This window comes from Phenylobacterium sp., from assembly GCF_019636135.1.
Taxonomy (GTDB): Bacteria; Pseudomonadota; Alphaproteobacteria; order Caulobacterales; family Caulobacteraceae; genus Phenylobacterium.
On record NZ_JAHBYD010000007.1, the window covers coordinates 56,172 to 161,248 of the forward strand.

A 105,077-nucleotide genomic window follows, 5' to 3' on the forward strand; every position below is an offset into this window, starting at 1 on the left:
GTAACGACCGTCATCCAGTAGAGCCGCCGCCCGATGTTGAAGACGATGGACCGCCCCGAAGCCAAGGCCGCCGCGAAGAAGGCGGACAAGAAGGAGACCGCCCGCAAGGACGGGCGCGACGGCCTCAAGGCCGCGCTCGCGCCGCCCAGGCTGGTCGCCGCCGTCGACCTCGGCGCCGCCAAGGTGGCCTGCTTCATCATGAAGCCCGACGGGGTGCGGCGCGGCGATCGCACGCTCACCACCTGCGGCGTCGGCTACGTCCAGTCGCGCGGCATCCGCGGCGGCGCCATCGTCAACCTCGACGAGGCGTCGGCGGCCATCGCCCAGGCGGTCGAGCGCGCCGAGAACGTGGCCGGGGTCAACGTCCAGGGGGTCACCATCGCCACCGCCGGCGGCCAGCTCACCTCCAGCCGCGTGCAGGGCCGCGTCTCCATCGGCGCGCGCCCGATCTCGGACAACGACCTCGTGCGCGCCATCCAGAATGCGCTCGCCCAGATCAAGCTGCCGGGCCGCCGCGCCATCCACATCCTGCCTATCGCCTGGGCCGTGGACGGGCAGGGCGGCGTGCGCGACCCGCGCGCCATGTTCGGCAAGTGGCTGGGCGTCGAGCTGCTGGTCGTCTCGGTGGCCGAGACGGTCTTCAACACCCTGGGCGCCTGCGTCGAGCGCGCCCACCTCCAGCTCGAGGGCGTCGTCGCCGCCCCCTTCGTCTCGGCCATGGCCGCGCTGGAGGAGGACGAGATGGACCTGGGCTCGATCTGCATCGACATGGGCGGCGGCTCCACCTCGGCCTCGGTCTTCCGCGGCGGCTCCCTGGTCCACGTCGAGACCGTGCCCGTGGGCGGCCAGCACGTGACCCAGGACATCGCCCGCGGCCTCTCCACCTCCATCGCCGGCGCCGAGCGCATCAAGACCCTGCACGGCAGCGCCATCGCCTCGGCCAACGAGGATCGTGAGATGATCGAGGCCCCGCCCCGCGGCGACGACCCCGGCGCGGGCCCGGTCGTCGCCCCGCGCAGCCTGCTGAAGGGCATCATCGCCCCGCGCGTCGAAGAGACCCTGGAACTCCTGCGCGACCGCCTGAAGGCCGCCGGCGCCCCGGTCGAGCCGGGCGCGGGCATCGTGCTGACCGGCGGCGCCAGCCAGCTCGCCGGGGTCCGCGAGGTCGCCGTCCGCGTGTTCGACCGCCCGGTCCGCCTGGGCCGCCCCCGCCGCGTCCCCCACCTCGCCGACGCCGCGTCCGGCCCTGCCTTCACCGCCTGCGCCGGCATCCTGCACCGCGCCGCCTTCGGCCCCCGCGAGGCCGTGTCGACCAAGCAGCTCTCGTCGGCCAAGCTCCAGCGCGCCCCGCTGGACCCCCGCGCCAACCCTGTCGCCAAAGCCGCCGCCTGGCTCCGCGACAACCTCTGAGCTCCTCCGACGCCGCCCATGGCCCACAGGTCTCGCGGATGTGGTAGATTATGACTATGGTTATGGTCGTAATTCGGAGGCCGCGATGACGGTATACAGCGTAGCGGACGCCAAGAGCGGCCTGCCCCGCCTGATCGACCGCGCCCTGGAAGGCGAGGAGGTGATCATCTCCCGGCACGGCAAGGCGGTGGCCGAGCTGCGGCCGCTCACGCCCGCGTCACGCAGGGCGCCGCCGGCCACCTACGCCTGGCTGAAGGCCCGCCGCCAGGGTCGCAAGGGCGTCGGCCTGAGCTCGGTGGAGCTGCTGCGCCAACTGTACGAAGACGCCGAAGCGTGACCGCCTACCTCGACGCAAGCGCCATCCTGCCGACCCTCATCGAGGAGGCCGCGAGCCCCGCCGTCGATGCGTTCATCGCCGGCGCCGACGAGCGTCTCGTGATCAGCGAGTTCGCCGCCGCGGAGGTCGCCTCGGCGCTGTCGCGCCTGGTCCGGACCGGTACCCTGGAGCGGGACGATGCGGCGGCGCGGCTCGCCGACTTCGACGCCTGGCGCGCCGCCGCCGCGGACGGCCTCGACCTGCAGGCCTCGGACGTCCGGCTCGCCAGCGTCTTCGTCCGGCGCTTCGACCTCATGCTACGCGCCCCGGACGCCCTCCACGCCGCGGCATGCCGGCGCGAAGACCTGCTGCTGGTGACGATGGACAGGCGACTGGCCAAGGCCGCCGAGGACCTGGGCGTCCGCACCCGCCTTCTGGCCGCCGACGCGGGTTAGGCGGCGACACCTCGGCGCCGGATCGCCGCGCCGGCGCCGACGAAGCCAAGCAGCATCAGCCGACGCGCGCCGATCCGCCCTTCGCGCGGTGGCGCCATCCCGGGCGGATGGGCTATCTGCGGCGCATGGATCTGCTGCACATACGCACCTCGGGCGGCGTCTTCGGCTTCGTGGGCCAGGTGCATACCGGCCGCCGCCGGCCGGCGCTGGTGGCGATCAACGGGGCCTTTCCGACCAAGGACCACCTGCACGACCTCGTCACCGAATTCCGGGGCGTCAACGTGCTCGTCGCCTATATGCCCGGGATGGGTCCGCCCTGGAGCGCGTTCACCGAATCCGACCCCGGAGGGCCGACCTTGCCGGGCATGACCCAGGGCCTGGGCGAGGCGATCCAGCGCCTGGTGGGCGACTGCCCGCTGGTGGTGTTCGGCTCGTCGACCGGAAACCTGCTGGCGCTCGGCCTCACGCTCCCGACGGTCACCCGCGTGATCGCCAGCGAGCCGTTCTTCCGCACCGGGCGCCTGGAACCCTTCATCGCCTTCGCCCGCCAATGCCTGGCCGAACTCCCGCCGGGCACCGGCGAGGAGGCTTTCCTCGCGACGCTGTTCGGCATCCACGCCGACGGCCGCCTGGAGGACCGGGACTACCGCCATCTCGCGGCCGGCATCGGCGTCCCCACCGACGTCGTCGTCGGAGCGCGGCTCGACGGCTGGCGCGGCGAGGGGGCGGCCTGGCCGTCGCTGACCTCGGCGGAAGACCGCGCGCTGCTGCAGGCCAACCCGAACGTGACCCTCCACGTCGTGGGCGAGCGGACGGGCCATACGGTCGCCGTCTCAGGCGCCGGGAAGGAACTGGTGCGCCAGCTCATCTACAAGGGCCTGGTCGAGGCCTCGGCGCGGTGCTGACGCCGGCGGCGCGGCGACTTCGCTATGCCGACGCCAGAGCGTCGCGCGCCGCGCTCGCGATCTCCAGCGAGCGGATGCGCCGGGCCTGGTCGAAGATCTGCGCGGTGACGATGATCTCGTCCGGGCGGTGGTCGGCCACGAACCGCGCCAGCCCGGCGCGCACGGTCTCCGGCCCGCCCACCACGGCCTTGGAGAGCGGCGAGCCGGCCGCCACCGTGGCGGCCAGACGCCCGTCCGCGTCGTCGATCGGCGGGGGCAGCGGCCCGGGCTGGCCCCGGTGCAGGTTCACGAACGCCTGCTGCAACGAGGTGAACAGGAACCGCGCCTCCGCGTCGGTCTCGCCCGCCACCAGGTTCAGCCCCAGCATCAGGTGCGGCCGCTCGCCGTAGGGCGAGGGCGCGAACTGCCGCCGGTAGATCCCGGCCGCCTCGTCCAGCATCGCCGGCGCGAAGTGCGAGGCGAAGGCGAACGGCAGGCCCAGCGCCGCGGCCAGTTGCGCGCCGTAGAGGCTCGACCCCAGGATCCACACGGGCACCTTCGAGCCGCTGCCCGGAACCGCGCGCACCGCCTGGCCGGGCTGTGGGTCGTCCAGCAACGCTATCAGCTCCAGCACGTCCTGAGGGAACTGGTCCACGCCGCCGGCCAGGTTGCGCCGCAGCGCCCGCGCCGTGATCTGGTCCGTCCCCGGCGCGCGGCCCACGCCCAGGTCCACCCGCCCGGGATACAGCGCCTCCAGCGTGCCGAACTGCTCGGCGATGATCAGCGGCGCGTGGTTGGGCAGCATCACCCCGCCCGCGCCCAGCCGGATCGTCTCGGTCCCGTCGCCCACGAAGGCCAGCGCCGTCGACGTCGCCGCGCTCGCGATCCCGGTCATGTTGTGGTGCTCGGCCAGCCAGTAGCGCCGGAAGCCCAGCCGCTCGGCCGCCCGCGCCAGCTCGCGGCTCGCGCGCAGCGACTGACCGGGGCCGCCGCCCTGCACGATGGGCGAAAGGTCGAGAACGGAAAGCGGGATCATGCGCGCCATATAGGACGCCGCCCGCGCCTCTCCCAGGCGCGATCGGGTGAGGCGGCGGGCGGACTTGACGCTCGCCACGGCGGGGCCGGGTCAGTCGGACGCGGCGTTACTGTTGATTCGCGGGACGTTCCTTGGTGGGACCCTGGAAAATCCTGTTCGGCAAAGCTCGATCGGCTTCCGACTCAATGTATGCGGTTAACACTCGATTAAGGGTGTCGGCGCGTACTTAACGCATCGTTACCTCCGGGTGCGCCGGGCGAGGGGTGTCAGGCGCGCTAGACCGCAAAAATTGGGGAAGGACGAAGCGTCCCATGACCATCTCTCTGTCCGCGCCGAAGGCCACCGAGCTGAAGCCCCGGATCGTCGTGTTCGGTATCGGCGGCGCCGGTGGCAACGCGGTCAACAACATGATCGAGGCGGGCCTCGAGGGCGTCGAGTTCGTGGTCGGCAACACCGACGCCCAGCAGCTCCAGTTCGCCAAGACCGAGCGGCGCATCCAGCTCGGCGTGCAGGTGACGCAGGGGCTGGGCGCCGGCGCGCACCCGGAAGTCGGCATGAGCGCGGCCGAGGAGAGCATTCCGGAGATCGGCGAGCACCTGGACGGCGCGCACATGGTGTTCATCACCGCCGGCATGGGCGGCGGCACCGGCACCGGCGCGGCCCCGATCATCGCCAAGTGCGCCCGCGAGCGCGGCATCCTGACCGTGGGCGTGGTCACCAAGCCCTTCCACTTCGAAGGCCGCCACCGCATGCGCCTGGCCGACGCCGGCATCAGCGAGCTGCAGCGCTACGTCGACACCCTGATCGTCATCCCGAACCAGAATCTGTTCCGCGTGGCCAACGAGCGGACGACCTTCGCCGAGGCCTTCGGCATGGCCGACCAGGTCCTGCATTCGGGCGTGCGCTCGATCACCGACCTGATGGTGCTGCCGGGCCTGATCAACCTCGACTTCGCCGACGTCCGCACGGTGATGACCGAGATGGGCAAGGCGATGATGGGCACGGGCGAGGCCACGGGCGAGGACCGCGCCCTGATGGCCGCCCAGAACGCCATCCAGAACCCGCTGCTGGACGAGGTTTCGCTGAAGGGCGCCAAGGCCGTGCTGGTGAACGTCACCGGCGGCCTCGACATGACCCTGCTGGAGGTCGACGAGGCGGCCAACGCCATCTCGGAGCAGGTCGACCCGGAGGCCAACATCATCTTCGGCGCCGCGTTCGACCCGACGCTCGAAGGCAAGGTCCGGGTCTCGGTGGTGGCCACCGGCATGGACGGCGCCTCCATCGCCGCCATCGAACCCAAGATCGAACGCCGCTCGCTGCAGGTCGAGCCCCTGCGCGCATCGGTGACGCCGAAGGCTGAACCGGCCCTCGAAGACGCCCCCGCTCTGGAGCCGGCCGCCGCGGTGGCCGCCTTCGAGGCCGAGCTGACCCGCGAGGAAGAGCAGCCCGACATCTTCGCAGCGCCCGTGGCTGCGGAGGTGTCGCCCGCCGCCGCGCCTGTGACCCGGATCGTCGATCCGGCCGCGGCGGAGGAGGGTGACGACGCGCCGCTGTTCGCCGAGCCGGTCTTCGAAGCCCGCAAGCCTCGCGGCGGGTTCCTGTCGATCTTCGGCGGCCGGCCGCGCTACGACGCCCCGACCCCGGCGCCGCTGGCCCGTGACGCGGCCCCGCCCGCGCCGCGTCCGGTCGCCACGCCGGCGCCGGTCCGCGGCGGCGCCCAGCCGCTGGAGGCCCAGGCGCCCGAGGATGTCGCGGACCAGAACGAGGATCTGGAGATTCCGTCCTTCCTGCGGCGGCTGGCCAACTAGCGCCGTTATCGGGGTCGGAAAAACTCCACGAAATCGTCACCCCGCGGCGTGACCCGGACTGCTAGAACCTCCCGGAGCCCACCTCCGGGAGGTTTCCATATGAACGCCAGCCGCATCATCTGGGTCGCGCCGCTCGCCGACGGCTGGGCGGTGCTGGCCGCGGGCATCGAGCCCCTCGTCTTCCGCTCCGGCGCCCGCGCCGAGGCCCAGGCCAAGCGCCTGGCCGCCGTGCTTGCGCAACTCGGCCGCGGGGTGCAGGTCCGCGTCCTCGACCGCGCCCGGAATCTGGTCGGGACCCAGCTCTACCCGGCGGTGTGAGGCGTTCGCCACACCTGTCGCGAACCTGCGGATCCGGGCTCCGGCCCACGGGCGACGCGATGACGCGAAAGCTGCGTGGAATCAGTCGGTTGTCGCCCGCTCTTGTTCAGGTTCCGTGAGCCGAAACACTGTGAAACACGAAGTGCTTTGCTGCGGTGCATCAAGCGGCTTAGCTGCGCGTTGGGGGCAAGGTGCGGTCGTGCGCCGCAGCATTGCAGGAAGGTCCGCCTTGGCCGCGTTCCAACACACCGTCAGGTCGCCGGCGCTGTTCGCCGGGATCGGCGTCCATACCGGGGAATACACCCGCGTCTCCGTGCGCCCGGCCGCCGCCAACAGCGGCGTCGTCTTCGTGCGCACCGACGTCAAGGATCGCGACAACGTCGTCCCGGTGTCGGGCGAGGCGGTCTGCAAGACCCAGCTCGGCACGGTGATCGCCAACGATGCCGGCGTGACGGTCTCCACCATCGAGCACCTGATGGCGGCCCTGGTCATGCTGGGCGTCGACAACGCCGTGGTCGAGGTCGACGGGCCCGAGATGCCGATCATGGACGGCTCGTCGCTGCCGTTCGTGCGCGTGCTGGACCGCGCCGGCCTGCGCCCCCAGGAGGCGCCGCGCGCCTTCATCGAGATCCTCGACACGATCGAGGCGGTCGAGGGCGACAAGCGTGCGACGCTGACGCCCGCCGACGGCTTCGAGATGGCCTTCACCATCGAATTCCCCACCGCCGCAATCGGCCGCCAGACGGTGGACCTGGCGATGGACGAGGCCGCCTTCCGCACGGAACTGGCCGACTGCCGCACCTTCGGCTTCCTGCACGAGGTGGAGGCCTTGCGCGCCATGGGCCTGGCCCGTGGCGGCACGATGGAGAACTGCGTCGTCATCGACGGCGACGTGATCCTGAACCCCGAGGGCCTGCGCCGCCCGGACGAGTTCGTGCGGCACAAGGCGCTGGACGCCATCGGCGACCTCTACGTCCTGGGCGCGCCCATCCTGGGCCGCTTCGAGGGCGTCTGCGCGGGCCACGGCCTGAACAACGCCCTCGTCCGCGCGCTGCTGGCGCGCCCCGAGGCGTGGCGCATGACCACGCTGGTCGAGGACCTGCGCGAAGCCGTCTGACCTCCCCTGCGCAGCGGGGGAGGGGGACCGTTCGCCGAGCGTCGCGAAGAGCGAATGGTGGAGGGGGCGGAAGCCGCCTCCGGGTCCAGCCGCGCCCCTTCCACCATCGGCTCTTCGGCCGATGGTCCCCCTTCCCCGTGAACGGGGAAGGTAGAAGTTGCGAACCGTTCGCAATCGTCGTCTAATCCCGGCAGGGAGGACGCTTCCATGCCTGACGACGCCTCGGCGCGGACCGCCACCGAGCAACTCGATGCGCTGTACCTGAAGCCGCACAAGTTCACGGTCGCCAAGGACATCGGCTGGGTCGACCCGCACGGTCGCCGCTTCATCGGGCTCTCGCCCTTCGTGGCGCTGGCCACCGTCGGCGCGAACGGCGGCCTCGACGTCTCGCCGCGGGGCGGCGGCGCCGGGTTCGTGCGCGTGGCGGAAGATGGCAGGAGCCTGCTGCTTCCGGACCGGCCCGGAAACAACCGGCTGGATTCGCTGCGCAATATCGCGGAGGGCTCGGGCGAGGTCGGGCTCATGTTCATGATCCCGGGCGTCGACGACATCTATCGCGTGAACGGCTCGGCCCGGCTCGTGGTCGACGACGAGCTCGCCAGGACGTTCGAGGAGTTCGGCAAGGTCCCCAAGAGCCTCATCCGCGTCGAGGTCCGCGAGGCCTATCTCCACTGTCCGCGCGCCCTGATGCGCTCCGACCTCTGGGGCGACAGCCACCGCGTGGACCGCTCGATCCTGCCGTCGCTCTCGGAGATGGTCTCGGACCAGCTCAGCCTGCCCAAGCCCGAGGCGACCCACGAGCAGCAGGTCGAGAGCCTCCGGCAGGGCCTCTGACGCCCGGAGCCTGCGACCCCGCCGCCGTTTGCGCGCCACAGTCGGTAGTGTAGATACCGACTCTCTCGCGTGGGGGCCCGCGCCGGACTTGAGGTGAAGGTGTACTTGGTTCGCAAATCCAGCCGGGTTGTTCTCGTGGCCGCGGCTTGCGCCCTGGCCCTGTCCGCCTGCGCCAACAACAAGAAGAACAAGCCGCGGCTGGCCTACGAAGAGCGCCCCGTCGAGCTGCTCTACGCCACCGGCGCCAACCGGCTGGATCGCCGCCAGTGGGCCCAGGCGGTCGCCTACTTCCAGGAAGTGGAGCGCCAGCATCCGTATTCGGAATGGTCGCGCCGCTCGATCCTGATGCAGGCCTACGCCCACTACGAGTCGAACGACTACGCCGAGGCGATCGGCGACGCCGACCGCTTCATCCAGCTCTATCCGGGCAACCCGACCGCGGCCTATGCGCACTACATCAAGGCCATCTGCTACTTCGAGCAGATCGTCGACGTGAACCGCGACCAGGCGGCGACCGGCCAGGCGCTCGAAAGCCTCCGCGACGTGGTCCAGCGCTATCCGCGCACCGAGTACGCCTCGGACGCGCGCCTGAAGATCGACATGGTCAACGACCAGTTGGCCGGCAAGGACATGACCATCGGCCGCTGGTACCTGCGCAACGGCGATACGCTGGCGGCGGTGAACCGCTTCAAGACCGTGGTCGACCGCTACCAGACCACCACCCACACGCCCGAGGCGCTCTACCGCCTGGTCGAGAGCTACCTCACCCTGGGCCTCCTGGAGGAAGCCAAGCGGAACGGCGCGGTGCTCGGCTTCAACTACCCGGGCGACCCCTGGTACAACGACGCCTACAAGCTGCTGACGTCCAAGGGCCTCAGGCCCGCGATCGAGCCCAAGGCGGGCGGGCGCGGGTTCATGCGGCTGCCCTTCACCAAGGACAAGCAGCAGACGGTGAAACCCCCGACGGCGGCCGCCGCGCCCGAGGCGACCACCGAGGCCACGGCGACGGAAGCTGCACCGGCGCCGGCCCGGACCGCGTCGGCCGAGGCGCCCAGGAAGAAGAAGGGGTTCCGGCTCCCCTTCACGAAGAAGGACTAGCGAGCCCTTCAACCGGCCGCGATTCCCGGCGACAGTCCTCCCGATGCTGATCGGTCTGCAGATCCGCGACGTGGTGCTGATCGAGGCCCTGGACCTGTCCATCGGGCCGGGCCTGACGGCGCTCACCGGCGAGACCGGCGCGGGCAAGTCGATCATCCTGGATGCGCTGGGCCTGGCGACGGGCGCGCGCGGCGATGCGGGCCTCGTGCGGCGCGGCGCGGCCCAGGCGGTGGCGACCGCGGCCTTCGCCCCCACGCCGGACCACCACGTCTGGGACATCCTGGAGGAGAAGGGGCTGGCCTACGCCCGCGACGAGGACCTGGTCCTGCGCCGCACGCTGAGCGCGGACGGCCGCAGCCGCGCCTTCGTCAATGACCAGGCCACCGGCGTCGGCGTGCTGAAGGAACTGGGCGAGGCGCTGCTGGAGGTGCATGGCCAGCATGAGACCGTGGGCCTGCTCGACGCGCGCACGCACCGGCCGCTGCTGGACGGCTATGGCGAGCTCCGCGTCCCGCTGGGCGAGGCGGCGGTGGCCTGGAGCGCCTGGCGCGAGGCCCGCGGGCGGGTCGAGGCGCTGAGGGCCGACGTGGCCCGATCGGCCGCCGAGATCGAGGAGTTGACCTTCCGCCTCTCGGAACTCGACCGCCTGGATCCCCGCGAGGGCGAGGAGACCGAACTCGCGGAGCAGCGGGCGATCCTGGGCGCGGCCGAAAAGGCGCTGGCCGATATCGGCGCCGCGCGCGACACCTTCGACGGGCTGGGCGCCAAGGTGGCCTCGGCCATCCGCGCCCTGGAGCGCGCCCGCGACCGGGCGGTGACGGCGGGCGCCGCCGCGGACGGTCCGGCCGTCAGCCGCCTCGCCGCCGCCGCCGAGGCGCTGGACCGGGTGCTGGTCGAGGCGGGCGAGGCCGAAGCCGCGATCGACAGCGCCGCCCAGGCGTTCGACTTCGAGCCCGACCGCCTGGAGAAGGCCGAGGAGCGGCTGTTCGACCTGCGCGGCCTGGCGCGGAAGCTGAGCGTCGCGGTCGAGGCCCTGCCGGCGTTGCGCGTGCAGTTCGCCGAACGCTTGCGGGCGGTGGAGTCCGCCGAGGGCGCGCTCAAGCGGGCCGAAGCGGAGGCCGCGGCCGCGCGGGCGGCCTACCTCGCCGCCGCGGATGCGCTGAGCCGCGTCCGGCGGGCGGCCGGCGCGCGGCTGGCCGAGGCCGTGATGGCGGAACTCGCGCCGCTGAAGCTGGACAAGGCGCGCTTCCGGGTCGCCGTCGAGCCGCTGGGCGAGGACCGCGCCGGGCCGGCCGGCCTCGACCGCGTCGCCTTCGAGATCTCCACCAACCCCGGCGCGCCGTTCGGCGACCTGGGCGCGATCGCGTCGGGGGGCGAGCTGGCGCGTTTCGCCCTCGCGCTCAAGGCCGCCCTGGCCGGGCGTGGGACGGGGCCGCAGCCCCTGATGATCTTCGACGAGGTGGACCAGGGCGTCGGCGGGGCCGTCGCCGACGCGGTGGGCCTGCGCCTCAAGCGCCTCGCCTCGGCCGCCCAGGTGCTGGTCGTCACCCACAGCCCGCAGGTCGCCGCCCGCGCCGAGGCCCACTGGCGCATCGCCAAGGCCGGTGACGCCGAACGCGTCCGCACCGTCGTGGAGATCCTCTCGCCCGCCGACCGCGAGGAGGAGATCGCCCGCATGCTCGCGGGCGCCCAGATCACGGACGCCGCCCGGGCCGCGGCCCGGGCGCTGATGGACGCCTAGGCCGCGACGGGCCGGCGACGGCGCAGCGCGCCGCCCGCCAGGCCGAAGCCGCCGATCATGAGCGCCCAGGTCGCCGGCTCGGGCGCCGCCGCGCCGTTGGCGATGTTCCGGCTCAGGAAGCCCTGGCCCACCGACTGCTGGGTGCCGGCGAAGAAGGTGTTCGCCTCGTCGTACTGCACCGAGAAGGTGTGGCTGGCGTCGATGAAGCCGCCGCGGTTCGAAATGGCCTGCATGCCGATGACGATGGCGAAGGTGTCGCCCGGGTTCAGGCGGATCGCGTTGCCGTCGCAGCCCTGCGACAGGCCGAGCGACTGGTTGTACTCGCCGGCGCCGACGCCGCCGCTGAAGAAGCTGGTGACGCCCAGGACGCCCGAGCCGCCGCAGCTCGGGAAGCCGAAGGTGCTGCTGATGATGTCGATGGCGTCGGAGGTCGGCGGGAATTCGTCGGTCACCGCCTTCACGGTCACCAGCGCCAGCGAGACGTTCAGGATGCCGTCGCCGGCGAATTCGTTGGCCGGGAACGGCCCGTCGATGTCGCCCGAGGTCAGGAAGTGCAGCGCGCCCTGGATGGCGAAATCGATCGCGACGTCGCCCGTGTAGGTGAAGCTCCGGAACGCGACGGCCGAAGAGCCGGTCCGGGTCTCGGCGCCGGACTGCGAGCTCAGCTTCATCGTGGGCAGGTAGTCAGAGCCGAACGCCAGGGACGCCGAGGTGCTGGCGCCTTCCAGCAGGGTCGAGCTGGCGGAGAAGGTGGAACCGTAGCCGCCGTAGAACTGGCTCGCCTGAAGCCGGTCGCCGGTGAAGCTGCCGGCGCCGTTCTCATCGACGACGATACAACTGCCCGAGCCGGCCGGGCAGCCGCGGTTGGTGAAGATCGCCGCGGAGCCCGAGACATCGGCCGCCAGGGCCGGCGCCGCCACAAGCCCCGCCGCCAGGGCGATGGCCGCAGCCGTCAGCTCGAGCGGACGAGCCGCTCCGTTCGAACGCTTCATGATAGTCCACCCTCGCGCCGCATCCCACACAGCGCCCGGGCAAAAATCACGACCGATGTTCTTTTGACAATACGGCTCCCGTTTGAAGCGCATCGTGCAACTGAAGATCGAGTGGCCCGACCGGAAACCCATCCGGGCGGATGAGCCGGGTTCGCGCGGCGGTCCGGACGGCGCCCGCACGATGCGTCACGGGCACTTCCGCAAGGGGCGAGGGGCGGGCTACAGCTTCCCCGCCATGGCTCCCGCACCCATCTCCGTCGACGCCCTCACCGAACCGCAGGCGCTCGCGGAGCTGACGGCGCTCGCGGACGAACTGGCGCGGCACGACATCGCCTACCATCAGAACGACGACCCCACGATCTCGGACGCCGACTACGACGCGCTGAAGCGCCGGAACGCCGAGATCGAGGCCCGCTTCCCGCACCTGGTGCGCGAGAACTCGCCGTCGCTGAAGGTAGGCGCGGCGCGGTCGGAGAAGTTCAGGGCGATCGAGCACGGGGTCCCGATGCTCAGCCTCGACAACGCGTTCTCGAACGAGGACGCGGTGGAGTTCGACGCGCGCATCCGCCGCTTCCTGCGCCTGCCTCCGGACGAGACGGTGGGCTATACGGCCGAGCCCAAGATCGACGGCCTGTCGTGCTCGATCCGCTACGAGAAGGGCGAGCTGGTGCGCGCGGCGACCCGTGGCGACGGCCGGGTCGGCGAGGACGTCACCGCCAACGTCCGCACCATCGGTGAGATCCCGCACAGGCTCGCGGGCGAGGGCTGGCCCGACGAGATCGAGATCCGGGGCGAGATCTATCTCGGCCACGAGGAGTTCGCCGCCCTGAACGCGGCCGCCGCTGAGGCCGGCCAGAAGACCTACGCCAATCCCCGCAACGCCGCGGCCGGCTCGCTGCGCCAGATCGACCCCACGATCACGGCCGCCCGGCCCCTGCGCTTCTTCGCCTACGCCTGGGGCTATCACTCCCAGCCGTTCGCTCAGACGCAGTGGGAGGCGCTGCGGAAGCTGAAGGGCTGGGGCTTCCGGACCACGCCCGAGAGCCGCCGGGTCGAGAACGCCGCCGGCCTGCTCGAAGCCTACGACGAGATGGAGAAGGTGCGCCCGCACCTCGGCTACGACATCGACGGCGTCGTCTACAAGGTCGACCGCCTCGACTGGCAGCAGCGCCTGGGCTTCGTGAGTCGCGCGCCGCGCTGGGGCGTCGCGCGCAAGTTCCCGGCGCAGCAGGCGCGCACGGTGCTGGAGGCCATCGACATCCAGGTGGGCCGAACCGGCGCGATCACCCCGGTGGCGCGGCTGCATCCCGTGACGGTCGGCGGCGTCGTCGTCGTCAACGCCACCCTGCACAACGCCGACGAGATCGCGCGCAAGGACATCCGCGTGGGCGACACGGTCATCCTGCAGCGCGCCGGCGACGTGATCCCGCAGATCGTGCAGGTGGTGCTGGAGGAGCGCCCGAAGGACGCCGCGCCCTTCGCCTTCCCGACCCACTGCCCGTGCCCGCTGCATACCGAACTCGTGCGCGAGACCACGGCGTCCGGGGCCGAGACGGTGGTGCGCCGCTGCGCGGGCGAGTTCGCCTGCCCGTTCCAGAAGCTCGCCCACCTGCGCCACTTCGTGAGCCGCCGCGCCTTCGACATCGAGGGCCTGGGCGAGAAGCAACTCACCCTCTTCGCCGAGAAGGGCTGGCTGAACTCGCCGGCCGACATCTTCCGGCTGAAGGCGCGGCGCGAGGAGATCCTGGCGCAGGACCGGTTCGGCGAGACCAGCGTGACGAACCTGCTGGCCAGCATCGAGGACCGCCGCAACATCGACCTCGACCGCTTCATCTACGGCCTGGGCATCCGCCACATCGGCGAGACCACCTCGACGGCGCTGTCGCGGCACTTCGAGACCGCGGAGCGGTTCGTCGAGACCTCCAGGCTGGCGGCCGGGCAGACGGCGGGGCCGATGTTTGCCGAACTGTCCGACCTCGACGGGCTCGGTCCCACGGCCGTGTCGGCGGTGCTGGAGTTCGCCCGGGGCGGGCCGGGGCTGCTGGTCCCGCCGGACCTCTCGCTCGACAGCCGCCTCAAGCTCGCGATCCCGAAGCTGAACTCCAAGGCCCGCGCGGCGCTGGAGGCGCGGTTCGGCGACTGGGCGTCGCTCGAGGCGGCGGCCCGCCAGGCCGCGGCCGAGACCCCCGGCGCCGCCTTCCTGGAGGTGGCCTCGGTGGACGCCGTCGGCGTCGTGGCGGCCCGGATGATCGCGGAGTTCTTCGGCGAGGACCACAACCGCGCGCTGGTCGACGACCTGCTGGGAGAACTGACCGTCATCGCCGCCGAGAAGCCGAAGACCGACACCGCCGTGGCCGGCAAGACGGTGGTCTTCACCGGCAGCCTGGAGCGGATGACCCGCGACGAGGCCAAGGCGCAGGCCGAGCGGCTGGGCGCCAAGGTCTCGGGCTCGGTCTCGAAGAAGACCGACCTCGTCGTCGCCGGGCCCGGCGCGGGCTCGAAGCTGAAGGAGGCCGAGAAGCACGGCGTGAAGGTGCTGACCGAAGACGAGTGGCTCGCGCTGGTGGGCGGCTGAGGTGGCAGACGTCACCAACGAACAGCGCCTGCTGATCGGCTACGACCGGCTGCGCAGCCATCTGCTGAACCTGGCCGAGCTGATCTTCCTGAGCGTGCTGGAGACCGAGCCGCAGAACGCCACGGCGCTGCGCCTGCTGGGCGTCGCCCGCTGCAAGCTGGGGCGGACGGGCGAGGGCGTCGCCCACCTGCGCGCCGCCGCCGAGCGCGCGCCCGGCGTCGAAGTGATCTGGAGCGATCTGGCCGCGGCGCTCCGCGACAACGGCGAGGCGGCCGCTGCCGCCGAGGCCTATGGCCGCGCGGTCGCCCTGCGCGACCCGGCCGCCCCGCCGCTGTCGCCGCTCGACGGCCTCAGCTTCGCCCACGAACGGGCCAGCCACGTCTTCGAGGCGTTCGACTATCCCTACGCCGCCGCCATCCGCTATGGGGCGGGCCGGCCGTCGCACCCCGGCCTGGCCGGCCTCATCGGCGCCGGCCGCGAGCGCTATGCCGCCCTGCTGCGCGACATGGGCGGGATCCAGGCCGACCTGGCGGCCATTCCCCTGGGCGCCCCCGATCATGCGCTGACGCCGGCCTGGCTGAACGCCTGGTACGCCACCCTGGACGGCATGGCGCTGGTGGCGATGCTGCGCCGGCACGACCCGCCGCGCATGGTCGAGATCGGCTCGGGGATGTCGACGAAGTTCGCGCGCCACGCCATCGGTGCCTATGGCCTTCGCACCCGCATCACCTCCATCGACCCGCAGCCGCGCGCCGAGATCGACGCCATCTGCGACCGCGTGATCCGCAAGCCGCTGGAGGCCTGCGCGCCCGAGATATTCGACGCGTTGCAGCCCGGCGACGTCTTCTTCCTCGACAGCTCGCACCGCGCCTTCCAGAACTCGGACGTCACCGTCTTCTTCCTGGAGATCCTGCCGCGGCTGAAGCCCGGCGTGATCGTGCATGTCCACGACATCTACCTGCCCGACGACTACATCGCCGGCCACGTGCCGCGGATGTGGAACGAGCAGTACCTGCTGGCCACCGCGCTGCTGTTCGGCGGCGAGCGCTTCGAGATCCTGTTCCCGTGCTGGTTCGTGGGCCAGGACCCGGAGCTGCGCGCCCTGGGCCGGTCGCTGGTCTGCAAAGGCCCGCTCGAAGGCCTCGACCTCTATGGCGCGGGATTCTGGCTGACGAAGACGGCCTAGCGGCGCGTCTTCAGTTCGTCGCAGGCGGCGGGTTCCTGGGTCCTGGCGAAATCCTCGACGGTGAGGCGGCCGGTCGACGTCCCGCCCTCGGCCTTGGCTCGGACGGCCGTGAAGACGGAACCCGGCAGCACGACCTCGGCGATCGCGGCCCGGTCCTCCTTCGCCATGGCGTCGAAGAAGCGCTGCACCGTCCGGGTGACCTCCGCGTCGCGCGGGTCGGGCGCGGGCGCGGCGGCCATGGCGAACGCCGCCATCAGGCCTGCAATCATCACGTCCCCCTCAGCCCGGCGCGCGGGCGGTGACGATCCAGGTGGCGGAGTCGAGCTTGAGGCCGTCGGGCCCGACATGCCGGGCGAGCGCCTCGCGGACCGAGCCGATGACGGCGTCGGCCTTGTCCGGATGCTGCCGCAGCAGGGCGCCGAGCGGGCCGACCTTCAGCGAAAGTTCCAGGCTGGCGTCGAGGTCGCCGCCGCCGATCTTCTCGGCGTGCGGGGCGATGGCGATGTCCGTGAAGCCGGCCGCCTCCAGGATGCCGCGCAGCCGCCCCGCGTCGGCGAAGGCGAACGGGCCGGGCGCGGTCGGATCGGCCGGGGCCTCCGGCGGCGGCAGGTGCGCCAGCGCCGCCTGCATCGGCAGCGTCATGATCGGGTTCTCGGCCGGCGTGCGCCAGCAGACGAAGGCGAGCCGGCCGCCCGCCTTCAGCGCCCGGCGCAGGTTGGTGAAGGCGGCCACCGGATCGGCGAAGAACATCACGCCGAAGCGCGAGAAGACCCCGTCGAACCTGCCGGGCGGAAAGCCGTAGGTCTGGGCGTCGGCCTCGATGAAGTGGACGCCGGGCGCGCCCTCGCGGCGGCGGCGCGCCGCCTCCAGCAAGGTGGCCGAGATGTCGACGCCGGTGACCTCGCCGCCGGGCGTGACTTTCCGCGCCAGTTCGAACACGGTCTCGCCGGCGCCGCAGCCGACGTCGAGGATGTCCTCGCCGGGCTGCGGGGCCAGCGCCGCCATGGCCGCGCGGCCCAGCGGGGCGAGCTGGCGGTCCAGCGGGCGTTGCATCGCCGCCCAGGTCGGGCCGGCGCCGGTGTTCCAATACTCGGCCTGCGACGCGTTCGGGGCTGTGTTCGGCTCGCTCATCAGAGGGGCTCCGTGACGTCGGCGAGCCAGGCGCGCACCTGCGGCTCCAGCAGCGGCCCGACCGTCTCGCGGACCTGGGCATGGTAGGCGTCGAGCCGGGCGCGCTCGTCGGCGCTCAGCATGTCCGCCACGATCAGGCGGCGGTCGATGGGGGCCAGCGTCAGGGTCTCGAACCCGTGCATGGGCCGCTCGCCGCCGGGGATCGGCGCGGCCTCGGTGACGAATTGCAGGTTCTCGATGCGGATGCCGTAGCCGCCTTCCTTGTAGTAGCCGGGCTCGTTCGAGAGGATCATGCCGGGCCGCAGCGCCACGGTGTTCGGCGCCTTGGCGATGCGCTGCGGCCCCTCGTGGACGCCCAGGTAGCTGCCGACGCCGTGGCCGGTGCCGTGGTCGTAGTCGAGGCCGTGCATCCAGAGCGCCTGGCGGGCCAGCACGTCGAGCGCCGAGCCGGTCGTGCCCGGCGGGAAGCGGATCGCCGCCAGCGCCAGGTGGCCCTTCAGCACCAGGGTGAAGCGCTCGCGCATCTCGTCCGAGGGCTCGCCGATGGCGATCGTGCGGGTCACGTCGGTGGTGCCGTCGAGGTACTGCGCGCCCGAGTCGACCAGCAGCAGCGAGCCCGGCTCGGTCCGCTTGTTGAGCCGCTGGGTCGGGCGGTAGTGGACGATGGCGCCGTTCGAGGCGGCGCCGGCGATGGTGTCGAACGACAGGTCCTTCAGCGCGCCGGTGGCCTCGCGGAAGGCCTCCAGCTTGCTGACCGCCTCGATCTCGTCGGGAGGATTGATCTGCCCCTCGGTGGCGACCCAGTGCAGGAACCGCGTCAGCGCCGCGCCGTCGCGGATGTGGGCCTGGCGCGAACCCTCGATCTCGACCGCGTTCTTGCAGGCGCGGGGGAGCGCGCAGGGGTCGTCTGCGCGGATCACGCTCGCGCCGACCTCGCTCAGGGTGTCGAAGTACCAGGCCGACGACTGGGCCGGGTCGATCAAGACGCTCTTGCCCTTGAGCTCGGCCAGCGCCGCCGGCAGCTCGGCCGGCGTCTCCAGCCGCACCTGGTTGCCCAGCCACGCCGGCAGCTCGGGCGTCACCTTGGCGGGGTCGAGGAAGAGCCGCGCGGCCCCGTCCTTCGCCAGGATCGCCTGGCCGATCGGCAGGGGCGAGCGGATGACGTCGCCGCCGCGCACGTTGAACAGCCAGGCGATGGAGGCGGGCGCCGTCAGCACCGCCGCGTCGCCGCCCCTGGCCGCCACGATCTGGCCGACGCGGGCGCGCTTGGCGCTGGAGTCCTCGCCCGAGAACTCGGCCTTGTGCGGCACGACCGGCGCCTGCGGCTGCGCCGGGCGGGCCCGGCCCCAGGCGGCGTCCAGCGGGTTGTCGTTCACGGCCACCAGTTCCGCGCCGGCCTTGGCGGCCGCGTCCTTCAGGCGGGCGAGCGCGTCGGGGCTGTGCAGGCGCGGGTCGTAGCCGATCCTCTGTCCGCGGCCGGTCGCGCTCTCGAGGTAGGCGGGCACGCCGCCCTCCACGAGGTCGCGGATCTCGAACACGCCGGCGTCGACCTGGTCGCGGACCTGCAGGGTGTAGCGGCCGTCCACGAAGACGGCGGCCTTGTCCTTCAGGATCACCGCCGCGCCGGCCGAGCCGGTGAAGCCGGTGGCCCAGGCCAGGCGGTCGTTGGCGGCGGGCAGGTACTCGTTCTGGTGCTCGTCCTCATGCGGCACGAGGAAGCCGTCGAGGCCCTGCTGCGCCATCGCCTGGCGGATCAGCGGCACATGGCGCGGCCCGAACGAGGGATCGGTGCTTTCGTCGAAGGTCTGGCGCATGCCAGCGATGTAAGCCGTCCCGCGCGCGAGGGCAAAGGGCGCTGTGGGCTTATTTAATCCGGGTAAAATTGACAACGCCCGAGGCTGCGCGTAGAGGCCGCGCCATGGACAAGCAATCCCGCCGCGAACTGCTGCGCGGCTTCAAGGAGAAGAAGACCGCCGCCGGCGTCTATGCGGTGCGCTGTGCTGCGTCGGGCGAGGTGTGGGTCGGCGGCTCGCGCAACATCGACCCGCAGCGGAACTCGATCTGGTTCTCGCTGAAGCAGGGCGCGCACATGAACCGCGCCATGCAGGCGGCCTGGAAGGCGCACGGCGAGGGCGCCTTCACCTACGAGGTGCTGGAGCGCCTCGAAGCCGAGGACATGACGCCGCTCGGCCTCGCCGACCTCACCAAGGCCCGCGAACGCCACTGGATCGAGGCGCTCGCGGCGAAGAAGGCCGTCGGCTGAGGATGCCGCGGGCTCAGGCGCGCCGCAGAACCAGCGTGGCCCAGGCGTCGCGGTGCAGGCGGCGCACGAGCCGGAATCCCTTCGACGCGTAGGCGGCCAGCACGCGGCGCTCCTGGGTGCGCAGCAGGCCCGAGAGGATCGCGATCCCGCCCGGCTTCAGCGCCAGCCGGATGTCTTGCGACAGCGCCACCAGCGGCGGCGCCAGGATGTTGGCGAAGGCGAGGTCGTAGGGGCCGTCGTCGCGGACCAGGCTGTGGTTCAGCCCGGAGGCGTGGACGAAGCGGGCGTCCGACCGGTTCAGCGCCGCGTTCTCGTTGGCGATGCGGACGCTGGGCGCGTCGATGTCGGTGCCGACGGCGATCCGCGCGCCGGTGCGGGCCGCCGCGATGGCCAGCACGCCGGTGCCGCAGCCCACGTCCAGAACCCGCTCGAACCGCTGGGCCTTCAGGAGGTCGTGGAAGGCCTGCAGGCAGCCGACCGTCGTGCCGTGGTGCCCGGTGCCGAACGCCGCGCCCGCCTCGATGCGCAGGTTCACGGTGCTGGCGGGCGCGAGGCCCTTGTCGTGCGCGCCGTAGACGAAGAAGCGGCCCGCGCGCACCGGCGGCAGGCCCGAGAGCGCCATGGCCAGCCAGTCGGCGTCGGCCAGCGTCTCGGTGACGACGCGCAAGGCCGGCCAGCCCTTCAGCACCGCGGCGATGGCGGCCTGCTCGGCGGGCTCGGTCGGGAAGGCGTCGATGCGCCAGACGTCGTGGTCCTCGTCCTCCTCCAGGATGGAGAAGGTCAGGGCCTCGGTGGCCGGGTCGGCTTCGAGCGCCGCCGCGGCGGCTTCGGCGTCGGCGCGAGGGCCGCGGGCGATGATCTGGACGGCCTCTTCGCTCATGGGCGCGAGGCTCTAGCCGCTGGGGCGGCGAAAGGCGAGGGGGATCGGCCGGCGTGTCAGAGCCACTTGGCGCGCTTGAAGGTGAAGAACAGGACCAGGCAGGTCACCGCGACGAAGCCCAATACGTAGTAGTAGCCGTACTTCCAGTGCAGTTCGGGCAGGTTCTCGAAGTTCATGCCGTAGATGCCCGCCACGGCGGTGGGCACCGCCAGGATCCCCGCCCAGGCGGCGAGCTGGCGGGTGATCACCCCCTGCCGCTGGCTCTCGAACAGGTTGGCCACCTCGAACACCGACGAGAGCACGTCGCGAAGCTGTTCGATCGCGCTGGAGACGCGGCGCACATGGTCGCCCACGTCGCGGAAGTAGGGCCGCACCATCGGGTCCATGAACGGCAGGTGCAGATGCTCCAGCCGCGCGCACACCTCCTCCATCGGGCCCAGCACCCGGCGGAACCGCACCAGCGACTGGCGCAGGTTGAAGATGTGGGTGACGTCCTCGCGGCTGAGGAAGGCGTCCAGCGCGCGGCCCTCCATCTCCAGCACGTCCTCCTCGATCGCCTCGACGATCGGCTGGTAGCTGTCGACGATGAAGTCGAGCACCGAATAGAGGACGTAGGCGATGCCGTGGTTGAGCAGGGCCGGCGCGCCCTCGAGATGGCGCCGCACCTCCGTGTAGGCCCGCTCGGACCCCTTGCGGATGGTGATCACGGTGTTGCGGCAGAGGAAGATGCAGGTCTCGCCGTAGACGATCTCCTCGCCGTCGAGGCGGGCGGTGCGGGCGGCGACGAACACCTGGTCGCCGTAGACGCTGACCTTCGGCAGCGGGTGCTCGCAGAGCACGTCCTCGACGATCAGCGGGTGCAGGTTGAACCGCTCCTGCAGGATGCCGAGCTCGTCCGCCGTCGGATCGACCAGCCCGATCCAGGCGAACTGGTTCGCCTGCACCACCCGGTCCTCCGGCTCGTGCAGCCGCAGGTGCCGGAGCCGGTGCCCCTCCGCATAGACCCTGGCCGCCGCGATCGGCATCCGCCCGCACGCTCCCCTCAACTCGCGGCGATGAGACGCCAAGCGGCGAGGATGCGCAACAACCCTCCTCTCCCCCCGCGAAGCGGAGAGGGAGAGGGCAGGGAGAGGGCGGCTGAGTGACGTCAGCGGCGCCCCGGGGGACCTCCGCGGATGCGGCATCGCCGGCGCCTCCCTCTCCCTGCCCTCTCCCTCTCCGTTCGCTGCGCTCCCGGGGGGAGAGGAGGGTTCACTGCTTCTCGACGAAGCTGTCGATGACCTTCTTCTCGCCGGCCTTGTCGAAGTCGACGGTGAGCTTGTTGCCTTCGACGCCGCGGACGTTGCCGTAGCCGAACTTCATGTGGAAGACGCGGTCGCCGCGCTTGAAGTCGCTGCCGGCCGAGGAGTCCGAGGTGGCGACGAGGCGGCCGTCGCCTTCGATCACGGCCTGCCGGCCCGGGTGGCTGCCGCGGTACTGGTTGGCCTGGGCGCGCCGCCAGCCGGGAGACTCGTAGCCGCCGCCGAAGTTGGGGTCGGCGTCCCAGCGGCTGCCGTGCTGCTGCATGCCCGGCCCGCCGCCGTAGTAGCCGGTCTCGGACGACGCCTCGACGTTGGCGTTCGGCAGCTCGTCCACGAAGCGGCTGGGCAACTGGCTCGTCCAGCGCCCGTAGACCTGGCGGTTGGCGGCGAAGCTGATCCGCGCCTCCTCGCGGGCGCGGGTGATGCCGACGTAGGCGAGGCGCCGCTCCTCCTCCAGCCCTTTCTCGCCCTTCTCGTCCATCGAGCGCTGCGAGGGGAAGACGCCTTCCTCCCAGCCGGGCAGGAAAACCAGCGGCCACTCCAGCCCCTTGGCCTGGTGCAGGGTCATGATCTGCACGCTGTCGGCGGTCGGCCCGCGCTCCAGCTCCATCACCAGCGAGACGTGCTCCAGGTAGGCCTCGAGCGTTTCGTAGCCGCCCATCGACTGGACCAGCTCCTTGAGGTTCTCCAGCCGGCCCTGCGCCTGGGGCGACTTGTCCAGCTTGAGCATGTCGGTGTAGCCGCTCTCCTCCAGCACCGCCTCCATGACGCGGGCGTGGTGGATGTGCCCGGCCTGGCCGCGCCAGCGGTCGAGGTCGCGCAGGAAGTTCGACAGCGCCGTGCGGGTGCGCGCCGGCAGTTCGTCGGTCAGCACGAGCTGGCGCGCTGCCACGACGCCGGTGACGCCGTTCAGGCGGGCCACCTGCAGCAGCTTCTGGACGGTGGTGTCGCCGATGCCGCGCTTCGGCTGGTTCACGATCCGCTCGAAGGCGAGGTCGTCGTCCGGCGACTGGATCAGGCGCAGGTAGGCGATGGCGTCGCGGATCTCGGCGCGCTCGAAGAACCGCGGGCCGCCGATCACCACATAGGGGATCTGCAGCATCACGAACCGCTCTTCGAAGGCCCGCATCTGGTGGGCGGCGCGGACCAGGATGGCGATGTCGGAATAGCGGCGCGGATCGCCTTTGGACGTGCCGCGCCGGGCCCGCTCGATCTCGTCGGCGATCAGCCGGCTCTCGCCTTCGCCGTCCCAGACGCCGCGCACCACCACCTTCTCGCCGCCCTCGGCCTCGGTCCACAGCGTCTTGCCCAGGCGCGACTTGTTGGCGGCGATCAGGCCGCTTGCCGCCGCCAGGATGTGGCTGGTCGAGCGGTAGTTGCGCTCCAGCCGCACCACCTTGGCGCCCGGGAAGTCGCGCTCGAAGCGCAGGATGTTGTCCACCTCGGCCCCGCGCCAGCCGTAGATCGACTGGTCGTCGTCGCCCACGCAGCACAGGTTCTGGCTCTTCTGAGCGAGGAGTCGCAGCCACAGGTACTGGGCGACGTTGGTGTCCTGGTACTCGTCCACCAGCAGGTAGCGGAAGCGGTCGTGGTACTCGGCCAGAACGTCGGGCTGGCTGACAAAGATCGTCAGGTTGTGCAGCAGCAGGTCGCCGAAGTCGCAGGCGTTCAGGATTCGCAGCCGCTCCTGGTAGAGCCGGTAGAGCGCCTGGCCACGGCCGTTGGCGAACTGCTGTGACTCCGCCGGCGGAAGTTGGTCGGGCCGCCAGCCGCGGTTCTTCCAGTGGTCGATCAGGCCCGCCAGCATCTTCGCCGGCCACCGCTTCGAATCGACGTTCTCGGCCTCCAGCACCTGCTTGAGCAGCCGTTCCTGGTCGTCGGTGTCGAGGATGGTGTAGTTCGATTTCAACCCCACCAGCTCGGCGTGGCGGCGCAGGATCTGGGCCGCCACCGAGTGGAAGGTGCCCAGCCACCGCAGGCCCTCGGCCGACGGGCCGATGATGGCGGTGATCCGCTCGCGCATCTCGCGCGCGGCCTTGTTGGTGAAGGTGACGACCAGCAGCTCCCACGGCCGCGCTCGCCCGGTGGTCAGGATGTGCGCCAGCCGCGTGGTCAGCACCTTGGTCTTGCCGGTGCCCGCGCCCGCCAGCACCAGCACCGGCCCCTCGACCGCCTCCACCGCCGCCCGCTGCTCGGGATTCAGGCCCTCCAGGTAGTTCAACGGCCGCGCGTCGGCGCGGGCCATGTCGCTGATGCGCGGGGCAGGGAGGTCGGACTCATAGGACATCGGAACATATGTAGCACGAAGGGCGCGCGGCTTAAGGCCGGAACGCCCTTCCTTTCCCGCGAGCGGGCGGTGGAGAGGGAAAGCCTCAAGCTCGGCGCTCGGATCAGCCCGATAGAACCGCCCTGCCGGCCGTTTTCCCTTCCCACCCCTCGCTCTTCAGCCGGCTTGCGCCGGCTTCGGCGAGCGGTCCCCCCTTCCCGCGAGCGGGAAGGGAAGTCAGCCCTGCGCGTGTTTCAGCGCCGCCACGCGGCAGGCCGAGGCCAGCGGCCGCTCGCCGCGGCTGCGGTCGATCGAGACGATGAGGGCGGCGAGGCTGGAGCCGCGCGCGGCCGCCATGCCGTCGAGCACGGCCCAGAACTCGGGCTCCAGCGCGATCGAGGTCGCGTGGCCCGAGAGCAGGACGGAGCGTTTCTTCAGGCCGGCCATGAGCCGTCCGTTTACGCATTGCCGCTAGACGAAAATAGCCCCTTGCAAAAAGATGACGGGGGCGTCATTTTATCCAAACAGTGTTCACATCAGCCAGAGAGCATCCTCCCCGATGACCCTCGTCGCCGACGCTCCGCAAGCCTTCGAAGACGCCCCGCGCTGGGACTCCACCAGGATGCAGTGGGGCCACGCCTGGCGCTCGCTGCAGAAGCTGCTCGCCGACAAGGAGGACACCCGCCAGGTGTTCGAGATCATGCGGGCGCTGAACGGCCAGTCGACCGCGAAGGGCTACCACAAGCTGCTGGAGACCCCGGAAGGCGGGCGCATCGCCTACCGCCGCGAGGAGTTCGCCGCCCGGCTGATGGACGACGCCTGGCTCGACAGCCTGCCCGAAGGCAGCGTCGGCGCCGCCTACCGCGAGTTCATCCGCTCGGAAGAGCTGTCGGCCGAGGGCCTCGCCGAGGTCTCCCGCGAGGGCGGGGAGGGGATCGACGAGCAGCATCCCTACGCCTGGTTCGGCCGCCGCACCCGCGACGTCCACGACATCTGGCACATCCTGTCGGGCTATCACCGGGACGCGCTGGGCGAAGCCTGCCTCGTGGCCTTCTCCTACGCCCAGACCAAGGGCCTGGGCTGGGCGCTGATCGCGTTCGGCGCGGCCTCGCGCTCGCGCGGCACGGGCTATCCGGCGATCAAGGCGATCTGGCAGGGGTACAAGCGGGGCAAGGCCGCCAGGTGGCTGCTAGGCCAGGACTACGAGCGCCTGATGGCCGAGCCGCTGGAGACCGCCAGGCTGCGCCTCGGCATCACGCCCGCCACCATCTACGACTCCATCCCGCCCGGCGTCCGCAACGGCGTGGTCCCGCAGGCGGCCTAGGGTCCGGACTCGATTCCCTCTGAGGGAATTCAATATTTCCGCTCATCCCGGCGACTGCCGGGACCCAGATCCACGCTCGCGGAGGCTGATGGGAGGACCTCGGAGCCCCCGGAACCCTCCTCTTGCGCCATTCCATCTGGGTCCCGGCGTTCGCCGGGATGAGCGGTATCGGGGGCGGACCCTAGGCCAGTCCGCGTTCAGTCCTGGGGCCTGCCCCGAACCTGATTGGGCTGGGCCTGCGAGCTTCCTGCGCGCCGCAGGCGCCCTTGAGCTGGACCACAGAAAACACGGAAGGACACGGAAGGGGCTCCTGCGTGTCCGCCGCCTTCCGTGTTTTCTGTGTTTTCCGTGGTTGAATCAAAACGGCGCTGGCGCGCCCTCGAAGCTGAAAGGCTCGCGCCACCTCTCATCCGGCACGCTGCGCACGCCGGCCCGGATCAGGCCTCGCACGGGGAGATGGGTCCTCGCCCGGGCCGCCGATGTCAGTGGGTCCTGAGCGTCGCCCTCCCGCGACAACCACATCGTGAAGCCCGCCGCCACGGCCTCGTCGAACGTCGTGGCGTCCGGGGGTGGGCTCACGGCTGCTCCGTGGCCTCGGTGAGGCCGTTGGCGCGCAGCAGGGCGACCTCGGCGTCGGCCTTGATCCGGTCGCGGATCGGCGCGACCTCGCGCTGGAAGCGCTTCACGCGGCTCCCGTTGATCAGGCGGCGGGCGACGAGGCCCGCCACCAGCACGATGAACGCCAGCAGGAAGTCGCGAGGGCCGAAAAGGTGCTGCGTGACGATGTCCCAGCCGATCGCCAGGATCAGCGTGCTGAGGGCGGCGAACACGACGGTCTTGGCCGTGACGCCGACGATGCGGCCGATCAGGTGCGTGTCGGTCTGCACGCGGTCGATCGAGAAGTTCCAGACCATCAGGTAGGAGCCGTATTCCTTGCCCTTGGCGATGGCCCAGAGCGCCCCCAGCATGTGGCCGCCGCGGGCGGTGACGTCCCAGTTCTCCAGCTTCATGGCGTGCTCGGCGCCATCCTTGTCGAGCAGGAACACCGTGTCCTTGGTCGTGGTGTAGCTGTAGCCGGACGTGGAGCTGACGTAGCGGCCCTGGCCGTCGTAGGTGGTCGAGCCCGGCACGTGGTGCGTCCGGTGCTGCTTGTCGAGCTGGGCGATCACGCCGCCGCGCGTGTGCAGCGTGTAGGTGCGGCCGCGCGCCTTGAGGACCGGGGGCGTGCTCTCCGCATCGATCCTGAACCCGGGCAGGTTGCGCGACAGGAGCCAGGCGGTGAGCGCCAGCGTTCCGATCACGGCGGCGCCCAGGGCGGCGAGGGTCGCCTGCGACTTCTGGCGGCGCGCTTGCAGGAACGCGTTCTGCTGTGCGGTGTCCGCGCGCGCCCGCGCCGTGGCGGCCGCGTCTCGCGACTCGGCCTGCGCGCTCAGCCGGCGGTAGGTCTGCAGGTCGCCGGGGGCCAGGTAGCGGCTGGTGACCTCGGCCACGAACTGCGGGTTGCGCCGCAGGTCCCCTTCGCCGCTGGTGATCTTGCGCCGCATGGCGCGCGTGTCGCCCGTCCGCGTGCCGACGCGGTTCCCGACGCACGAGGCGTAGGCGTCGCGCCGGGCCTTCTCCTCCCCGCGGAACTCGCCGCGGAAATAGCGGGCGCCCATGAAGAGCTCCACCGCATCGCTCATCACGTGGCAGGCGGCGGCTTCGCGTATGCGCGCGTCGGTGGGGTCGGGGGCGGTGTAGTCGGCGACGACGCGCTGCACGTCCGGCATGCGCGCGGCGTAGCTCGCGTTCTGTGCGGAGGCGGGACCCGGCATCAACAGGAGACCCAGGAGTCCGAGCAAAACCCAACGCGCACGAACGCCACCACGCATGACACGGACCCCCGGAACTGAAGGCCCAGCTTAGGCGCCGGTCCGCCGACGTCCAGTCCATAGCCGCGTCAGTCTTCGCGCTTCTTCCCGTCGAGCTCGCGACGGGCGCGCTCCGAGGCCAGCTTCGAGCTTGTCTTCTCGGCCTTGGTTCGCCCGAATGCGACGCGGTTCTCCGCGGCCTGCGCCTTGCCCGCCGCCTTCTGCTTCGCCTTGCGCGCCCGGTTGAGATTGATCAGCTCGGCCATGGAAACCTTCGCCCGCGCCCTTCGTTACCTCGCCCCAACCCTATGACGAGGAGATGAGCATGATCCAGGCTTCGGAAATCCGTGAGCACATGGAAGTCGTCGGGTCCGACGGCGGGCACGTCGGCAAGGTCGACCACGTCCGCGGGGCGGACATCGAGCTCGCGAAGTTCGACATGGGCTCGGGATTCAAGCACCACATGATCCCGATCACCTGGGTCGACCACGTCGAGGACGACAAGGTGTGCCTGAACCTGACCAGGGACGCGGCCAAGGCCGGCTGGCGCGAGAAGCACTAGCCGAACGGGGCGCGGGTCTGCCAAGAGGGCCTGACCCGCGCGCCGGAGCCCCCGGCCGTCAGAGCTGGGGGTGTTCCGGTTTGAAGGTTCTGGTTTCGATGGCGGCGGCGCTTTCGATCGCCGCGACGCCCGCGGTCTCCGCGCCGGCCCATGCAAGCAAGGTCGGGGCCGGCAAGGTCTGCGCCGACTGCGTGAAGGCCACCATGCAGCGGCTGGTCGCCCCCGACATGAAGGGCCGCGCCTGCGGGACCGCCGAGGAGAACGCCGCCGCCCGCTGGCTGGCGGACCGGCTCAAGGCCTACCACGCCAAGGGCGCCGCGCCCGGCGGCGGCTACCTCCAGGCCGTCCGGTTCCGCACGCCCACCTACGCCGCGCCGCCCAGCCTCACCGTCGGCGGGGTCACCCTGACCCAGGGCCGCGAGATCGTGGCGCTGGAGCCGGGCGAGGCGGCCGGCGGGCCGCTTGCGCTGGTGGGCCTCGCCGCGCCCGAGGCGGCCGCGGGCAAGGTCGCCGTCTACGACGCCCCCTACGATCCCAAGGCGGTGGCCGCCTTCGTCCGCGCGGGCGCCGCCGCGGTGGTCGTCCTGGCGCCCGAGCGCATGCTGCGCGCCTGGGACCAGCTCGCGGCGCGCGCGCCCGGCGGCGTCGAGATCCTCGGCGCCGAGGCCGGCCCGGCGCCGGCGGCCCCGACGCAGGTCGTCGTCTTCGCGCGGCCCGAGGCCATCGCCCGGCTCAAGGCCCTGGAAGGGCAGGCCGCCCGCTTCGCCGCGCCCCGCGGCCAGCCGACGGTCGGGACCACCTACAACGTCCTGGGCGTGATCCCCGGCGCGGCGCCCGACGCCGACCGCCAGGCCGTGCTGCTGAGCGCCCACTACGACCACGTCGGCGTGAAGAACGGCGTCGTCTACCCGGGCGCCAACGACGACGCCTCGGGCACGGCGGCGGTGCTGGAGTTCGCCCGGCTGCTGGGGTCGGGCAAGGCGCCCAGGCGCACCGTCCACTTCGCCCTCTTCGGCTGCGAGGAGGCGGGCGGCCACGGCGCGAAGTACTTCCTGGCCCACCCGTCGGCGCCGCTCGCCGACCTGGTCGCGAACCTGGAGTTCGAGATGATCGGCGTGCCCGATCCGGCCGACCGCACCCGCCTGATGCTGACCGGCTGGGAGCGCACCGACCTCGGCCCGGCGCTGAAGGACCACGGCGCCTCGATCGGCCCCGACCGCTATCCGGAGGAGAACTTCTTCCAGCGCTCCGACAACTACCAACTCGCCAGGAAGGGCGTCGTCGCCCAGACCATCAGCGCCTGGCCGATCCCGCCCACCTACCATCAGCCCACCGACGACCTCGACCACGTCGACCTGCCCTTCATGGCCGAGGTGATCCAGTCGCTCGCCGAGCCCATCCGCTGGCTCCTGAACAGCGACTTCCGCCCCGAATGGACCGAGGGGATGAGGCCCTGACCATCCCTCCCCTTCAGGGGAGGGACAGGACGCGTGAGCGGCCAGGGTGGGGAAACACGGCGCGAGAACTCTGCGGTCGGGGATATCCAAGCCTTCCCCACCCTGCTCGCCTTTGGCGAGCTTTCCCTCCCCTGAAGGGGAGGGATGGTGTCATTTCACGTTCGCGCAGAAGCGCTGGATGCGCTGGCAGGCGTCTTCCAGCACGCTGTTGGCCGTCGCGTAGCTGATGCGGAAGTGCGGCGAGAGGCCGAACGCCGCGCCATGCACCACGGCCACGCCCTCGGTCTCCAGCAGCTCGACCGCGAAGTCGGCGTCCGACGCGATCACCTTGCCGCTGGGCGCCGTCTTGCCGATCAGTTCCTGGCACGACGGATAGACGTAGAACGCCCCCTCCGGCGTCGGGCAATGGATGCCGCGGGCCTGGTTCAGCATCGAGACCACCAGGTCGCGCCGCTGTTCGAACAGCTTCGCGTTCGGCTTGATGAAGGCCTGCGTGCCGTTCAGCGCCTCCACCGCCGCCCACTGCGAGATGGACGCCGGGTTCGAGGTGGTCTGGCTCATCACCTTGCGCATGGCGTTGATCAGCGGCTCGGGGCCGGCCGCATAGCCGATCCGCCAGCCGGTCATGGCGTAGGCCTTCGAGACGCCGTTCATGGTCAGCGTCCGGTCGTAGAGGCCCGGCTCCACCTGGGCGATGGTGGTGAACTCGAAGTCGCCGAACACCAGGTGCTCGTACATGTCGTCGGTGAGGATCCACACCTGCGGGTGCTTCAGCAGCACGTCGGCCAGCGCCTTCAGCTCGGCGCGCGTGTAGGCCGCGCCCGACGGGTTCGACGGCGAGTTCAGGATGATCCACCTGGTCTTCGGCGTGATCGCGCGCTCCAGGTCGGCGGGCTGGACCTTGAAGTTCGTCTCGGCGCTGGTCGCCAGGGCCACGGGCTCGCCGCCGGCCAGCAGCACGATGTCCCAGTAGCTCACCCAGTAGGGCGTGGGCACGATCACCTCGTCGCCCGGGTTCAGCGTGGCCAGCAGCGCGTTCCAGATCACCGGCTTGCCGCCCGGCGACACGTTCACCTGGGCGGGCTTGTAGGAAAGGCCGTTCTCGCGGGCGAACTTGGCGCAGATGGCCTCCTTCAGCTCCGGGATGCCGTCGACGTTGGTGTACTTGGTCTTGCCGTCGCGGATCGCCTTGATGGCGGCGTCCTTGATGTTGTCGGGCGTGTCGAAGTCGGGTTCACCGGCGGCCAGGCCGATGACGTCCTTGCCCTGGGCTTTCAGCTCGCGGGCCTTCGCGTCGGCCGCGAGGGTCGCGGACGGCTTCACGCGGGCAAGCGCGGCGGATTCCAGGGACATGGCGTGGGGACTCCCGACTGAGATTGGACGGGCGCGGACATACCCTTTTGCGGCGCCGCATTCAAACCGCCGGTTCGGAGAAGGTGGCCTGGGTCTCGCGGATCGCCGTCGGGCGCGCCTCGCGCTTGACCGCCGGGGCTGAACACGCGACCCCTCGCGCCATCGATGCGCCGGCTCCTCGCCTTCCTTTCGAACATGGACGCCCAGGCGTGGCGGACGCTGGCGGTCTCGTTCGTGCTGTTCGGCGGCGTGGGCGTGGTGTTCGTGTTCGGCGCCCAGGCGCTGGGGATCGACTCCGAGCGCACGCTGGAGGGTTGGCTGACCGCGGCGCGGGGGCCCTGGTCGCTGCCGGTGGCGATGGCGGCGTTCGCGGCGCTGGCCTTCATCGGGACGCCGCAGATCGTGCTGATCGCCGCGGCGGTGGTGGCGTTCGGCCCATGGGCGGGCGCGGCCTATAGCTGGGTCGGCACGATGGTCTCCGCCCTGGTCGGCTTCTGGCTGGGCCGGGCCGCCGGCGCGCGGGTGCTGGAGCGGTTCCAGGGCGAGGGCGTGCGGCGCTTCATGACGCTGGTCGGCCAGAACGGCTTCCTGGCCAGCCTGGTCGTGCGGCTGGTGCCCTCGGCGCCCTTCATCGTGGTCAACATGGCGGCGGGGGTGACGCCGATGCGGGCGCGGGACTTCGTGGCCGGCACCGGGATCGGCATCGTGCCCAAGATCGCGCTCACCGCCTTCGCCGGCGCCTCGATCGTGCAGCTCATGCGCGGCGAGATCGGGCGGCACTGGGTGGAACTCGCCGCCGTCGCGGCTCTATGGCTGGCGCTGGGCTGGTTCGCGAGGCGGTGGCTGGCGCGGCGGGCTGACAGGGGTGGCGGCGAGGCGTAGGCTGGGGACATGACGAAACCCGTAACCTTCGAACTCAGCGAGGAACATGCGGCGTTCCTGGCGGCCGAAGCCGACCATCTGGAAGTAACCGTCGACAAAGTCGTTGGTCTGCTCGTCCAGCAGCGGCTGGAGTACGACACTTGGTTTAGGCGCAAAGTTGAGGCTGCGATCGAAAGCTCCGATCGGGAGAAGTCGATCCCGCACGACGAAATCGTGGCCTGGATCAACGAGCTGAAATCAGGACTGCCCGCTCACAAGGCGGCGGAGTGAAGGTCCGATGGCACCCGGATGCGAAAGCCGACCTTAGCGACATCATCAGCTACATCGGTGGAGACAACTTAACCGCCGCCTTCAAACAGGCGGACCGAATCCAGGCCGCCGCCGCCAGCCTGGCGCGCTTCCCGCGAATGGGCCGTGAGGGACGTAAGCCGGGGACACGGGAGCTCACGGTGCCGCAGACACCGTATCTGATCGTCTACCATGTCCTGGACGACCACCTGGAAGTGCTGATGGTCGTACATGGCGCAAGAGCTTGGCCGCCCCATCGGCTGTCGTAGCCCATGAAGAAGTGCGCAAGGTTCTTGCCCGACTCGCGGCCCGGCGCCGCGCCCGGCGCAACAAGCTTGCGGCGAAGCGCCCGTTTCGGTAGAGACGACGCCATGCGCACGCGGCTCGACAGCCTGCTTCTTCTCTCGCTGGGGCTTAGCCGCCCCTGGGCGCCTCTCTAGGCACGCGCTTCCTCGCGGCCGGGCGACCAGGGGTCATTCCGCACCTTCGCCCAGCTTGAGACACACCGCGAGACCGACATGACCGACCCCGTATCCCAGACCGCCGCTCCGTCGGAGCGCGCCAATCCCGACCGCGACAAGGTCATCATCTTCGACACCACCATGCGCGACGGCGAGCAGTCGCCCGGCGCCTCGATGAGCCACGACGAGAAGCTCGAACTGGCCAAGATCCTGGAGGACATGCGCGTCGACGTGATCGAGGCCGGCTTCCCGATCGCCTCCAACGGCGACTTCGAGGCCGTGCGCGCGATCTCCGAGATCGTCAGCGAGAGCGTCGTCTGCGGCCTGGCCCGCGCCGGCGTGGCCGACATCGAACGCTGCGCCGAGGCCATCAAGCCGGCGAAGCGCGGCCGCATCCACACCTTCCTGTCCACCAGCCCCGTCCACATGAAGTGGAAGCTGCAGATGGAGCCCGAGCAGGTGCTGGAGATGGTGACCAAGTCGGTCACCCTGGCCCGCAACCTCTGCGGCGACGTGGAGTGGTCGGCCGAGGACGCCACCCGCACCGAGCGCGACTTCCTGCTGCGCTGCGTCGAGGCCGCCATCCGGGCCGGCGCGGGCACGATCAACCTGCCCGACACGGTGGGCTACACCTATCCCAGCGAGTACGCCGACCTCTTCCGCGACGTGATCGAGAACGTGCCGGGGGCCGACAGGGTGATCTTCTCCACCCACTGCCACAACGACCTGGGGCTGGCGGTCGCGAACTCCATCGCCGGCGTCCAGGGCGGCGCGCGCCAGATCGAGTGCGCGGTCAACGGCATCGGCGAGCGGGCCGGCAACGCGGCGCTGGAGGAGATCGTCATGGCGCTGAAGGTCCGCGGCGACCGTTTGCCCTTCGACACGGGCGTCGAGACCCAGCACATCACCCGCGCCAGCCGCTACGTCTCGGCCATCACCGGCTTCCCGGTGCAGTTCAACAAGGCGATCGTCGGCAAGAACGCCTTCGCCCACGAGAGCGGCATCCACCAGGACGGGATGCTGAAGAACGCCGAGACCTACGAGATCATGAAGCCCGAGGACGTGGGCCAGATCGAATCCAACCTGGTCATGGGCAAGCACTCCGGCCGCCACGCCTTCCGCGAGAAGCTGAAGGACCTGGGCTACGACCTGGGCCAGAACGCGCTCAACGAGGCGTTCCAGCGCTTCAAGGACCTGGCCGACAAGAAGAAGCACGTCTTCGACGACGACATCGTCGCCCTGGTCGACGACGCCCTGGCCAGCAGCGCCGACAAGGTGCAGGTCAAGCACCTGCGCGTGATCGCCGGCACCGAGGGGCCGCAGGAGGCCTTCCTGACGGTGACCATCGAGGGCGAGGAGAAGAGCGCCAACGCGCAAGGGGACGGCCCGGTGGACGCGGTGTTCAACGCCATCCACGCGGTGGTGCCGCACGACGCCGTCCTGCGCCTGTTCCAGGTCCACGCTGTGACGGAGGGCACGGACGCCCAGGCCCAGGTCTCGGTGCGCCTCGAAGAGGACGGCCGGATCGCCACCGGCTCGGCGGCCGACACCGACACCCTGACCGCCTCGGCCAAGGCCTACGTCAACGCGCTCAACAACCTCTTCGCCCGCAAGGAGAAGAGCGCGCCCGGCAAGGTCGCCAGCGGGTTCTGAGGCCCTCATCCCTCCCCTTCAGGGGAGGGACAGACCGCGCAGCGGTCAGGGTGGGGAAACCTCGATCCTCACCCAACGCCGCGTTCTGACCCACTTTCCCCACCCTGGCGGCTTTCGCCGCCGGTCCCTCCCCTGAAGGGGAGGGATGTTGGAGCGTTGAATGCTCTGGATCCTCCTCACCGCCGCCGCGGCCCCGCTGCAGGTGACGCGCAATGCGTTGCAGCGCGGGCTGGTGGGCGACGCCGGGCCGTGGGGCGCGACGCTGGTGCGCTTCCTGTTCGGCCTGCCGTTCTCCATCGCCATGTTCGCGGTCGTGGCGACGCTCACGCCGGATGCGCACCCCGACCCCTCGCTGCGGTTCTGGATCGGCGTCTGCGCCGGCGCCGCCGCGCAGATCGCGGCGACCGGCGCGCTCCTGCTCGCCATGCATCGTTCGGGCTTCGCGGTGGCGACCGTGATGCAGCAGTCGTCGCTGCCGCTGGGCGCGCTGCTGGGCTGGGTGGCGCTGGGCGACCGGCTGCATCCCGCGGCCTGGGGCGGCGTCGCCGTCGCGACCGCCGGCCTCGTCATCCTGTCGTGGCCGAAGCGCGCGGACCTGCGCGGCAGCCTGGCCGGCGCGAGCCTGGGCCTGGCCTCGGGCGCGGCGTTCGCCGTGGCGCTGAACGGCTACCGGCAGGCGGCCCTCGCGCTGGAGCCGGCGCACCCGATCTATGCGGCGCTCGCCGGCCTGGTGGTCGCCCAGACGCTCCAGTCGGTCGGCCTGGGCGGCGCCCTGGCGCTCCTGCGGCCGCAGAGCTGGAAGGCGGTCGGCGCGTCGTGGAAGGCCTCGCTGGGCGCCGGTTTCTTCGGTTCGGCCGGTTCGGCGTGCTGGTTCGGCGCCCTGGCGCTCGCGCCCGCCGGACCGGTCCGGGCGGTGGGCGTGCTGGAGACGGTGATCGCCGCCGCCGTGGGCCGCCGCGTCTTCCGCGAGCGCCTGAGCGCCCGGCAACTGGTGGGCGGCGTGCTCACCAGCGTCGGCGTGGTCTTGACCGCGCTGGCCTGACACGGCTGCCATGGCGGCCATGATCGACCGCCGAACCCTCCTCGCCGCCGGCCTCGCGTCGGCCTGCGCGCCCGCCGCCGCCGCCGCCGGACGCTGGACCGCCTGCGCGCCCATCCCCTGGCCGGTGCAGGAGGTCTACGGGACCGCATGGCGCGGGCAGGCGGTGATCGCGGGCGGCATGGCGCCGGGCGTCCCCGGCTCGCGCGGCATCAACCCGCAGGACCGCGTGGGCCTCTACGATCCGGCCAGGGACGCCTGGCGCGAGGGCCCGAAGCTGCCGTTCGCGCGGCACCATCCGGTGCTGGCCACGGCCCGCGACCGCGTCCATCTGTTCGGCGGATACAAGGTCGCAGAGGGCGGCTGGATGGCGATCCCCGACGCCCTCGTGCTGGACGGCGAGGCCTGGACGCCCCTGCCGCCGATGCCGAAGCTCCAGTGCGAGACCGTGGCCGTCACCCTGGGCGACCGCATCCACATCGCGAGCGGCCGGGCGCCGAAGGGCGCGCGCAACCTCGAATGGCCCGACCAGGGCGACATCGACCTGCACCAGGTGTTCGACGCGCGCGCCGGCAAGTGGGAGACGGCCCGGCCGTGCCCGCTGGCCCGCAACAGCGCCGCCGGCGCGGGCCTGGGCGGCCGCTTCTACCTGGTCGGCGGGCGGCAGGTCGGCGGCGACAACTCGGACCGGCTGGACGTCTACGACCCCAGGGCCGACCGCTGGACGACGCTGCGCCCCATGCCGCGCCCCGCGGGCGGCCTCGCGGCCGCGGCGGCCGGTGGGAAGCTCTACGCCTTCGGCGGCGAGGGCGGGCCGGGCGTGATCCCGAACGCCTGGTCCTACGACCCGAAGACCGACCGCTGGACCGCCGAGCCCGACATGGCCACCCCGCGCCACGGCCTGGCGGGCGTCGCGGCGGGCGGCCGCGTCCTGGCCCTGGGCGGCGGCGTCAAGGAGAGCGGCGGCCAGGTGAGCGCCGTCGCCGAGGCCTTCACGCCCTGCCCCGCTCATCCCCGCGCATGCGGGGACCCAGACTTTCCTCTTTGAGCCGAGCTGGAGCCCAACGCAGCAGCCGAAGAAGCGAAGTCTGGGTCCCCGCATGCGCGGGGATGAGCGGAGTAGTCAGAGCGGTTCCCCGCAGGCGGTCTGGGGGAGGGCGAAGCGCGGGTCCTTGAGGAACCCCGCGTCTGTGAGGCTGCGCAGGAAGGCGCTCAGGTCGGTGATCTCGGCGGCGGTCGGCGCGTTCGGATCGGTCGCCGCGAAGTGGCGGCGGATCGCGGCGGCCAGGGTGTCGGCCGCGCCGTCGTGCAGGTAGGGGCCGCTGACCGCCACGTTGCGCAGGCCCGGCGTGCGGAAGCGGGCGAGATCGCCGGCCCGGCCGCTGATCTCCGCGAGGCCTGTGTCATCTGCCGCCGCCTGGCCCGCCAGCGCATGATAGGCGCTGTCGCTGAACGCCGGCCCGCTGTGGCAGGTCGCGCACTTCAGGCGTTCGCTGTTGAACAGCGCCCAGCCGTACTGGGCGGCGGCGTCCATGCCGCTCCAGTCGCCCGCCCGGCTGCGGTCATAGGGCGTGTCGAAGGCCAGCATCGTGCGCTGGAAGGCCGCCAGCGCCTTGGCGACGGTGGCCATCCCGATCTCCCCGCGGTCGTCGGGAAACGCCTCGGCGAACATGCGGCGATAGCAGGCGTCCTTGGCGAGGCGGCGGGCCAGCTCGGCCTCCTGGCCCTTCATGCCCATCTCGACCGGGCTCTCGCCCAGCACCGGGATCAGCATCTGCTGTTCCAGGGTCGCCGCGCGCGGGTCGGCCCAGGTGAGCGGGCTCAGGTAGCCGACGCCGGCCAGGCTCATGATGTTGCGGCGGCCCGGCGTGCCGTGGACACCGGGCCGCGTCCGGTTGCTGTCGGTGAAGCCGTGGTGCTGCTCGTGGCAGGTGGCGCACGAGATGGCGCCGTCGATGGAGAGGTCGGCGTCGTAGAACAGCCGGCGGCCGAGCTCGACCTTGGCCGCGCTCATCGGGTTGTCGGCCGGGACCGGCGGCGGGGCCACGCCCGGCGGCAGGCGCCAGTCGAACGGCTCGGGCGCGGCGGCCAGGCCGCCCAGCACCACCCCGGCCGCGACCGCGCAGGCGGCGGCGAGGATGCGAAGTCCGCCCCGGATCTTCGCTTGGGGGATCATCGGCTCAGGGGTTGGCGGCGACCATGATCCCGATCCGGGGCTCGGCGTTGGCCGAGATCTGGATCAGGTACCGGCCGGGCTGCATCTGGAACTGGACCATCTTGCGCAGGCTCGTGCAGGCGGGGCCGCGGCCGTGGGCGCTCGACTCCAGGGCCTTGCCGTCGCGCACCACGTCGATCCAGGCGCCCGTCGAGAGCGCCACCGTGTAGGCGCCGGGCTTGTCGATATCGACGCTGAAGACGCCGCCGTGGCTGACGCTGCCGCCGGGCTTCTCGGGGCGCAGGGCGAACTTCACGTCGCCCGTGGAGGGCAGGGCGGCGTCGGCGGCCTGGCCCACCATCAGCGCCGCCTTGCCGGCGTCGGCGGCGCTGGCCGCGGCGGCGAGCGGCGCCGGATGCGTCCAGCCCGCGAGGTGGCCCGGGATCGGCTTGGCGTCGGCCGGGCAGACGGGCGCGGCCTCCTGCGCGGCGGCCGGCGCGGCCAGGGCGAGCGCGGCGAGGACGAAGATCAGGCGCATGACGGCTCCCAGAAACGATCGGCAGTCACGATACATAACGAGCGCGCTACTCCACCGCCAGGATCACATGCGGGGCCTTCACCAGCGCGGTCACCTTGTCGCCGACGGCCAGCTCCAGGGCGTTCGCGCTGTCGAGGGTGACGGTGGCGACCAGCGTCTTGCCGCCGCCGATGTCGAGGCTGATCTCGCTGTTCACCGCGCCGTCCTCGCGGGACGCGACCACGCCCGGGATGTGGTTGCGGGCCGAGGTGCGCAGGTTCTCACCCTTGGCCAGGATCACGAAGCTGGCCTTGATCAGCGCGATGGCGGGCCGGCCGACCGCCAGCTCCAGGTCCTCGATGCTGCGGCGGGTGAGGATCGCGGTGATGGAGACTCCGGTGGCGAGGCCCAGCGTCACCTCGCCGTTCACCGCGCCGGGCGTGATGTCGCTGATCGTCCCGCGAAGGGCGTTGCGCGCACTGGTCCGCATGCCGAGGCTCCAGAACAGGTCCGCCGCGGGTTCGCCGCTGAAGCTGGCGTCCAGCTTGGCGAGCGCCGCGTCCAGCTCCTCCTGCACCCGCCGGAACGCGGTGACAACCGCCCGGCCGCGCGCGGTCACCTGCGCCGCGCCGCCGGTCTTGCCGCCGGGCGCCGCCTCGATGATCGGGGTGTCGAACAGGTTGTTGAGCGCCTGCACGACGTCCCAGGCGCCCTTGTAGGAGAGGCCCAGCTTCCGGGCGGCGGCGCTGATCGAGCCCAGCTCGGCCACCGCCTCGACCAGCGCCACCCGCTCCAGGCCGACGCGGGCCAGCGCGCCTCTCCGCAGGACCAGGGAGGCGCTCAGGTCGTCGGCCATGGTGGGATCCTCCGCGGTCAGTACCTCGCGCGCAGGCTCAGATAGAACGAGCGGCCGGCTTCGGGGAAGCCGTCGGTGAGCTGGTAGTCCTGGTCGCCCAGGTTCTGCACCGCAGCGGTCACCGTGAAGTTGTCGCTCAGGGCATAGTCCGCCGAGAGGTTCACCAGCAGGTACGAGCCGGTCTTGTAGTAGGCCAGCGGCGTCGTGGTGGTCACCGTCCAGCGCTGGTCGGCGTACTCGACGTTGGGCCGGATGGTCAGCTTCTCGACGGGCCGCCAGTTGGCGTAGGCGAACAGCTTCCAGTCCGGCACGCCCTGCGGCCGGAACGCCGCGTTGGTCGGGTCGGTCAGCTTGCGGTGCATGTAGGTGAGGTTGCCGCCCACGTCGAAGGCGTCGTCGACCGCCACCGCCGCGCTGGCTTCGAAGCCGTAGTATTCGCCATCGGCCGCGTTCTTGGTCTGGTTGACGTTGCCGAAGCCTGGCACCGCGACGGGGATCTGGATCAGGGCGTTCTTCAGGTCGGAGTAGAAGATGGCCCCGGTCAGCTTCATGCCTTCCACCGGTTGCGCATCGAGCCCGACTTCGAAGTTGGTCGCCCGCTCCTCCTTCACGTCCGGGTTCGGGATCGCCGTGCCCATCCGTGAGCTGAACCGCTCGAACACGGTCGGGAAGCGCGCCCGGCTGGAGACGCTGGCGTGCAGCCTGGTGGTGTCGTCCAGCCGGTAGAGAACCGCCGCCTGGGCGTTGAAGGCCTGGTTGTCCTTCAGCGGGTAGTTCACAGGCAGGAAGCTGATGACCGAGTTGGCGATGGTCGTGCCGGTGACCAGCACGTTGACGTCGTTGGCGGTCTTGAGGTCGGTCCAGTCGTACGAGGCGCCGACCACCACCTCGAGGGCGTCGGACAGGCTGGTCGAATACTCGCCGGCTGCCGAGTAGGTGTACTCGTTGTTGGTCTGCCGCGGCTCGGAGTAGGGCGCGTTGACGAACGGGTTGCCCGTCGCCGGCGTCCGCGTGAAGCCGTCCTGCCGCTCGTGGTGTACGTCCTGGCGTGCGTAGAACACGCCCTTCAGCCGCGACGTCTCGCTGATCGACCAGTCCAGCTCGACGTTCCCGCCCGTCGCGTGGTCGTTGTAGTAGCTGTTGAAGGCCCGCGGCAGGGTCTGGGTGCTCTGGTTGCTGGTGTCGAACGCCGAGAGCAGGTTGTCGAAGGTGTTGCGGTAGAGCCGCGTCTTCAGGGTGAGCCCGTCGGTGAGCTGGGTTCGGCTCAGGAACGCCAGGCTGCCGATGTCCCAGTAGGGCCAGCTCCAGAAGCGGGTGTTGGCGGTGTCACGCACGCTGTAGGGCGCGTTCTTCTCCCCTTCGCTCCGGGTGTAGTTGATCGAGTATTCGTCGGTGTCGTTGGGTTGCCAGCCGGCCTTCAGGTTGATGCGCCAGTCCTCGGACTGCGAATTGCCCCGCGTCCCGCCGTCCTCCAGCGCCGTCGGGTCGTATTTCTTCGACAGCGTGAAGTGGTCGCGGTCGTTGTAGGCGCCCGACGCCTGCCAGTAGACGCCGTTCTCGAACTTGCCGCCCAGGCGGCCCGAGACGAGGAACGCCTCATGGGCCACGCGGCGGTTGAAGAAGGATGCGATCTGCGCGTCGGCCTCGATCGGCCGGCTCGGCTTCACCGTGACCAGGTTGATCGCGCCGCCCAGGCCGCCGGGGCCGTCCAGCACCGAGACATAGCCCTTCGAGACCTGCACCTCGGCGAGGTCGGCGGTCAGGAAGCGGGCGAAGTCGATGCGGTTGTCGGCCGGGAGGAAGACGCGCACGCCGTCGATCGACAGGGTCGTCTGGAAGCGGTCGAAGCCGCGCACGTAGACCAGCCGCTCGTTGCGCGAACCACCGGTGTTCGACGCGTTGGTCCCGGGCACGAGCGCCAGCGCCTGGTCGACCGTCTGCTTGTTGTAGGTCCTGAGCGTCTCGCCGGTGACCACCGAGCCGCCGATGGTCTCCCCGGCCGCCGTCTTGGCCGTCACGACCAGTTCGCCCAGGGTGTAGACGTCGCTGTCGGCGGCCTGTGCGCCCGAGGCGAGCGCCGCTATGCTGGACGCCAGAAGAATTGTCCTGAGGTTCATTCCCATCCCCGTTATGTACATTGCCTACATAACGATGCTGGAGTGAGTTCGCTGTGGCGCGAAAGCCACAAGGAGTGCCGAAGGTGCTGCGACGCCGTCTTGTCCTTGCTGCGATCGTCGCGGGCTTCGGCCTCATGGCCGCGGGCCAGGCCCTCGCCGCGGAGGTGAAGGTCGCCGTGGCCGCCAACTTCACCGAGCCGGCCAAGGAGATCGCCGCGCGGTTCAAGGCGCGCACCGGCCATGACGCGACGCTGAGCTTCGGCTCGTCGGGCCAGTTCTTCGCCCAGATCGCCAACGGCGCGCCCTACGAGGTGTTCCTGTCGGCCGACGCCGAGCGGCCGCGGAAGGCCGAGGCCGAGGGCCTGGGCGTCGCCGGCAGCCGCTTCACCTACGCCACCGGACGGCTGGTCCTCTACTCGAAGACGCCGGGCCTCGTGGACGCCAGGGGCGCGGTGCTGAAGAGCGGCCGGTTCCGGAAGATCGCCATCGCCGACCCCAGGACCGCGCCCTACGGCGAGGCCGCCGTCGAGACGATGCGGAAGCTGGGCGTCGAGGCGCAGTTGAGGCCGAAGCTCGTGCAGGGCGCGTCGATCACCCAGGCCTATCAGTTCGTCGACACCGGCGCGGCCGAGGTGGGCTTCGTGGCCCTCTCGCAGCTCGCCGGCGCGACCGGCGGCTCGCGCTGGGTCGTGCCGGCCGCCCTGCACACGCCCATAGACCAGCAGGCGGTGCTCCTGAAGACCGGCGCGGGCAACGCCGCCGCCACGTCCTTCATGGCGTTCCTCAAGGGCGCGGAGGCCAAGGCCATCATCCGGCGCTACGGCTACGAGGTCCCCCGGCGTCCGTGACCGACCTCGTTCCCGTCATCTGGCTCACGCTCAAGCTGGCGGGCGTGACCACCGCGATCCTGCTGGTGATCGCGACGCCGCTCGCCTGGTGGCTGGCGCGGACGCAAGGGATCGCCGGCCAGGTCGTCGGCGCCCTGGTCGCGCTCCCCATCGTGCTGCCGCCGACGGTGCTGGGCTTCTACCTGCTGATCGCGCTGGGCCCGGCGAGCCCGCTGATGGCGCCGCTGCAGGCGCTGGGCGTGCGCACGCTGGCCTTCACCTTCACCGGCCTCGTCATCGGCTCGCTGATCTATTCGCTGCCGTTCGCCGTGCAGCCGCTCCGCAACGCCTTCGTGGCCGTGGGCGACGACAACCTCGACGCGGCCGCCACCCTGGGCGCCACCGGCCGGCAGACCTTCCTGCGCGTGGCGTTTCCGCTGGCGGCTCCCGGCTACGTGGTCGCCGCGATCCTGACCTTCGCCCACACCATCGGCGAGTTCGGCGTGGTCCTGATGATCGGCGGCGCGATCCCGGGGGTCACCAACGTGCTCTCCATCGAGATCTTCAAGTCGGTCGAGGCGCTCGAATGGGGCCGCGCCCACATGCTCGCGGCGCTGCTCACGGCGTTCGGCTTCGCGGTGGTCCTGAGCCTGCTGCGGCTCGAGCGGCGGTTCCTCGTGGCGCCACTCAACGAACGGTAGGCGGGAGCGTCGCCGCGCTGCGATGAAATTCGGGCGATTCCGCGGCGGTGCGCTGCAACACATTTCGCGCGCGACGCGAACGCACACACCGCTCTTTAAGCCTTGAAATGCCAGTTTCGTCAGGGCAGAGGGACATCAAAGCCCGCCAGACAAAGCGTAGCGACTCGACGCATTCTATCGCGTCAGGTCGGTCCGGCTTTGGGACCCACTGTCGGACGCGTCTTCAGCCCCTATCCCTCAGGGCCTTGCATGATCTCCTCGCTCTTCGGCGCCATCTCGAACGATATCGCCATCGACCTCGGCACCGCGAACACGCTGATCTACATGAAGGGCAAGGGCATCGTGCTCAACGAGCCCTCGGTCGTGGCGCTCCGCAACGTCGGCGGCCGCAAGGTGGTCCACGCCGTGGGCATCGAGGCCAAGCAGATGCTGGGCCGCACGCCGGGCCACATGGAAGCCATCCGCCCGATGCGCGACGGGGTCATCGCCGACTTCGAAGTCGCCGAGGAGATGATCAAGTACTTCATCCGCAAGGTCCACAACCGCAAGGGCTTCGTGAACCCCAAGGTGATCGTGTGCGTGCCCTCGGGCGCCACCGCCGTGGAGCGCCGCGCCATCAACGACTCGTGCCTGAACGCCGGCGGCCGCCGCGTGGGCCTGATCGACGAGCCGATGGCCGCCGCCATAGGGGCGGGCCTGCCGATCCACGAGCCCACCGGCTCGATGGTGGTCGACATCGGCGGCGGCACCACCGAGGTGGCCGTCCTTTCGCTCTCCGGCATCGTCTATTCGCGCAGCGTCCGCGTCGGCGGCGACAAGATGGACGAGGCGATCATCAGCTACATGCGCCGCAACCATAACCTGCTGATCGGCGAGACCACGGCCGAGCGGATCAAGAAGGAGATCGGCACCGCCCGCGCCCCGGCCGACGGCGAGGGCCTGTCCATCGAGGTGAAGGGCCGCGACCTGATGCAGGGCGTGCCGCGCGAGGTGCGGATCAGCGAGAAGCAGGCGTCCGACGCCCTCTCCGAGCCGGTCGGCCAGATCGTCGACGCGGTGAAGATGGCGCTGGAGGCCACGCCCCCGGAACTCGCCTCCGACATCGCCGACAAGGGCATCATGCTGACGGGCGGCGGCGCGCTGCTGCGCGGCCTCGACGCCGAGATCCGCGACCACACCGGCCTGCCGGTCACCGTGGCCGACGACCCGCTGTCGTGCGTGGCGCTCGGCTGCGGCAAGGTGCTCGAGCATCCCAAGTGGATGAAGGGCGTCCTGGAAAGCACGCTGGCGTAGGATCACGGCGAAAACCAATGTTCCGCTCATCCCGGCGAAGGCCGGGACCCAGATCCAAGAACTGGGCGGCTGATCGGACAGGCTCCGCGGCTTTGGAACACACTTCGGCGCTCGCCATCTGGGTCCCGGCCTTCGCCGGGATGAGCGGAGTTTGAGATGTCCTTGAGGGACAACCCGCTCGGCGAACTGAGGGTCCCGCTCACCTGGACCGCGGGGATCGTGTTCGTGGTCGTGCTGATCGCGTCCGTCGCGATCCTGCTCTCCGACCGGCGCGAGGCGTTCGACACCGACGAGTACGGCAACCCGCGCACCATGACCGACAAGGTCCTGGCGCCGGTGGGCGATGCGCTGTCCACGCCGGGTCGCCTGACGGGGCAGGGCGTCGAGGGCATCCGCGGCTACTTCTTCGCCGTCTCCGAGAACCGCCGCCTGAAGGCCGAGCTCGACAACGCGCGGCAATGGCGCGACGTGGCCATCGCGCTGCGCGACACCAACGAGCGCTACCGCCAGATTCTGGGCCTGAAGACCGACCCGCCGATCCCGATGGCGACGGCGCGCATCGTCACCGACTCCAGAGGCCCCTTCGCCAACTCGCGCCTGGCCAACGTCGGCCGCGAAGCGGGCGTGCGTCCCGGCAACCCGGTGATGAGCGAGAACGGCCTGGTCGGCCGCGTGGTCGGCGTGACCGACGGCGCCAGCCGTGTCCTGATGCTGACCGACGTGGCCTCGCGCACGCCGGTGATGATCGACCGCACCAATGCGCGGGCCATCCTGACCGGCGACGGCGGCCCGAACCCCAAGCTCGACTACCTGCGCGGCGTGAACGCCGTGAAGAGCGGCGACCGCGTGCTGACGTCCGGCGACGGCGGCGTCTTCCCGCGAGGCCTTCCGGTGGGCGTGGCGGTGAAGGGCCTCGACGGCCGCTGGCGCGTGGTGCTGGCCTCGGACAAGGCCCCGGTGGACTACGTCCGTATCCTGCTGTTCGAGGACTTCACCCAGATCGTGAACCGCGCCGCCCTCGACAAGGCGCAGGTCCCGCCGCCGACCCCGGGCGCCTCGACGCTTCCGCCGCCGGCCCCGCCCGCGCCGAAGGCCGCCGCCGCGCCCCCTGCGCCGAAGACCGCGACTCCGCCAGCCGGGTCGGCCGGCGCCCCGCCGGCGACGGCCGCGGCCACGCCCGCCCCGAAGGCTCCGGCCACGAAGGCGCCGGCGCCCAGACCCGGGGCGGAGCCGGAATGAGCGGCGGCGGCGCCCGGCCGCTCGCGCCCTGGCGCTGGCTGGGGCTGCCGATGCTGGCGGTGATGGCCGCCACGATCCTGTTCGCCCTGCCGATGCGCTTCAACGGCTACGGTCTGCCCGAGCCGATCTTCGCCCTGCCGGTGGCCTTCGCCTGGGCGGTGATCCGGCCCTCGATGCTGGGGCCCGTGTGCGTGATGCTGCTGGGCCTGTTCCTCGACATGCTCTGGGGCGCGCCCACCGGCTTCTGGGCCGTGTGCCTGCTGCTGCCGTACGGCATCGTGCTGGGGGGCCGCACGATGCTGCAGGGCCAGAGCCAGCTCATGATGATCATCTGGTACGTCGGCGCCACGATGCTGACGATCGGCGCCGGCTACCTGCTCACGATGCTCGACACCCGCAACGCGCCCGACCCGCTGACGGTGTTGTGGCAATTCCTCGCCACGATCGTGCTGTATCCTTTCGCCAACCAGCTCATCGAGCGCTTCGAAGACGCCGACGTGAGGTTCCGTTGACGCAGCCGGCCATCTTCTTCGAGGAAGTGAACGAGCGTCAGGGCGTGTTCCACCGCCGCGCGATCCTGCTGGGAGCCTTCGCGGGCCTGGGCATCGCGGGCATGGGCTCGCGGCTCGCCTATCTCCAGCTCCTGGAGGCCCAGCGCTACGAGAAGCTGGCGACCTCGAACCAGTTCAACTTCAAGCTCATGCCGGCGCCGCGCGGGCTGATCGTCGACCGCAACGGGGCGATCCTGGCCGCCAACCGCCCGAACTTCCGGCTCCTGGTCCACCGCGACAAGGACCTCGACACCGAGGCGACGCTGAAGCACCTGGCCGACTACGTGCCCCTGGACGAGGCCCGCCAGCGCCGCCTGCTGAAGGACATCAACGCCGCCCCGAAGCGCGCGCCGGTCCAGGTTATCGAGGACATGAGCTGGGAGCAGTTCAGCGCGATCAAGCTGCGCGGCCCTGAGCTGCCGGGCGTCACCGCCGACATGGGCGAGGTGCGGGTCTATCCCCACGGCGGCGCCTTCGCCCACGTGATCGGCTACGTGGCCAAGGTGAACAAGGAAGACGTCGCGGAAGCGGGGCCCAACCGCGACCCGATCATGCTCCATCCCAGCTTCCGGGTCGGCAAGCAGGGCGTCGAGAAGGCCCTCGACGTCGATCTGCGCGGCAAGCCCGGCGCCAAGAAGGTCGAGGTGGACGCCAACGGCCGCGAGGTCCGCGAAGACCCCGAGGGCGACATCCCCGCCACGCCCGGCGCGGAGGTGCAGCTCACCCTCGACGTCGACGTCCAGAACCGCGCGCTCGACGTGTTCGGGGAGGAGAGCGGCGGCGCGGTGATGATGGACTGCCGCACCGGCGACATCCTCTGCATGGCCTCGGCGCCGTCGTTCGACGCCAACCGCTTCGTGCGCGGCATGACCGGGGCCGAGTACCGGGCGCTGACCGGCTACGAGAGGAAGCCGCTGCTCGACAAGTGCCTGTCCGGCCTCTACCCGCCCGGCTCCACCTTCAAGACCATGACGGCGCTGGCCATCCTGACCGCCGGCGTCAGCCCGGAGGAGCGGGTGAGCTGCGGCGGCGGCATGCACTTCGGCGGCCGCTTCTTCCATTGCCACAAGCGCGGCGGGCACGGGTCGCAGAACCTGAACGACGCGATCAAGAACTCCTGCGACACCTACTTCTACGCCATGTCGCTGCGCGTCGGCCCCGATCGCATCGCCGAGGCGGCGCGCGCCTTCGGCCTGGGCCAGACCTTCGACATCGGCATCCCGGGCCAGAAGAAGGGCATCGTCCCCGACCGCGAGTGGAAGAAGAGGTATTTCAAGAAGAACAAGGAGATGCAGCCCTGGTGGCCGGGCGAGAACCTCTCGTACGCCATCGGCCAGGGCTATCTGCAGGTGAACGCGCTGCAGCTCGCGGTGATGACCGCGCGGCTCGCCAACGGGCAGAAGGCGCTGAACCCGCGGCTGATCCGCTCGGTCGGCGGCAAGGAGCTGCCGCGTGGCTCCGACGTGGCGGACCTGCCGTTCCCGCGCGAGCACATCGATCGCGTCCGCGCCGGCATGGCGGCGGTGACGGAGGTGGGCGGCACCGCCTGGCGCGCCAGCCAGCTCGGTCTCGGCGACATCACCATGGCCGGCAAGACCGGCACGGCCCAGGTGCGCAACTACGACAGCGGCGGTTCGCGCGGGAAGGGCGGGGCCTGGCATCTGCGCGACCACGGCCTCTTTGTCGCATACGCCCCGATCGTCGAGCCGCGGTATGCCCTGGCCGTGATCGTGCAGCACGGCATGGGCGGATCGACGGCCGCGGCCCCGCGGGCGCGCGAGATCATGCGCACGGCCCTGCTCAAGGACCCCGAGATCGTGGCGCGCGTGCTGAAGCCGATGCCGATGCCCGAACTGACGCCGGACCGTGAGCTGGACATCGTCCCCGAGGTCTCCAACGTCGAGCGGCCGGCGTGACCCGATGACCCAGCCCGCCATCTTCTTCGAGGAGGTCAACGAGCGGCAGGGCGCCTTCCACCGCCGGTCGATCCTCATGGGCGCGTTCGCGGGCGTGGGGATGGCGGCGCTGGGCGCGCGGCTGGCCTACCTGCAGCTCTTCGAGACCCAGCGCTACGAGAAGCTGGCGACCTCGAACCAGTTCAACTTCAAGCTCATGCCGGCGCCGCGGGGCATCATCGTCGACCGCAACGGCGCGATCCTGGCCGCCAACCGCCCGAACTTCCGGCTGATGGTGGCCCGCGACAAGGGCATGGACCCCGAGGCCACGCTGCACACCCTGGCCGAGTACGTGCCGCTGGACGAGACGCGCCAGCGCCGCCTGCTGAAGGACATCAATTCCGCGCCCAAGCGGGCGCCCGTCCAGGTCATGGAAGACATGAGCTGGGAGCAGTTCAGCGCGATCAACGTCCGCGCGCCCGAACTGCCCGGCGTCACCGCCGACATGGGCGAGGTGCGCGTCTATCCCCACGGCGGCGCCTTCGCCCACGTGATCGGCTACGTCGCCAAGGTGAACAAGGAGGATGTCGAGAAGGCCGGGCCCCATCCCGACCCGATCATGCTCCACCCCAGCTTCCGGATCGGCAAGCAGGGGGTCGAGAAGGCCTTCGACATGGACCTGCGGGGCAAGGCCGGGGCCAAGAAGGTCGAGGTCGACGCCAACGGGCGCGAGGTCCGCGAGGACGCCCAGGGCGACATCCCGGCGACCCCCGGCAAGGTCATCGAGCTCACCCTTGACGCCGACGTGCAGCTTCGGGCCGAGGAGGTGTTCGGCGAGGAGAGCGGCGCGGCCGTCGTCATGGACGTGCGTAACGGTGACCTGCTCTGCCTGTTCTCGGGTCCCAGCTTCGACGCCAACCGGTTCGTCCGCGGCCTCACCGGCGCGGAATACCGGGGGCTCGCGCAGTACGACCACAAGCCGCTGTTCAACAAGGCGCTGACGGCGACCTATCCGCCGGGCTCCACCTTCAAGACCATGGTGGCCCTGGCCGCGCTCGAGAACGGCTACGACCCCAAGACCGTCCACGTCTGTAGCGGCCACTGGTACTTCGGCCGGATGTGGAAGTGCGATGCGGTGCATGGCGCGCAGGACCTGCACCACGCCGTCGCCACCTCCTGCGACATCTACTTCTACCAGACCGCGCTCTGGCTCGGCCCCGACCGGATCGCCGAGACGGCGCGCAAGTTCGGCCTGGGCGAGATCTTCGACATCGGCATCCCGGGCCAGAAGAAGGGCCTGGTCCCCGACACCGCCTACAAGAAGCGCCGCTTCCCGAAGGACCCCAAGTGGCACCCCGGCGAGACGCCCAGCATGGGCATCGGCCAGGGCTACACCAACCTGAACCCCTTGCAGCTCTGCGTGATGACCGCGCGCATCGCCAATGGCGAGAAGTCGCTGCACCCGCGCCTGGTCCGCGCCATCGGCGGGGTCGAGCAGAAGTCGGGCGCGGCCTGGGGCGACCTGCCGGTGAACAAGGACAACCTCCACTTCGTGCGCGAGGCGATGGCCGCCGTCACCACCATCGGCACCGCCGCCCGCGTGGCCGACCTGGGGCTGGGGAACGTGAAGATGGCCGGCAAGACCGGCACCGCCCAGGCCTATTCCTACGGCGCCGGCCGCGGCGTGCATGGCACCGCCGGGGCCTGGAAGCTGCGCGACCACGCCTGGTTCGTGGCCTTCGCGCCCTATGACGACCCGCGCTACGCCATCAGCGTCCTGGTCGAGCACGGCGGCTTCGGCGCGGCCGCCGCGGCGCCGCGGGCGCGGGAGATCATGCGCACGGTGCTGCTGAAGGATCCAGACGTCATGAAGCGTGTCGTCCGCCCCGCGCCGATGCCCGACCTGCCGCCCGAGATGCAGAACCAGCCCGACGCCGCCGACGGCGTCGTCACCGCCCAGGCTCCGACAGGAAAGCCCGCATGACCGTCTCGGCCCTCACGCGCCCCGGCGAACGCGACCGCCTGATCGTCAAGCTCAGCGAGATCGACTGGGTCTTCGTGCTGGTGCTCAGCCTGATCGCCGGCGCCGGCGCCCTGATGCTGTTCTCCATGGCGGGGTCGTCGTGGATGCCCTGGGCGGCGGCGCACCTGGGCCGCTTCGCGCTGCTGCTGCTGGTGATGATCGTGCTGGCGGTGGTCGACCTGCGGGTCTGGTTCGCCATCGCCTATCCGCTCTACGGGTTCGGGCTCCTGCTGCTGGTCGCGGTGGAGGCGGTGGGCGACGTGCGCCTGGGCGCGCAGCGCTGGCTCTCCATCGGGCCGTTCAGCTTCCAGCCGTCCGAGGTGATGAAGCTGGGCATCGTGCTGGCGCTCGCGCGCCTCTACCACGGCGTCCCGGCCCAACGGGCGCGGCTGTCCTGGTGGCTCTTCGTGCCCGCGACGATGATCGCGCTCCCCGTCCTGCTGGTCGCCCACCAGCCCGACCTCGGCACCGCCATGCTGATCGCGCTCACCGGCGCCGCGATCGTCGTCCTGGCCGGCCTCTCCTGGCGTCTGATCGCGATCTTCTCCGTGACGGCCATCGCCGCGGTGGTGCCGATGATCACCTTCGTGCTGCACGACTACCAGCGCGAGCGGATCTTCACCTTCCTGAACCCCGAGAGCGACCCGTCGGGCTCGGGCTACCACATCCTGCAGTCGATGATCGCCCTGGGCTCGGGCGGCCTGCTGGGCAAGGGCTACGGCCTGGGCTCGCAGAGCCAGCTCAATTTCCTGCCCGAGAAGCAGACCGACTTCGCCTTCGCCGCGCTCGCCGAGGAGTTCGGCTTCCTGGGCTGCATCTCGATCCTGGCGCTCTACGCCGCGGTGATCTTCATGGCGCTGCGCACCGCCTACCTCAGCCACAGCCATTTCGGGCGCCTGGCCGCCTCAGGCGCGACCGCCACCTTCACGCTCTACGTCCTGATCAACGGCGCGATGGTGATGGGCCTGGCGCCGGTCGTGGGGGTCCCGATGCCGCTGCTCAGCTATGGCGGCACCGTCATGGTGACGGTGATGGCCGGCTTCGGCCTCGTCCAGTCGGTGCGCGTCCACCGCTACGCGGAAGTCACCAGCGGCAAGGGCAGCTTCGTCTAGAGCGGGGTGCGTGATTCGGGAATCACGCACCGGGCTCTAAATTTTTGATTTCGCATCGTTTTCGCCGAAAACCGGCCGCCACTTTTCGGCACGATGCTCTAGAGTGCGCTCCAGCTACAGCACGTAGCGTGCGCGCCAGTGCGCCGCCACGAAGGCGCGGAGGTCGCGGTAGGCGACGACTTCCATGTCGCGCAGGGCCTCGATCTTCTCGGGCAGGCCGCCGGCGTCGAAGCGGGCGCGGGCCTGCAGCACGGCGGCCGAGTACCAGGCGTAGCGGCCGGCGTCGTCGGTCAGCAGCAGGCTGTCGTTGATGAGCCGCAGCCCCAGGGCGACCGCGGCGCCGCTGGTCGCCAGGCCCAGCAGGATCCTGGTCGTCGGATCGGTCGCCGGCACGCCCCAGGCCATGAGCCCGCCCGCGAAGGCTGCGCTCACCACCGAGACCACCGGCAGGATGTCGCTGCCCACGCGGATCGCCTCGGAGCGGCGGCGCGGCGCCCGCAGGGAGTCGCCCAGCTTCCCCTCGGTGTAGGCGAGCTGGATGCCGAACCGGTTGCGCCGCAGCAGGTCGAGCAGCAGGGCGAGTTCGTCGGACGCCGGGGGCGGAGCCGGCGAGGCCGTCCATTCCCGCACGACCCAGGCCTCGGCGTCGGCGGGCTCGCCCGCCAGGCGGCCCAGTTGCGCCGGCATCACCTCGGGCGCCGGCAGCGCCGCGAGCGCGCGGCCGCGCACCACCTTCCATTCGGCCAGCGCCTGGTCGTCGGTCATGGCGCGGGCGACCAGGTCGAGGTTGTTGATCAGGGTCTGGAAGTAGAGGCCGCGCGCCTGCTCGGTCCAGTAGCGGTGGCCGAGCCAGCGGGCCCGCGAGTTCGCTCCCAGCCAGTGGAACAGCGCCAGCCCCGCGCCGCCGAGGCAGAGCGCCAGCGCCAGGCCGCCCATCGCCTGCTGCGCCGTCCCCGCCGCCAGGGGCGCGAACCCCGCCAGGATCAGGCCGCCGACCGCGGCCGCCACCGAGACCATGCCGAACCGGCGGTCGGCGCGTCCGTGCCGGTTGGCGGGCGCCTCGTGCTTGCCGAAGAGGGCCCGCAGTTCGGGCCAGTCCAGCACGCGCAGGGCCGTCGGATGGCGGGCGCGCAGGGCGTCGCGCGCGGGCTTGGTGAAGAGGATGTCGTCGTTCGCCCAGCCGGCCTGCGGGTCCTCGAGCCCATCATGCGGGTTCGGCTCGACGTCGGCTGGCGTGGGCGTGTTCATGCGCGGCTCCGCAGCCTCCGGTCAGGCCGCTTCGCCGCAAGTATAGACACAACCGCGCGTGGCGGTGCGACGTTCGTCAGCGCCCCTGGAACACGGCCGCGCGCCGCTCCACGAACGAGCGGATTCCCTCGGCGGCGTCGGCCGTCTGCATCACCCGCGCCCGGATCGCGGGGACGGCGGCGATCGCGGCCTGCTCGCCGGCCTCGGTGTAGAGCTTGCCGGCCTCCTTGGTCACCTGAACGCCCAGCGGCGCGTTCGCGGCGATGAGGCGCGCGACCTCCATGGCGCGCTCGCCCTGCCGCCCGACCGGGACCACCTCCTGCACGAGGCCGACCCGGTACGCCTCGGCGGCGCCGAATTCGTCGCACAGCATCAGGTGGTACATCGCGTTCCCCCACCCGGCGCGGCTTATGTAGCGGAAGTGCGCGCCGCCCAGGGGTGCGATGCCGCGCTTGGCCTCCATCTGGCAGAAACGGCTGTCCTCGGCGGCGATCACGATATCGCCCGCCAAGGCCATCTCGATGCCCACCGTGAAGCAGATGCCCTGCACGGCGGTCACGATGGGCTTGCGGCAGGCCCGGTCCATGCCAAACGGATCGACCGAGCCCTCGGGCCTCGGCACGGGCTTCGCGCCCGGCCCGAAGAACTTCGGCATGTCGAGGCCGGCCGTGAAGTGGGCGCCTGCGGCAGTCAGCACGCCCACCCGGAGGTCGTCGTCCTCGTCCAGCAGGGTCAGCGCCGCCGAGAGCTGCGCCATCATCTCCGGGTCGAAGGCGTTCCGCTTGGCCGGGTTGTCGATGACGACCTTCAGGATGTGGCCGTGCCGTTCGCGGCGGACCTGTCCCGCCGTTTTCTCAATCCCGCTCATGCGCCCACCGCCTCTTCCACCTGGCCCAGCCGGTCCTTGCCGAAGAACATCTCGTCGCCGACGAAGAAGGTCGGGATTCCGAACACGCCGCGCGCCACCGCCGCCTCCGTATTGGCGACCAGCTCGCCCTTCACCTCGGGGTCCTGCGTGGCCGCGAGGATCGCCGCGCCGTCCAGGCCGGCCTCGTCCAGCGTCGCCTGCACCACCCCGGGATCGTCCATCTTCAAGCCGCGCTCCCACATGGCCGCCAGCACCGTCTCCAGGTAGCGGTCGCCCACGCCCATCCGCCGGGCCGCGATCAGGCCGCGCATGATCACGAGCGTGTTGATCGGGAAATGGGGGTTCATCCGGAAGTCGGTCAGCCCGTGCTTCTTCACGTACCGCTGCGTCTCCAGGTTCTCGTAGGCCAGCTTGCCCTTCACCTCGCCGAACGCCTCCATGGGCGAGCGGTTGTTCGCAGCCTTGAAGATGCCGCCCAGCAGGCAGGGGATCAGGTTCACCGTCGCGCCGTGCTTCGCCGCGATCCCCGGCAGGACCTTCCACGAGAGGTAGCCGTTGGGGCTCCCGAAATCGAAGATGAAGTCGATCGTCGAAGCCATCACCAGCTCTCCTTCCAGGGGCGGACGTCCAGTTCGTGGGTCCAGGCCGAGCGGCCCTGCTTGTGCAGGGCGACATAGGTCTGCGCGATCTCCTCGGGCCGCAGGATCGCGCCCTCGGCCAGCAGGTCCTCCGCGTTCGGCCGCATCCCGCGGATGAAGACGCCGTCGATGCCGCCGTCGACCACGATGTGGCCGACGTGGATGCCCTCGGGCCCCAGCTCGCGCGCCATGCTCTGGGCCACGGCCCGCAGGCCGTGCTTGGCCGCCGCGAAGGCCGAGAAGCCGTCGCGCCCGCGCACGCTGGCCGTGGCCCCGGTGAACAGGATGGTGCCCCGGCCGCGCGGGACCATGTGCCTGGCCGCCTCGCGCCCGGCCAGGAAGCCCGCGAAGCAGGCCATCTCCCAGACCTTGGTGAAGACCCGCGCCGTCGTCTCGCGGATGCCGAAGCGCACGTTCGCCCCGATGTTGAAGACCACCACTTCCAGCGGCCCCACCTCGCGCTCGATCCTGTCGAAGAGGGCGACCATCTCGTCCTCCTCGCGGGCGTCGACGCCATAGGCGTGAGCTGTGCCGCCCGCATCCCGGATGCCGTTCGCGATCCGCTCCAGTTCGTCGAGGTTGCGCGGCCGGCGCGTCATGCAGACCGCCAGGCCCTCGGCCGCGAACGCCTTGGCGATCGCCGCCCCCAGGCCGTCGCCGACCCCCACCACGAGACACGCGCCCGCCGCCATGTCGCCACTCCGTTCGGATTTCGAACGAACATCGTCTTGAATTCGAACCCAGTCAATGGGAGAATCCGGCCATGCGCTGGACCGACCTCGCCGAGCAGGACTGCTCCGTCGCCCGCACCGTGGCGGTGATCGGCGACCGCTGGACGCTGATGATCCTGCGCGACCTGTTCCTGGGCGTGCGCCGCTTCGAGGATTTCGAGCGCCGCCTCGGCATCTCGCGCAGCATCATCGCCGAGCGGCTGAAGACGCTCGTGGACGAGGGAGTCCTGCGCCGCGAGGCCTACCAGGACCGCCCGGTCCGCCACGAATACCGCCTGACGGAGAAGGGCCTCGCCCTGCACCCGGTGATCATGGCCATCGTCCGCTGGGGCGACGTCCACTATGCGGGCGAGGCTGGCCCGCCGCTGATCCACCGCCACAAGGCCTGCGGCTGCGATTTCCACCCCGTCCAGACCTGCTCGGAATGCGGCGAAGCCGTGGGCGTCCGCGACGTCGAAGTCCGCCCGGCGCGCTGACGTTCCCCCACACATGTCATCCCGGTTTTGGCGAAGCCAAAGACCGGACCCAACCCACCGGTGCTCTGAGTATCGGCGTGGCCCCGATCGACAGGGCCGCCCTCCCAAGCGTCAGATCACCTGACGGTTGGGTCCCGGTCTTCGCCTGCGGCGAAACCGGGATGACAACGCGAGAAGGGGATGAGGGCGCGTCGGCTGTTACCTGCGATCAAGCGGTTGAGTCGCCGCGTCATGGCTCCGTGAGGCCGGCCGCCGGACAACGCCGGCATGCGCAGGTTCACGCTCCTCTTCTTCGCCCTCGCCCTGGCCGCCGGCGCCGGAAGCGCGGCCCGGGCGGCCGACGCCTACAAGGCCCCGCGCACGCCGTTCGGCCAGCCCGACTTCCAGGGCGTGTGGACCAACACCTCGCTGACCTGGCTGGTCAGGCCGCCGATCTTCAAGGGCCTCGTCGCCACGCCGCAGGAAGAGGCGATGATGCTGGGCGGCTTCAAGCAGATGGCCGGCGATCTCCTGGCCGAGCACGTCGACCCCGACCTGCCGGCGCCGCCGGAGGTGAAGTCCGCGCCCCAGGCCGACCTCCTGGAGATGGACCTGAAGCTCGCCCGCATCGACGGCCAGCCGCGCTCGTCCTGGATCGTCGAGCCCGCCGACGGCCAGCCGCCGCTGACCGAGGCCGGCAAGGCGGCCACCGCGGCCTTCGAGAAGTCCAAGGGCTACGCCGATCCGGAAGCCCGCCCCAACGAGGAGCGCTGCCTCACCTCCATTGGCCTGATCGAGGGCCCGCCGATGATGAACGGCGGCTTCAACGGCCACTACCAGATCGTCCAGACCAGGGACCACGTGGCGATCCACGTCGAGATGAACCACGACGTGCGCATCATCCGTCTCACCGACCACAGGCGGCCGTCGCCGGCGATCACGCCGTGGATGGGCGACTCCATCGGCTGGTGGGAGGGCGACACCCTGGTGGTCGAGACCACCAACCTGAACCCGAAGGGCGCCTACGTCGGCGGCCTGACCGGCGGCTTCGCCTATTCGCCGAACGCCAAGGTGATCGAGCGCTTCACCCGCAAGTCCAGGGACATGTTCCTCTACGAGTTCACCGTCGAAGACCCCGTGACGTTCTCGAAGCCCTGGCGCGGCGAGATGCCGTTCCGCCCCGCCTCAGGCCCCATCTACGAGTACGCCTGCCACGAGGGGAACTACTCGCTCCCCAACATCCTCCGCGGCGCCCGCGTCCAGGACGCCGAGGCCGCCAGGGCCGCCGCGAAGCCCTGATCCCCCGAACCCAAGCCAACTCCGAGCCTCCGCGCGAGCGGAGGCTCCTTTTTTCGAACCACAGAAGACACAGAAAACACGGAAGTCGGCCGCAGCCTTTTCTGTGTCCTTCTGTGTTTTCTGTGGTTTCTAGCCGCTTCGCGGCGTCAGGGACGCCAGCCCAGCGGCCGTGGTCCCAGGCGGCCGGGTTGGGTGACGATGCGCCAGGCGTTTTCGGCCCATTCGCAGATCCACCGGCGGGTGTCGCGCGGGTCGATCATCTCCTCCATCTGGAAGCGGTTCAGCGGCCCCACCGGCCCGCGCACGCTCTCGATCCGCGCCTCGATCTCGGCCCTGAGCGCCGCCGGGTCCTCGGCCTCGGCGAGCTGGCGCTTGTAGGCCGCCTCGATGCCGCCCTCCGGCGGGATGCCGCCCACGTCGGCCGCCGGCCACACCACCCGCGCGCTCGCCGCCGCCTTGGGGGTCGCGTAGTTGTTGCCCGCCACGCCGAAGCTGCGCCGCAGGATCACGGTGAAGATCGGCACGCTCACCTGGCTGAACGCGATCATCCACTCGCCGCCCTTGCGGATCGTGGCCGCCACCTCGTGCTCCACGCCCACCGCGAAGCCCGGGTTGTCGACGAGGTTCACGATCGGCAGGTGGAACAGGTCGCAGAGGTCCGAGAGCCTCTTCAGCTTGTCGCAGCCGTCGGCGGTCAGCGCCCCGCCGTTCTCGTGGCGGCTGTCCGAGGCCATGATCCCCACCGGGATGCCGCCAAACCGCGCCAGCCCCGTGATCTGGTCCGAGCCCCAGAGCGCGCCCATCTCGAAGAAGCTGCCCTTGTCGGCCATCAGCCGGATGGCGCGGCGCATGTCGAAGGTCGTCGTCCGCTTGCGCGGCACGATCGTGAACAGCTCCTCCTCGCGCCGGTCGACGGGATCGTCGCAGTCGGTCCGCGGCGGCGCGTCCCAGACGCTGGGCGGCAGGTAGGAGAGGAACCGTTTGGTCTGCTCGACCGCCTCGGCCTCGGTCCCGGCCAGGTTGTCGACCGCACCGTTGCGGCAATGGATGCGCCAGTCGCCCAGCTCCTCCTTGGTGATGTCGTAGCCCATGGCGTGCGCCACCACGGGCGGCCCGGCCACGAAGAGCTGGGCGATATCGCGCACCATCACCGAGAAGTGGCCCAGCACGGCCTTCGCCGCCCCGATGCCCACCACGGACCCCAGCAGCACGTTCACGACAGGCACGCAGCTAAGCTGCGTGGCGTACATCTCCGAGCCCAGGTGCCCCGGCAGGAACGAGCCGCCGCCGCCCGAGACCCGCGGCCGGCCGGCCTTGATCGCGCCCGTGCTCTCCTTGGCCGCGCCCTCGCCGGCCTCCTGCTTCGGCACCATCGAGGCCACGCTGCCGCCGCCCGACGAGCCGTCCAGCAGCCGCACCGAGGGGCAGCGGAACTCCAGGCTGAGCTCGTCGAGATAGCGGCTCTTCTGCCCGATCGCCCCGTCCGAGTGGCCGCCGCGCGAGGTGAAGTCGTCGGCGCAGACGATGGTGCGCCGCCCGTCCACGGCGCCCCAGCCGCCCACGTGGTTGGCCGGCGTGAAGTCGGCGATCCCGCCGTCGGCGTCGTAGCTCGCGAAGCCTGCCAGGCTGCCCACCTCGCGGAAGCTGCCGCCGTCCAGCAGCAGGTCGATGCGTTCGCGGCACGTCAGCTTCTGGCGGTTGCGCTGTCGGATCACGCCGGGGTCGCGGGTCTCCGGGCCGAAGCGGTCGTGGGCGATCTGCTGCAGCGCCGCCACCTGGCCCATCACAGGCGCCCAGCTATCCTCGCCGTAGGTCCGCGGCGTCGCGCCGCCGCCCGCGTCCGCGCTGGGCCGGATCGCCGCCAGCACCTGGCCCGCGGCCACGGCCGATCCGGCCTCCACCGCCGCCATCCGCGCCACCACGCCCGTGCAGGGCGCGGTGACGGTGGTCTCCATCTTCATGGCGCTGATGACCAGCAGCGGATCGCCCGCCGACACCGCCGCGTCGGGCGCGATCATCACGGCCACCACCGATCCGCCCATCGGCGCCTCGACCGCCTCCTCGCCTTCGCCCACGGGCAGGGCAGGGGACGCGGCTGCCGGTTCGGCGCGCCGCGTTCCGGCGCCGGCCGGCCTGGCCATCAGGCCCGCGGCGTTCGACGCCTTCAGCATCGTGTTCGGTGACGCCAGCGCCGGCTTTTCGCTGAGCAGCGTCGTGCGCGCATCGCCCGCCGCGACCGACGGCTCGGCCAGGATCGCCTGAAGTTGCCCCAGGTTGGTCGGCAGCCCCGCGATGTGGAACTCGGCCAGCGCGCGGCCGCACCGCTGCACCGCCGAGGCCAGGGTGCCGGCCGAGCTCGACCGCGCGATCACCTTGGCGAACATCGGGTCGAACTGCGGCGGCGGCGTCAGGCCCGGATAGCCGCAACTGTCCACTCGCACGCCCGGCCCCGCCGGCTCCTTGTAGCCGTCCAGCGCCCCGGTCCCGACGGCGGTCACCCGCGCCTGCACCGCATAGCCCCGCGCCGGCGGCGTCTCGGCCAGGCCCAGGTCGCCCAGCGTCGCCCCCGCCGCGATCCGGAACTGCGTTTCCACCAGGTCGACGCCGGTCACCTCCTCGGTGACGGTGTGCTCCACCTGGATGCGCGGGTTGCATTCGATGAAGAAGTGCGCGCCGCTCTCCGGCTCCACCAGGAACTCCACCGTGCCGGCGTTCACATAGCCGCCCGCCTTCGCCAGCTTCAGCGCGTCGTCCAGGATGCGCTGGCGCAGGCCCGGCTCCAGGCCCGCCGCCGGCGCGATCTCCACCACCTTCTGGTTCCGGAGCTGCACCGAGCAGTCGCGTTCCCACAGGTGGATCATCCCGCCCCGCGCGTCGGCCAGCACCTGCACCTCGATGTGCCGCGGCCGCACGACCAGCTTCTCGAGGAACACCGAGCCGTCGCCGAACGCGGCGGCCGCCTCGCTCCGGCAGCGCGCGAAGGCCTCGGCCAGTTCGCCCGGCCCGGCCACGCGGCGCATCCCGCGCCCGCCGCCGCCGGCCGCGGCCTTCAGCATCACCGGATAGCCGATGGCGCCCGCCGCCGCCTCGGCCTCGGCCGGCGAGGCCAGCGCGCCCGCGCTTCCCGCCACCGTCGGCACGCCCAGCGACGCGGCCAGCCCCCGCGCCTTCACCTTGTCGCCGAACAGCTCCAGCGCCTCGGGCGGCGGCCCCACGAACGTCAGCCCTTCGGCCAGGCACCGCCGCGCGAACGCCGCGTTCTCCGACAGGAAGCCATAGCCGGGATGGACGCTGTCGCACCCGGACGCCGTCGCCGCTGCGATCAGCGCCTCGATGTCGAGGTAGGGCGCCACCGCATCGCCGCCCGGCCCGCCGATGGCCCGCGTCTCGGTCGTGACCTTGGCGTGCAGCCCCCGCGCGTCGGCCGCCGAATGCACCGAGACCGTCTCGATCCCCAGCGCCTGCGCCGCCCGCGCGATCCGGACTGCGATCTCGCCCCGGTTGGCGATCAACACCCGCTTCACCACTGACCGTCTCCTCGCGCCCGCTCTGCCGGCGGCCTCCGGGCCACTTTCGAACAGTTGTTGGAGGGCGCCAACCTTCCTCTCCCGCTCGCGGGAGAGGGGGACCGCTCGCCGAGCGCAGCGGAGAGCGAGTGGTGGAGAGGGAAAGCCTCAAGCTCGGCGCTCAACCCAGGCTGAAGGAACCGCTCTGCCGGCCGCTTTCCCTTTCCACCATCCGCTCTTCCCCCGGCCTTCGCCGGGGTCGGCGGACGGTCCCCCTTTCCCGCAAAGCGGGAAAGGAAGCGCGGCTCCGCTTGCGCGAACAAATAGAGAACAATATCCTGCCGCCCATGACCGCCCTGACCCTCAAGCGCAAGCTCGCGATCCTGTCCGATGCGGCGAAGTACGACGCCTCCTGCGCCTCGTCCGGCACGAAGACGCGCGACTCGATGGGCGGGAAGGGCGTGGGGTCCACGGACGGGGGCATGGGCATCTGCCACGCCTACGCGCCGGACGGGCGCTGCATCAGCCTGCTCAAGATCCTGCTGACCAACTTCTGCGTCTACGACTGCCTCTACTGCGTGAACCGGGTCAGCTCGAACACGCCGCGCGCGCGGTTCTCGGTGGACGAGGTGATCGACCTCACGCTCGGCTTCTACAGGCGCAACTACATCGAGGGCCTGTTCCTCTCGTCGGGCATCATCCGGAGCGCCGACTACACGATGGAGGAGATCGTCCGGGTCGCGCGCACCCTGCGCGAGGTCCACGACTTCCGCGGCTACATCCACCTGAAGGTGATCCCCGAGGCGTCGCCCAGGCTGGTGGAGGCGGCGGGCCTCTACGCCGACCGCCTGTCGATCAACATCGAGCTGCCGAAGGACGAGAGCCTGGCCGCGCTGGCGCCCGAGAAGGACGCGGCCGGGATCAGGAAGGCGATGGGTGCGGTGCGGCTCTCGGAAGCCGCCTCGAAGGAGAAGGGCCGCAAGGCGCGGCCGCCGAAGTTCGCGCCGGCCGGGCAGTCCACCCAGATGATCGTGGGCGCCGACGCCGCGGCCGACGGGGCGATCCTGAAACGGGCCGAGGGGCTCTACGGCGCCTATGGCCTGCGCCGCGTCTACTATTCGGGCTTCTCGCCGATCCCCGACGCCGCTTCGCGCCTGCCTGTCCGCCGCCCGCCGCTGATCCGCGAGCACCGGCTCTACCAGGCCGACTGGCTGATGCGCTTCTATGGCTTCGCGCGCGCCGAGATCGCCGGCGAGGACGAGGACCTCGACCTCGCCATCGACCCCAAGCTGGCCTGGGCCTTGCGGAACCGCGGCGACTTCCCGGTCGACGTGAACACCGCCGAGCGCGAACGGTTGCTGCGCGTGCCGGGCCTGGGCGTGAAGGCGGTCGGGCGCATCCTCGAGGTGCGGCGCTTCAAGCGGCTGGAGATGGCCGACATCGGCCGCCTCTCGCGCAACGTCGGCAAGCTGAAGCCCTTCCTCGTCGCGGCCGACTGGTCGCCCGGCAGGCTCACCGACCAGGCCGACCTCCGCGCGAAGGTCGAACCGCAGCAACTGGACCTCTTCTGATGCCCGTGGTCCGCCTCGCCCACGAGACCGACTTCGACGGCTGGCGCGCCGCCGCCCGCTCGCTGCGCCAGGCCGGCGTCGCGCCCCATCACGTCGTCTGGACGGTGGATGGAAGCGCCGACCTGTTCAGCCCCCCTCCCCCTTGCGGGGAGGGGTCGGGGGTGGGGGTGACCGTGGGTTGCGCCGAGGCGACACCCCTACGCCCAACCCTCTCCCGGCAAGGGGGAGAGGGCTTTCGCGTCCCCAGGCCCTTCGTCGACCTCGCGGGCCAGGCGATCCTGCACCGCTCGGACGAGCGGTTCGACCTGCTCTACCGCCTGCTGTGGCGGCTGCAGGACAAGCCCGAGCTGATGCACATCCTGTCGGACGCCGACGTCGCCCGCGCCCACGGCTTCGCCCGCGACGTCCATCGCGCCGCCCACAAGATGAAGGCCTTCGTCCGCTTCCGTCTGGCGAAGGACGACGAGGGCGAGGTCTACGTCGCCTGGTTCGAGCCGGCGCACCGGGTGACCGAGGCCACCGCGCCCTTCTTCGTGAAGCGCTTCGCCAACATGCGCTTCTCGATCCTGACGCCCGACGTCTGCGTCCACTGGGACCTGAAGGCCCTGGCCGCCACGCCCGGCGCCGACCCCGCCGACGCGCCCCGCGAGGATGCCCTCGAGGACTACTGGAAGACCTACTACGCCTCGATCTTCAACCCGGCCCGCCTGAAGGTCGCCGCCATGCGGAAGGAGATGCCCAAGCGCTACTGGCGGAACCTCCCCGAGGCGGCCCTCATTCCCGAACTCATCGCCCAGGCCGAGGCCCGAACGAGCGACATGGTCCGCGCCGCCCCCACCGAACCCGGCCGCCGCGTCGTCAGGGCCGCCGTCCGCAACAGCCGCGACGCCCCCTGGGAGGGCCAGGCGCCGACCTCGCTGGAGGAGATCGCCGCCGGCGTCGACCATTGCCGCCGCTGCGACCTCTGGCGGGACGCGACCCAGGGCGTGCCGGGCGAGGGGCCGCCGCGCGCCAGGCTGCTGTTCGTGGGCGAGCAGCCGGGCGACCAGGAGGACCTGGCGGGCCGGCCGTTCGTCGGCCCCGCCGGGCAGGTGTTCGACAGGGCCCTGGCCGCCGCCGGCGTCCCGCGCGCCGAGACCTGGGTCACCAACGCCGTGAAGCACTTCAAGCACGAGCTCACCGGCAAGCGGCGCATCCACAGGACGCCGAACGCGGGCGAGGTCGCCGCCTGCCGCTGGTGGCTCGACGCCGAGCGACGGATCATCCGCCCGCGCGTGATCGTGGCGCTGGGCGCCACCGCCGGCCTCGCCGTCTTCGGCAAGGCGACATCCATCAAGGACAACCGCGGCCGCGCGCTGCAGCTTCCCGACCAGGCCCAGGCCGTCGTCACCTACCACCCTTCGTTCCTGCTCCGCCTGCCCGACGAGAAGGCCAAGGCCGAGGCCTATGAGGCGTTCGTGGAGGACCTGAAGCTGGCGTGGACGCTGGCGGCGTAGCGCACATTCTCCCTCCACTTCCCTCGTCATCCCCCGGCTTGTCCGGGGGACCCATTGGGCTGTGAGGTGACGGGCGAGCTGCAGATGCACAGCCCAGTGGGTGGCCCGGACAAGCCGGGCCATGACGTTCAGCAGGGGCGGGACGTCGGTGAAGCGGGCGGCGTCGGTCACGATCTTCGGGCTGCCGCAGGGCTAGGAGACCGCTCGAGGCCGCGCCAGCAGCCAGGCCGCATATCCCGCGCCCAGCACGGTCAGCGCCACGCCATGCACGAAGAAGGCGGTGCGGTATTCGCTGGCCTGCGCCATCAGGCCGAAGTTGAGGATCAGCAGGGTGATCGCGGCCTGGCTCGTGAAGCCTTTCACCGAGGCCACGGTCGCCCGCGCCTCGCCCGACAGCGCGTGCTGGAACCGCGCATCGGCGTTCACGTCGGCCACCCGGCAGAGCCCGGTGAAGGCCACCGCCAGCACCACCGAGGCCAGCGGATGGAAGACGGCCGCCGCCGCGGTCAGCAGCAGTCCGCCTGCGGCCACCAGGCCCGGCAGCGAAGCCGGCTTGCCGAGCGGCGCACGATGGGCCAGCGCGGCGGCGGCGGCCTGGCTCCCGCCCAGCGCCGCGACGAACAGCGCGATGGCCGGCCGGTCCAGCCCCATGTCGCGCGCGAAAATCTGCCAGTAGTCCTCGCACGCCGCGAGCAGCGACTGCATCAGGGCGATGAACAGCAGGATCGGGAGCACGCCCGGCCGCCGCACCGCCTCGCCGATCCCGCGCCGGATCACGCCCAGGTAGTCCGCCCGCCCGGCCTGCGCCGCCCTGGGCGCCCGCGGCAGCAGGAGCGCCGAGGCCGCGCCCAGCAGGCTCGACGCCGAGCTGATCAGGGTCAGCGCGTCGTTGCCGATCCCCGCGATCGCCGCCGCGATCAGCGCCGCCGACATGAAGCCCGCGAACCGCCCCGTCTGCGCACGGCCGATGGCGCGGGCATAGTCCTGCGGCCGGCCCTCGGCCTTCAGCTCGTCGAAGATCAGCGCCTCGAAGGTCCCCGAAACCAGTGCGCTCTTCACGCCCCAGAGCACGAAGCCGATCAGGTAGCCCCAGAAGCCGGGGAACAGCGCCCACACCAGGAAGCCGGCGCCGCGGAACACCTGGGCGATCGCCAGCAGCCAGCGGCGCGAGAACCGGTCGGCCAGCGCGCCCGTCGGGATCTCCAGCGTCACCCCCGTCAGCGACCACGCCGCGAGCGCCAGGCCGATCTGGGCCGGGCTCATCCCATGCTCGGTGAACATCACCGTGTAGAACGGGAAGATCAGGACGAAGGTGTCGAGGAAGCGGTAGGCGGCGGCCCGGCCGACGAGGCCCACCATCACCTCTCCCCCGAGCGCCGCAGGCGCGAAGCGAGGGAGAGGGCAGGGAGTGGGCGGCTCGGCGCCAGGGACAGGCAGGGCTTGAGCCCGATGTGCGACCGGGTTCCGCCGAAGCGGCGACTCGACGTCTTGCGCCGCCCTCTCCTCAATCCTCTCCCTCTCCGTTCGCTCCGCTCACGGGGGGAGAGGAGGCTGCTAAGCCAGGAAGCCGGCTTCGGCGAAGTCCAGCATTCGCTTCAGGAGGCCCTCGACGTCGCCCTCGCGGGTGATCCCGCCCGACAGGTGGTGCAGCCGGTCGAACTCGGCGAAGCGGTTGTTGTGGACCATGCCCAGCACGAAGTGCAGCCGCCAGTAGACGTCCTCCTTCGGCAGCTCGGGCCGCGCCGCCATCAGGGCCGTGGCGAACCGCTCCAGGTGGGAGACGTCGGTCTTCAGCACCTCGCGCATCTCGGCCGTGCCTTCGGACCGGGCGCGGATGATGAACTGCATCGAGATGCGGCGGTCGTTGTCGGGTGAGGCCCAGCGCATCGGCGGGGCCAGGTAGCACTCCAGGATGTCGCGCACCCGGGGCTTGCCGCCCTGCCGCGCCGTCGCCTCGTGCAGCATCCGCGCGCGCTCGCGGTTCAGCTCGCTGGTCCGCCGCCGGAAGATCTCGAACAGCAGGGCGTCCTTGGAGCCGAAGTGGTAGTTCACGCTGGCCAGGTTGACGCCCGCCTCGGCGGTGATGTCGCGCACCGACACGTTCTGGAAGCCGTGCAGCGCGAACAGCCGCTCGGCCGCGTTGAACACCGCGGCCTTGGTGGCGGCCTGGGCCTCTTCGGTCTCGGGCGGATCCTGGATGAGGGGATCGGTCATGCGAATCCCTTAGGCGTCACCGCACGCTACGCTCAACATGACCGTTGCGCGACAGGCGAACTCGCTCAGCGCGAAAGCTCCTTCATCGCCTTCTCCAGCCCGTCGATGGTCAGCGGGAACATCCGCTCGCCCACGAGTTGCTTCATCAGGCCGATCGAGGGCGTGTAGTCCCAGTGGCGCTCGGCCGTCGGGTTCAGCCACACGACCGAGTCGAAGATCTGGCCGACGCGGTCCATCCAGATCGCGCCCGCCTCCTCGTTCCAGTGCTCCACCGAGCCGCCCGGATAGGTGATCTCGTAGGGGCTCATGGTGGCGTCGCCCACGAAGATGACCTTGTAGTCGTGGGGGAACTTGTGGAGGATGTCGTAGGTGTTGAGCTTCTCGGCGTGACGGCGCCGGTTGTCCTTCCACACGCTCTCGTAGAGGCAGTTGTGGAAGTAGTAGAACTCCATGTTCTTGAACTCGGACCGCGCCGCGCTGAACAGCTCCTCGCAGATCTTGATGTGGCTATCCATCGACCCGCCGATGTCGAGGAACAGCAGCACGCTGATCTTGTTGCGCCGCTCGGGGCGCATGTTGATGTCGAGGTAGCCCTTCTCGGCCGTGCCCTTGATGGTCTTGTCCATGTCCAGCTCCTCGACGGAGCCGTCCCGGACCCATTTGCGCAGCCGGCGCAGGGCGACCTTGATGTTGCGGGTGCCCAGCTCGACCTGGTCGTCGAGGTTCTTGTACTCGCGCTTGTCCCAGACCTTGATGGCGCGGCCGTGCCGGCCCTTCTCCTGGCCGACGCGGATGCCTTCGGGGTGATAGCCGTTGGCGCCGAAGGGGTTCGAGCCGTCGGGGCGGCCGCCCCGCTGGCCGTTCTCGCCGTCCTTGCCCTCGGCGCCTTCCTTCGCCCGCTTGGCCAGCTCCTCCATCAGCTTGTCGAAGCCGCCCATGGCCTCGATCATCGCCTTCTCCTCGTCGGTGAGGAACTTGTCGGCGAGCTTCTTCAGCCACTCGGCGGGGATGTCGATGGCCTCGCCGTCGATCTTCTCCAGCCCCTGGAACACGTGGCCGAAGACCTTGTCGAACTTGTCGAGGTTCTTCTCGTCCTTCACCAGGGCCGAGCGCGACAGGTAGTAGAAATCGTCGACCGTGCGGTCGATGACCTGCTTGTCCATCGCCTCCATGAGGACGAGGTATTCCTTGAGCGTCACCGGCACCTTGGCTTCGCGGAGCTCGGTGAAGAAGCGCATGAACATCGGGGGCGGCCCCTTGGCGTCGAACGATCGTTTGAACGCGGAGGATGCGGTTTCGGGTTCGCGATGTCCAGTGCGCCCGGGGCGCCTCTCCGCGCGCCGCGGGGCGCCATCGTTCAGAACCACCAGGGCCACCAAGCCCACCAAGGTCGACGCAGGTCCCTTTGTGGCCTTGGTGGGCTTGGTGTCGAACAGGCGGCGCTGACGCGCCCGCCACGCCGGAAGGGCGCGCGCGGCGCCTCGTCCGGTTGCCTGTCTATCCCCGCTCGCTGTCGAGCATGGCCATCTGCATGGCGGGGTAGCGGTCGCCCGCCGCGGAGCCCTTGGGCGCCGCCGCTTCGATCGCCGCCAGTTGGGCCGGCGTCGGCCTGGCCTCGATGCCGCCCAGCGCCTCGGCCAGCCGGTCGCGCCGCCGCGCGCCGACCAGGGGGACGATGTCGTCGCCCTGCGCCGCCATCCAGGCGATCGCCGCCTGCGCCGGCGTCAGGCCCGCCGCTGCGGCCGCCGCCCGCAGCGCCTCGACCAGCGCCAGGTTCCTCTGCAGGTTCTCGCCCTGGAAGCGCGGGCTGTGGCCGCGGAAGTCGCCGGCTGCGTCCAGCTTCGGCGGCGCCCCGCCGATCAGCCCGCGCGACAGCACGCCGTACGCGGTGATCCCGATGCCCAGCTCGCGCGTGGTCTGCAGGACGCCGTCCTCGATGCCGCGCGACAGCAGGCTGTACTCGATCTGCAGGTCGGCGATGGGGTGGACGGCCGCGGCGCGCCGGATCGTCTCCGAGCCCACTTCCGACAGGCCGATGTGGCGCACCCAGCCGGCCTTGATGCAGTCGGCGATGGCGCCCACCGTGTCCTCGATCGGGACCGTGTGGTCGAGCCGCGCGGGCCGGTAGACGTCGATGTGGTCCACGCCCAGCCGCTGCAGGGTGTAGGCCAGCGCCGTCTTCACCGCCGCCGGCCGTCCGTCGAAGCCCAGGAACGAACGGTCGGGCGCGCGCTGGGCGCCGAACTTCACGGAGAGCACCAGCTTGTCGCGCGGGAGCGTCTTCAGCGCCTCGCCGATCAGCATCTCGTTGTGGCCCATGCCGTAGAAGTCGCCGGTGTCGATCAGGGTGATCCCGGCGTCGACGGCCGCGGCGATGGTCGCCAGGCTCTCGGCCCGGTCGGCCTCGCCGTAGAAGTCGCTCATGCCCATGGCGCCCAGGCCGATGGCGGACACTTCGGGGCCGGTCTTTCCAAGTCTGCGCGTCTGCATCTTCGCCTCCGTTCGAATTCGATGGCGCTGAGATAGCGCTGGCCGGTCGTCCGGATAATCGGCATTGTCCCGCACGGACTGTGCGGGAAACAGAACAATGGAACGCCTGGACCTCGCCGCCCTGGACAGCTTCGCGGCCGTGGCCCGGCATCGCAACTTCCGCCGCGCCGCCGTCGAGCGCGGCGTCTCGGCCTCGACGCTGAGCCAGGCGGTCCGCGGCCTGGAAACGCGCATGGGCGTGCGCCTGCTCCACCGCACCACCCGCTCCGTGGCGCCGACCGAGGCCGGCGCGGCCCTGCTCGCGCGGCTCGGCCCGGCGCTCATCGAGATCGGCGAGGCGATGAGCGAGGCGCGGTCGGCCCAGGCCGAGCCGTCGGGCGCCCTGCGCATCAATGCGCCCGAGCCTGCGGTCGAGCTGGTGCTGGCGCCCATGGCGACCGGCTTCCTCCGCGCCCATCCGGCCGTCCGCCTGGAGATCGTGAGCGAGACCGGCCTCATCGACATCGTGGCCGAGGGCTACGACGCCGGCGTCCGCTGGGGCGAGAGCCTCGCGCAGGACATGGTGGCCGTCTCCCTGGGCCCGCCGCAACGCTATGTGGTCGCCGCCGCGCCCGAGCTCCTCGCCCGCGTGGGCGCGCCGCAGCATCCGCGCGACCTCCTGGAGCGCCCCTGCCTGCGCAACCGCTTCCCGAGCGGCGCGATGCCGTCGTGGGAGCTGGAGAAGGCCGGCGAGGCGGTCCGTGTCTCGCCGGGCGGCCCGCTCGTGGCCAACAGCCCCACCACGCTGGTGCGCGCGGCGCTGGACGGCCTGGGTTTCATCTCGCTCTTCGACGGCTATCTCGCGCCGCACCTGGAAAGCGGGCGCCTGGTCGAGGTGCTGGCCGACTGGTCCGAGCCTTTCCCGGGGCCGTTCCTCTACTACCCCAGCCGCCGCACGCTGCCGTCGCCGCTGCGGGCCTTCGTCGACTTCGTGCAGGCCGGGCGGCGGCGCTAGGGTCCGGACTCGATAGAGTTAGCCCAAAATATAGTGTCATCCCGGCCGGAGGGCCGTATTCGGCCCGTAGAGCCGGGACCCAGGGGGTTCAAGCTCTGAGTCTGGCGCCCCTGGGTCCCGGCTCTCCGCTGCGCTGCGGCCGGGATGACGATCTATATCATTGAATTTATGTTGCTTTATAGAACCTGTCATTGAGTGCGGACCCTACGCGCCGGCCGCTTCCGCCTCCACCGCCTTCAGCTTGCGCCACACGGTCATGCGCGAGACGCCGAGGCGGCGCGCGATCTCGACGGGGCCGACGCCCGCGCGTTGCAGGGCGTGGATCTCGTTCACCGCGGCGGTGGGACGGCGGCGGCGGCTGGCGGCGGCGGGCTCCAGCTCGGCCACGGCCTCCAGCGCCGCGCGGAGCGCACGGCCGGGCAGGCCCTGGCTGGTCAGGTCGGGCTGCAGCACGACGAGGGCGGCCCCGCGCGCCTCCAGCCGGTCCAGCGCCTCCAGCACGCCGCGGCCGCTGGCCGCCAGCCGCTCCAGGCGGCTCACCACGAGCTGGTCGCCGGGGCCGATGAAACCGAGGATGGACGACAGCGTCTGGCCCTCGGCGCCGGGCTCCTCGGCGCGGACCACCTGGCAGCCGGCGGCCTTGAGCACGGCCGTGTCCTCATGCGCGGTCATGTCCCGCAGCCGAACGTAGCCGATCCTCAGCATCCCCACCGCCGATTTCGAAACCCACACGCCGAATACCGGCCAAGGTCCCAAACGGCGGCGGCCTCGCCAAGACGGCAGTAGGTTAAATCGAAGCAATGAAAGACGCGATCCGCCGCGAATTGGGGCGGTATTGTGTCGAGAACTGGCGAACTGTGACCGTCTACCGGGTAAAATTCTCCGCAGGCTTCTTGAGGATGAATTCGCGGTCTGTCGTCCTGCCGACCTTGAAGCCGTATTCGCCCGCCTTCGCGAAACCGTTTCGTTCGTAGAATCTCTGGGCGCCGAAGTTCTCGCTCCAGACGCCGATCCAGACGTTGCGCGGCCCGTCCTTCTGCAGCCAGTCCATGACCTCGCCGAAGAGCCGCCCGCCCAGGCCTGCGCCCTGCGCCGCCTTGGTGAAATAGATGCGCTTCAGCTCGCCGCAGGCCGGGGTGACGTCCTCGTGCGGCAGGCTGCAAGGCCCGGCGAGCGCATAGCCGATGGCGTGGCCGTCCGCGTCCTCGACCAGCCAGTGGGCCTTGGCGGGATCGGCGAGGTCGGCGCGGGTGCGCTCCAGGCCGTAGGCTTCGGCCAGGAAGTCCGCGAGGTCCTGCGGGTCGTACAGGTGGGCGAAGGTGTCGCTGAAGGTGCGGGCGCCCAGCCCGGCCAGGCGTTCGGCGTCGGCCGGCCCGGCGCGGCGGATGACGGGCCCCGCGACGCCCTCGCGTGTGTTCGGGGAAGTTGCGTTAGGATGCGGCATGGCTGTTGCGCTCTACACCCATCACGACATGTTCGACCACCGTCCCGGAGACCGTCATCCCGAGCGGCCCGAGCGGCTGAGGTCGGTGATCGACGCCCTGGACGACGCTGCGCTGGACCTGGCCCCCAACGACGCGCCCATCGTGGACGAGGCCGACCTCCTGCGGGTGCATGACAAGGCCTACGTCGACGAGATCGCGCGCCTGGCCCCCGCCAGCGGCCGCGCGGTGCTGGACCCCGACACCAGCATGTCGGCCGGCAGCCTTACCGCCGCGCGCCGGGCCGCCGGCGCGGTCGTCCAGGCGGTGCGCGACGTGGCCGCGGGCAAGGCGAACCGCGCCTTCTGCGCCGTGCGCCCGCCGGGCCACCACGCCGAACCCGGCCTGCCGATGGGCTTCTGCATCTTCTCGAACGTGGCGGTGGCGGCCCACGCCGCCCGGGCGGCGGGGTTCGCCAGGGTCGCGGTGGTCGACTTCGACGTCCACCACGGCAACGGCACCCAGGCGGCCCTCGGCGGCCGGCCCGGCCTGTTCTTCGCCTCGATCCAGGCATGGCCGATGTGGCCGGGCACCGGCCACCCGGACGACGCCGCGCCGGACAACATCGTCAACACGGTCTCGCCCGAAGGCGCGCCAGCCGCGGTCTGGCGCAAGGCCTTCGAGGCCCTGATGGGCAAGGTCGACGCCTTCGCGCCCGACCTGATCCTCGTCTCGGCCGGCTTCGACGCCCACGCCCGCGATCCGGTGTCGGGCGGCAGCCAGAGCCTGGAGGAGGCCGACTTCGCCTGGGCCACCCGCGCGATCGCCGACGTGGCCGACCGGCATGCCAGGGGGCGGGTTGTCTCCTCCCTCGAGGGCGGCTACGACCTCCAGGCTCTGGGCCGTTCTGCGCTCGCGCACGTCAGGGCCCTGGGCGAAGGGTAGGGGCGCTCGGCCGTGCAAATTCCGGATCGATGGCCAGCGCCTTGACCACCGAAATCAAAGCCACGCCGCTGAAGCACGGCGCCATCGTGCTGGTGCGCCACGGCGAGCCGAACGTCTCGCGCAAGGTGATGCTGTCGGCCGCCGAGTACCGGGCGTTCTGGGCGAACTACGAACTGCTGGGCCTGTTGCCGGGGCAGACGCCGCCGCAACAGCTCATGGCCTTCGTCGCCGAGTGCGGCACGCTGGTGTCGTCCACCCGGCTGCGCGCGATCGAGAGCGCCCAGGCGCTGGCGGGCGAGCGCGCGTTCGACCGCCACGAGATGCTGATCGAGGCGCCGTTGCCGCCGCCGCGCCTGCCGGCGTGGCTCAAGCTGTCGCCGCGCATCTGGGGCTTCCTCGCGCGGTTCTGGTGGTGGTTCTTCAACCACCACGAAGGCCAGGAGCGCCGCAGCGAGGCCGAGGCCCGCGCCGACCGGGCCGCCGCGATGCTGGTCGGCTTCGCGGCCGGCGGCGAGACCGTGGTGGTCCTGGCCCACGGCTTCTTCAACCACCTGATCGGCCGCTCGCTGAAGAAGCAGGGCTGGCGGCTCGCCGAGAGCGAGGGCTACAAATACTGGTCCATGCGCCGCTTCGAGCGGGGGTGATCTCGCGCCCGGATTCCCTGCATGGGCGCAGCATGATATCCAACGCCATGATGCGACGTGACGAGGCGATCAGGCGTTTGAAACGCGGTCGGCGCCGACTGGCGGACCTCGGCGTAGGGCGGCTGTTCCTCTATGGATCGGTGGCGCGCGACCAGGCGGCAGCGGGGAGCGATGTCGACCTCCTGGTCGATCCCGCCGACCCGGCATTCAGCATCTTTACCCTGGCGCGGGTTCAGCAGACGTGCGCCGACCTCCTCGGCGCTCCGGCTGACGTCCACGACTACGACGGCTACGTCCGGCTGGCCGAGTTCAACCGCCGCGTCACGCCAGACCTGATCCGTGTCTTCTGAAGGCCGAGGCGGCCGGGCGGCGACGACCCGAGGCGCGCTCGAGGCGGCGCTTCGGGCCGGACGGCGCGCCCTGCAACTGGTCGCGGCAGATGGCATGGACAGCTACCTTGTGAACGAGGAGCGACAATTGGCCGTCGAGCGGCTGCTTCTGCGATTTGGCGAGGCGCTCAAGGCCGTGCCTGAAGACGTGTTGAACGCCGTCGATCCTGCGCAGGATTGGATCGGTCCGAGACGGTTCCGAGACCTCGCCGCCCATTGGTACACAGAAGGGCTCGATCATCGGCTCATATGGCGGGCGCTCCGGAATGAGCTTCCGCAGGCGACGAACGCGATCGAACGTTTCCTGCAGGCGGACGAGCCGTCGGACTGATCGGCGGGGACTCGCTTCCCGGCGCCGGCGCGCCTAAAGAAGCCTCCATGTCCGAGCCCGCCGACATCGCCGCCATGAGCTTCGAGACCGCGCTCTCCGAACTGGAGCAGATCGTGGGCCGGCTGGAGTCCGGGCAGGCGCCGCTGGAGGATTCCATCCGGCTCTACGAGCGCGGCGCGGCCCTGAAGGCGCACTGCGAGAAGAAGCTCAAGGAAGCCAGCCTGCGGGTCGAGAAGATCGTGGTCGGCGCGGGTGGCGCACCCAGCGCAGAGCCCGCCGAGTTCGGCTGATGGACCTCGCCCGGCGCGTGGCCGAGGCCGCGGACCTCGTCACCGTGGCGCTGGACGAACTGCTCCCGCGCGCCGACGGGCCGGAAGGCCGCTTGACCGAGGCGATGCGCTACGCGGCGCTCAGCGAGGGCAAGCGCCTGCGCACCTTCTTCGCCCTCGAGACCGGCCGCATGTTCGACCTCGACGAGCGCGCGGTCCTGCGCGCCGCCTGCGCGCTGGAGTGCATCCACGCCTACAGCCTCGTCCACGACGACCTGCCCTGCATGGACGACGACGACCTGCGCCGCGGCCGGCCCACGGTCCACAAGGCCTACGACGAGATGACCGCCGTCCTCGCCGGCGACGCCCTGCAGACGGTGGCCTTCGAGATCCTGGCGCACCCGGACACGCACCCGGACGGCGCCGTGCGCGCCGAGCTGGTGGCCAGGCTGGCCGCCGCCTCGGGCGCGCGCGGCATGGTCGGCGGCCAGATGATCGACATGCTGGGCGTGCGCGACGACCTGGGCGGGGTGGCGCGCATGCAGCGGCTCAAGACCGGCGCCCTGATCGCCTGCGCCTTCGAGCTGCCGCTGGTGCTGGCGCACGCGCAGGACGGCGAGCGCCATGCGCTGATGGCCTTCGCCCACGACGTGGGGCTGGCCTACCAGATCGTCGACGACCTGCTGGACGCCGAGGGCACGGAAGACTCGATGGGCAAGGCGGTCGGCAAGGACGCCTCGAAGGGCAAGGCCAACTTCGTCACCCTGCTGGGCGTCGCCGCCGCGCGCGAGCGGCTGGGCCTGCTGAAAACCCAGACCAAATCCCATCTGGATCCGTTCGGCCCGCGGGCCGATTTCCTGCGGGCGAGCGTCGATTTCGTGCTAGAGCGCCGCCAGTAGTCGAGAATTCCATGCCGCCCGTCACGCCCCTGCTCGATACGGTCTCCAGCCCGGCCGACACCCGCGATTTCACGATCCCGCAACTGCGCCAGCTCGCCGACGAGCTGCGCGCCGAGACGATCGACGCCGTCTCGCAGACCGGCGGGCACCTGGGCGCCGGCCTGGGCGTGGTCGAGCTCACCGTGGCGCTGCACCATGTCTACGAGACGCCCGCCGACATCCTGATCTGGGACGTCGGCCACCAGGCCTATCCGCACAAGATCCTCACCGGCCGGCGCGACCGCATCCGCACGCTGCGCCAGGGCGGCGGCCTCTCGGGCTTCACCAAGCGCAGCGAGAGCGAATACGACCCCTTCGGCGCGGCCCACGCGGCCACCTCGATCTCGGCGGCGCTGGGCTTCGCCGCCGCCCGCGACGCCAAGGGCCAGGACAACAAGGTGGTCGCCGTCATCGGCGACGGCTCGATGAGCGCCGGCATGGCCTACGAGGCCATGAACAACGCCTGCGAGACGACCAGGCAGCTCACCGTCATCCTGAACGACAACGACATGTCGATCGCCCCGCCGGTGGGCGGGATGAGCGGCTACTTCGCCCGGCTCGTCTCGGGCGGCGGCTACCAGTCGATCCGCAACCTCGGCAAGACCGTCTCCAAGGTGTTCCCGCGCCCGATGCGCGAGGCGGCCCGCAAGGCCGAGGAGTACGCCCGCGGCATGGTCACCGGCGGCACCTTCTTCGAGGAGCTGGGCTTCTACTACGTCGGCCCCATCGACGGTCACGACATGGACGCCCTGGTCCACGTGCTGCAGAACGCCCGCAGGATCGACGACAAGCCGGTGCTGGTCCACGTGGTCACCCACAAGGGCAAGGGCTATGCGCCGGCCGAGAACGCCGCCGACAAGTACCACGGCGTGGTCAAGTTCGACGTGGTCACCGGCCAGCAGGCCAAGGGCCAGGCCGGCGCGCCGCAGTACACCAGGGTCTTCGCCCAGGAACTGATCAAGCACGCCGAGATCGACCCCAAGATCGTGGCGATCACCGCGGCCATGCCGTCCGGCACCGGCCTGGACCTGTTCGGCCAGGCGTTCCCGGACCGCACCTTCGACGTGGGCATCGCCGAGCAGCACGCGGTGACCTTCGCCGCCGGCCTCGCCGCCGACGGCATGAAGCCGTTCTGCGCGATCTATTCGACCTTCCTCCAGCGCGGCTACGACCAGGTCGTCCACGACGTGGCGATCCAGGGCCTGCCGGTCCGCTTCGCCATCGACCGCGCGGGGCTGGTCGGCGCCGACGGGGCGACGCACGCGGGCTCGTTCGACGTCGGCTACCTGGGCCAGCTTCCGGGCATGGTGGTCATGGCGCCGTCCGACGAGGCCGAGCTGGCCCACGCCATCGCCACCGCCGTGGCCATCGACGACCGCCCCTCGGCCTTCCGCTATCCGCGCGGCGAGGGCGTCGGCGTGCAGATCCCCGACCTCGCGGCCCCGCTGGAGATCGGCAGGGGCCGCATCGTGCGCGAGGGGACCGCCGTCGCCATCCTCTCGTTCGGCACGCGCCTCGCCGAAAGCCTGAAGGCCGCCGACCTGCTGGCCGCCCGCGGCCTCTCGGCCACCGTCGCCGACGCCCGCTTCGCCAAGCCGCTCGACCTCGACCTGCTGCTGCGGCTGGCCCGCGAGCACGAGGCGCTGGTCACGGTGGAGGAGGGCGCGGTCGGCGGCTTCGGCGCCTTCGTCCTGCATGCCCTGGCCGAGCACGGCGCCCTCGACCGCGGCCTCAAGGTCCGCACGCTCACCCTGCCCGACCTCTTCCAGGACCACGACAAGCCCGACGCCATGTACGCCCAGGCCGGCCTCGACGCCGACGGCATCGCCCGCGGCGCGATGGCCGCCCTCGGCGTCGACAACGCCAGCGCGGCGGGCCGGCGGGCCTGACGCCCGTAACACCCCCTGTTGTCATCCCGGTTTCGCCGTAGGCGAAGACCGGGGCCCAACGGGCCACGAGGCGTCGATCTGTCGAAAGATCGCGCGGCGTCGATGTCACGCCTCGCTACGCAGCGTCGATGCACGGCCCTCGGTTGGGTCCCGGTCCCCCGCCTTCGCGAGGGCAGGCTTGGGCTACGCCCAAACCGGGATGACAGCCGGGGGTGAGGAGGCGAAGGGCCGCGTTCCACCCATCTCAGACATTCCGCGCCCCGCCCCCGATCAGGCGTCCACGACGCTCACGCCCAGCCGACTGGCTTCCCGCCCCATCGTCCCGTCGAACGTGGCCAGCGTCGCGCCCAGGCGTCGGGCCAGCACGATGTGCAGGGCGTCGGCCGCCCTCAGGGCATGCTCCAGCCCGCGGATGATCTGCTGCGCCAGCAATATGTCGGACGACTCGACGTGGGCGTCTTCGCAATCGGCGCGGCGCCAGTCGTCGAACCGCACGAATGCGGCGGACGCCTCGGCCGTGCTGAGCCGGCCCGTTCGATGCACGATCGCCAGGGCGGACGAGAACTCCACCGAGGCCAGGTCGCTGACGATCCATAATCCGCCACCGGCGATGAGACGGCGGGCTCGCGGGGTGTGCGCGTCCTCGACGAAGAGCGAGACGGCGACGCTCGTGTCGAGATAGACGCTCAATATCCTTCGTCGCGCATCTGGCGAACGAGCGTGGCCGAGTCAGCCGCGCCGGGCGCCAGCTTGATGCGGACGGAGTCGAGCCAGGCCAGGGTCTCCGCGGGAGTCCGCCGCGGCGGCCTCTGTGCAGCCTGGACCGGCTTGATCTCCACGACGGGCGAGCCGTGACGCGTGATCACCACCTCCTCACCCTTCCGGGCGCGGGCGATGAGTTCGGAAAGGTTGTTCTTGGCCTCGACGACGCTGTAGCGGCTCATGGGCGAAATATAGCTATTCTCTGGCCAGATTGTCCACGCGCGCCAGGCGAGACGGCCCCTAAGGCGCCTTCTCGATGCGAACACGGGCGTCGCCGCTGCTGAGGGTGGCGCTGGTCCCTTCGAACACGACGTCGAGATCCGACGAGGGCGCGTAGAATCGGTCGCGTCCGTTCAGGACCAGCGATATGGCCGGACCGCCCGCGACCTGCGCCGTCATCCGTCCGAAGGGCGGCGCCGCCCTGATCGTGATCTCGCGCCCGTCGGGCATCCGGTACGTCCCCTCGTAGCGGGACCGTATGTCGGGCGGGAGCGGCCATTGCGGGGTCGTGCGCGACCAGACGCTCGGCAGCACGAACGGGAAGCCGTCGAGCACCATTCGGGGATAGTATGAGCTGTGGTTCTCGCCAGGGTAGACTTGGGTCTTCAGCGTCACGCCGGGACGCTTGAGCGCGGCGGACATGGCCTGGAAGCCCGGCTGCATGCCCGTGCCGTTCACCCCGTCGTCGAACTCCGCCACCGCGAGGTAGACCCGCTGGCCGCTTGCGCGCCCGGCGGCGGCGGCGACGCGCTGGACGACGCCGGGCTCGGCCCACACCGGCACGCTGGCCATGATGTAGCCGGCGAAGGCGTCGGGCTGCCGGGCGAAGATGTTGGCGGCGAAGAGCGCGCCCAGCGAGTGGCCCAGCAGGACCGCCCGCCGCGGGTCGGTCGCGTACCGCGCCTCGATGAAGGGCCGTAGATCCTCAAGCAGGAACGCCTCGAACGCCGCGCCGCCGCCGCCCATCTCCGGTAGGCTTCCGTCCTGCGGCCGCCAGCGGGCGTGCGCCAGGTCGTCCAGGCGATGGTTCGCCTCGTTCGGCGCGTCGTCCACGCTGATCACGAGCGCGGCCGACATCAGCCACGCATTGCTCAGGTACTGACCCTGGGGGCCAGCGATGCCGTTGCCGCCATCCAGGGCGTAGATCGCCGGCAGCTTCTGCCCGGGCAGGAAGACGGTCGCGGCCGGCTGACTGACGATGACGCGGAAGTCGCGTCCGATGCGCTCGGAATGAACGATGAAGCGCGTCACGCCGTATTGCGGCGGTGTGGACTCGGAGACCACCTTCAGCGCCTCCGCTCGGGCCTGCCCGACGGCGAATATCGCCAGGAAGAAGAGAAGTATCGCGCCCCGGCCCATGCCTGTTCCCCGCGAGTGTTGGCCACTGCTGGCTTGCCCTCGTGACGAATTTGCGGCGCGACGGCCCGTCAGGCCGGGGAGCGCCAGGCCCGCGCTTCAGGGCGTCGGAGGATTCCGGTGGACCCGTGACCTCTCCGCGTGTCTCCGCGGTTCATGAAGCGAGCGGCCGAGCCGTCCACAAGTCACATGCGATCGCCCTGCGTAGCGCGGCGGCTGGACCTCAGAACGGGCTGAAGCGCTCGATCAGGCTCTGGCCGGCCGGGGTCTTCTGCATGCGGCTGATGTCGCCGCGGCCGCCGTAGCTGATGCGGGCCTCGGCGATCTGGGTGTGGCGCACGGTGTTGGCCGAGGAGATGTCCTCGGGCCGCACGATGCCGGCCACGGTCAACTGGCGCAGGTCGGTGTTGGTGCGCACCTCCTGGGTGCCCTGGATCACCAGGTTGCCGTTCGGCAGCACGGCGGTGACCACCGCGGCGATGGTCAGGCTGATCTTCTCCGAGCGGTTCACCGCGCCCTGGCCGGCGTTGGAGCTGGTCGAGTTGGTCTCGATGGCGTTGGCGGGGTCGTAGCCGCCCGGCAGGATCTTCCCGAGGGTCGACTCCAGGCCCAGCAGGTGCGGCACGCCCGCCTTCGTGCCCGAGGTCCGCGACGACGAGGTGGCGTTGGTGGTCTTGGCGCTGTCGTCGATGTCGATGTTGACGGTCAGGATGTCGCCCGGTCGGCTGGCGCGCTGGTCGTTGAAGAAGGCGCGCGCGCCGGTGCGCCACAGCGAGTTGGCGCTGGCCGGCTGCGGCGCGGGCAGGCGGGCCGAGGCCACCGGCTGGCTGATCGGGACGAGGGCGGCGGGGTAGCCCACCGGCGCCAGATCGGGGCCCATCGCGGCCTCCTTGATCGTCGAACAGGCGGCGAGCGGGGCGAGGGCGGCGACGAGGGCCAGGGTGCGCAGGCGCATGGCGTGATCCTTCAGCGTGCGGCGTAACGGGAGGAGCGGACGAGCTTCAGCTCCTCCGCCTGGGGTCCGACCGCGGCCTGGCCGGGTCCGGTGACCACGGCGGCGACGGTCTTCTTCGACGTGACGTTCTGCACGTTGATGGTCTCGCCCACTGCGCCGCCGCCGAGGGCCTTGGCCTGCAGGGAGAGCGAGACGCCTTCGTTCTCGTAGGAGAGGGTTACGATCTCGTTGGCCTTCACCACCTGCGGCGCCGAGACGTCGCGCGCGGCGACCGCGGAACCGGCGCGCAGCGGGCGCCTGGCGGCCAGGCCGATGACGGCGTCGGCGTCGGAGGGCGCGTCGGCGGGCGCCGCGGCCATCTTCGCCCACACGAGGTCCTGCGGCTGCACGATCTCGCCGGCCATGATGGAGCGGGCCCAGGTCAGCGCCTCGACGTTGCCGCGCGCGGCGACCGCGCCGCCGGCCGCCGGCGCCGTGGCCGCGCCGGTCACGACGATCTGCCGCAGGCCCTCGGCGTTGGCCCAGTCGAGCCCGGCGCGGGCGGCGGCCAGCCGCACGGCGGCCGCATTCAGCATCACCGAGGCGCCGGAGCGCGTGGCGACGGGCGTGCGCCCCGCGGCGCCGGCGCCGTCGAAGATGTCGCCCAGGGTCACCACGCCGTCGGTGTCGACGGTCGCGGCCTTCAGCGTGACGGGCACGCCGGCGAGGGCAGGGCCGGCGATGAGCAGGGCGACGGCGGCGAACGCGAGCGCTTTCATGGGCTTAAGCCTTCACCTGGTTGGCGGTGGCCAGCATGTTGTCGGCGGTGGAGATCACCTTGGAGTTCATCTCGTAGGCGCGCTGCGCCACGATCAGGGCGGTGATCTCGGCCACGGCGTCGACGTTGGAGGCTTCGGTATAGCCCTGGACCAGGACGCCGATGCCGGTGGAGCCCGCTGTGCCGGAGGTCGGCGCGCCCGACGCCGCCGTCTCCTGGTAGAGGTTGTCGCCCAGCGCCTTCAGGCCGCCGTCGTTCACGAAGGTGGCCAGTTCCAGGATGCCGACCACCGAGGGGTTGGTCTGGCCGGCCTGCTGCACCTGCACCTGGCCCGTCTTGGAGATCGTCACCGAGACCGCGTCGCCCGGGATCGAGATGGCCGGCTGGATCTGGTAGCCGTCCTGGGTGACGAGCTGGCCCTGGTCGTTGACCGAGAAGTTGCCGGCCCGCGTGTAGGCGGTCTCGCCCGACGGCATCAGCACCTGGAAGAAGCCGCGGCCATCGATGGCCAGGTCGTAGGGATTGTCGGTGCGGGTCAGCGAGCCCTGCGTCTCGACGCGGTAGACGGCGCCGGCCTTCACGCCTGCGCCCACCTGCACGCCCGTCGGCACGATGGTGCCCTGGTCGGACGACTGCGTGCCGGCCGCCTCGTAGGTCTGGTAGAGCAGGTCCTGGAACTCGGCGCGCTGCCGCTTGAACGCGACGGTGTTCATGTTGGCGATGTTGTTCGAGATGACCTCGACGTTCATCTGCTGGGCGGCCATGCCCGTGGCGGCGGTGCGGAGCGCTTGCATCGGCTTTCAGTCCCTTAGTTGGCGCGCCCGAGGCGGTCGACGGCGCGGCGTGAGAGGTCCGCGGCGCTGTCGATCATCTTGGCGGTGGTCTCGTAGGCCCGGCTCACCTCGACCATGCGGGTGATCTCCAGGACGGATTTGACGTTCGACCCTTCGAGGTGGCCCTGGCGCAGCTTGGCCGCGTCGGCGGCCGGCTCGGGCTGGAGGTTCGATCCGTTGCGGAAGAGGTTGTCGCCGGCCTTCTCGAGCACGGCGGCGTTGGCGAACCTGAACATGCCGACCTTGCCGACACGCTCCGTGCCCTGGCTCATCGAGCCGTCGCCGCCGATGGCCACGCCGCCCTTCTCGGCGTCGATCGTGATCTCGCCGCCGCTCTCGTCGAGCACCGGATAGCCCGCCTGGCTGACGAGGCGGCCGGCGGAGTCGACGGTGAAGCGGCCGTCGCGGGTGAAGCGCGGGCCGTCCGGGGTCTGCAACTGGAAGAAGCCCTGGCCCTGGATGGCCATGTCGAACTCGCCGTCGGTCCTGCTGAGCGCGCCCTGGCCGAAGTCGCGGGCCACGCCGTCGGGGGCCACGAACTTCACCGGGCGCGGACCGCCCATCGTCATGGCCGGCGCGCCGGGCGCCGTCTTCTGCATCATGGACTCCACCTTGAAGCCCGTGGTGTCCACGTTGGCGATGTTGTTCGCGATGATGTCCATCTCCTTGCGCAGGACCATCTGGCGCGAGAGACCGACGTAGAGGGCGTTGTCCATCGAGTTTGCGGACCCAGGTGAGTGCGACGTTTCGGCCCTCAGGGTCTGCAAGCTTCGGGCCAACTTGAAACCCGAATGAAATCAACGAACAAGAAAGTTAACGCGCGCCCGGCGGCGGAATCTGCCGGGCAGGAATCGCGTCCGTTAAGAGGTGTTAAAAACTGCTTCTTAACCAAACGCGCCCATTGGTGATCCCGCATACGACGGGGGCGCGACGCGTGGCCAAGAAGGAAAAGAAGCCCAAGGAGGCCGAGGGCGAGGCGCCCGCGGCCGCCGAAGGCGCCGAGGGAGAGGCCCCGGCCAAGAAGAAGCTCCCGCTCAAGATGATCATCATCGCGGGCGCCGCGGCCCTGGTCGTCCTGGGCGGCGGCGGCACGGCCGCCTTCATCTTCCTCAAGCCCAAGCCGGATGCGGCCGCCCAGGCCGGCGAGCACGGCAAGGAGAAGAAGAAGGACAAGAAGAAAGAGGAGAAGAAGGAAGGCAAGGACGGCGAGAAGGGCGCGGCGGTGGTCCGCGAAGGCCCTGACGGCGTCGTCTTCTACACCATGCCCGACGTGGTGGTGAACATGCAGACCGCCGACGGCAAGCCCACCTTCCTGAAGCTGAAGCTCACCCTGGAGCTGCCCGACGAAGGCGCGGTCGACGAGCTCGACCCGAACATGCCGAGGCTCCAGGACATGTTCCAGACCTTCCTGCGCGAACTTCGCCCCGAGGACCTGTCCGGCTCGCAAGGCAGCTACCAGCTCCGCATGGAGATCCTGCGCCGGGTGAACCTGGTGATCTCGCCCTCCAAGGCCAACGCCGTCCTCATCGAGGAGATGCTGATCAACTAGCGCCGCCGCGCGAGTTGCGTCCGAAACCCCATGGCCGACGAAACCGAAGACCAGACCCCGGAGACCGAAGCCCCCGCCGAAGGCGGCGGCGAGACCGACTGGGCCGCCGCGGCCGCAGCGGAAGCGAACTCGTCCGAGCGGATCCTGAACCAGGACGAGATCGACAGCCTGCTGGGCTTCGACCTCTCCGAGGACGAGATCGCCGAGCGCACCGGCATCCGCGCGATCATCAACTCGGCGCTGGTCAGCTACGAACGCCTGCCGATGCTGGAGATCGTCTTCGACCGCCTCGTGCGGTTGATGACCACCAGCCTGCGGAACTTCACCTCCGACAACGTCGAGGTCAGCCTCGACAACATCTCTTCGATCCGCTTCGGCGACTACCTGAACTCGATCCCGCTGCCGGCGATCCTGTCGGTGTTCCGCGCCGAGGAGCTGAACAACTACGGCCTGCTGACGGTCGACTCGAACCTGATCTATTCGATCGTGGACGTCCTGCTGGGCGGGCGCCGCGGCACCGCGGCGATGCGTATCGAGGGCCGCCCCTACACGACGATCGAACGCGTGCTGGTCCAGCGGATGGTCGAGGTGGTGCTGGCCGACGCCAAGGAGGCGTTCGAGCCGCTGACGCCCGTCCATTTCACCCTGGACCGCCTGGAGACCAACCCGCGCTTCGCCGCCATCGCGCGGCCGGCCAACGCCGCCATCCTGGTGAAGCTGCGCATCGACATGGAAGACCGCGGCGGGCGCATCGAGCTCCTGCTGCCCTACGCCACGCTCGAGCCCATCCGGAAGATGCTGCTGCAGCAGTTCATGGGCGAGAAGTTCGGCCGCGACAACATCTGGGAAAGCCACCTCGCCACCGAGCTCTGGACCACCCAGACCGAAGTCCGCGCCGTGCTCGACGAGCAGCAGATCAGCCTGAAGAGGGTGCTGGAGCTCAAGGTCGGCGACACGCTGATGCTGAACGCCACGCCCGAGAGCCTGATCGAGCTGCGCGCCGGCGCCATCCCGCTCACCCGCGGCCGCATGGGCCGCCGCAACGCCCACATCGCCGTGCGCGTGGAAGCCCCGCTTTCGCCCGCCGCCAAGCAAGCTGTCTCGAGGGGCTCATGATACTGCTTCGCCAAGGCTTCGCAGCATTCAACCGATCCTTCGTAGCTCCCAAAGGAGCGAAGTAGGATGAGTCTGATCGCCATCGGCATGAACGTGCTGCTCGCGGGCCTGCTGGTCGCCGCGATGGTCGTGGGCCTGCGCCTCAACAGGCGCCTCAAGGCGCTGAAGGACAGCCACGAAGGCTTCGAGGCCGCGGTGCGCGATCTGAACCTCGCCGCCGTCCGCGCCGAACAGGGCCTGGCCGACCTGCGCGCCGCCACCGACGAAGCCGTCGACATGCTGTCGGACCGCATCGAGAAGGGGCGGGCGCTGGCCGCGAAACTGGAGAAGCTGGTCTCCGCCGCGCCCGAACTGCCCCGCGCCGCCGCGGCGCTGGCGGACCGCGCGCCGCGCGCCATGCCGCCGGTCACCCCGCCGGCCCGCCCGACGTCCACCGAGGATCGCCTCCAGTCGCTGCTCTCCATGGCCCGCCAGCGCCTCGCCGCGCAGGACGCCGGCGAAGCCGCGACGGCGCCGGTCGCGCGGCCCGAGCCGCTGGTCGGCCGCGCGCCCCTGCCGGGCCGCCGCGTGCCGCCCAGCGTCGACGATGACCTGTTCGAGGATGCGCCGCTCACCCTCGACCGCCTTGCCGGAGCCCGCCGTTGAAGTCCGTCCCGCGCATCCTGCCCCTCGTGGGCGTCGCCATCGGCGGCGTCCTGGCCGTGAACGCCGTCTCGGGCGCGCGCGACCTGCCGGGCCTCATCTCGGGCGCCCAGGCTTTCGCCGAGGAAGTGACCCGGCCCGAAAAGGGCGCGAAGGCCGAGAAGAAGGGCGAGAAGGCCGAAGCCGGCAAGGACGGCGCCGCCGCCGCGCCGTCGGCCACCGATCCCGCCGTCGCGCTCCCGGCCGCTTCGATCGCGCCCAAGGCCGTCTGCGCGCCCACCGCCGCCGAACTCGCCAAGCAGGCGGGCCTGAGCCCCGCCGAGCTTCAGGTGCTGCAGAGCCTGGGCGCACGCCGCGGCCAGCTCGACGCGCGCGAGAACGACCTCAACACCCAGCTCGCGCTGATGGCCGCCGCCGAGGCCAAGCTGGACGCCAAGATCAAGGCCCTGAACGGCCTGAAGGCCGAGGTGGACGGCCTGCTCAACCAGTCCAACACCAAGGAAGCCGCCGAGATCGACCGCCTGGTGAAGGTGTTCGAGGGCATGAAGGCCAAGGACGCCGCCCCGCGCCTCGCCGCGCTGGACGAGAACGTCCGCATCCCGATCGCCGCCAAGATGAAGGAGCGCGCGCTCTCGGCCATCGTGGCCGCGATGCCGGCCGCCGAGGCGAAGAAGCTGACCGAGGCGCTCGCCCGCCGCTACTCCGACGCCCAGGCCGCCGCGGCCAGGGCGACCGCCGTCGCCGCCCAGGCCGACGCCAGGCAGGCGGCCGCCAAGTCCAGCGTCGATCCGACCGCGCCGGAGGCCGCGCCGAAGAAGCAGGCGGCCGCGAAGAAGCCCGCGCCGCGCAAGAAGGCTCCGGCCACGCAGCAGGCCGCGGCCAAGCCGGCGCCGGCCGCCGCCGCGCCCGCGACCCCCGCCGCGCCGCAGCCCTACCAGGCGCCGTCCGCCGCCCCGCCGGCGGCCAAGGCCGGATAGCGCATGAGCCTGAGGAAGGCCCTCCGTTCCGGGGTGGCTGCGGCCTGCATCGCCAGCGTCGCCGCCCCCGCCGGGATCGCCGCCCCCGCGGCCAAGGCCGCTGCCCCCTCTTCTCCGGAAAAAGGGCGCAGCGGCCCGGTCGTTCGCGTGGCGACGACGGAGACCTTCTCGCGCATCGAGATCGCGGGGCGCGTCGCGACCCGGCGCGACGGCCGGAACCTGGTCCTGACCCTGGCCGGCAACCCCGATGTCGCCCGCCTGCTGACCTCGCCGCCGAAATGGATCAAGCAGGCGACGCGCAAGCGCACCGGCTCGGGCATCGAGCTCACGATCACCCTGGCCGACGACGCCGACCTCAAGGTCGGCCAGGCCGACGGCGCGACCTACATCAACGTCTTCGAGAAGCCCGAGCCGACGCCGGAGCAGAAGGCGGCCGCCCAGGCCGCCGAACCCGTCGCCGTCGCCGAGGCCGAGCCGCCGCGGCCGAACCCGCTGCCCGCCGGCGGCGTGGTCAGGATGGACGCCAAGGTCGGGGACGGGCAGACGACGCTCAGCTTCACCTGGGCCAATCCGGCCGGCGCCGCCGTCTTCCGCCGCGGCGACGCGATCTGGGTGGTGTTCGACGCTCCGGCGAAGCTGGACGTGTCGACCGCGCCGAAGGGCGTGCGCCCCCTGCGCGGCGTCGAGGCCTTCCGCGGCGCCGACTACGCCGCCATCCGCATCGACGCCGAAACGGACGCCCCGGTCTTCGTGGGCTCGCAGGGCAATACCTGGACGATCTCGCTCGGTCCCGGACCGCAGGCCCAGCCCGCGATCGTGCGCATCAGCCGCGACGCGGCCGGCGGCCCCGCGACGCTGAAGGCCCCGGTGGCCGGCGCCACGCGCGTCGTCAACCTGCCCGACCCGGTGGTCGGCGACACGCTGAAGGTCGTCACCGCGCTCGGCCCCGCCAAGGGCGTCCCGACCCGCCGCGACTTCGTCGACGCCGCGCTGCTGCCCTCCATCCAGGGCCTCGCCATCGAGCCGCTGGTCGACGACCTGGCCGTGGCGCGCGACGGCGAGATCGTGCGGATCAGCCGCGCCGAGGGCATGACGCTGTCGCCCGCCTGGGCCACGCGCGACAAGGAAGACGCCCAACTCGGCGCGCCGCAGCCGGCGATCATGCCCGCGCTGGTCAATGCCGAGTGGGCCAGGACGGGCGAGGGCGGCTTCATGCGCCGCTACGACGCCCTGTTCTCGGCGGCGGCGGCCGAGAGCGCCAACAAGGATCGCCAGGCTCCGGTCGGCGCGCGCATGGCGCTGGCCCGCTTCCTGGTGGGCTCGGACCTCAGCTACGAGGCCATCGGCGTGCTGAACGCCCTGGCCCGCGAGCATCCCGAGATGCTCGACGATCCGGAGTTCCGGGGCCTGCGCGGCGTCGCGCGCGCCATCGCGCGCCGCTATGCCGAGGCCGACAACGACTTCTCCGCGCCGGCCCTCGCCGACGACCCGTCGAGCCAGCTCTGGCGCGCCTACGTCAACACCCAGATGGCCCACTACGCCGAGGCGCGCGGCTTCTTCGGCAAGGGCGTCGAGGCCTATGGGCTGTTCTCGCCGGTCTGGAAGGCGCGCTTCGCCCGCGCCGACGCCCAGGCCGCGCTCGCCCAGGGCGACCTGGTGGGGGCGGATGCCCGCGTGCGCATGGCCCTGGAGGAGAAGGTCCCCTCCGAGGAAGCGCTGCGGACGCGCCTCGTCCAGGCCCGCGTGATCGAGCTCCAGGGCAATCAGGCCCGCGCGCTGAAGGTCTACGCGGCGATCGCCACCGCCCCGATCGACTCCATCTCGGCGCCGGCCCAGCTCCGCGCCACCCAGATCCGCCTCACGCTCGGCCAGATCACCCCGACCCAGGCCGCCAACGTGTTCGACGGCCTGCGCTACCGCTGGCGCGGCGACGGCACGGAGCTCGAGACCATCCGCGCGCTGGGCCAGCTCTACCTGGCGCAGGGCCGCTACCGCGAGGCGCTGGAGGCGTTGCGGTCCGCCGGCGTGCGCCTGCCCGACCTGCCCGAGGCGCTGCAGCTCTCGGCCGACCTCAACACCGCCTTCCGCGGCCTCTTCCTCGACGGTCTCGCCGACGGCCTGGAGCCGACCCAGGCGCTGGCGCTCTTCTTCGACTTCAAGGAACTGGCCCCGCTGGGCGCCGACGGCGACCTGATGGTGCGCAAGATCGTGCGCCGCCTCGTGGACGTCGACCTGCTGCCGCAGGCCGCCGACCTCCTGAAGTACCAGGCCGAGAACCGCCTCGACGGCGTGCCGAAGGCCCAGGTCTCCACCGACCTCGCCGTGATCTACCTGATGGACCGCAAGCCCGAGGCGGCGCTGGAGGCGATCAACGCCTCGCGGACCACGGTGCTGCCGACCGCGCTCAACGCCGAGCGCCGGCTGATCGAGGCGCGGGCCTGGACCGCGCTCGGCCGCTACGACAACGCGCTCGAGATCATCGAGGCCGACAGGAGCCGCGACGGGAACGACCTGCGCGCCGAGATCACCTGGAAGCAGAAGAACTGGGCCGTGGCCGCCCCGCTGTTCGAGAAGGGCCTCGGCGACCGCTGGAAGACCGCCACGCCGCTGAGCGCCGACGAAGAGGGCCGCCTGCTGCGCGCCGGCGTCGCCTATTCGCTGGCCGGCGACGAGGGCTCGCTCGCCCGCCTGCAGGCCCGCTACCAGGGCTTCTACGAGAAGGCCAACAACCCCGAGGCGCTGAAGATCGCGCTGTCGGGCGTGCCCACCGGCCGCCTCTCGGTCGCCGACTTCGGCCGCGTCAGCGCCGACAACGAGGCCTTCGCCGGCTGGGTCGACAAGATGAAGGGCCGCTTCAAGACCCGCCCCGCCCCCGTCGGCGCCGCCAAGCCCCCGCCGGTCGCCCCGGCCAAGCAGGCCGAGGCCGCCCCGACCAAGCCCGACGCCAAGGGGTAGGTGGCGGATTATCCGGATTTCAAGTATCCTGGGGATAATCCGGAGGATGACATGATCAGGGTTGCCGCCGCCGAGTTCCAGAAGAACATCGGCCGCTATCAGGACATGGCGCTGACGCAGCCTGTGACCGTCACGCGCAACGGCCGCGACCGCACGGTCATCATCTCGGCCGAGGAATACAGCAGGCTGAAACGGCGTGATCGGGAAGTGCTCGGGCTGGAGGACTTCACCCAGGAGGATCTCGAACTCATCCTCGCCGCAGAGCCTCCACCGGAGGCCGCCCAGTACGATCACGAGGTCGAATAGGGGGTGAGCTTTCCCGAACCCGTTCCGGGGTTGGTGATCCGATATGCCTTTCTCTGGCGAGACGCCGCGTTGCGCGGAGAGGAAGAGGGGCGCAAGGATCGACCTTGCGCCATCGTGGTGACGTCCTTCACCGCTGCCGGCGAACGCGTGGTTGTCGCGCTGCCCATCACACATTCTCCTCCATTGCGGGCCGACCTTGCCGTCGAGATTCCGATGGAGACGAAGGTGCGTCTCGGGTTGGATGTCGAGCGCTCGTGGATTGTTGTGACCGACGCGAACCGGTTCGTCTGGCCGGGACCCGACCTACGGCCTCGCGTGCCGGGCGCGCCCGAGACCGTGGCCTACGGCATCCTTCCGCGAGCGCTGTTCCGAGAGTTGCGCGACAAGCTCGCACACGCCATCGCGGGCGCGCACGTCCGCATTGTGCGGCGGACCGATTAGGTCTGCCTCTACCCTCCGCCCGCGCCGCGCTGGAAGCTCTCCACCAGGCTGCCGCAGACGAGGCGCCAGCCGTCGACGAGGACGAAGAAGATCAGCTTGAAGGGCAGGCTGACCACCACGGGCGGGAGCATCATCATGCCCATGCTCATCAGCACGCTCGCCACGACCAGATCGATCACCAGGAAGGGCACGAACAGCAGGAAGCCGATCTCGAAGGCGCGCTTCAGCTCGCTGATCATGAAGGCGGGCGTCACGACCCGGAGCGGGATGTCCTGGACGGTGGCGGGCCGCTGGATCTTCGACAGCCGCACGAACAGCGACAGGTCCTCGCGGTCCACCTGGCTGAGCATGAACTGCTTCACCGGCCCGCCCGCGGCGTCGAAGGCGGCGGGCAGTTCCATCTGCTGGTCCAGCAGGGGCTTCACGCCCTCGTTGTACGACCGCTCGAAGGTCGGCCCCATGACGATGGCCGTCAGGAACAGCGCCAGCGAGATCAGCACGGCGTTGGGCGGGCTCTGCTGCAGGCCGAGCGCCGTGCGCAGCAGCGACAGCACCACGATGATCCGCACGAAGCTCGTGGTCATGATCACGATGGAGGGGGCCAGCGACAGGACCGTCAGCAGGCCCACGAGCTGCACCACGCGCTCGGTCAGGCCGGCGCCGGTGCCCAGGTTCACGTTCAGCGTCTGGGCCATCGCGGCCACCGGCACGACCATCACCGCGAAGGTGGCGAGCACCGAGATCAGCGCCGCGCGGCGCCAGTCGCTGGCGGGCAGGCTCCTGATGGCGCGGAGGAATTCCATCGCTACCTGCCCTTCGGCAGGTCGGCGACGATGCGGCCTTCGCCCAGCAGCACCAGCCGTTCCTGGCCGTCGCAGTCGAGGATGACCACGCGCCGCGTCGGGTCCAGCACCAGGGTCTCGACGATCTTCAGCCGCCGGTCCTTCTTCGGCCCCTGCAGCCGGGCGATCGCGTCGGGGCCGTACTTGCGCAGGGCGACCGTCGCCAGGCCGATCAGGCCCAGCGTCAGGGCCAGGGCGAACACGGCGCGGATGAAGTTCGGCAAATCCATGGGCGGCGCTTCTGCGGTGACAGGGGCGCAGTTCGCCGTTGAGTCTCTTAAATGCGGATTAACCCTGTTTCTTCAGGATCGGGCCGCATGAACCTGGCCGACATTCCGCTCTTTTCGATGCTTCGGGGCCGGCTGGGCTATCTCAGCGAGCGGCAGAAGGTCATCGCCCAGAACGTCGCCAACGCCGACACCGCCCGCTACACGCCCGAGGACCTGAAGCCCTTCAGTTTCGACGCCAAGGTGGCGATGGCGCGGCAGGGGCAGGCGGGCGCCGGCCCCGGCGGCGTTCCGATGATGGCGACCACCCAGGCCGGCCACATGTCGCCGAAGAACGAGCGCCGCGGCCTGGGCGCCGCCTACAAGAGCGTCAAGACGCCCGACTCCGAGACCACGCTCAACGGCAACTCCGTCGTGCTGGAGGAGGAGATGATCAAGATGGGCGACGCGCGCATGCAGTACGACGCCGCGATCAGCTTCTACCAGAAGTCGATGAACCTCCTGCGCATGGCGGCCAAGCCGCCCGGCCGCGCCTAGGGGACCGCTGAATGCCCGAAATCAAGCCCGCCTCCGGCGTCGCCCAGGCCATCGCCGCCTCCGCGCTTCGCGCCCAGCAGGGGCGCATGCGGATCATCGCCGAGAACCTCGCCAACGCCGACTCCACGTCGAAGACCGCGGGCGGCGATCCCTATCGCCGGCAGGAGCCGATCTTCGAGCCGACCAAGGTGGCGGGCGCCAAGGGCGTGCGGATGAGCAAGGTCGCGCCCGACCGGAGCGACTTCCGCCAGGAATACGACCCGGGCCACCCGTCCGCCGACGCCAGGGGCTATGTGAAGCTGCCCAATGTGAACAGCATGGTCGAGGCGCTCGACATGCGCGAGGCGCAGCGGGCCTACGAGGCCAACCTGAACGTCATCGAGACCAGCCGGCAGATGGATCTGCGCACGCTGGACCTCCTGAAGAAGTAGGGGACTAGGCCATGATGACCCCTCTCGCCGCGGCCAAGGCCTATGCGGCCGCCCAGAAGAGCATGGGCGTGGGCGACGGGCTGGGGGCCGGCGCCTCGCTGGGTTCGGCGACGCCGATGCAGGGCGGCTTCGGCGACATGGTGAAGTCGGCCATCACCGACGCCATGACCGCCTCGAAGACCGCGGAAAGGCAGATGGCCAACCAGGTCGCCGGCAAGACCGAACTGATCGACGTGGTCACCGCCATCTCGGCGGCCGAGTCCAGCCTGGAGACGGTCATGGCCGTCCGCGACCAGGTGATCTCGGCCTACCAGGAAATCATGCGGATGCCGATCTGATCCCTCCCCTTCAGGGGAGGGATGGTCACCTGATCTCCGCGCAGGCCACGCGCGGGCCCGCGCCGCCGATGGGCTGGGCCATGTGGTCGTCGGGGTTGGCGTGGATCACCACGGCCGAGCCGTCCGCGTCCTTCAGCTTCTCCAGCGTCACCAGCGTGGTGAACACCTCCGTGGCCGCCGCGCCGTCCGCGCCGGCGTGGATGTTCGGCAGGTCGCCCAGGTCGTTGGCCGCAGGGTTCAGCAGGCCGTGGACCGCCGTCTCCGGCCCGTGGACGTGCGCGCCGGCCGAGGTGAAGTCCGACTTCGAGCAGTCGGCCTTCTCGTGGAAGTGCAGGCCGTGCCAGCCGGCCGACAGCCCCTTGGCCTCGACCTTCATCAGCACGCCATTCGGCGCCGCGGTCAGCAGCACCGCGCCCACGGTCTGGCCCTGGCTGTTCTTCAGCTCGGCGGTGGCGCTCGCGGGCGCCTGGGCGGACGCGGAGGTGGCGAGGAGGGCGGTGGCGGCGAGGACGACGGGCAGGCGCATTCGGGGGACTCCTGATGACTGACGGCGAACACTAGACCCGTCGGACGGGCCAACCCAAGCCGTGGTAGGTCTGTTCCATGGACGAATCCGCGATCCGGCTTTCCGGCGTCAGCCGCCGCTACGGCGGCGTGGCCGCCCTGGACGGCGTCGACCTCGACGTCGCGGCCGGCGCCTTCGTGGCGCTGGTGGGCGGGTCTGGCTCGGGCAAGACCACGCTGCTGAAGACCGTCAACGGGTTGATCCGCCCCGACGGCGGCCAGGTCCGCGTGTTCGGCGAGGACGTGGCGGCGGCGGCCCCGCACGAACTGCGCCGCCGCATCGGCTACGTGTTCCAGGAGGTCGGCCTCTTCCCGCACCTCACCGTCGCCGAGAACATCGCGATCACGCCGAAGCTGCTGGGCTGGGACGACGCGCGCCGGGCCGCCCGCGTCGCCGCGTTGCTGGAGCTGGTGGCGCTTCCGCCCGGCGTCGCCCAGCGCGCGCCCTCGGCGCTCTCCGGCGGCCAGCGCCAGCGTGTCGGCGTCGCCCGCGCGCTTGCCGCCGAGCCGCGGCTGATGCTGATGGACGAGCCCTTCGGCGCCCTCGACCCCGTCACCCGCGACGCCCTCGGCGCCGACTACCGCGCCCTGCACGAGCGCCTGGGCCTGACGACCCTGATGGTCACCCACGACATGGCCGAGGCCGTGCTGCTGGCCGACCGCGTGGTGGTGCTGAAGGCCGGCCGCATCCTGGCCGACGGCGCGCCCGCCGACCTGCTGGCGCAGGCGACCGACCCTGACGTCCGCGCCCTCCTGGAGGCGCCCAGGCGCCAGGCCGAGCGCCTGCGCGAGAGGCTGGGCGCATGAGCCCGAAGCTCGCCGCCGCCTTCGCGCTGCTGCCGGACTACCTGGCCTGGCACGTGCTGCTGTCGGTCAGCGCCCTGGGGCTAGGCCTGCTGATCAGCCTGCCGCTGGCGGTCGCCGCCGCGCGCAGCCCGCGCCTGCGCTGGCCGGTCCTGGCGCTGGCCAGCCTGATCCAGACGATCCCCAGCCTGGCGCTGCTGGCGCTGTTCTACCCCGTGCTGCTGGCGCTCTCGGCCCTGGCCGTCGCGGCGACCGGCCACGGCTTTTCGGCGCTGGGCTTCCTGCCGTCGCTGCTGGCGCTGACGCTCTATTCGATCCTGCCGATCCTGCGGAACGCCGTGGTCGGCATCACCGGCGTCGACCCCGCCATCCGCGAGGCCGCCGACGGGGTCGGCATGACGCCGCGCCAGAAGCTGATGCAGGTCGAGCTGCCGCTGGCCGCGCCCGCCATCATGGCCGGCATCCGCACCGCCGCCGTCTGGACCATCGGCGCCGCCACGCTCGCCACGCCCGTCGGCCAGACCAGCCTCGGCAACTACATCTTCGCCGGGCTCCAGACCGAGAACTGGGTCTCGGTGCTCTTCGGCTGCGCCGCCGCCGCCGCGCTGGCCATGATCGCCGACCAGCTCATCGGCCTGGTCGAAGCCGGCGCACGCCTGCGCCGCCGCGGCTTCGTCATCGCCGGGCTCGCGGGCCTGCTGCTCGGGACCGTGGCCGCCGTCAGCCCGCTGGTCAGCTTCGGCAGGCCCGCCGCCTATATCGTCGGCGCCAAGAACTTCTCCGAACAGTACATCCTGGCCGAGCTGATGGCCTCGCACCTGGAGCACGCGGGCGCCACGGTGACCCGCAAGGAGGACCTGGGCTCCGCCATCGCCTACCGCGCGCTGGCCGCCGGCGAGATCGACGCCTACGTCGACTACTCGGGCACCCTCTGGACCGCCGTGCTCGGCCGCACCGACAACCCCGGCCGCCAGGCCGTGCTCACCCAGCTCACCGCCGAACTGAAGCGGCGTGACGGCGTCGTCGTCCTGGGTTCGCTCGGCTTCGAGAACGCCTACGCCTTCGCCATGCGGGCCGACCGCGCCCGGGCCCTGGGCGTCGCCTCGCTGGACGACCTCGCCCGCAAGGCCCCGCAGCTCACGCTCGGCACGGACATCGAGTTCCTCTCGCGGCCGGAATGGAAGGCCGTGGAGAGCGCCTACGGCCTGAAATTCAAGGCGAGCCGCTCGTTCCAGCCCACGTTCATGTACCGCGCGCTCGGCTCCGGCGACGCCGACGTGATCAGCGCCTTCTCGTCCGACGGCCGCATCGCCGCCGACAGGCTGGTGGTGCTCGCCGACCCCCGCGCCGCCATCCCGCCCTACGACGCGGTGATCCTGGTCTCGCCGAAGCGCGCCGACGACCGCCGCCTGATCGAGGCGCTGCGGCCCCTGGTCGGGTCCATCTCCGTCGAGGCCATGCGGGCGGCCAACTACAGCGTCGACCGCGACGCCGCCAAGGCCACGCCTGCCCAAGCCGCGCGCACCCTCGAACGTCCCTGAGGCTGAGGGCCGCGACAAACACGCCTCGCAGGCGAAGCGAGTTGCGGAACCGTCATGTGGAGGCGTTAAGCTGGCGGTAAGCATGCAATTCCGGGCGGGGCCCGGCTGTGGGGATGTCGATGAGGTTCAAGCTTCTGGCCGCGGGCGCGGTTCTGGCCGCCGCGACGTTCGGCGCGACGCAGGCTTCTGCGGTGGTGATCTCGAACGGCGGCTACAGCGTCGGCATCGGCGTCAACGGCGAGCTCTATGACGCCGGCGCCGACATCGGCTTCCTGCGCGACGGCTACGATCCGATCTCGCCCGGCACGCCGCGCGATTCCTGGGGCCTGAACGGCGCCTACGCGGACTCGCAGTTCTACGGCAGCAACGGCATCATCTCGACCGACATCGTGGCCAACGGCGACACCGCCACGGCCACCACCCTGACCACCGACGGCTTCCAGGTGGTGCAGACCTACAGCTTCCTGAACAACATCCTGAAGATCGACACCACCGTCACCAACCTGACCGGCGACGTGCTCACGGGCGTCTTCCAGCGCAACGTCGACTGGGACATGCCGGAAGGCGCCGAGAACATCTTCGGCCCGTTCGGCGCGCGCAACGGCGTGCTCGACTCCAGCTACTACGGCTTCGACAACCCCGACGCCTCGGCGGCCTACGACTTCAGTTGCAAGCGCGGTTGCGACGAGGTCGGCGACCTGGGCGCCGGCATCAAGATCAGCCTGGGCTCGATCGGCGCGGGCAAGAGCCGCAGCTTCGCCTACTACTACGGCCTGAACCTGCCGGGCGGCGGGGCGGGCGACCTGATCTCCGAGGCGCAGGGCGCGGGCGCCCAATACCTGATCGCCGCCTCCGGCGACGGCTCGTCCAGCCACCATGCGGTGATCGGCGTCTCGGGCGCGGTCCCCGAGCCGGCCGGCTGGGCCATGATGATCCTGGGCTTCTTCGGCCTGGGCTTCACCTTCCGCCGCGACCGCAAGCCCGCCCGCGCCTGAACCGCCAAGCGCAAGGAGAGAGCGCAGAGGCGCCCTGCGGCGCGACCTTTCTGCGTCCTCCGCGAAGACCTCTGCGATCTCTGCGGTCAAGAACGGCGCTGACGCGCCATCGAAGCTGACAAGCCCGCACCATCCCCCATCATGTGGATGGTCCTAGTCGGCATGGACCTCGGTGGGGTCGCGCGGCGCCGGCGCGACGGGGCGTAGGATGAACACCAGGGGGATGAGGATGCACGTGCTCAGCGCCATCCAACTGAAGATGTTCGAATAGCCCAGCATCGAGGCCTGCCGCGTCACCTCGCCGTTCAGGATGGTCAGGCCGCTCAGCGTATCGAGGTCCATAAGCCGGGGCAGGATGCCGTGCAGCAGCGGGCTCGACGGGTCCATGCGTCCCGCCAGGCTCGAATGCGCGGCCGCGGCGTCGCGGATCACCATCGCCTGCACCAGCGAGATGCCGACGCTGGACCCCAGGCTCCGGGCCATGGTGGCGACGATGGTGCCTTCCACCCGGTGGACCGGATTCAGCGTGGCGTAGGCGAGCGTGCTGAGGGGCGAGAACAGGAGGCCCGTACCGAAGCCCTGCACGAAGCCGCTGACCACGATCGGCATGGCGGTCATGGCCAGGTTGAACTGCCCCATCATCCAGAGCGCCCAGATGTTGAGGATGAGGCCGATGCCGAGCGACGTCCGCGCCCCGATCCGCAGCATCAGCCACGGCACCATCAGGAAGGCGATCAGCGAGCCGACGCCGCGGCTCACGCTGGCCTCGCCGCTCTGCATGGCCGAATAGCCCATCAGGTTCTGCATGAACGACGGCAGGAGCGCCGACGTCGAGAACAGCAGCACGCCCACGAAGAAGCTGAAGATGGTGGTGCCGATGAAGTTGCGGTCCTTGGCCAGGTCGCGGTGGAAGAACGGGTGCAGCGCCGTCGCCGTCTGGACGACGAATACCCAGAGCCCGGCCGCGCTGACGGCGGCGTAGAACCAGATCTCCTTGGCCTCGAGCCAGTCCTTCTGCGGCCCGCGGTCCAGCGCCATCTGCAGGCCGACGATGAAGGCGATGAGGCCGCCGAAGCCGATGAAGTCGAACGGTCGCTCTCGTCCGCCCCGGTCGCGGGCCATGAAGTTCTGGCAGCCGAGCCAGGCCAGGATGCCGATCGGAAGGTTGATGAAGAAGACCCAGCGCCAGTCCAGGTTCTCGGTGATCCAGCCGCCCAGGGTGGGTCCCGCGATGGGGCCCAGGATCACCGCGGCGCTCCAGATGCTCATCACGCGCGGGATCATGGCCATCGGAAAGATGTCCAGCATCACCGACTGCGAAAGCGGCATCAGCCCGGCGCCGGCCAGCCCCTGCAGCATGCGGAAGGCCACCATCTCCTCCACGCTCTGCGCCATGCCGCAGAGCATCGAGGCCACCGTGAAGCCGGTGATCGAGTAGACCAGCATGGTCTTGCGCCCGATCTTCTGCGCCAGCCAGCCGGCCAGCGGCGTCGCCACCGCCGTCGCCAGGATGTAGGACGTCAGCACCCAGGTGATCTGGTCCTGCGAGGCCGACAGGCTGCCCTGCATATGCGGCAGCGCCACGTTGGCGATCGTGGAATCCAGGGTGTTCATCAGCGTCGCCAGCATCAGCGCGCCGGTGATCGGGATCCGGTTCCTAACGTCCTGGGCTGAGGCCATCGCCGCCTCCGGCCGATTGCGCCCCGCGCCAGTCGGCGCCGGCGGCGGCGTAGAGCGTGACGATGTCCGACAGCCGCCGGGCGCGGGCCTCGGCGAGGCTGCGCAGGTCGCGGTCGAGCTGCCGCCGCGACTGGATCACCTCGGCGGCCGTCCGCGCGCCGAGGCGGGCGGCGGCCAGGGTGTCGTCGGCGAGTTGCTGGCTGTGGCCGACCGCGCGCGTCAGCGAGGCGATCTCCTCCTCGTCGGTCCTCAGCGCCGCCATGGCGTCGGAGACCTCCTTGAACGCCTTCAGCACCGTGCGGCGATAGCGGGCCTGCGAGACGCGCGCCTGCGCCTCGGCCGCCCGCGTGCGGGCCTTGCGCGCGCCGCCGTCGAACAGCGGCGCCGTCAGCCCGCTGGCCAGGGTGTAGCCGGTCGAGCTGGTCGAGAACACGTCGTCCGGCGTCAGGCCCGACAGGCTCCCGTTCGCCGACAGCCGGATGGCGGGATACTGGTCGGCAGTCCGTACGCCGATGGCCGCCGTGGCCGCGTGCAGGTCGGCCTCCGCCGCCAGGATGTCCGGCCTGCGCCGCACCAGTTCGGACGGCAGGCTCACCGGGATCTGGGCCGGCACGGTCATCTGCGCCAGCTCGAACTCCGGCGGCGCCCAGTCGGCCGGCGACCTGCCGACCAGCAGCGCCATCTGCCGGCGCGCGGTGTCGTACTGGCGCCGCAGCGGCGGGATCACCGCCTCGTCCTCGGCCAGTTGCGCCTCGATCCCGGTCAGGGTCGTGCGCGGGATGCCGCCGATGCCGAGCGCCTTCCGGGCGAGTCCCAGAAGGGTGCGGTCGTCCTCGACGATCGCCTCCATGGCCTTGATCTCGTCGCGCAGGCCCGCGATCCGCATCGCCTGGAGCGCCACGCTGGCCGACAGGGTCAGGTAGGCGGCGTCCGCCTGCCGCGCCGCCTGCTCGACCCGCGCGCCGGTTTCCTCCCCGCGCCGCCGCTCGCCGCCGAACAGGTCGAGGTCGTAGGTCACCCGCGCGCCCAGCGAGAACAGGTTGAACGTCCGCGTGCCGAAGCTGCTGAACGGCGAGTTGGTGCTGCCGCTCTTGATGCCGAAGGACTTGGAGTTGAACTTCTGCCGCGCGGCGTTGCCCGTGCCCTCGACCTGCAGCCCGCGGTCGCCCTCGGCCTCGCGCGCCTCGGCCTGATAGCGCTCCAGCGTCGCCTGCGCCTCGGCCACGTCCGGGCTCTCGGCCAGGGCCAGCCGCACCGTCCGGTCCAGCGCGTCGGACCGGAACGCCTGCCACCACGGACCCGCGGTCCGCGCCTCGGGCGACAGTTGCACGATGGCCGCCTTCGCCTCTCCGGGCGGCGTGTAGCCGGCCGCGCCCGCCGGTGCGTCCGGGCGCTTGAAATCCGGGCCGACCGTCGTGCAGGCGCCGAGCAGCAGCACGGCGGCGGCCAGCAGCCAGGGAAGGCGAGGGGAACCGGTCACGGCGCCTGGCGCTGTCCGCCGCGCAGGTCGACCTTCACCGTCGCCGAGAGGCCGGCGCGTGCGGCGCGGTCCGGCGGCGGCCTGTCGAACTCGATCCGCACCGGCAGGCGCTGGGTGACCTTCACCCAGTTGCCGGTGGCGTTCTGGGCGGGCAGGGCCGAGAAGGCCGAGCCGGTGCCGGGCGGGAAGCTCGCCACGTGGCCTTTCAGCGTGCCGCCCGGATAGGCGTCGATGTCGATCTCGACCGGCTGGCCCACGTGCATGTGGCCGATCTGGTTCTCCTTGAAGTTGGCCTCGACCCAGGCCTGGCCCGACAGCAGCCAGAACGCGGTCTGCGAGGCGTTGAGGTAGGCGCCCACGGGCAACTGGTCGACCCGGGCCACCACGCCGTCGGCGGGCGCGATCACCGTGGCGTAGCCCGCGTTGAGCTGCGCGCGCTCCACTTGCGCCCGGGCCTGCATCACGCCCGGCGCCCGGTCGCCGATGTCGGGGTCGCCGCCCAGGGCCGCCAGCGCCTGCGCCGCCTGCCGCTGGGCGACCGCGAGCTGGTCGCGCGCCTGGTTGGCGGCGTGCGCCGCCTGGTCCACCGCCTGGCCCGAGACCGCGCCCGCGGCGTTCAGTTGCCGCTGCCGCGAGAGCTCGCGCTCGGCGAACCGCAGGTTCTCGCGGGCGGCCGCGATGTTGGCGGTCTCCCGATCGTAGGCCGCGCGGGCCTGGCCGACCGCCAGTTGCGCGCCCGAGAGCTGCGCCTGCGCCAGGTCGAGGCTGGCCTTCAGGTCGCGCTGGTCCAGCTTGAACAGGACCTGCCCGCGCTTCACGGGCTGGTTCTCCTTCACGTAGATCTCGACGACGCGGCCCGAGATCGACGGGGCGACCGGCGTCTTGGCGATCTGCACATAGGCGTCGTCGGTGGTCTCGGAGCGGCCGCTCGTCAGCAGGAAATACGCTAGCGCCGCCACGACCACGATCGGGCCGGCGACCATCAGAATCCAACGCCTGCGCAAGCCGCCCGGCCGCCGCCCGCCGGCGTCAGGCGCCGTCGCCTCCTGGTTGTCCGTCACGCCTTCGCCATCCCCCTGCGACGTATCCGGCCCGGCGCGGGCGTCGTCCGCCGGCCGGGCCGTCCGTCGCATTCACAGACTCTGTTACTCGAACTAGACGACTGCGCCCAGGGCCGCCAGCGCTCGTTCCTTTACCGCCTTGTAGTCTACCTTGCCGTTGGGGGCCCGCCCGATGGAATCGACCACCACCAGCTCCCGCGGCGCCTTGTAGCCCGCGAGCTGAGAATGCACATGCGACGAAAGCTCGGCCAGGGTCGGTTGGGCGCCGGCCTCGGGCTCCACGACCGCGCAGATCCGTTCGCCGAAGCGCGGATCGGGCACGCCCACCACCACGGCGTCGCGCACCGTGGCGTGCCGCTTCAGCGCCTCCTCGACCTCCTCGGGGAAGACCTTCTCGCCGCCGGTGTTGATGCAGACCGAGCCGCGGCCCAGCAGCTTCAGCGTCCCGTCGGTGTTCACCTCGGCCCAGTCGCCGGGCACGCTCCAGCGCTGCCCCTCGATGACCTTGAAGGTCGCGTCCGACTTGGCCTTGTCCTTGTAGTAGCCCAGGGGCAGGAAGCCGCTCACGGCCACCAGTCCACGCTCGCCCGAACCCGGCTCGATGCGCCGCCCATCCTCGGTGAAGACGGCGGTGTTCGGCCCCAGCATGAAGGCCGCCGTCTGCGCCTCCGCGCCCGCCGCCGAGGCCGAGGCGCCCAGGCCCACCGCCTCGGACGAGCCGAAGCTGTCGGCGATCATCGCCTGCGGGATGTGGCCCAGCAGCCCCTTCTTGTTCTCGTAGCTCCACATCGAGCCCGACGAGCTCATCGAGCGGACCGAGCTCAGGTCCCACTTGCCCGGATTGGCGTCCAGCGCCTCCAGCATCGGCGTCGAGAAGGCCAGGCCCACGATGACGATGTTGCTGATCTTCAGCCGCTCGACCTCGTTCCAGAGCTCGATCGCGCTGAACTTGCGCGAGGGCAGCACGCAGACCGTGCCGCCGCCGTTGAACGCGATGAAGGCCGAGAACTGCCCGGTGCCGTGCATCAGCGGCGCGCACGTCATCATGGTGGCCTTCAGGTGCTCGGGCCCCCTGATGCGCTCGACCAGCTCCCCGATCGAGGTCGCCGGCGGGACGCCCAGCGCCGCATTGCCGCCCGCGCCCAGAACCTGGAACAGGTCGTCCTGGCGCCACATCACGCCCTTGGGCATGCCGGTGGTGCCCCCGGTGTAGAGCAGCAGCAGGTCGTCGCCCGAGCGGCCCCAGGGCGCCTTCACCGGACGCTCGGCCGGGACCTTCGCGACGATGGCGTCATAGTCGTCGGCCCAGGCCGGCGCGGGATGCCCCGGCTCGGCTACCGCCACCCAGGCCCTCACCTTCGGCAACTGCGGCCGGATCTTCTCCAGGAGCTCGGTGAACCCGGCATGGAACACGACGGCTTCCGCGTCGGCGTTGTCGAACAGGTAGCGCACCTCCTCCGGCCCGTAGCGGTAGTTGGTGTTCACCGGCGCGAACCCGGCCTTGAAGGCGGCGAAGTAGGCCTCGAGGTACTCCGGCCCGTTGTAGAGATAGCCCGCCACCTTGCCCTGGCGGCTCATCCCCTTGGCGATGAAGTGCGCGGCCAGCGCGTCCGAGCGGGCGTCGAACTCGGCCCAGGTGATGACGCGATCGGCCTGGATCAACGCCGGCTGGTCGGGCTGCGACCTCGCGATGGCTTCCCACACATCCGCAATGGTCCATCCCATGACGCGTACGCCTCCCGACAAGCTTCTTGTTCGTTGGAAGCAAGTTGGCCGCCTGCCGTCGCGTTATGTCAAACGGCCATCCGCGCCCTGGGGCCGGCTCGTCGTTCCGGCTCTAGTTCGAGAAGGCGTCCGGGTAGGCGACGGTCATGGGCGAGTCGAACGCGCCCTTCTCGAGGGCGATGGCCATGAAGGCGGGGTTGCCGCTGTAGGGGCTGCGGATGCTGGCCGCGGTCTCGGCCGCGAAGCCGAACTTCGGGTAGTAGTCGGGATGACCCAGCACGATCACGCCGTGGGCGCCGAACTCGCGGGCGTGGTCCAGGGCCTTCTCGACCAGCGCCTTGCCGACGCCGGTCCGCTGGAGGCCCGGCCGCACCGCCAGCGGGGCCAGGGCGGCGAACAGCTCGGCGCGGTCGGCATAGAGGCGGGAGAAGAGGATGTGGCCGGCGACCGCGTCCCCGTCGACGGACACCAGTTCGAACAGGACGTCGCCGCCCTCGCGCAGGCGTTCGACCAGGCGCGCCTCGTCGGGCTGGCCGAAGGCGGCCTCGACCACCTCGGCGATGGCGGCGTGGTCGGCGGCGCGGGCGAAGCGGATCATCCGGCGAAGCTAGCGCCGGGCTCGATCCCTGTCGTGCCCGAAGGCGATCTTCTCACCAGGCCCCGATCTTCTGCGCCTCGTGGTGGCTGATCGGATGGCGGGCCTTCTTGTGATCCTCCTCGGCCAGGAAGCGGACGGCCTCCAGCGCGGCCATGCAGCCCATGCCGGCGGCGGTCACGGCCTGGCGGTAGAGGTCGTCGGTGACGTCGCCGGCGGCGTAGACGCCCTCGACGGCGGTCGAGGCCGTGCCGGGCTTCACCTTCAGATAGCCCGAGGCGTCCATCTCCAACTGGCCCTTGAAGAGCTCGGAGGAGGGCGCATGGCCGATGGCGATGAAGACGCCGTCGGCGGCGACCGTCTGGGTCGCGCCCGTCTTGACGTTCTTGAGCCGCGCGCCGGTGACGCCGAGCGGATCGGTGTCGCCCAGCACCTCGTCGACGACGCTGTCCCAGATCACCTCGATCTTGGGGTGGTTGAAGAGGCGCTCCTGCAGGATCTTCTCGGCCCGGAACTCGTTCTTGCGGTGTACGACGGTGACCTTGGCGGCGAAGTTGGTGAGGAAGAGGGCCTCTTCCACGGCCGTGTTGCCGCCGCCGACCACGATCACGTTCTTGCCGCGATAGAAGAAGCCGTCGCAGGTGGCGCAGGCCGAGACGCCGAAGCCCTGGAACCTGCTCTCGGTCGGGAGGCCCAGCCACTTCGCCTGCGCGCCGGTGGCGATGATCAGGGTCTCGGCGAGCCAGACCTGGCCGCTGTCGGTCTCGAGGCGGAACGGGCGCTGGGAGAGGTCGGCCCTCGTCACGATGTCGGTGACGATCTCGGCGCCCACGTGCCTGGCCTGGGCCTCCATCTGCTCCATCAGCCAGGGCCCCTGGATCACGTCGGCGAAGCCCGGATAGTTCTCGACGTCGGTGGTGATGGTGAGCTGGCCGCCGGGCTGGATGCCCTGGATCAGCACGGGCTTCAGAAGCGCGCGGGCGGCGTAGACGGCGGCGGTATAGCCGGCGGGGCCGGAGCCGACGATGAGGCAACGGACGGAGCGGGTCTCGGACATGGCCCCTATGTAGGCGAGATTCCGGACGGGAGCGACCTGTCGCCGTCATGCCTCGACGGCCGGGGTGCGACGGAACGCGGAAACGAAGACGCCCCGGCGGTGAAGCCGGGGCGTTTCCGTCTGGCCGAGCCGCGGTGGGATCAGCGGAAGCGGTACTGCACCTCGAGGCTGTAGGTCCGGGGCAGGATGTAGGAGACCGTCTCGTTGACGCGGTTGAACAGCGGGTGGTTCACGTTGTTGCCCACCGCGTTGTTGCTGATCCGGCCGGCGCTGACGCCGGCCGAGCCACGCTGGTCGAAGACGTTCTTGATCGAGCCGATGACCGTGAAGCGGTCGTCCTTGTCGTTGTACAGCATCCGGAAGTCGGTGGTGCCGTACGACTTGGCGCGGTTCGCGTAGGTGTTGAACACCGAGTAGTAGGTCGCCGCGCGCCACACGTAGGTCCCCGAGGCCGACAGGCGGCCGGAGGCGAGATCCCAGGTGTAGTTGGCGTTGACCGTGAACCGGTGCGGCGTCGAGGACGGCAGCTTGGCGCCGCTGATGTCCTGGTTGACGTTGACGAGCAGCGAGCAGGCTGCCGCGCCCGTGCCGGTCGGCGAGCGGCCGGGAATGCAGGCGTTGGCGGCCTGGGCCGAGGCCGGAGCGACCTTGGCGCCCGGCAGCAGGGCCAGCGGATCGTCCGGGTCGGGCGTGAACACGCCCTCTTTGATCCTGGCGTTCAGGTAGGAGTAGTTCGCCAGGATCTGCAGGCCGTCGATCGGCTGCCAGATCGTCTCGATCTCCAGGCCGTAGTTCTCGGCCTTGGGCACGTTGACGAAGCGGGTCTGGTTTGCGCCCACCGTCTCGTTGAAGAACGACAGCGGGATCTGGATGTCCTGGTAGTCGTAGTAGAAGGCCGAGACGTTGGTCTGCAGGCGCCCGCCGAACGTCTTCTTCAGGCCCAGCTCGTAGGCGTCGATGATCTCCTTCTCGGTGGTGACGAAGGTCTGGAGCGTCGTCGTTCCCGAATCGAAGCCGCCGGCCTTGTAGCCGCGCGAGTACTTTCCGTAGAGCAGGGTGTCCGGATCCGGCTTCCAGTCCACGCCGAAGGTGCCGGTCATCGCGCTCCAGTCGTAGTTCAGGAGGCGGTGGCGCAGGCCGGTCGTCGGGTCGGTGTAGATGCCGCCGACGCCGCCCACGACGGCCTTGTCGGTGACCTGCACGCCGTTGACGGTGGAGAAGCCCGGCGCAGCGACGTCGGTGACGTCGACGGGGGCGATCAGCAGGCGGCTGATCGGGCAGACGGCCGACTGGTAGAGGCAGAAGAGCCGCGCGCCTTCGAACGAGGTCTTCTCGTCCTTGGTGTAGCGCAGGCCGCCCGTGACCTTGAACTGGTCGTTGATCTGCCAGTCGACCTGGCCGAATGCGGCGTAGGACTCGTTCTTGTTCTCCGACTCGCCCACCGCATAGCGGCGCAGCGGGTTCGGAGCGGCCGCCGTGCCGGTCTGGGTGACCGGCCGTTCGAAGCGCGCATCATCGGGGAAGCGGGCGTCGGACAGGCGGTAGTTGGAGCCTTCGCGATACTGGTAGACCCCTAGCAGCCACTGGACGGGGCCATCGGTGGTCGAGGCGATGTTCAGCTCGTTGGAGAACCACCAGACCTCTTCCTGGTACTGGTTATGCTGCCGCGGGAAGTAGATGAGGTTCTGCGCCGGGCGCGGGACGGCGCCGGCGGGCACCGCCGGCAGCGGCAGCAGGAACGGCGCCTGGCGCGACGTTCCGTCCAGGTCGGTCTGCAGGCGATAGTCGTAGTAGGTCTGGCCCGTGATGTACTTCACGTCGAACGTGTCGGCGTGGAAGGTCACGTTGAGGGTCGTCGTGTGGCTCTCGAGGTTGATGTAGTTGCCGTCGTCGGTGTCGAAGCAGAACTGGCAGGTGTTGCCCGGCAGCGCATTCGACGCCTGGCCGAAGCGCGCCGCGTTCGGGGTCAGCGGGGCCTGCAACGGCACGTCGGTGACGCCGAAGCCGTAGGTGGCGGTGGTGCGGCCGCCGGGGCCGCGGCCCAGGGTGTGCCATTCGGTCGTGGAATGCTTCAGCCACCACTCGAGCTTGCCGTCGCCGAAGTTGCCGTCGAGCTGGAACTCGCCCGTCCAGACGGTGCCGCGGTTGCCCTCGTCCTCGCCGTTCGGGTTGAGGTTCTTGAAGACCCCCTTGCCGATGTTGCCCCACGACGCCGCGAGGCGGCCGCGGACGTTGCCGAACAGCGGGCCCGAGACGGCGGCTTCGAGCGCCTTGGAATCATAGTTGCCGTAGAGACCGCGCGCCTCGGCGTAGAAGTCGTCGGTCGGCCGCTTGGAGACGATGTTCAGCGCGCCGCCGATGGCGTTCTTGCCGTAGAGCGTGCCCTGCGGGCCGCGCAGGACCTCGGTGCGCTCCAGGAACAGGGTGGACTGCGCGAACGCCGTCACCGACGAGGTGTAGAAGCCGTCGTTGTACATGGCCACGCCGCCCTCGACGGAGCGGTTGTTCGAGAAGCGGCCGATGCCGCGCAGCGAGGCGCGGTCGTTGTTGGTGGAGTACGCCAGACCGGGCGTGAAGTTGGTGAGGTCCTGCACCGAGTTGATGCCGACCATTTCGCGCCGTTCGTCCGTGAACGCCGACACGGCCACAGGCACGTCCTGCAGCGATTGCTCCCGCTTTTCGGCGGTGACCACCAGCTCTTCGATCTCGTTGGCGCCGGATTGCGCGAAGGCCGCCGTGGCCGACATCGCGGTCGCTGTCGCGGCAAACGCGCACGACAATAGGATACTCTTTCGAGACAGCATGTTTCCCCCAAGCCCGGTTTTGACAGCGCCTTTTGTGGCGCTTGGATTCGAATGTCCGGCATGGCGGACGTGGCGTCAATGAGCCCGGCGTACGTCAGTTACGAATTGTTGCCGGGTGGTGATCTGAATACACGGTCTGCTCAACGCCGCGAGAAGGGCCGCGCCCGCGACGAGCGGAAGGACTAGGCGCCGCCCGCCCGTTCGGGCCAGTCTGGCCTGAACGGGGAGGCCCATGGCGAGCTACCGCACGCGGCTGGAGCGCGACCTCGACGGCTGGATCGGGCAGGGCCTGGTCCCGGCCGAGAACCGCGCCGCGATCCTTGAGCAGGTGGGCGAGGCCCGGCGGCTGGATGCGGCCACCGCGCTGGGCATCGTCGGGGGCGTGCTGGCGGGTGTGGCGGTCATCGCGCTGGTGGCGGCCAACTGGTCGGACATCCCGCGCATCGCCCGCTTCGCCACGATCCTGGCGGCGTTCCTGGGCGTGGCGGGCGGCGGCGCCTGGGCGAGCGCGCGCGGGCGGCCCATCGTGAGCCAGGTGTGCCTCGTGGTGGCGGCGCTGGTGTTCGCCGCGGCGATCGGCCTGACGGGCCAGATCTTCGACATCGCGGGCGACCCGCAGGCCGCGCTGCGCGGCGCAGGGCTGGCGGCGGCGCTGCTGGCGGTGGCCGGCGGCTCGCCGTGGGCGGCGGCGCTGGCGCTGGTGTTCGTGGGGCTGGGCGAGACGGCGGGCTTTCGCCTGTTCGACGGCGGCGGGCCGCCGTGGCCCTGGTGGATGACCCTGAGCGCGGCCGCCGGCGCGGCGCTGGCCCTGCGCTGGCGCTCCCAGCCGCTGGCGCATGCGGCGGGGGTGGCGACGAGCGTCGCGGTCGTCGAACTGTTCATCCGCATCGTGGCGACGTTCGAGAAGGGCCTTGGGCCGATGCTGGCCGTGGCGGTCGCCGCCGTCGGGCTGACGGCCGGCGGGCGCTGGGCGCGCGAGCGGTTCGCCCCGGCCGCGGGCGCGCTCTACGGGTGGTGGGCGTGGGCGGCGCTGGGCAGCGTCGGCGCGGCGGTGAGCGAGCTCAGCAGGATGAGCGGCCTCGCGCCGGGGATGCAGGGCGTGCCGACCAGCATGGCGATGCTGGCGGTCTCGGGGGCCGTGGTGGCGCTGGGGCGCGTCGACCGGCACGGCGGCGTGACCGCGGTGGGCGTGCTGGGCCTGCTGGGCTCGGGCGCGTCGCTGCTGATGAGCCTGGGCGTCGGGCTGATGACCTCGGCGGCGGTGTTCGCGGGGGCCGCGCTGCTGGCGCTGGCGGGGGCGCTGGCGCTGCGCGGAAGGACGCGGGCGTGAAGGTCGCGGCGCCTCCCGTGCGGATCCTGGCGGCGGCCGGCGTGCTGGCGCTGCTGCTGGTGGGCGTTGTCGTGCGCGAGAACATGGCGCGCGACCGGGGCCAGGAGGTGCGGCTGGCGCTGGCGGGCTACGATCCGCGCAGCCTGCTCCAGGGGCACTATGTGCAGTTCCGGCTGCAGGAGACCCTCTCCGGCAGGGCGTGCCCGCCCGGCGTGCAGGAGGGCTACCGCCGGGGCAGGCCGGTCTGGATCGCGTTGCGGCGCGAGGGCGAGCACCATCGGACGGCCGGCGCGGGGCCGACGCGCGCGGTGGCGG

At 70.9% G+C, this 105,077-nt stretch carries 101 protein-coding genes and 1 pseudogene (1 of these 102 only partly in view); 58 read left to right on the forward strand and 44 right to left on the reverse strand.

Going from position 1 to position 105,077, the window contains the following annotated elements; genetic code table 11:
* From KF737_RS06695 to KF737_RS06715, 5 genes are all read left to right on the forward strand, one after another.
* Window positions 1-4, forward strand: partial view of a cell division protein FtsQ/DivIB gene (locus KF737_RS06695; RefSeq protein WP_296451904.1) — the 3' end only. The gene continues 896 nt to the left of window position 1, outside the view; 4 of the gene's 900 nt are visible here — the last part of the coding sequence; its start codon lies off the left edge, out of view; its stop codon occupies window positions 2-4.
* A gap of 41 nt (window positions 5-45) precedes the next feature.
* A complete protein-coding gene (gene ftsA, locus KF737_RS06700; RefSeq protein ID WP_296451905.1) occupies window positions 46-1,410 on the forward strand; it encodes a cell division protein FtsA in 1,365 nt (454 codons plus the stop codon).
* An 85-nt stretch (window positions 1,411-1,495) separates the two neighbouring features.
* The gene (locus KF737_RS06705; RefSeq protein ID WP_296451908.1) at window positions 1,496-1,747 is read left to right on the forward strand and encodes a type II toxin-antitoxin system Phd/YefM family antitoxin; all 252 of its coding nucleotides are present in this window, start codon (window positions 1,496-1,498) and stop codon (window positions 1,745-1,747) included.
* A complete protein-coding gene (locus KF737_RS06710; RefSeq protein WP_296451911.1) occupies window positions 1,744-2,181 on the forward strand; it encodes a type II toxin-antitoxin system VapC family toxin in 438 nt (145 codons plus the stop codon). The genes KF737_RS06705 and KF737_RS06710 overlap by 4 nt, the downstream gene beginning before the upstream one ends.
* A 125-nt stretch (window positions 2,182-2,306) precedes the next feature.
* Entirely contained in the window at window positions 2,307-3,086 is a 780-nt protein-coding gene (locus KF737_RS06715) for a hypothetical protein (protein WP_296451914.1), read from the forward strand.
* Window positions 3,087-3,108: 22 nt separating this feature from the next.
* Here KF737_RS06715 and KF737_RS06720 read toward each other — a convergent pair whose 3' ends face one another.
* Complete coding sequence (locus KF737_RS06720) at window positions 3,109-4,101, reverse strand: LLM class flavin-dependent oxidoreductase (protein WP_296451916.1); 993 nt, start codon at window positions 4,099-4,101, stop codon at window positions 3,109-3,111.
* A gap of 311 nt (window positions 4,102-4,412) precedes the next feature.
* Between KF737_RS06720 and ftsZ the strand changes: the two genes are divergently transcribed.
* The 6 genes and pseudogenes from ftsZ to recN all read left to right on the forward strand — a co-directional run bounded on the left by ftsZ (window position 4,413) and on the right by recN (window position 11,017).
* Window positions 4,413-5,909, forward strand: coding sequence for a cell division protein FtsZ (gene ftsZ / locus KF737_RS06725; protein ID WP_296451920.1), 1,497 nt, complete (start codon window positions 4,413-4,415; stop codon window positions 5,907-5,909).
* Window positions 5,910-6,008: 99 nt separating this feature from the next.
* Window positions 6,009-6,227, forward strand: coding sequence for a hypothetical protein (locus tag KF737_RS06730; RefSeq protein WP_296451923.1), 219 nt, complete (start codon window positions 6,009-6,011; stop codon window positions 6,225-6,227).
* 229 nt (window positions 6,228-6,456) lie between these two features.
* Window positions 6,457-7,344: a UDP-3-O-acyl-N-acetylglucosamine deacetylase gene (lpxC, locus tag KF737_RS06735; RefSeq protein ID WP_296451924.1), complete on the forward strand. Its 888-nt coding sequence runs from the start codon at window positions 6,457-6,459 to the stop codon at window positions 7,342-7,344.
* A gap of 207 nt (window positions 7,345-7,551) precedes the next feature.
* Window positions 7,552-8,178 (forward strand): MSMEG_1061 family FMN-dependent PPOX-type flavoprotein, encoded by a 627-nt coding sequence (locus KF737_RS06740; protein WP_296451926.1) that lies wholly within the window; start codon window positions 7,552-7,554, stop codon window positions 8,176-8,178.
* Between the two features lie 135 nt (window positions 8,179-8,313).
* Window positions 8,314-9,141: pseudogene (locus tag KF737_RS06745) on the forward strand (outer membrane protein assembly factor BamD); the annotation flags it as partial.
* A gap of 178 nt (window positions 9,142-9,319) precedes the next feature.
* Window positions 9,320-11,017: a DNA repair protein RecN gene (recN, locus tag KF737_RS06750; protein WP_296451928.1), complete on the forward strand. Its 1,698-nt coding sequence runs from the start codon at window positions 9,320-9,322 to the stop codon at window positions 11,015-11,017.
* On the opposite strand, the gene KF737_RS06755 is transcribed toward recN, so the two are convergent.
* Entirely contained in the window at window positions 11,014-12,009 is a 996-nt protein-coding gene (locus tag KF737_RS06755) for a PEPxxWA-CTERM sorting domain-containing protein (protein ID WP_296451929.1), read from the reverse strand. The genes recN and KF737_RS06755 overlap by 4 nt on opposite strands.
* A gap of 235 nt (window positions 12,010-12,244) precedes the next feature.
* On the opposite strand from KF737_RS06755, the gene ligA reads away from it, so the two are divergent.
* On the forward strand, window positions 12,245-14,584 hold the full coding sequence (gene ligA, locus KF737_RS06760) for an NAD-dependent DNA ligase LigA (RefSeq protein WP_296451931.1): 2,340 nt from the start codon (window positions 12,245-12,247) through the stop codon (window positions 14,582-14,584).
* A 1-nt stretch (window position 14,585) separates the two neighbouring features.
* On the forward strand, window positions 14,586-15,770 hold the full coding sequence (locus KF737_RS06765) for a class I SAM-dependent methyltransferase (RefSeq protein ID WP_296451933.1): 1,185 nt from the start codon (window positions 14,586-14,588) through the stop codon (window positions 15,768-15,770).
* On the opposite strand, the gene KF737_RS06770 is transcribed toward KF737_RS06765, so the two are convergent.
* Genes KF737_RS06770 through KF737_RS06780 form a run of 3 tightly spaced genes read right to left on the reverse strand, consistent with a single transcriptional unit; the run spans window position 15,767 to window position 18,715 of the window.
* On the reverse strand, window positions 15,767-16,039 hold the full coding sequence (locus tag KF737_RS06770; protein WP_296451935.1) for a hypothetical protein: 273 nt from the start codon (window positions 16,037-16,039) through the stop codon (window positions 15,767-15,769). The genes KF737_RS06765 and KF737_RS06770 overlap by 4 nt on opposite strands.
* A gap of 10 nt (window positions 16,040-16,049) precedes the next feature.
* Window positions 16,050-16,901 carry a class I SAM-dependent methyltransferase gene (locus tag KF737_RS06775; protein WP_296451938.1) on the reverse strand — a complete coding sequence of 284 codons (852 nt, stop codon included), beginning with the start codon at window positions 16,899-16,901 and terminating at the stop codon, window positions 16,050-16,052.
* Entirely contained in the window at window positions 16,901-18,715 is a 1,815-nt protein-coding gene (locus KF737_RS06780; RefSeq protein ID WP_296451940.1) for an aminopeptidase P family protein, read from the reverse strand. Before KF737_RS06780 ends, KF737_RS06775 begins: the two co-directional genes overlap by 1 nt.
* Before the next feature lie 104 nt (window positions 18,716-18,819).
* Here KF737_RS06780 and KF737_RS06785 point away from each other — a divergent pair, with 104 nt between their 5' ends.
* On the forward strand, window positions 18,820-19,164 hold the full coding sequence (locus tag KF737_RS06785) for a GIY-YIG nuclease family protein (RefSeq protein WP_296451943.1): 345 nt from the start codon (window positions 18,820-18,822) through the stop codon (window positions 19,162-19,164).
* A 13-nt stretch (window positions 19,165-19,177) separates the two neighbouring features.
* Here KF737_RS06785 and KF737_RS06790 read toward each other — a convergent pair whose 3' ends face one another.
* From KF737_RS06790 to KF737_RS06805, 4 genes are all read right to left on the reverse strand, one after another.
* Window positions 19,178-20,044: a 50S ribosomal protein L11 methyltransferase gene (locus tag KF737_RS06790; RefSeq protein ID WP_296451945.1), complete on the reverse strand. Its 867-nt coding sequence runs from the start codon at window positions 20,042-20,044 to the stop codon at window positions 19,178-19,180.
* 56 nt (window positions 20,045-20,100) lie between these two features.
* A complete protein-coding gene (locus KF737_RS06795; protein ID WP_296451946.1) occupies window positions 20,101-21,069 on the reverse strand; it encodes a magnesium and cobalt transport protein CorA in 969 nt (322 codons plus the stop codon).
* 226 nt (window positions 21,070-21,295) lie between these two features.
* Window positions 21,296-23,632 carry an ATP-dependent helicase gene (locus tag KF737_RS06800; protein ID WP_296451948.1) on the reverse strand — a complete coding sequence of 779 codons (2,337 nt, stop codon included), beginning with the start codon at window positions 23,630-23,632 and terminating at the stop codon, window positions 21,296-21,298.
* 216 nt (window positions 23,633-23,848) lie between these two features.
* Window positions 23,849-24,058 (reverse strand): ribbon-helix-helix domain-containing protein, encoded by a 210-nt coding sequence (locus KF737_RS06805; RefSeq protein ID WP_296451949.1) that lies wholly within the window; start codon window positions 24,056-24,058, stop codon window positions 23,849-23,851.
* Window positions 24,059-24,170: 112 nt separating this feature from the next.
* On the opposite strand from KF737_RS06805, the gene KF737_RS06810 reads away from it, so the two are divergent.
* On the forward strand, window positions 24,171-24,935 hold the full coding sequence (locus KF737_RS06810; RefSeq protein ID WP_296451952.1) for a Coq4 family protein: 765 nt from the start codon (window positions 24,171-24,173) through the stop codon (window positions 24,933-24,935).
* Between the two features lie 575 nt (window positions 24,936-25,510).
* Here KF737_RS06810 and KF737_RS06815 read toward each other — a convergent pair.
* Complete coding sequence (locus KF737_RS06815) at window positions 25,511-26,704, reverse strand: hypothetical protein (protein ID WP_296451954.1); 1,194 nt, start codon at window positions 26,702-26,704, stop codon at window positions 25,511-25,513.
* A 170-nt stretch (window positions 26,705-26,874) separates the two neighbouring features.
* Window positions 26,875-27,051 carry a DUF4169 family protein gene (locus KF737_RS06820; protein ID WP_296451957.1) on the reverse strand — a complete coding sequence of 59 codons (177 nt, stop codon included), beginning with the start codon at window positions 27,049-27,051 and terminating at the stop codon, window positions 26,875-26,877.
* Between the two features lie 59 nt (window positions 27,052-27,110).
* Between KF737_RS06820 and KF737_RS06825 the strand changes: the two genes are divergently transcribed.
* On the forward strand, window positions 27,111-27,347 hold the full coding sequence (locus KF737_RS06825; protein WP_296451960.1) for a DUF2171 domain-containing protein: 237 nt from the start codon (window positions 27,111-27,113) through the stop codon (window positions 27,345-27,347).
* An 80-nt stretch (window positions 27,348-27,427) separates the two neighbouring features.
* On the forward strand, window positions 27,428-28,804 hold the full coding sequence (locus tag KF737_RS06830; protein ID WP_296451962.1) for a M20/M25/M40 family metallo-hydrolase: 1,377 nt from the start codon (window positions 27,428-27,430) through the stop codon (window positions 28,802-28,804).
* A gap of 150 nt (window positions 28,805-28,954) precedes the next feature.
* Here KF737_RS06830 and KF737_RS06835 read toward each other — a convergent pair whose 3' ends face one another.
* A complete protein-coding gene (locus tag KF737_RS06835) occupies window positions 28,955-30,157 on the reverse strand; it encodes a pyridoxal phosphate-dependent aminotransferase (protein WP_296451965.1) in 1,203 nt (400 codons plus the stop codon).
* 165 nt (window positions 30,158-30,322) lie between these two features.
* Here KF737_RS06835 and KF737_RS06840 point away from each other — a divergent pair, with 165 nt between their 5' ends.
* The 6 genes from KF737_RS06840 (at window position 30,323) to KF737_RS06865 (ending at window position 35,528) form a co-directional block, all read left to right on the forward strand.
* On the forward strand, window positions 30,323-31,039 hold the full coding sequence (locus tag KF737_RS06840; protein WP_296451968.1) for a TVP38/TMEM64 family protein: 717 nt from the start codon (window positions 30,323-30,325) through the stop codon (window positions 31,037-31,039).
* A 9-nt stretch (window positions 31,040-31,048) separates the two neighbouring features.
* Complete coding sequence (locus tag KF737_RS06845) at window positions 31,049-31,309, forward strand: hypothetical protein (protein ID WP_296451970.1); 261 nt, start codon at window positions 31,049-31,051, stop codon at window positions 31,307-31,309.
* Window positions 31,306-31,596 carry a type II toxin-antitoxin system RelE/ParE family toxin gene (locus tag KF737_RS06850; protein ID WP_296451973.1) on the forward strand — a complete coding sequence of 97 codons (291 nt, stop codon included), beginning with the start codon at window positions 31,306-31,308 and terminating at the stop codon, window positions 31,594-31,596. The genes KF737_RS06845 and KF737_RS06850 overlap by 4 nt, the downstream gene beginning before the upstream one ends.
* Window positions 31,597-31,845: 249 nt before the next feature.
* Window positions 31,846-33,441 (forward strand): 2-isopropylmalate synthase, encoded by a 1,596-nt coding sequence (locus tag KF737_RS06855; RefSeq protein WP_296451975.1) that lies wholly within the window; start codon window positions 31,846-31,848, stop codon window positions 33,439-33,441.
* Window positions 33,442-33,601: 160 nt separating this feature from the next.
* Window positions 33,602-34,483 (forward strand): DMT family transporter, encoded by an 882-nt coding sequence (locus tag KF737_RS06860; protein WP_296451977.1) that lies wholly within the window; start codon window positions 33,602-33,604, stop codon window positions 34,481-34,483.
* A 19-nt stretch (window positions 34,484-34,502) separates the two neighbouring features.
* Window positions 34,503-35,528 (forward strand): kelch repeat-containing protein, encoded by a 1,026-nt coding sequence (locus KF737_RS06865; RefSeq protein WP_296451980.1) that lies wholly within the window; start codon window positions 34,503-34,505, stop codon window positions 35,526-35,528.
* A 75-nt stretch (window positions 35,529-35,603) separates the two neighbouring features.
* Here the strand turns inward: KF737_RS06865 and KF737_RS06870 are convergent, their stop codons facing one another.
* From KF737_RS06870 to KF737_RS06885, 4 genes are read right to left on the reverse strand one after another with little or no spacing between them, the layout of a single operon-like run.
* Window positions 35,604-36,656 (reverse strand): cytochrome-c peroxidase, encoded by a 1,053-nt coding sequence (locus KF737_RS06870; protein WP_296451982.1) that lies wholly within the window; start codon window positions 36,654-36,656, stop codon window positions 35,604-35,606.
* Window positions 36,657-36,660: 4 nt separating this feature from the next.
* Window positions 36,661-37,173, reverse strand: coding sequence for a homogentisate 1,2-dioxygenase (locus KF737_RS06875; protein ID WP_296451986.1), 513 nt, complete (start codon window positions 37,171-37,173; stop codon window positions 36,661-36,663).
* Window positions 37,174-37,219: 46 nt separating this feature from the next.
* Entirely contained in the window at window positions 37,220-38,008 is a 789-nt protein-coding gene (locus KF737_RS06880) for a TOBE domain-containing protein (protein WP_296451990.1), read from the reverse strand.
* Window positions 38,009-38,025: 17 nt separating this feature from the next.
* A complete protein-coding gene (locus KF737_RS06885; protein WP_296451992.1) occupies window positions 38,026-40,125 on the reverse strand; it encodes a TonB-dependent receptor in 2,100 nt (699 codons plus the stop codon).
* Between the two features lie 134 nt (window positions 40,126-40,259).
* Here KF737_RS06885 and modA point away from each other — a divergent pair, with 134 nt between their 5' ends.
* The 8 genes from modA to rodA all read left to right on the forward strand — a co-directional run bounded on the left by modA (window position 40,260) and on the right by rodA (window position 49,766).
* The gene (modA, locus tag KF737_RS06890; RefSeq protein WP_296452164.1) at window positions 40,260-40,973 is read left to right on the forward strand and encodes a molybdate ABC transporter substrate-binding protein; all 714 of its coding nucleotides are present in this window, start codon (window positions 40,260-40,262) and stop codon (window positions 40,971-40,973) included.
* On the forward strand, window positions 40,970-41,653 hold the full coding sequence (gene modB / locus KF737_RS06895; RefSeq protein WP_296451994.1) for a molybdate ABC transporter permease subunit: 684 nt from the start codon (window positions 40,970-40,972) through the stop codon (window positions 41,651-41,653). Before modA ends, modB begins: the two co-directional genes overlap by 4 nt.
* Window positions 41,654-41,902: 249 nt before the next feature.
* Window positions 41,903-42,946, forward strand: coding sequence for a rod shape-determining protein (locus KF737_RS06900; protein ID WP_012522835.1), 1,044 nt, complete (start codon window positions 41,903-41,905; stop codon window positions 42,944-42,946).
* 156 nt (window positions 42,947-43,102) lie between these two features.
* Window positions 43,103-44,185, forward strand: a complete 1,083-nt coding sequence (mreC, locus tag KF737_RS06905; RefSeq protein WP_296451997.1) for a rod shape-determining protein MreC — start codon at window positions 43,103-43,105, stop codon at window positions 44,183-44,185.
* Entirely contained in the window at window positions 44,182-44,697 is a 516-nt protein-coding gene (locus KF737_RS06910; RefSeq protein WP_296451999.1) for a hypothetical protein, read from the forward strand. The genes mreC and KF737_RS06910 overlap by 4 nt, the downstream gene beginning before the upstream one ends.
* Entirely contained in the window at window positions 44,694-46,652 is a 1,959-nt protein-coding gene (gene mrdA, locus KF737_RS06915; RefSeq protein ID WP_296452002.1) for a penicillin-binding protein 2, read from the forward strand. The genes KF737_RS06910 and mrdA (KF737_RS06915) overlap by 4 nt, the downstream gene beginning before the upstream one ends.
* Before the next feature lie 4 nt (window positions 46,653-46,656).
* Window positions 46,657-48,615, forward strand: a complete 1,959-nt coding sequence (gene mrdA, locus KF737_RS06920) for a penicillin-binding protein 2 (RefSeq protein WP_296452006.1) — start codon at window positions 46,657-46,659, stop codon at window positions 48,613-48,615.
* Window positions 48,612-49,766 carry a rod shape-determining protein RodA gene (rodA, locus tag KF737_RS06925; RefSeq protein WP_296452007.1) on the forward strand — a complete coding sequence of 385 codons (1,155 nt, stop codon included), beginning with the start codon at window positions 48,612-48,614 and terminating at the stop codon, window positions 49,764-49,766. The genes mrdA (KF737_RS06920) and rodA overlap by 4 nt, the downstream gene beginning before the upstream one ends.
* 114 nt (window positions 49,767-49,880) lie before the next feature.
* Here rodA and KF737_RS06930 read toward each other — a convergent pair whose 3' ends face one another.
* From KF737_RS06930 to KF737_RS06945, 4 genes are all read right to left on the reverse strand, one after another.
* Window positions 49,881-51,014 (reverse strand): hypothetical protein, encoded by a 1,134-nt coding sequence (locus tag KF737_RS06930; protein ID WP_296452009.1) that lies wholly within the window; start codon window positions 51,012-51,014, stop codon window positions 49,881-49,883.
* Between the two features lie 76 nt (window positions 51,015-51,090).
* Entirely contained in the window at window positions 51,091-51,882 is a 792-nt protein-coding gene (locus tag KF737_RS06935) for a crotonase/enoyl-CoA hydratase family protein (protein ID WP_296452012.1), read from the reverse strand.
* Complete coding sequence (locus KF737_RS06940) at window positions 51,879-52,481, reverse strand: 2-hydroxychromene-2-carboxylate isomerase (protein ID WP_296452015.1); 603 nt, start codon at window positions 52,479-52,481, stop codon at window positions 51,879-51,881. Before KF737_RS06940 ends, KF737_RS06935 begins: the two co-directional genes overlap by 4 nt.
* Complete coding sequence (locus KF737_RS06945) at window positions 52,481-53,212, reverse strand: SDR family NAD(P)-dependent oxidoreductase (protein WP_296452017.1); 732 nt, start codon at window positions 53,210-53,212, stop codon at window positions 52,481-52,483. The genes KF737_RS06940 and KF737_RS06945 overlap by 1 nt, the downstream gene beginning before the upstream one ends.
* A gap of 71 nt (window positions 53,213-53,283) precedes the next feature.
* On the opposite strand from KF737_RS06945, the gene KF737_RS06950 reads away from it, so the two are divergent.
* Both KF737_RS06950 and KF737_RS06955 read left to right on the forward strand, forming a co-directional pair.
* Window positions 53,284-53,727 carry a helix-turn-helix domain-containing protein gene (locus KF737_RS06950; RefSeq protein WP_296452022.1) on the forward strand — a complete coding sequence of 148 codons (444 nt, stop codon included), beginning with the start codon at window positions 53,284-53,286 and terminating at the stop codon, window positions 53,725-53,727.
* Between the two features lie 267 nt (window positions 53,728-53,994).
* Window positions 53,995-55,005, forward strand: a complete 1,011-nt coding sequence (locus KF737_RS06955; RefSeq protein WP_296452024.1) for a hypothetical protein — start codon at window positions 53,995-53,997, stop codon at window positions 55,003-55,005.
* Between the two features lie 146 nt (window positions 55,006-55,151).
* Here KF737_RS06955 and KF737_RS06960 read toward each other — a convergent pair whose 3' ends face one another.
* A complete protein-coding gene (locus KF737_RS06960) occupies window positions 55,152-58,529 on the reverse strand; it encodes a carboxyl transferase domain-containing protein (protein ID WP_296452026.1) in 3,378 nt (1,125 codons plus the stop codon).
* Window positions 58,530-58,858: 329 nt separating this feature from the next.
* Here KF737_RS06960 and KF737_RS06965 point away from each other — a divergent pair, with 329 nt between their 5' ends.
* Window positions 58,859-60,082, forward strand: coding sequence for a putative DNA modification/repair radical SAM protein (locus KF737_RS06965; protein ID WP_296452029.1), 1,224 nt, complete (start codon window positions 58,859-58,861; stop codon window positions 60,080-60,082).
* Window positions 60,082-61,578 carry a UdgX family uracil-DNA binding protein gene (locus KF737_RS06970; RefSeq protein ID WP_296452033.1) on the forward strand — a complete coding sequence of 499 codons (1,497 nt, stop codon included), beginning with the start codon at window positions 60,082-60,084 and terminating at the stop codon, window positions 61,576-61,578. The genes KF737_RS06965 and KF737_RS06970 overlap by 1 nt, the downstream gene beginning before the upstream one ends.
* A gap of 192 nt (window positions 61,579-61,770) precedes the next feature.
* On the opposite strand, the gene KF737_RS06975 is transcribed toward KF737_RS06970, so the two are convergent.
* The 4 genes from KF737_RS06975 to KF737_RS06990 form a co-directional block, all read right to left on the reverse strand.
* Entirely contained in the window at window positions 61,771-62,937 is a 1,167-nt protein-coding gene (locus tag KF737_RS06975) for an MFS transporter (protein ID WP_296452037.1), read from the reverse strand.
* Window positions 62,938-63,132: 195 nt separating this feature from the next.
* Window positions 63,133-63,792 carry a TetR/AcrR family transcriptional regulator gene (locus tag KF737_RS06980; protein WP_296452042.1) on the reverse strand — a complete coding sequence of 220 codons (660 nt, stop codon included), beginning with the start codon at window positions 63,790-63,792 and terminating at the stop codon, window positions 63,133-63,135.
* A gap of 65 nt (window positions 63,793-63,857) precedes the next feature.
* The gene (locus KF737_RS06985; protein WP_296452045.1) at window positions 63,858-65,036 is read right to left on the reverse strand and encodes a VWA domain-containing protein; all 1,179 of its coding nucleotides are present in this window, start codon (window positions 65,034-65,036) and stop codon (window positions 63,858-63,860) included.
* 253 nt (window positions 65,037-65,289) lie between these two features.
* Window positions 65,290-66,282, reverse strand: a complete 993-nt coding sequence (locus tag KF737_RS06990) for an aldo/keto reductase (RefSeq protein WP_296452048.1) — start codon at window positions 66,280-66,282, stop codon at window positions 65,290-65,292.
* Between the two features lie 97 nt (window positions 66,283-66,379).
* Here KF737_RS06990 and KF737_RS06995 point away from each other — a divergent pair, with 97 nt between their 5' ends.
* Window positions 66,380-67,276 carry a LysR family transcriptional regulator gene (locus KF737_RS06995; protein WP_296452050.1) on the forward strand — a complete coding sequence of 299 codons (897 nt, stop codon included), beginning with the start codon at window positions 66,380-66,382 and terminating at the stop codon, window positions 67,274-67,276.
* A gap of 204 nt (window positions 67,277-67,480) precedes the next feature.
* On the opposite strand, the gene KF737_RS07000 is transcribed toward KF737_RS06995, so the two are convergent.
* Window positions 67,481-67,948, reverse strand: a complete 468-nt coding sequence (locus KF737_RS07000; protein ID WP_296452053.1) for a recombinase family protein — start codon at window positions 67,946-67,948, stop codon at window positions 67,481-67,483.
* Between the two features lie 193 nt (window positions 67,949-68,141).
* Entirely contained in the window at window positions 68,142-68,720 is a 579-nt protein-coding gene (locus tag KF737_RS07005) for a GNAT family N-acetyltransferase (RefSeq protein ID WP_296452057.1), read from the reverse strand.
* Here KF737_RS07005 and KF737_RS07010 point away from each other — a divergent pair.
* Genes KF737_RS07010 through dxs form a run of 7 tightly spaced genes read left to right on the forward strand, consistent with a single transcriptional unit; the run spans window position 68,719 to window position 74,102 of the window.
* Window positions 68,719-69,642 carry a histone deacetylase family protein gene (locus KF737_RS07010; RefSeq protein ID WP_296452059.1) on the forward strand — a complete coding sequence of 308 codons (924 nt, stop codon included), beginning with the start codon at window positions 68,719-68,721 and terminating at the stop codon, window positions 69,640-69,642. The genes KF737_RS07005 and KF737_RS07010 overlap by 2 nt on opposite strands.
* 41 nt (window positions 69,643-69,683) lie before the next feature.
* Window positions 69,684-70,286: a histidine phosphatase family protein gene (locus tag KF737_RS07015; protein ID WP_296452061.1), complete on the forward strand. Its 603-nt coding sequence runs from the start codon at window positions 69,684-69,686 to the stop codon at window positions 70,284-70,286.
* 47 nt (window positions 70,287-70,333) lie between these two features.
* On the forward strand, window positions 70,334-70,636 hold the full coding sequence (locus tag KF737_RS07020) for a nucleotidyltransferase domain-containing protein (RefSeq protein WP_296452064.1): 303 nt from the start codon (window positions 70,334-70,336) through the stop codon (window positions 70,634-70,636).
* On the forward strand, window positions 70,626-71,006 hold the full coding sequence (locus KF737_RS07025; RefSeq protein WP_296452067.1) for a HepT-like ribonuclease domain-containing protein: 381 nt from the start codon (window positions 70,626-70,628) through the stop codon (window positions 71,004-71,006). Before KF737_RS07020 ends, KF737_RS07025 begins: the two co-directional genes overlap by 11 nt.
* A gap of 47 nt (window positions 71,007-71,053) precedes the next feature.
* Entirely contained in the window at window positions 71,054-71,296 is a 243-nt protein-coding gene (locus KF737_RS07030) for an exodeoxyribonuclease VII small subunit (RefSeq protein WP_296452070.1), read from the forward strand.
* Window positions 71,293-72,174, forward strand: coding sequence for a polyprenyl synthetase family protein (locus KF737_RS07035; protein ID WP_296452167.1), 882 nt, complete (start codon window positions 71,293-71,295; stop codon window positions 72,172-72,174). Before KF737_RS07030 ends, KF737_RS07035 begins: the two co-directional genes overlap by 4 nt.
* 11 nt (window positions 72,175-72,185) lie before the next feature.
* A complete protein-coding gene (dxs, locus tag KF737_RS07040) occupies window positions 72,186-74,102 on the forward strand; it encodes a 1-deoxy-D-xylulose-5-phosphate synthase (protein ID WP_296452073.1) in 1,917 nt (638 codons plus the stop codon).
* A gap of 270 nt (window positions 74,103-74,372) precedes the next feature.
* Here dxs and KF737_RS07045 read toward each other — a convergent pair whose 3' ends face one another.
* The 7 genes from KF737_RS07045 to flgF form a co-directional block, all read right to left on the reverse strand.
* The gene (locus KF737_RS07045) at window positions 74,373-74,792 is read right to left on the reverse strand and encodes a type II toxin-antitoxin system VapC family toxin (protein WP_296452076.1); all 420 of its coding nucleotides are present in this window, start codon (window positions 74,790-74,792) and stop codon (window positions 74,373-74,375) included.
* Entirely contained in the window at window positions 74,789-75,046 is a 258-nt protein-coding gene (locus tag KF737_RS07050) for a type II toxin-antitoxin system Phd/YefM family antitoxin (RefSeq protein WP_296452079.1), read from the reverse strand. Before KF737_RS07050 ends, KF737_RS07045 begins: the two co-directional genes overlap by 4 nt.
* Window positions 75,047-75,104: 58 nt before the next feature.
* Window positions 75,105-76,223: an alpha/beta hydrolase-fold protein gene (locus KF737_RS07055; RefSeq protein ID WP_296452082.1), complete on the reverse strand. Its 1,119-nt coding sequence runs from the start codon at window positions 76,221-76,223 to the stop codon at window positions 75,105-75,107.
* A 220-nt stretch (window positions 76,224-76,443) separates the two neighbouring features.
* Entirely contained in the window at window positions 76,444-77,169 is a 726-nt protein-coding gene (gene flgH, locus KF737_RS07060; RefSeq protein ID WP_296452170.1) for a flagellar basal body L-ring protein FlgH, read from the reverse strand.
* Window positions 77,170-77,186: 17 nt separating this feature from the next.
* Window positions 77,187-77,933 carry a flagellar basal body P-ring formation chaperone FlgA gene (gene flgA / locus KF737_RS07065; RefSeq protein WP_296452085.1) on the reverse strand — a complete coding sequence of 249 codons (747 nt, stop codon included), beginning with the start codon at window positions 77,931-77,933 and terminating at the stop codon, window positions 77,187-77,189.
* A gap of 4 nt (window positions 77,934-77,937) precedes the next feature.
* Window positions 77,938-78,726, reverse strand: a complete 789-nt coding sequence (gene flgG, locus KF737_RS07070; protein ID WP_296452088.1) for a flagellar basal-body rod protein FlgG — start codon at window positions 78,724-78,726, stop codon at window positions 77,938-77,940.
* A gap of 14 nt (window positions 78,727-78,740) precedes the next feature.
* Window positions 78,741-79,481, reverse strand: coding sequence for a flagellar basal-body rod protein FlgF (flgF, locus tag KF737_RS07075; protein ID WP_296452091.1), 741 nt, complete (start codon window positions 79,479-79,481; stop codon window positions 78,741-78,743).
* A 218-nt stretch (window positions 79,482-79,699) separates the two neighbouring features.
* On the opposite strand from flgF, the gene KF737_RS07080 reads away from it, so the two are divergent.
* The 7 genes from KF737_RS07080 (at window position 79,700) to KF737_RS07110 (ending at window position 86,751) form a co-directional block, all read left to right on the forward strand.
* Window positions 79,700-80,314, forward strand: coding sequence for a flagellar basal body-associated FliL family protein (locus KF737_RS07080; RefSeq protein WP_296452094.1), 615 nt, complete (start codon window positions 79,700-79,702; stop codon window positions 80,312-80,314).
* 30 nt (window positions 80,315-80,344) lie between these two features.
* The gene (gene fliM, locus KF737_RS07085; protein ID WP_367273216.1) at window positions 80,345-81,430 is read left to right on the forward strand and encodes a flagellar motor switch protein FliM; all 1,086 of its coding nucleotides are present in this window, start codon (window positions 80,345-80,347) and stop codon (window positions 81,428-81,430) included.
* Window positions 81,431-81,496: 66 nt separating this feature from the next.
* Entirely contained in the window at window positions 81,497-82,075 is a 579-nt protein-coding gene (locus KF737_RS07090) for a DUF6468 domain-containing protein (protein ID WP_296452097.1), read from the forward strand.
* Entirely contained in the window at window positions 82,072-83,049 is a 978-nt protein-coding gene (locus KF737_RS07095) for a hypothetical protein (protein ID WP_296452100.1), read from the forward strand. Before KF737_RS07090 ends, KF737_RS07095 begins: the two co-directional genes overlap by 4 nt.
* Before the next feature lie 147 nt (window positions 83,050-83,196).
* Complete coding sequence (locus KF737_RS07100) at window positions 83,197-86,004, forward strand: endoglucanase (protein WP_367273217.1); 2,808 nt, start codon at window positions 83,197-83,199, stop codon at window positions 86,002-86,004.
* 51 nt (window positions 86,005-86,055) lie between these two features.
* Window positions 86,056-86,310 (forward strand): type II toxin-antitoxin system Phd/YefM family antitoxin, encoded by a 255-nt coding sequence (locus KF737_RS07105; protein WP_296452106.1) that lies wholly within the window; start codon window positions 86,056-86,058, stop codon window positions 86,308-86,310.
* A gap of 3 nt (window positions 86,311-86,313) precedes the next feature.
* Complete coding sequence (locus tag KF737_RS07110; protein ID WP_296452109.1) at window positions 86,314-86,751, forward strand: growth inhibitor PemK; 438 nt, start codon at window positions 86,314-86,316, stop codon at window positions 86,749-86,751.
* An 8-nt stretch (window positions 86,752-86,759) separates the two neighbouring features.
* Here the strand turns inward: KF737_RS07110 and fliP are convergent, their stop codons facing one another.
* Both fliP and KF737_RS07120 read right to left on the reverse strand, forming a co-directional pair.
* Window positions 86,760-87,554, reverse strand: a complete 795-nt coding sequence (gene fliP, locus KF737_RS07115; RefSeq protein WP_296452112.1) for a flagellar type III secretion system pore protein FliP — start codon at window positions 87,552-87,554, stop codon at window positions 86,760-86,762.
* Between the two features lie 2 nt (window positions 87,555-87,556).
* Entirely contained in the window at window positions 87,557-87,823 is a 267-nt protein-coding gene (locus KF737_RS07120) for a flagellar biosynthetic protein FliO (protein WP_296452114.1), read from the reverse strand.
* Between the two features lie 87 nt (window positions 87,824-87,910).
* Between KF737_RS07120 and flgB the strand changes: the two genes are divergently transcribed.
* Genes flgB through fliE form a run of 3 tightly spaced genes read left to right on the forward strand, consistent with a single transcriptional unit; the run spans window position 87,911 to window position 89,126 of the window.
* A complete protein-coding gene (flgB, locus tag KF737_RS07125; protein ID WP_296452119.1) occupies window positions 87,911-88,357 on the forward strand; it encodes a flagellar basal body rod protein FlgB in 447 nt (148 codons plus the stop codon).
* Between the two features lie 11 nt (window positions 88,358-88,368).
* Window positions 88,369-88,788 (forward strand): flagellar basal body rod protein FlgC, encoded by a 420-nt coding sequence (gene flgC, locus KF737_RS07130; RefSeq protein WP_296452121.1) that lies wholly within the window; start codon window positions 88,369-88,371, stop codon window positions 88,786-88,788.
* 11 nt (window positions 88,789-88,799) lie between these two features.
* Entirely contained in the window at window positions 88,800-89,126 is a 327-nt protein-coding gene (gene fliE, locus KF737_RS07135) for a flagellar hook-basal body complex protein FliE (RefSeq protein WP_296452123.1), read from the forward strand.
* Between the two features lie 25 nt (window positions 89,127-89,151).
* Here fliE and KF737_RS07140 read toward each other — a convergent pair whose 3' ends face one another.
* The gene (locus KF737_RS07140) at window positions 89,152-89,652 is read right to left on the reverse strand and encodes a superoxide dismutase family protein (RefSeq protein ID WP_296452125.1); all 501 of its coding nucleotides are present in this window, start codon (window positions 89,650-89,652) and stop codon (window positions 89,152-89,154) included.
* A 77-nt stretch (window positions 89,653-89,729) separates the two neighbouring features.
* Between KF737_RS07140 and KF737_RS07145 the strand changes: the two genes are divergently transcribed.
* The 3 genes from KF737_RS07145 to KF737_RS07155 all read left to right on the forward strand — a co-directional run bounded on the left by KF737_RS07145 (window position 89,730) and on the right by KF737_RS07155 (window position 93,030).
* The gene (locus tag KF737_RS07145) at window positions 89,730-90,497 is read left to right on the forward strand and encodes an ABC transporter ATP-binding protein (protein ID WP_296452128.1); all 768 of its coding nucleotides are present in this window, start codon (window positions 89,730-89,732) and stop codon (window positions 90,495-90,497) included.
* The gene (locus KF737_RS07150) at window positions 90,494-92,035 is read left to right on the forward strand and encodes an ABC transporter permease/substrate-binding protein (protein WP_296452131.1); all 1,542 of its coding nucleotides are present in this window, start codon (window positions 90,494-90,496) and stop codon (window positions 92,033-92,035) included. The genes KF737_RS07145 and KF737_RS07150 overlap by 4 nt, the downstream gene beginning before the upstream one ends.
* 119 nt (window positions 92,036-92,154) lie before the next feature.
* Window positions 92,155-93,030 carry a hypothetical protein gene (locus tag KF737_RS07155; RefSeq protein WP_296452133.1) on the forward strand — a complete coding sequence of 292 codons (876 nt, stop codon included), beginning with the start codon at window positions 92,155-92,157 and terminating at the stop codon, window positions 93,028-93,030.
* A 153-nt stretch (window positions 93,031-93,183) separates the two neighbouring features.
* Here the strand turns inward: KF737_RS07155 and KF737_RS07160 are convergent, their stop codons facing one another.
* The 7 genes from KF737_RS07160 to KF737_RS07190 all read right to left on the reverse strand — a co-directional run bounded on the left by KF737_RS07160 (window position 93,184) and on the right by KF737_RS07190 (window position 103,375).
* Window positions 93,184-94,710: a DHA2 family efflux MFS transporter permease subunit gene (locus KF737_RS07160; protein WP_296452136.1), complete on the reverse strand. Its 1,527-nt coding sequence runs from the start codon at window positions 94,708-94,710 to the stop codon at window positions 93,184-93,186.
* The gene (locus KF737_RS07165; protein ID WP_296452138.1) at window positions 94,688-96,190 is read right to left on the reverse strand and encodes an efflux transporter outer membrane subunit; all 1,503 of its coding nucleotides are present in this window, start codon (window positions 96,188-96,190) and stop codon (window positions 94,688-94,690) included. Before KF737_RS07165 ends, KF737_RS07160 begins: the two co-directional genes overlap by 23 nt.
* Window positions 96,187-97,323, reverse strand: a complete 1,137-nt coding sequence (locus tag KF737_RS07170) for an HlyD family secretion protein (RefSeq protein WP_296452141.1) — start codon at window positions 97,321-97,323, stop codon at window positions 96,187-96,189. Before KF737_RS07170 ends, KF737_RS07165 begins: the two co-directional genes overlap by 4 nt.
* Window positions 97,324-97,344: 21 nt before the next feature.
* A complete protein-coding gene (locus KF737_RS07175; protein ID WP_296452143.1) occupies window positions 97,345-98,976 on the reverse strand; it encodes an AMP-binding protein in 1,632 nt (543 codons plus the stop codon).
* 112 nt (window positions 98,977-99,088) lie between these two features.
* On the reverse strand, window positions 99,089-99,574 hold the full coding sequence (locus KF737_RS07180) for a GNAT family N-acetyltransferase (RefSeq protein ID WP_296452146.1): 486 nt from the start codon (window positions 99,572-99,574) through the stop codon (window positions 99,089-99,091).
* Window positions 99,575-99,626: 52 nt separating this feature from the next.
* Window positions 99,627-100,628 carry a thioredoxin-disulfide reductase gene (gene trxB, locus KF737_RS07185; protein WP_296452149.1) on the reverse strand — a complete coding sequence of 334 codons (1,002 nt, stop codon included), beginning with the start codon at window positions 100,626-100,628 and terminating at the stop codon, window positions 99,627-99,629.
* A 140-nt stretch (window positions 100,629-100,768) separates the two neighbouring features.
* Window positions 100,769-103,375: a TonB-dependent receptor gene (locus KF737_RS07190; protein WP_296452152.1), complete on the reverse strand. Its 2,607-nt coding sequence runs from the start codon at window positions 103,373-103,375 to the stop codon at window positions 100,769-100,771.
* A 289-nt stretch (window positions 103,376-103,664) separates the two neighbouring features.
* On the opposite strand from KF737_RS07190, the gene KF737_RS07195 reads away from it, so the two are divergent.
* Window positions 103,665-104,762, forward strand: a complete 1,098-nt coding sequence (locus KF737_RS07195) for a DUF2157 domain-containing protein (protein ID WP_296452155.1) — start codon at window positions 103,665-103,667, stop codon at window positions 104,760-104,762.
* Window positions 104,759-105,077: GDYXXLXY domain-containing protein (locus KF737_RS07200; protein ID WP_296452158.1), on the forward strand; the 319-nt coding region annotated here is incomplete at its 3' end. The genes KF737_RS07195 and KF737_RS07200, both read left to right, overlap by 4 nt.

Bases quoted from the DNA above. Each gene is read 5' to 3' on its own strand.
- ftsA (WP_296451905.1), top strand. From the start codon at position 46: ATGGACCGCCCCGAAGCCAAGGCCGCCGCGAAGAAGGCGGACAAGAAG.
- KF737_RS06705 (WP_296451908.1), top strand. From the start codon at position 1,496: ATGACGGTATACAGCGTAGCGGACGCCAAGAGCGGCCTGCCCCGCCTG.
- KF737_RS06715 (WP_296451914.1), top strand. From the start codon at position 2,307: ATGGATCTGCTGCACATACGCACCTCGGGCGGCGTCTTCGGCTTCGTG.
- KF737_RS06720 (WP_296451916.1), bottom strand. From the start codon at position 4,101: ATGATCCCGCTTTCCGTTCTCGACCTTTCGCCCATCGTGCAGGGCGGC.
- ftsZ (WP_296451920.1), top strand. From the start codon at position 4,413: ATGACCATCTCTCTGTCCGCGCCGAAGGCCACCGAGCTGAAGCCCCGG.
- KF737_RS06730 (WP_296451923.1), top strand. From the start codon at position 6,009: ATGAACGCCAGCCGCATCATCTGGGTCGCGCCGCTCGCCGACGGCTGG.
- KF737_RS06740 (WP_296451926.1), top strand. From the start codon at position 7,552: ATGCCTGACGACGCCTCGGCGCGGACCGCCACCGAGCAACTCGATGCG.
- recN (WP_296451928.1), top strand. From the start codon at position 9,320: ATGCTGATCGGTCTGCAGATCCGCGACGTGGTGCTGATCGAGGCCCTG.
- KF737_RS06755 (WP_296451929.1), bottom strand. From the start codon at position 12,009: ATGAAGCGTTCGAACGGAGCGGCTCGTCCGCTCGAGCTGACGGCTGCG.
- ligA (WP_296451931.1), top strand. From the start codon at position 12,245: ATGGCTCCCGCACCCATCTCCGTCGACGCCCTCACCGAACCGCAGGCG.
- KF737_RS06770 (WP_296451935.1), bottom strand. From the start codon at position 16,039: ATGATTGCAGGCCTGATGGCGGCGTTCGCCATGGCCGCCGCGCCCGCG.
- KF737_RS06775 (WP_296451938.1), bottom strand. From the start codon at position 16,901: ATGAGCGAGCCGAACACAGCCCCGAACGCGTCGCAGGCCGAGTATTGG.
- KF737_RS06780 (WP_296451940.1), bottom strand. From the start codon at position 18,715: ATGCGCCAGACCTTCGACGAAAGCACCGATCCCTCGTTCGGGCCGCGC.
- KF737_RS06785 (WP_296451943.1), top strand. From the start codon at position 18,820: ATGGACAAGCAATCCCGCCGCGAACTGCTGCGCGGCTTCAAGGAGAAG.
- KF737_RS06790 (WP_296451945.1), bottom strand. From the start codon at position 20,044: ATGAGCGAAGAGGCCGTCCAGATCATCGCCCGCGGCCCTCGCGCCGAC.
- KF737_RS06795 (WP_296451946.1), bottom strand. From the start codon at position 21,069: ATGCCGATCGCGGCGGCCAGGGTCTATGCGGAGGGGCACCGGCTCCGG.
- KF737_RS06800 (WP_296451948.1), bottom strand. From the start codon at position 23,632: ATGTCCTATGAGTCCGACCTCCCTGCCCCGCGCATCAGCGACATGGCC.
- KF737_RS06805 (WP_296451949.1), bottom strand. From the start codon at position 24,058: ATGGCCGGCCTGAAGAAACGCTCCGTCCTGCTCTCGGGCCACGCGACC.
- KF737_RS06810 (WP_296451952.1), top strand. From the start codon at position 24,171: ATGACCCTCGTCGCCGACGCTCCGCAAGCCTTCGAAGACGCCCCGCGC.
- KF737_RS06815 (WP_296451954.1), bottom strand. From the start codon at position 26,704: ATGCCGGACGTGCAGCGCGTCGTCGCCGACTACACCGCCCCCGACCCC.
- KF737_RS06820 (WP_296451957.1), bottom strand. From the start codon at position 27,051: ATGGCCGAGCTGATCAATCTCAACCGGGCGCGCAAGGCGAAGCAGAAG.
- KF737_RS06825 (WP_296451960.1), top strand. From the start codon at position 27,111: ATGATCCAGGCTTCGGAAATCCGTGAGCACATGGAAGTCGTCGGGTCC.
- KF737_RS06835 (WP_296451965.1), bottom strand. From the start codon at position 30,157: ATGTCCCTGGAATCCGCCGCGCTTGCCCGCGTGAAGCCGTCCGCGACC.
- KF737_RS06840 (WP_296451968.1), top strand. From the start codon at position 30,323: ATGCGCCGGCTCCTCGCCTTCCTTTCGAACATGGACGCCCAGGCGTGG.
- KF737_RS06845 (WP_296451970.1), top strand. From the start codon at position 31,049: ATGACGAAACCCGTAACCTTCGAACTCAGCGAGGAACATGCGGCGTTC.
- KF737_RS06855 (WP_296451975.1), top strand. From the start codon at position 31,846: ATGACCGACCCCGTATCCCAGACCGCCGCTCCGTCGGAGCGCGCCAAT.
- KF737_RS06860 (WP_296451977.1), top strand. From the start codon at position 33,602: ATGCTCTGGATCCTCCTCACCGCCGCCGCGGCCCCGCTGCAGGTGACG.
- KF737_RS06865 (WP_296451980.1), top strand. From the start codon at position 34,503: ATGATCGACCGCCGAACCCTCCTCGCCGCCGGCCTCGCGTCGGCCTGC.
- KF737_RS06870 (WP_296451982.1), bottom strand. From the start codon at position 36,656: ATGATCCCCCAAGCGAAGATCCGGGGCGGACTTCGCATCCTCGCCGCC.
- KF737_RS06875 (WP_296451986.1), bottom strand. From the start codon at position 37,173: ATGCGCCTGATCTTCGTCCTCGCCGCGCTCGCCCTGGCCGCGCCGGCC.
- KF737_RS06880 (WP_296451990.1), bottom strand. From the start codon at position 38,008: ATGGCCGACGACCTGAGCGCCTCCCTGGTCCTGCGGAGAGGCGCGCTG.
- KF737_RS06885 (WP_296451992.1), bottom strand. From the start codon at position 40,125: ATGAACCTCAGGACAATTCTTCTGGCGTCCAGCATAGCGGCGCTCGCC.
- modA (WP_296452164.1), top strand. From the start codon at position 40,260: ATGGCCGCGGGCCAGGCCCTCGCCGCGGAGGTGAAGGTCGCCGTGGCC.
- KF737_RS06900 (WP_012522835.1), top strand. From the start codon at position 41,903: ATGATCTCCTCGCTCTTCGGCGCCATCTCGAACGATATCGCCATCGAC.
- mreC (WP_296451997.1), top strand. From the start codon at position 43,103: ATGTCCTTGAGGGACAACCCGCTCGGCGAACTGAGGGTCCCGCTCACC.
- KF737_RS06910 (WP_296451999.1), top strand. From the start codon at position 44,182: ATGAGCGGCGGCGGCGCCCGGCCGCTCGCGCCCTGGCGCTGGCTGGGG.
- mrdA (WP_296452006.1), top strand. From the start codon at position 46,657: ATGACCCAGCCCGCCATCTTCTTCGAGGAGGTCAACGAGCGGCAGGGC.
- rodA (WP_296452007.1), top strand. From the start codon at position 48,612: ATGACCGTCTCGGCCCTCACGCGCCCCGGCGAACGCGACCGCCTGATC.
- KF737_RS06930 (WP_296452009.1), bottom strand. From the start codon at position 51,014: ATGAACACGCCCACGCCAGCCGACGTCGAGCCGAACCCGCATGATGGG.
- KF737_RS06935 (WP_296452012.1), bottom strand. From the start codon at position 51,882: ATGAGCGGGATTGAGAAAACGGCGGGACAGGTCCGCCGCGAACGGCAC.
- KF737_RS06940 (WP_296452015.1), bottom strand. From the start codon at position 52,481: ATGGCTTCGACGATCGACTTCATCTTCGATTTCGGGAGCCCCAACGGC.
- KF737_RS06945 (WP_296452017.1), bottom strand. From the start codon at position 53,212: ATGGCGGCGGGCGCGTGTCTCGTGGTGGGGGTCGGCGACGGCCTGGGG.
- KF737_RS06950 (WP_296452022.1), top strand. From the start codon at position 53,284: ATGCGCTGGACCGACCTCGCCGAGCAGGACTGCTCCGTCGCCCGCACC.
- KF737_RS06955 (WP_296452024.1), top strand. From the start codon at position 53,995: ATGCGCAGGTTCACGCTCCTCTTCTTCGCCCTCGCCCTGGCCGCCGGC.
- KF737_RS06965 (WP_296452029.1), top strand. From the start codon at position 58,859: ATGACCGCCCTGACCCTCAAGCGCAAGCTCGCGATCCTGTCCGATGCG.
- KF737_RS06970 (WP_296452033.1), top strand. From the start codon at position 60,082: ATGCCCGTGGTCCGCCTCGCCCACGAGACCGACTTCGACGGCTGGCGC.
- KF737_RS06975 (WP_296452037.1), bottom strand. From the start codon at position 62,937: ATGGTGGGCCTCGTCGGCCGGGCCGCCGCCTACCGCTTCCTCGACACC.
- KF737_RS06980 (WP_296452042.1), bottom strand. From the start codon at position 63,792: ATGACCGATCCCCTCATCCAGGATCCGCCCGAGACCGAAGAGGCCCAG.
- KF737_RS06985 (WP_296452045.1), bottom strand. From the start codon at position 65,036: ATGTTCATGCGCTTCTTCACCGAGCTCCGCGAAGCCAAGGTGCCGGTG.
- KF737_RS06990 (WP_296452048.1), bottom strand. From the start codon at position 66,282: ATGCAGACGCGCAGACTTGGAAAGACCGGCCCCGAAGTGTCCGCCATC.
- KF737_RS06995 (WP_296452050.1), top strand. From the start codon at position 66,380: ATGGAACGCCTGGACCTCGCCGCCCTGGACAGCTTCGCGGCCGTGGCC.
- KF737_RS07000 (WP_296452053.1), bottom strand. From the start codon at position 67,948: ATGACCGCGCATGAGGACACGGCCGTGCTCAAGGCCGCCGGCTGCCAG.
- KF737_RS07010 (WP_296452059.1), top strand. From the start codon at position 68,719: ATGGCTGTTGCGCTCTACACCCATCACGACATGTTCGACCACCGTCCC.
- KF737_RS07005 (WP_296452057.1), bottom strand. From the start codon at position 68,720: ATGCCGCATCCTAACGCAACTTCCCCGAACACACGCGAGGGCGTCGCG.
- KF737_RS07020 (WP_296452064.1), top strand. From the start codon at position 70,334: ATGATGCGACGTGACGAGGCGATCAGGCGTTTGAAACGCGGTCGGCGC.
- KF737_RS07030 (WP_296452070.1), top strand. From the start codon at position 71,054: ATGTCCGAGCCCGCCGACATCGCCGCCATGAGCTTCGAGACCGCGCTC.
- dxs (WP_296452073.1), top strand. From the start codon at position 72,186: ATGCCGCCCGTCACGCCCCTGCTCGATACGGTCTCCAGCCCGGCCGAC.
- KF737_RS07050 (WP_296452079.1), bottom strand. From the start codon at position 75,046: ATGAGCCGCTACAGCGTCGTCGAGGCCAAGAACAACCTTTCCGAACTC.
- KF737_RS07055 (WP_296452082.1), bottom strand. From the start codon at position 76,223: ATGGGCCGGGGCGCGATACTTCTCTTCTTCCTGGCGATATTCGCCGTC.
- flgA (WP_296452085.1), bottom strand. From the start codon at position 77,933: ATGAAAGCGCTCGCGTTCGCCGCCGTCGCCCTGCTCATCGCCGGCCCT.
- flgG (WP_296452088.1), bottom strand. From the start codon at position 78,726: ATGCAAGCGCTCCGCACCGCCGCCACGGGCATGGCCGCCCAGCAGATG.
- flgF (WP_296452091.1), bottom strand. From the start codon at position 79,481: ATGGACAACGCCCTCTACGTCGGTCTCTCGCGCCAGATGGTCCTGCGC.
- fliM (WP_367273216.1), top strand. From the start codon at position 80,345: ATGGCCGACGAAACCGAAGACCAGACCCCGGAGACCGAAGCCCCCGCC.
- KF737_RS07090 (WP_296452097.1), top strand. From the start codon at position 81,497: ATGAGTCTGATCGCCATCGGCATGAACGTGCTGCTCGCGGGCCTGCTG.
- KF737_RS07105 (WP_296452106.1), top strand. From the start codon at position 86,056: ATGATCAGGGTTGCCGCCGCCGAGTTCCAGAAGAACATCGGCCGCTAT.
- fliP (WP_296452112.1), bottom strand. From the start codon at position 87,554: ATGGAATTCCTCCGCGCCATCAGGAGCCTGCCCGCCAGCGACTGGCGC.
- KF737_RS07120 (WP_296452114.1), bottom strand. From the start codon at position 87,823: ATGGATTTGCCGAACTTCATCCGCGCCGTGTTCGCCCTGGCCCTGACG.
- flgB (WP_296452119.1), top strand. From the start codon at position 87,911: ATGAACCTGGCCGACATTCCGCTCTTTTCGATGCTTCGGGGCCGGCTG.
- flgC (WP_296452121.1), top strand. From the start codon at position 88,369: ATGCCCGAAATCAAGCCCGCCTCCGGCGTCGCCCAGGCCATCGCCGCC.
- fliE (WP_296452123.1), top strand. From the start codon at position 88,800: ATGATGACCCCTCTCGCCGCGGCCAAGGCCTATGCGGCCGCCCAGAAG.
- KF737_RS07140 (WP_296452125.1), bottom strand. From the start codon at position 89,652: ATGCGCCTGCCCGTCGTCCTCGCCGCCACCGCCCTCCTCGCCACCTCC.
- KF737_RS07145 (WP_296452128.1), top strand. From the start codon at position 89,730: ATGGACGAATCCGCGATCCGGCTTTCCGGCGTCAGCCGCCGCTACGGC.
- KF737_RS07150 (WP_296452131.1), top strand. From the start codon at position 90,494: ATGAGCCCGAAGCTCGCCGCCGCCTTCGCGCTGCTGCCGGACTACCTG.
- KF737_RS07155 (WP_296452133.1), top strand. From the start codon at position 92,155: ATGAGGTTCAAGCTTCTGGCCGCGGGCGCGGTTCTGGCCGCCGCGACG.
- KF737_RS07160 (WP_296452136.1), bottom strand. From the start codon at position 94,710: ATGGCCTCAGCCCAGGACGTTAGGAACCGGATCCCGATCACCGGCGCG.
- KF737_RS07170 (WP_296452141.1), bottom strand. From the start codon at position 97,323: ATGCGACGGACGGCCCGGCCGGCGGACGACGCCCGCGCCGGGCCGGAT.
- KF737_RS07175 (WP_296452143.1), bottom strand. From the start codon at position 98,976: ATGGGATGGACCATTGCGGATGTGTGGGAAGCCATCGCGAGGTCGCAG.
- KF737_RS07180 (WP_296452146.1), bottom strand. From the start codon at position 99,574: ATGATCCGCTTCGCCCGCGCCGCCGACCACGCCGCCATCGCCGAGGTG.
- trxB (WP_296452149.1), bottom strand. From the start codon at position 100,628: ATGTCCGAGACCCGCTCCGTCCGTTGCCTCATCGTCGGCTCCGGCCCC.
- KF737_RS07190 (WP_296452152.1), bottom strand. From the start codon at position 103,375: ATGTCGGCCACGGCGGCCTTCGCGCAATCCGGCGCCAACGAGATCGAA.
- KF737_RS07195 (WP_296452155.1), top strand. From the start codon at position 103,665: ATGGCGAGCTACCGCACGCGGCTGGAGCGCGACCTCGACGGCTGGATC.